Source organism: Photobacterium sp. 53610 (genome assembly GCF_036409375.1).
Lineage (GTDB): Bacteria > Pseudomonadota > Gammaproteobacteria > Enterobacterales > Vibrionaceae > Photobacterium.
The window spans coordinates 173,015-286,894 of the sequence record NZ_JAXOFS010000002.1 but is presented as its reverse complement, the minus strand read 5'-3'; the positions used below and the strand labels follow the sequence as shown (position 1 = coordinate 286,894).

Sequence of the window (113,880 nt, the reverse complement as noted above, 5' to 3'; positions counted from 1 at the left end):
GTTCTATTCAGGGGAATGTGCAACCCCCTTTTCAAAGTTCCGGGAACGACCCGATACAAAAGTCCGTGTATAAGCCAGGGCAGGATGCCGGGCAACATCATTCAACACATCGCTGAGGTCAGACAATGTCGAATACAGAAACGAAAAGCAGATACAGTACGAAACCGGAAGCCGGCTCAGTTGCCCGGACACTGGTTTTTACGCTGCTGAAGCAACTTCGCTATGCCGGACTGACTTTGGTTGACAGCCGGGGAGATACGCACAGGTTCGGGGATGAGACTGCCGATTGTCAGGCATATGTTCTGGTCAAAGATCCTGCGCTCTATCGCAGACTGCTGCAAGGCGGCAGTATTGCTGCCGGTGAGGCCTATATGGATGGCTGGTGGGATTCGCCGGATATCACTGCTGTCGTGCAGGTACTGGCCCGTAATCTGACCATGCTGGATACACTGGAGGCGAAGACCAGTTGGCTGACCCGAATCCGTGAACACTGGCTGCATCTGAACCGACGGAATGATAAAGCCGGTTCGAAGAAAAACATTCTGGCTCATTATGATTTGGGCAATGATTTTTACCGCACATTCCTAGACCCGCAAATGCTGTATTCCTGTGCAATTTACGATTCAGAGAGCGCATCTCTGACGCAGGCCCAGTTCAATAAAATGGACCGGTTATGCCGGCAACTGGAATTAAAACCCTCGGATCATCTGCTTGAGATCGGAACCGGCTGGGGCGCGATGGCGATTCATGCGGCCAAACATTACGGGTGTCGGGTAACGACCACCACCATTTCAGATGCGCAGTATGAATATGCCAAAGCCCGGGTGGAACAAGAGGGGCTGGCAGATCGGATTACCTTGCTGCGTCAGGATTACCGGGAGCTGACCGGACAATACGACAAACTGGTCTCGGTCGAAATGATTGAAGCGGTGGGGAAAGCCTATCTCGCGACTTATATCCGGAAGTGTCAGTCTTTGCTCAAAGCCGGCGGTCTTTTCGCGATTCAGGCGATCACCATAGCGGATCAGCGTTTTGAAAGTTACAGCAAAGGAGTTGATTTTATTCAGAAACATATCTTTCCCGGCGGTTTCTTACCTTCAGTCACACATTTGGCGCAGAGCCTGACACAGTACAGCGATTTTGTACTGAGAGATCTGAAAGATATCGGTCTGGATTACGCGCGTACTCTGGCGGACTGGCATCAGTTGTTTAACGCCAGTACTGAGCAGTTAATCAAACAGGGATTTGACCAACGTTTCATCCGGATGTGGCGTTATTACCTGTGTTACTGCGAAGGCGGGTTCAGAGAGCAGACGATCAGTACGGTTCAGGTACTTGCCAGCAGGCCGAGATGGGGAGCATGAACGCACTTCAGTTGCGGGAAAACACAGCGCGTTCGACAAAAGCGCTGATTGTCTCCGGGCTGGTATTCAACCTGTTCTGGATCGTGGCCGTCGTGGGCCAGAATGATTGGCTGTGGCTGCTTGGGTTGTCATTGCTGACTTGCTGGGGACGTTATCCGCAGTCGCTGTTCTTTGTTTTGCCTGTAGCCATGCTGGGTTGTGCAATGGACAGCCTCCTGCTCTGGTTGGGAATTTATCAGTTTGAGGGCGGCTTGATCCCGCTCTGGCTGGCAGCCTTGTGGTTGGGGTTTACCAGTTTCCTCTGGTTCATTCATCGCAACTTAAGATGCTATTCAGTTGTGATCTTGTTATTCGCAGGAAGCCTGGGCGGCGCAAGCAGCTATCTAGCAGGCCTAAAACTGGGTGCTATTGTTTGGCCGCTGGGGACAAAAATTACCTTTCTGATTGTCAGCGGTTGCTGGCTGGCTTTCACTGCGCTGGTTCTGGTATGGATTTGGCGACTTCGATAGAGGAGAAGTGTCATGCGTCTGTTGAAATGTTCCGGGCTGGGTTTACTCATGCTTCTGACCCCGCTGTCAGCGCTGGCGACGGGCCCCTGGCAGATGTGGCCGACCGTTGGTGAAGCCACTTTAAAATGGGGACCCTGGGTCATATACGATTCTCAGCTCCGCTCACCTTCCGGGCAATATGAACCGGACCAGGTGTCATCTTTAGCGCTGGTGATCAAATATCGGCGGAATATACCTAAAGACGACTTGCTGGAAGCAACGGATGAGCAATGGCAAAAGTTAGGTTTCCCTGCAATGAAGCGGCAGCGTTGGCTGAGGGTTCTGGCTGATATCTGGCCGGATGTGCGTCAGGGGGATCGGTTGATTTTCGTGGTCCATCCTGCCGGCGGCACTTTTTATCAGGACAATCGGCTGATTGGTGAAGTCAGTGATCAGGAAATGGCAAAAGCATTTCTGAATATCTGGCTCTCACCCGATACAGAATACCCTGAACTCAGAAAGCAGCTGATTGGTCAGGCATAGCGAAACATCGTTCAGCTTTCACTCATTGTCAGGAGAATCAGTATGCAACGTATGATCAGATTACCGGTTTTGTTCATTTTGATATGGCTTGGCATATCGGTACTCAGTGGTTGTTCGACGTCAGTGGAAGAACATCAGTATCAACGTCCGAAGCTGGATCTGTTCCATTATTTTGAGGGCAATGTGAAGGCCTGGGGAATGCTCCAGGATCGCTCGGGGAAGCAAACCCGCCGTTTTTCGGTGGATATTACCGGAACGATTCAAGGCAATGTGCTGACGCTGGAAGAACATTTTGTCTTCGATGATGGTGAAAAGCAGCAACGGATCTGGACGATTACCCGGCACGTTAATGGGCGGCTGACCGGTACAGCCGGTGATGTTGTCGGGGAAGCAACCGGGGAAGTACAGGGAAATGCTCTGAACTGGCAGTATACGCTGCGGGTCCCGGTTGATGACACCACGTACGATATCGCTTTTGATGACTGGATGTTTCTGCAGGATGATTTCCGGATGTTCAATGTGGCCCGGATGAGTAAATGGGGATTTCATGTCGGCACTGTCACCCTGTTTTTTGAAAAGGGGTGACAGCGTCACTGGTGGTGGTGCTTCGTGTTACGACGTTGCGGCCCGGGCCAGGGCAACCATACGTTTCAGCAGCCATCTGAGCAGGGTCGGTATATGGTCGATTTCACTGCTGTCTGTAAATTCAACCATGGCCAGCGCGACATCCGGCTTCGCATGATGTTTCAGGGCTTTCTGAATAATTTTCTTCGGTGGTGCCGGATAATCGGCAGAGACACGGGCCAGTCTCCGGAACAAGGGCTCATAACCGTGGTTAAACAGATAATGCTCAATATCCAGATCAGGGAGCATGGTCAGCCGGTGTTTGTCAGATTCACTGCCCAGCATATGGCGGACCGTTTCTGCATATTTTTTCCCGGCGGCATCTCCATCAGTAATTACATGCCATTCGATGCCCATCAGTTTGGCAATCTTGATGATAGGCCTTAAACCGCTTTGGGCGAATTCGATAACCTGCACCCCTTCAGAAGCAAAGTTATAACCGCAACGATAAGCGAATTCATTCAACAGCCAGACTTCCGTTTCACCTTCGACCAACAGCCAGGCGCGGGCATAGAGCGCCGCAGGACGGTGTAACCGGACATGAAAACCAACCCGGCGCAGCTCATCACGGCTCAGGCTGTGTTTATCCAGGCTGTAGACCCGGGTTCTGTCCGGTTCCCGGTTGAGTTTTTTAATACTGTGAAGCGGTACGACAGAAGCCAGCTCCGGACTGTTGGTCGTCAGTATTTTCTGCATGGGCATGTTTGCGACAAATGCCCAGGCCTGGTGCAGAATAATCGGATGAAGACGACCTTCCGGATCTTCCAGTACCATAATGGGACGGGAGATACGTTTCAGTTCAACCGGACCACGGGCACGGATATAGGCATTTATCAGCCCCATCAGAACCAGTTTGTTTTGCTTGGTCATTTCAGGACGGGCAAGCATTTCCAATGGGTTGGGGGAGTACTGGTTATGTTCGGGCAAGTGAATATGCTCGGAACGGGAAACCTTGTGGTGCGGTGTGAATGCAAAGTAATGTTCTACCAGCGTCCGTAATGCCCGGATGCTGCTTTTGATTTCATCCCCACTGACATAACCGGGCCGGGTCAACAAACGACGACAGGTATTATCCAGCCGTCGTTCAACGCGCATATTGATATCGTTTTTCAGCTCCTGATTGTTTTCATCCGGCTTCTCATTCCAGTCCATCCGCATCTGTCTTGCGTCTCTCATACGTACAATCGGATGGAGTACCATGAGCTGTTTGACGAGCTTTTGCGTCTCTTTACACGGGATAATGTCACCGCTTGTATTCAGGAAGTTGCGCTCTGTGGTGACTTTGTCTTCTTCACGCTCACTGCTGATTTGGTAGTAAAGCTGTTTGTTTTCTTTCCCGAGGTTAACCCAGACGGGCTCAAAGGCTTTGTATCTTCTGGCTTTATGCTCACCCGGATAATCTTCCACCCAATTGAGAATGATCTGAAGCTGAGAGACTTTGGTGTGGCCCAGAGAATAGTCTGCGTGAAAATCTGAGAAATTGAAGTTATGGAATTTGCCGTCAGGAGACAGCGCAATACTGAGCGCATCCAGCAGCGACGATTTACCCCAGGTGTTTTCACCAATGAGCACGGTCAGTTCATTCAGCGTCAGAGACAAGCGTCTGATGCCTCTGAAACCCGAAATTTCAATTCTGCTTAAATGCATAATTCACCAGCCATTTTCTTCTTCTCTTCTAAGCCTATAGCATTCGCGGCCAATGTGTGCATGGAGATGGTCACAAAATTGTCTGAACCCGTTGATTTTTATAACGAATGATAAAAGTATGATGCAACTTGTGATGTCGTGCCCGGATTGTTATAGTCCGCCAGATATGAAAGCACGGGCAATGGCTTTGTATTTACAAGACTTAAACACGGGCACAAGTGCCGGATAATCAGGAGTTGGCTGATGGCAAAAATTATTCACACCATGGTGCGTGTACACGACCTGGAGAAATCGCTGGCTTTTTATAGGCAGGCACTGGATTTAGACATTTCTTCTCGTCTGGACTTTGATGACTTCAGTCTGGTCTACCTGAGAAATGATGAAAACGATATGGAACTGGAACTGACGTGGAATAAAGGGGCAGAGTCTTACACCCATGGCAGTGGTTATGGTCATATTGCAGTCGCTGTCGATGATCTGGATGCAGAGCATGAAAAATTCAAAGCACTGGGGTATGCACCATTAGATATCAAAGAGTTCTCCCGGGACGGACAGTTAATTGCACGTTTCTTTTTTGTCCTGGATCCGGACGGTTATAAGATTGAAGTGCTTCAGCGCCACGGGCATTATCAATAATTGTGCCGGGATTCAAAAGGCAGCATATCCGCTGCCTTTTGTGTATTCTGCCAGAGTAAATGATGATATTTTCATGACAGATGAGATATTCATCCCCTTCTTCGTAACCTTTGCTGTATGATTCTAAGGATTATGTGATAACAATCATATCCGACTGCAACATTCATGGAGAACACCAAGCCTGTATGACCCAAAACAATAAAGCTCAAATTACCATTGCTCATATCAACGATACACATTCCCACTTTGAACCTTCTGCGGTGCTGCTGACATTACCTGAGCATGTCATTCATCCTCATTCTCTGACAGAAAGTGCCAGCCACGGGAAGACAACGGTGTACGCCAGCTGCGGTGGTTTTGCGCGGGTATCTACGGCGGTAAAAGAAGCCAGAAAATATGCTTACCTGAACGGGCGTGAATTTATGTTTGTTCACGCTGGCGATTGCTTCCAGGGAACCTTGTACTTTTCTTTGTTTAAAGGACAGGCGAATGCCCGGTTACTGAATGCTGTCGGGGTTGAAGCCATGGCTTTGGGGAATCATGAGCTGGATATGGGCAATTCGCTGGTGGCAGATTTTCTGGATCAGGTGAACTTTCCGATGATGGCGGGTAACTGGGATCTCAGTCAGGAAGATCAGACAAAGCGGAACCCGTTGCGCGACAAGTCCAATCTGTATGCATACAACAACATCCCTGGCTGTGCACGATATATCGTCAAAGAGGTGCAGGGTGAGCCGGTTGCGCTTTTTGGTCTGACGATCGAAAACATGGATAAAATCGCCAATCCGGATCCGGATACCTCTTTCCGTTCAGTGGTACAAGTGGCAGAAAATACGATTGCTGCTTTGCGTGAGAAAGGAATCAATAAAATTGTTCTGCTCAGCCACCTGGGATACGAACGGGATTTGGAGTTGGCAGCGCAGATTGATGGTCTGGGCGTCATTATCGGCGGTCATACCCATACCATGCAGGGTGATTTCACCAATATCGGTTACGGCGAAACGGATCAGTACGCAATTCAGGTGAATGGTACTTGTGTTGTTCAGGCAGGGTGCCATGCACTCGCTCTGGGTCAGATACATATAGATTTTGCTGCTGATGGTACCGTTGAGCAGGTCAGCGGCGGTAATCAGCTGTTGCTGGGACGCCAGTTCACGCTGGATGCAACCCGGAATGAGCATTTGGACCCGGACTGTCATGAAGCGGTCAAAAACTATCTGAAAGAACAAACCAACATCAGTATGTGTGCCAAAGATCCGGTGATCGAAAATATTCTGAATCTGGATTACCGGCCAGCTGTTCGCGAGCGTCAGACGAATCATGTCGCGGATATCACTGAAACGCTGCGTCATGTCCGTGTACCGGACAGTCATGGCGGCAGCGCGATTGCCCCTTTGGTGGTGGAAAGCTTTGTTCGCCAGGGGCGTCTTGCAGGATATGATGTTGATTTCGGGATTCACAATGCTGGTGGGGTGAGAACGTCACTCAATCCGGGGCCGATCTCATCTGCTGATATTGCAGGCCGGCTGCTTCCTTTTGCGATTGGACTGATGGTTTATCAGGTGAAAGGGGTCAAGGTACGGGAAGCACTGGAAGGTGCCATTGATAATGCCGTGGATAATGGCGTGGAAGGTACCGGAACCGGCAGTTTCCCGTATACCGCATTTTTACGTTTCACGTATCGCTGTTGTCAGCTGAAAGGACAGCGAATTGAAGCGCTGGAGTTCTTCAAAAATGGCCAGTGGCAACCGCTTCGGGATGATGAAGTGTATACCTCAGTTTCTTCCGGTTACACCGCGACAGGAAAAGAAGGTTATCAAGCGTTGCTAGATTGTGAAATGGCGCCGGTTTCACTGGACTGCACGATGGCAGAAGCCTTTGAAAGTTATGCGCGGGAACAACAGCTTCTCTCTGCACCTCAGAACGATCTCATCACTTATATTCCTTGCGAGTGTGAAGCTCACGAACAGGAACAAGGCGCGGCTTAATTCATTCGTGCGTCATTCATTCAGCCTGGCGATTGAGTCAGGCTTTTTTATGGCAGAAGGTGAAATCCTAATCAATTTTTAATGCCTCCGGCTATTCCGTCGACTTCTTCTTGATGAGTCAGTTAGTCAGGGGGTAGTGATGAATCGTGATTGGATGGATGCGTTTTTGATTGGGGTATGGGTGGTGGCCTGGAGCGCACTGATGTACTGGACGCCAGTCAGCGGGATATAAACAGAGACCGTAGGTCACGGTCTCTGTTTTGTTGATTCAGTGATCAGGCGCAAGTAGTCTCAGAACTCACTTCTTCAATTTCGTGATACTCCGCCAGTTGTGCCAGCCTGTAAGCGGCCAAGTCTTCGATAGTTAACACCGGCATTTGATGCTTCTGCCCAAAGGTAATGACCTCGGGTAAACGGGCCATCGTACCGTCTGGATTGGTCAGCTCGCAAAGTACGCCAAATGGCTGACGTCCGGCCAGACGCATCAGGTCAATGGTTGCTTCTGTATGGCCCCGGCGTCCCAGTACGCCTTCGGGATTGGCTTTCAGGGGAAACACATGGCCGGGTCTGTTTAAGTCTTCCGGTTTTGCATTTTCTGCGATAGCGGCTTTGATCGTGGTGACGCGATCTGCTGCGGAGACTCCGGTGGTGACGCCTTCTGCAGCTTCAATAGTGACGGTAAAACCAGTCTGGTTTGCACTGGTGTTATTTTTAACCATCATCGGTAATTCAAGCTGATCAACCCGTTCCTGGGTCAGGCAGAGACAAATGATACCGGAACATTCGCGAATCATCAGTGCCATTTGCTCAGCGGTGAGTGTGTCGGCAGCAAAGATAATATCACCTTCGTTTTCACGATCTTCATCGTCGACGACCAGGACACCACGGCCTTCCCGAATGGCCTGAATACCGGCTTCGACCCGCTCAAAAGCGGAACCGAAAGGGGAAAGTAAAGACTGATTCATGGTATTAACTCCAACATGATTTTTCGTTACCAGAATCAGGGCGCAACAAGTCAGCGTTTCAGCCAAGGCTGAAATAGCTTTACAGAAAAGCGCGATCAGGCAAGTCACAGACTCACTGATCTGTTGTAAAAGCAAGAGAAAATCCCCGCTGATCCTCTTCCATCCGGACTATAACCGTCGGCTCTGGACTCACCATACGTTCAGGATGCATGGTTACACCAGATCTGCTGACCTTCATCCACACCAAAGTGTGACAGCGATGAAGCGCTCGCGGGCTTCCGTGAAAACAGTGTGTTATGAGTTGCTGTTTTCAACAGTTACCGCCGGTGGGGAATTTCACCCCGCCCTGAGAATACCTGCTGATAATAATGAAGTTTCTCACCAGAGAGCAAGACAAGTCTCACATTCTGAGCGATTCATGATCTTAACGACATGATTTATGGATGATTTGCTTGAAAAGCGAACGGTCTTTCGTCGGGGAAATAAGCAGACATGATAATTCAAATCTATGACCGGATCTGACATTGGCAGGTTCTTGAGTAATTATCGGAGCGAATACGTTGCCAGTTCAAGATTCATTGTCGTGTTGCTGAAAGGGTTTTGGGGGCTTTCAGGCCGTGCTGGTGATACACAGCCTGTTTGATAACGTGCTGATTACGTAGCGGATGACTGGCTCCGTGGTCCAGAGAATAAACTGTTCCCCAGCCATTTCACGACTAACGGCATGGTATAGATAGGCAATTGCAGAGCGCCAATGAGAGGCAGATAATCGGGTCCAAGCGCTGATCCGGCCACGGTAAAGGTTAAAAGCACATTTCGGTTTGCAGAAGTAATCCCCGCTAACAGGCCGTCTTGCAGGCTTCGTCGCATAAATAAAAGAAAGCCTGTCACAAAAAATACAACGCAAATGGCCATCCCGTAACCAAAGTAAAGTAACCCCTGTTGCCATGAGTCATCAAAAAGATTACGGAAATCTGCAACCAGTCCCAGCGGGAATGCAGGGACCAGCAGAATTGTCACCTGAGCTATTTTGCTGTGGGCACGTTTCAGAATCTGGTTCGGGATATAGCGATGACTCAGAGCCGATAACAGCATCGGACCAAAGATAAAGATCATCAGACGCTGAAAGTAACTGAGTAAATCCAGTTGAAAGCTATCTTGCTGGAACAGGACCAGGTTCATGTACAGAACCACTGGCATCAACAGGGTGGTGGCAATTGTCATGGCCATGGCTGCCATGACATCTAATCCGACTGAACGGGCAATAGCTGGTGTGGCAAACAAAGAACCTGTCGCTGCAACTGCAGTGATCGCAAGAATCAAGGTGTCTGAAGCACTCAGAATGTACGCTGTGGCGGCAGTGAAGATTGAGAGTAAAGCTGCATGATAAAACGCGTATAACCAAGTCCTGATTTGAAATAATAATCTGATGAGGTCGCCTTGTTTTATTCCAATTAACGTAAATAGCATCAGAAAGAAAAGAATATAAGGAAGGAAGGGGAATATGGCAGAAGAAATATCCGGAAAGATAAATCCTGTGAAGGCTGCAAGGATTAATAAGATTGATGAGTGTCTCGCAAGCAGGGCTAACATGTTCAAACCTTTTTTATTGTTAATGTAATGTGATTTTGGCTTTGGTGAATCACGTGCAATACGCTAAATAGGCATAAATAGATACCATTTTGCGACAGATTATTCACTCTCTGAGCGTATTTATTTTTTACCATTTCAGAGCTTGAAACCTTTGGTTAACAGATTAGTTTTTCTTATCCATTTTGGGAAAAAATGTCATTTTCAGTTCAAAAATCAAGCGGTTAGTATTTGCCCTGTAGAACAACAACTAACCAAATTTTTGAGAGGCAATCATGGCACAGGCAATGCACTACAATACCATCGCAACTCAGGACGCAATGGATAAAAAAGCCTATTCGCTGAATATCAAAGGATTGATTGCACACGCGCTGGACGTTTTATTCCCTCGTCAGGACTCTGTGAAGACCTATCAGGTTTCTCAGCTTCCGGTTCACTTACAAAAAGACATTGGTCTGATTCGTTAAGTTAGAATGTCCTGAAGAGAACATCTGAAGCGCCGACCTAGGGTCGGCGTTTTTTTATGCTGAATTTTTCTTATCTGAAAACTTCCGTAAAACAGCATCTATCTCTCTGAGTTAGAACATTTTCATCATTGTTATCAGATTTTCATCTGGTTGGGTTTATTTTACAGAAGCATATGGCATGATAGTGTCATGCATTCAATCGAAGAGGAGTATCTTCGTGGGTTTTTGGTCAAAACTCTTTGGAAAGCAACCCATTCAGTCGCAGCCCGTTGAAGAAACACCGGAAGAATACAAGGGATATTTGATTTATCCTGAGCCAATTGCTGAAGGTGGTCAGTTTCGTATTGCGGGTCGGATTTGCAAAGAATGTGATGGTGAATTGAAGACGCATTCTTTTATTCGTTCGGATTTACTCGCGAGTAAAGAAGATGCAAAGTCTTTGATGTTGAATAAAGCCAAAATGTTCATCGATCAGACTGGTGAGGCCATGTTCCGGTAAGCAATCGTGTTGTCAAAAAGGAGTGATGGCAACACGTGACAACCAGCTTTAGAGGCCGGCACTTTTTCAGGGGTTGCCGGGCCACAGTTTCAGCCATTCAGGTGAAACCAGTGGTTAGCCCCGGGTATTTGTTGGGAGAAAACGGTAGATAGTGGTGATGCTGATCAATGAAGCTTCGGTCATTTTGTCGGAATCTGAAGATCAGCTCAGAACTGTAGTTCTGCCCGTGAGTCATTGATGTCATTCACTTCAACGGAAGCGAATCACATCCGTTTTTTAGTCTCAAATTAAAGAGTGTTGTATTTGTTCCTTTCGCTTCAGGCAGTGTTGTGAAGCACTGGAAACGAAATGTGTACAATTTTGCTACTGTTCAGGGAATAACGATGCAGATAGGTGTGCCTAAAGAAAGCCTCGCGAATGAAACGCGAGTTGCTGCGACGCCGAAAACGGTTGAGCAGCTGTTGAAAATGGGATTCAGTGTCGCAGTAGAACACGATGCTGGTATACATGCGAGTTTTGATGATGCCGCATTTGAGGCCGCTGGTGCCAGTGTTGTCTCTGCGGATGAGGTCTGGCAATCAGATCTGATTTTCAAAGTGAATGCCCCAACTTTTGATGAAATTGATCGCCTCAAAGACGGAGCCAGTCTGGTCAGCTTTATCTGGCCGGCCCAGAATCCTGAATTGATGGAGAAACTCTCCAGTAAAAATATCAATGTCATGGCAATGGATTCAGTGCCGCGTATCTCACGTGCTCAGGCGCTCGACGCACTGAGTTCTATGGCCAATATTGCTGGTTATCGTGCTGTCGTTGAAGCTGCCCATGAATTTGGTCGCTTCTTTACCGGCCAGATTACTGCTGCAGGTAAAGTTCCGCCGGCAAAAGTTCTGGTGGCAGGCGCTGGTGTTGCTGGCCTGGCAGCCATTGGTGCAGCCGGTAGCCTGGGTGCTATTGTTCGTGCGTTCGATGTTCGTCCTGAAGTAAAAGAGCAGGTTGAATCGATGGGCGCTGAGTTCCTTGAAGTCGATTTTAAGGAAGATACCAGCACCGGCGATGGTTATGCCAAAGAAATGTCAGACGAATTTAACCGTGCTGCAGAACGTTTATATGCTGAGCAGGCGAAAGATGTCGATATTATCATCACAACGGCACTGATTCCGGGCCGTCCCGCCCCGCGTTTGATCACTCAGGAAATGGTTGACTCCATGAAACCGGGCAGTGTGATCGTTGACCTTGCTGCTGCAAATGGTGGTAACTGTGCTTATACCGAGGCAGATAAAGTTGTTACAACGCCAAATGGTGTGAAAATTATCGGTTACACCGATATGGTCAGCCGTTTACCGAACCAGTCCTCCCAACTTTACGCAACAAACTTAGTGAATCTGATGAAGTTGCTGTGTAAAGAGAAGGACGGAAACATCAATATCGATTTTGATGATGAAGTGCTTCGGGGCCTGACTGTTGTGAAAGCCGGTGAAGTGACCTGGCCAGCGCCACCGATTAAAGTCTCCGCTGTACCGCAGCAAGAAACGAAAGCCGTTCAGCCAGTTGTCAAAGCTGAAAAAGCGCCCATGGCGCCAGCGAAGAAGTATGGCTTGATGGCTGTAGGGATTTTACTGTTCGGCTGGGTCGCGAACGCTGCTCCGGCAGAATTCCTTTCTCACTTTACGGTCTTTGTTCTGGCGTGCGTGGTTGGATACTACGTGGTCTGGAATGTCACGCATGCGCTGCATACGCCATTGATGTCGGTCACGAATGCTATTTCCGGCATCATCATTGTCGGTGCGCTGTTGCAAATTGGTCAGGGAATTGGCGCCGTGTCTTTCCTTGCCTTTATTGCTGTTCTCATTGCAAGTATCAATATCTTTGGTGGTTTTACAGTCACCAAGCGGATGCTTGAAATGTTCCGTAAAGATAAGTAAGGGAGTTGTCACCAATGTCTGCAGGAATTGTACAAGCGGCCTACATTGTTGCTGCTGTCCTTTTTATTTTGTCGTTGGCGGGCTTATCCAAGCAGGAATCCGCTAGGTCTGGTAACTATTTTGGGATGGTCGGGATGGCCATCGCACTGATTGCGACCATTTTCGGTCCGGAATCTGCCGGTACAGGCTGGATTATTCTGGCGATGATTATCGGTGGTGCGATTGGTATTCATTATGCCAAGAAAGTTGAAATGACACAGATGCCTGAGCTGGTCGCGATTCTTCACAGTTTCGTGGGGATGGCAGCGGTCTTAGTTGGTTTTAATACTTTTCTCGATCACGGCGAGCCATTATCGGGTGCCATGCAAAACATTCATCTGGTTGAAATCTTCCTGGGTGTGTTTATCGGTGCCGTAACCTTTACCGGCTCTGTCGTCGCATTCGGTAAGTTGCGTGGCACCATGTCATCCAAACCGCTGATGTTGCCGCACCGGCATAAGCTGAATCTGGCTGCTGTTCTGGTCTCTGTCTTTTTACTGATTGTTTTTGTTGACCCGGAACCATCCATTTTCCCGCTGATTCTGGTGACGCTGATCGCGTTTGCCTTTGGTTACCATCTGGTGGCATCCATTGGTGGGGCTGATATGCCAGTTGTCGTTTCCATGCTGAACTCATATTCAGGATGGGCAGCTGCGGCAGCGGGTTTCATGCTGGCAAATGATCTGTTGATCGTGACGGGTGCGCTGGTTGGTTCTTCTGGTGCGATTCTGTCATACATCATGTGTAAGGCAATGAACCGCTCGTTTATCAGTGTGATTGCAGGTGGATTTGGTACTGATGGTGCTGTGTCTTCAGGTGATGAAGAGGTCGGTGAACATCACGAAGCGTCTGCCGAAGAAGTGGCTGAAATGCTGAAAGATGCCCGCTCTGTAATTATCACGCCGGGGTATGGTATGGCTGTAGCGCAGGCGCAGTATCCTGTCCACGAGATTACAGAAAAGCTCCGTGCGAAAGGTGTCAATGTTCGCTTTGGTATTCACCCGGTCGCAGGTCGTCTGCCTGGCCACATGAATGTTTTACTTGCTGAAGCCAAAGTACCTTACGACATCGTCCTGGAAATGGATGAAATTAATGACGATTTCCCGGAAACAGATGTGGTATTGGTTATTGGTGCAAATGACACGGTGAACCCGGCGGCGATGGAAGATCCAGGCAGTCCAATCGCAGGGATGCCCGTGCTGGAAGTATGGAATTCCAAGCATGTGATTGTATTCAAGCGTTCAATGAATACCGGTTATGCAGGTGTTCAGAACCCGCTGTTCTTTAAAGACAATACACAGATGTTGTTTGGGGATGCGAAAGAAAGTGTAGAGAATATTGCGCGCTTTCTTTAAGAAGTGATGTTCGCTAATGACAAACGCCGCTCACAGAGCGGCGTTTTTATGTCTGTGACAAAGAGGCTCTCTGGTCTCCCGGGGGTAACCAACCTCTTCGAAATGGTCATAAACGAATTTCATGACGATTTTTGTCCAAGCCCTTATAGTTAGCTGATCTCATGACAATTTTCTGACAAACCGGGTGAAGTGAGTGTTACACTGTCGCGCTATGAAAAAGTATGTCTTGATTATTTCTTTATTGTTTACTGGCTGTCTTCGTGCAGAGACGGAAAGCTTGCCTGATCGTATGGCAGCGGCCCGTGCTGAGCTGCTATCCAGTAAACCCTTAGCGACATACGATTTTCGACAGTTACAAAGCCGTTATCCGACACCTTTATTGCTGCCATCCAGTCTTTTACCCCAATCGGCTAAGTATCCGCTGGCTGCACTGCGCCACCTTTATCAGAGTATGGAAACCTGTAAGGGACCATGGCCGGTCAGTCCCTTGGTGACTCATCCGGTGGTGTTCACACGCGCGATGTGTAACAACACGGTTTTACCCAGAGGCTGGTTTGTGCGGGCGGGGTATATTCATCCCGGTGGCGGGAGTTATGCTGCCCGCTATCTAGAGAAATTTCCGAACCGGCAAAAAGAACTGGAGCCGTACCTTCATATTCAGGAAAGGGAACTGGCTGCAACAGATACTGTGCTTGGGCGCTTGCAGCGCATGAGCAGTGAAGAAATTCGGGTGTTTATTGCCGGCGCGGAAGCTTTTGTTTCCAATGGAGAGCTCTGGATTCGCAATGGCAACGAATACTTTATTTACGATCAACCAACCTGGGCTCATGCACTAGCTCAGCATGATTTGCACTTTACCCGCCTGATCGCGACTGATTTTTGTCTGGTCAAGAGCGGTAATATCTGCTGGCAGGAAGAAGATAAATCTCATTTGACTACCTATCTTCTAGCAGGCCTTTTGGTTGTGAATATCGGCTTGCTGATGGGGTGGGTCATGTACCGTTGGCGAATCCGTCGTCGGGCATTGCAGGAGCGCATGCTGGTTCTGCAAATTCTGACTCACGAGCTTCGAACACCCATCGCAAGTCTGAGCATGACGGTGGAAGGATTCCGTCGTCACTTTGATGCTTTGCCTGAAACCCTATATGATGAGTTCAGGCGATTAACTGAAGACTCACGGCGTTTGCGGCAACTGGCTGAGGCCAGTAAGGATTACTTGCAGGCGAATCATCAGGAGTTGAGTGTTCAGCATCTCGAGTCTTTTAATGAATGGATTGACTTTATTGCTGAACCTTATGATGTGACGCTGTCACTTACTGATGACCGTGCGGTAAACATCAATATGTACTGGCTTGGAACCTGCATTGATAACTTGCTGTCCAATGCTCAAAAATACGGAAAAGCACCGATTGAATTAACGTCATCGTTCAAAGATGGAAAGCTGATTGTCATCGTCAAAGACCAGGGAAGTTTAGGTAGCAAGGATTGGGCCCGGCTGAGAAAGCCGTTCGTGAGTGAAAAGGGCCTTGGATTAGGACTGACAATCGTTGAATCGATGATCCGTCGAATGGGCGGGCGGATGAAACTGATAGGTCCGCCAACCACTTTTATTTTGGAGATACCGTGTGAATCAAACTCTGCTACTGGTTGAAGATGACCGCAACCTTGCTGATGGTTTGCTCGAATGTTTGAAAGAAGCAGGCTATGAATGTCTGTACGCTGACTGTGCAACCAACGTGGCACCGCTATGGCCAAATGCTGATCTGGTTGTTCTGGATCGCCAGTTACCGGAAGGTGACTCTCTGTCTTACCTCGAAGACTGGTTAAAGCTGAAGTCTGTACCGGTTATTTTGTTAACGGCGATGGTTTCTGTGAATGATAAAGTCATCGGCCTGGATTCTGGTGCTAAAGACTACCTGACCAAGCCTTTTGCAGAAGAAGAACTGTTAGCCCGGATTCGAGTGCATCTGCGTAATGGCGACTCAGAGCCACAAAACGCGAATATTATTTCGATTGGTGAAACCCTGATCAACCTTGAAAGCCGGGAAGTGAAGCAGAAAGGTGAGTCAGTCACGCTGACCCGAACGGAGTTTGAACTGCTGGTTTTCCTTGCGAAACATTCCGGCCGAGTGTTCACCCGCGATGAATTATTGGATCAAGTCTGGGGATACAACCATTACCCGACAACGCGAACTGTCGACACCCACATTCTGCAGCTCCGTCAAAAGCTGCCAGGCATCGAAATCGAGACGCTGCGTGGGGTCGGCTACCGGATGAAAGCGCCGCAAGAATGAAGTCGTTGTGGGTTTCTCCTGTCTTAGGGGTGGTCGCCTGGATGTTGATCGCCCCTCAGGCTTCTGCAAAGTGGTTTGTGGGAAAGGACCTGTATACCGTTGCCCATCAGCGATTGCTGGAGGGAAATACGGCGGCCAGTTTCGACACCATGGTCCAGGCATGGCAGCAAAACCCGACGGATGAACAGCAGGCGAATTTGAATGACTTACTGGAGCTTGCCATCACAGAAGATTGTGGTTTCAGTTTGAAACAAAGGAGTTTGCCGGAGTGGTTGTCGAAAGTTGCGATTCGCCGTGAAGTCATACAGAACCTGAATCAGGTTTTGCTGAGACTGTCGATTACCGGTATTACCCGGGAAAAGCAACTGAGCGTTACCTTTTCCCGCTGGCCGAACAGCGACTTTCAGCTCCCGAATCCGACAATTTCGGAAAGCGGACTGTTTGTGTCTGAATCACGTCGTTTAGATGAACCGCTGTCCGCGGGGTTGTATCAACTGACAATCTCAGCAGACAACGACAGGCGCTGGAGTTCCTGGGTCATATTGACCAAGCCTGATCCCAAACAAAAGATTGGCTGGAAAGACAGTAAAAACTGGCGAATCGAGCGGGAAGTGCTGCCGAATACGACTTGTCCGTCCCCGGTATTGTCTATGAGTCTGTTTGATTTAAATGATACAAACTGGACTCCTATCTGGACTCAGGATGTGGATGGGAAACTGCCGACCAGCTTGCCGGCGATTGATGTACCTGATGGTCGATATTGGCTGAGTGTTGGTCTGGTCGAGAGCCGCTGGCAGGGCGATATTTCGATCCTGGATATTCAGCGTATCACCCGACCTGTCGATTATCCGGATTTTTGAACATTGAAAGCCAGGACGAATGAGTCCTGGTTTTTTGTGCTGAATCAAACCTGAATTTGGCGCACATGATAAGATTGACGTTTTGCTGTCACCCGAGATGATGTATGCAGATCGTTGATAAAGCCTCAGCACTTCGCATCCCCCCGTTTTTTCGTCTGGCCTTCCGGCCGTTCTTTCTGTCAGCCAGCCTGTTTTCAGTCGTTGCAATGTTACTGTGGGCGCTGTTTTGGTCAGGTAACGCGCTACTCCCGATGTATGGTCATCCTATTTGGTGGCATGCTCATGAGATGTTGATCGGTTTTACGGGCGCCATGATTGTCGGATTTCTTTTGACGGCCGTTCAAAACTGGACAGGGGTGCCCGGAGTAAATGGATGGAAGCTGGCATCCATCTTTTTTGCCTGGCTTGCGGCACGTTTTCTTTTGTTGCTTGCTTCACCGCATTTCGCATGGATGATCATCGATCAGGCATGGCTCATCCTTGCCCTTTGCTATCTTGCAATTCCTATCATGGTCAGAAGACAGTGGCGAAACCTGTTTTTTGTGCCGCTTCTGTGTATGCTGCTATTTTTGAATATTCGCATGCATGGTGTCACCCTGGGCTGGGGAACGGTTGGGCTAAGAGGTATTGCATTGCAAATCGTTCTGTTAATTGCGGTACTGATGTCTGTGATGGGAGGGAGAGTGATTCCGTTTTTCACGGCCAGAGGAACGCAAACAGAGCCGATTACACGTATTCCATGGTGTGAACATCTTGCACTTTGGCCTATGTGGCTGGTTTTTCTTGCGGCTGTGGTGATAAACCCTGAGTTGCCTTCATCTTGGTTCGGCTGGCTGTGTGTGGTTTCAGCATTGGCGCAAATTCCGCGTATTTTGCGGTGGCGCAGTCTGAAAACTGTCAGAATTCCTTTGCTCTGGATGTTACATCTGGCTTTTTACGCCACAATACTGGGCGTATTGCTGATAGGCTTGTCGCAATTGATGCCGCAATCAGTCAGTTACAGTATCGCAGTACATGTACTGACGGTGGGTGGTATTGGTTGTATGGTGCTGGCGATGATAGCGCGTGTCTCCTTAGGGCATACAGGTCGAATCTTGCAGACTGGAAAATGGATACAGCTGGCATTTGTTGCTTTGGTGTTTGCACTGTGTGTCAGAACTTTACTGATTGCGTTCTTTCCATCGCTCACTATGCAGGCTTATGTTTTATCAGCATTATTGTGGTCGCTATCTTTCGGGATTTTTGCCGTGGTCTTCTGGCCCATTTTAACGCGCGCGCGTCCGGACGGGCACCCAGGGTAGGCGCAAATGAATTGAAAGTGACACACCCCGGAAGAGTCGTTAGAATAGCCTCCCTTTCAGATTGATGTACAGGACCCGTTATGTTTGGTGACTCGTCTGTTTCTCTGTCTCATGCAGAGCAGCAAAAAGCAGCAGAGAAAATTCATGAGCTGATGGCAACAGGTATGAGCAGCGGCGAAGCGATTAGATTAGTTGCTGAGCAGATCCGCCAGGAAAAAAGCGAAAGCAAAGAAAGTTAATCTGCCTGGAACTGTGTTTATAGAAAAGGGGCTTTGCATGATCGCAAAGCCCCTTTTTGAATGTTTGAGAGTTGCCGTTATTCTGCGTCGTCGTAGATCGTCGGAATGGGCTGTCGCTTATGCTGGGTTGCGCGATAAATACCGGTTAATTTTTCTTTGACCGAATCGCTGACTGCTTTTCCTTCGAGGAAATCATCAATTTCGTCATAGCTCAGCTGGAGTGCATCTTCGTCGGCTTTCTGCGGCGTCAGACATTCTAAATCTGCCGTCGGAACTTTGTGCACGAGTTCGTGTGGTGCGCCCAGATAATCTGCAATCTGGCGAACCTGACGTTTACTTAAGCCAAAGAGGGGGGCAAGGTCACATGCACCATCACCCCATTTGGTGTAAAACCCCGTAATGTTTTCAGCGGAATGGTCAGTTCCCAGTACCAGGCCGCCAACAAGGCCGGCAATTTCATACTGTGCAATCATGCGGGTACGTGCTTTGACATTCCCTTTGACGAAGTCGACTTTGCCTTCATCCTGAGGGATCAGATCTGTATGGGCCAGAGCATCCAGCGTAGCGGCATGTGTGCCATCAACACCGTTTTTGATATTGACTGAGACTGAATGCGAGGGCTGGATAAACTGAAGTGCCAGCTGCGCTTCATCTTCATCATGTTGTTCACCATAAGGCAGGCGTACGGCAATAAACTGATAATCTGAAGACTGCGCTTCCTGATTCAGTCCGTCTACCGCAAGTTGCGCAAGGCGCCCACAAGTTGTGGAGTCAACACCGCCGCTGATTCCCAGTACCAGGGATTTGCAGTTTGCTTGCTTCAGTTTCTTCTGGATGAAGGCAACGCGGCGCTGAACTTCAAACTCCGCATTAATGATTGGGAGAACCTGCATTTCTGCGCGGATCAGTTGTTCCATGACTTGAATCCTCTTCACTTTGGCCATTTTCTGGGCATTTGACACCGAATCGTGGCTTCAGCGTAAAATTGTATTAAACCTTTTATAAAATCATGCGATAACTCTGTAGTTGGATCAATGCTGAATGATAAAGAAAATGGTATTTTTCATATTATTCTGCGCGGTAGTGAGGCGATAGATGCATGACAAATAAAATCGCTGTGTTTGGCAGCGCGTTTAATCCACCAAGTCTGGGACACAAATCTGTTCTGGAACGATTATCGCATTTTGATTTGGTTTTATTATTACCCAGTTATTCTCATGCCTGGGGAAAAGTCATGCTAAAATATGAATCCCGTTGCAAACTCATTGATGCTTTTATTGCTGACTTAAAGCTGCCTAATTTGTCTCTTTGTCGTATTGAAGAAGAAATTGCAAAAAATGATCAGGTCGTAACGACTTACGATGTGCTTGAATCATTACAGGTAAAATATCCGGATTCAGAACTGACCTTTGTCGTTGGTCCTGATAATTTCCTCAATTTTTCAAAGTTTTACAGGGCGAATGATATTCTGATGAAATGGCAGATATTGGCTTGCCCGGAAACGGTTCCAATCAGAAGTACGACTATTCGTGATAATATTGTCAAAAATGGGTCAATTTCACATTTAACGACGCCCGGTGTCGTTAGAATAATCGCACAAGAGCAATATTATGCTCAGAATTCTGGCTGAAAATAAAACAATCGCAGTGTTTAGGTCGCCTCTGGTTCATGGGTATGGCAACTATCATTAAGGGTCATTTGTGAGTGCTTATATTCGAAAATTTCACTTCGCTCTTTTGCATATTGGGTTGTGGTCATTTTCGTTTTCAGCAAATGCTTTGCCTTGTCATTTTTATAGTCAAAATCAGCTGAAGTCGATGTCAGAAGACGAGCGAGGCGCCTATTTGTCGACCTGTGTACAACCACTGGATGCAGGACAAGGCGCTGCGACGTCAACGCAACAGTTTGCGACAGGTGAAAGCAGTGTTCACTGGAACGCAGAACATGATGTAAAAGAAAGCTCTTTCTGGGATAACTGGCAATCGCAATCAGGCGAGCCGCTGATCAAAGAAAATACATCTTCAACTTTTTACGGGGTGGGTTTGTGGCTGCCAAAAAAGTATGAGGATCTGGATATCCTGACCTTTGAAGACGCGAAAGAATGGGTCAGGAAACATGGTGTATTGATGAGCGTAGGGCTGGGTTCAAATGACAGTCAGTCCACCAAATATCGTCTGGACTACATGTGGCATGAAGACGAAAAGGATGGTGTGATGCTTCAGATCGAGATTCCTATTCAGTAAAACTGACAGAGAATAAAGACCCGGTTGTCTGAAACAGGCAACTGGGTCTTTTTTTAGCGCGATATTGAGCAAAAATTTCAGAATTCCCGGCCTGTCAGGGTTTGGGCTAGCGTCTGAAGATGGTCTAATTGGCACTTCAGATCTTGAGCGATCTGTTCGGCTTTTCTGCCTGAGCGAGAAAGTTTCTGTGCTTCCCGAATAAGTAAGCAAGCTGTCAGTTCACTGATACTGATGCCAAGTATCGTTTCGACGGAAGCTAATTGCTCTGAGGACGCTGTGGTTTGTCCCTCAAGCAGCTCGCTGAGGACAGATTGCAGTTTTGCTGGCAAAGCCGGGCACAGTCGCTCGGTGGTCGGCTTGAACAGAGCAGCCTGATCAGCAACAACCGCTAATAAACGATTTTCAGGGCTATCATTGCTCTGAGGAGAAACATGTGCGCGGCGGAGTTCATCCAGCAACGCCAACAGAAGCGGACTGAGACGGATAAAGCCGGCTTGTCCGCAGAGTGGCTGGTGCAATCTGGCAGAGAATTGAACTTTGTCATAGTGACATCCAGGCAAAACCGTGAGTGCGTGCAGGCATTCAAACGGAACCCAAAAGCCTGTCCCTGCGGTCAATGTGTACTCATGTTTACCAAGACGGACAAGAGCAATGCCCTGACGGACGACAATAAGGTATGCGGTGATGTTTTTCCTGCGGGAACCGACATGGAGAAATGCCTGTTCAACCTGAGAGTATTCAATAGCCTGGTTCATGGTGTTCCTCTGAATTAAAGCCCGCACATAGTGTTCGGTTTTATCCGAAGGGTCAAGATCAGATAACTTTGCCGGAAAAGAAAATGATTGATTGGTCAGACCTCCAACCATTAGAGTGTTTGTGGCCGATCATTGGGTAAATCAACAAATCTGCGTAGAATAGCGCGGTTTTAAACTAGACGAAGCAAAATAGTGCAAACAGAGAACGATATTTATCAAGACATCCGTCCTTACAATGATGCAGAAGTCAGTGGGGCGATTCAGCGTTTAATCAATGACGATGAATTCATCAATGCTATCCTGAATTACCGTTTCCGGCAGCTTTCCGGTGTGTTCGGCTGGCTGTTACGTCCGTTGATCAAGCGTTTTCTTGTTCGTAAGTGGTCCAGCGTGAAGTCTGTTGAAGACGTGCAGTTGCAAGTGGCGAAGTATATGGCTGCGACCATTGAACATTCCTGTGACGGTGTCACACATTCTGGTCTGGATAAGCTTGACCCGAATAAAGCCTATCTTTTTATTTCTAACCATCGAGACATTGCGATGGACCCGGCCATGGTGAACTGGTGCCTGTACCATAACGGGATGAATACGGTTCGTATTGCCATTGGTGATAATCTGCTGAAAAAGCCTTGTGCAACTGAGTTGATGCGCCTGAATAAAAGTTTCATTGTCAAACGCTCCGCAAAAGCGCCGCGTGAGATGATGAAAGCTCTGGGATTGTTGTCAGACTACATTACCCACTCGATTGAAACGGGTCACTCCATCTGGATTGCTCAAAAAGAAGGGCGTGCAAAGGATGGCAATGATAAGACAGATCCTGCGTTGCTGAAGATGTTCTATATGGAAGGCCGCAAGCGTAAGCAGTCGTTTGCGGAATTTATGTCTCAGCTGCACATTGTGCCTGTTGCGATTTCTTATGAAAACGACCCGTGTGACCTGGCCAAAGCGGTAGAGCTGGATGCGAAGCGTACCACCGGTACTTATGAGAAAGGTGAGTTCGAAGACATCGAAAGCATTGTGCAGGGGATTGTTGGTGAAAAGCGTCGGGTACATGTCAGCTTTGGTGATGTTATTACGGAACCTTTTGAATCACCGGAAGCATTGGCGGATGAAATTGACCGTCAGATCACCAACATCTATCATCTTTTCCCTGCAAATCTGATTGCAGCTGATATGGATGATGCATCAGTCACTGAAGATGAAAAAGCGAAATTCGCAGCAAAGCTGGCCGCACAACCCGACAGTGTTGCCGAGATTATGAAGCAAATGTATGCCTTTCCGGCGCGCAAGAAAAATCAGTGCTCATCTGACTGATATATATCACAGGAGTGTGGTTCAGAACTCTTTGTCATCCGTGGATGTTTCTAAAGTTCTGACCACAGTCTCTGGTGAGATCAACTCGACCCGGCTGTTCGAACCAGAAGTGACCGGGTCACCTTGTCCTTGTGCAACCACCTGGATTCGTTCTTCTTCAATGCCATACACTGAAGCAATATAGATTGCGACACTGAAGGCCCGTTCGTAAGACAGGGCCATATTATCTTCTTCATTATCGCTTTCAGAACTGTGTCCAATCACAATCACATTGCTGTCCGGGTGTCGTCTGAGACGAACAGCAATCGGGTCAATTTTCAACTGTTCCTGTTGTGATAATTCAAAACTGCCAGGGTCAAAGTAGACTGTTTCCCGAACTTCCGGGATTTCCGTCAGAATGACTTTTGGGGCCGGCGGTGGTTCTGTCGTTTGAACTTCTGCTGAGGGGGCTGAAGTGGTGACAGCAGGCGTCTTTTCTTCCTGTGTTGCGCAACCAGAAAAAAAGAGGACTGCGGACAACATCATGAAATATGGAGAGTTTCCTGAAATGTGTCTGAAGTTAAGTAACATGACCGGGCACCTGTCTGAACTTCTTATAGGTGTAGAACAGTCCGCCCGGTTCCTCAACTGCAGTTCTAAGACGAAATTTTTCGGTGTCAGCCTGGCTGAAATGGATGGGTGTTCATCCACTCAGCCATAAAGTCAATAAATGCACGCACCTTAGGTGCAAGATACTTATGTCTGGGGTAAACCGCATACATGGGTAATGCCAACTCGGGTTTCCATTCAGGTAACAGCTGAACCAGCTGCTGTGTTTTCAGTTCATCATGAATGAGGTAAGTGGCCAGATAAGCAATGCCGGCGCCGGCTTTGGTTGCTTCCAAAACAGCGGGCGCATTGTTGATTCGGTAACTGCCAGTAACGCGAACTGACTCTTTCACGCCTTCTCTGGCGAACTCCCACTGAACATATTTTCGCTCACGGCTTTCATAGGTAATACAGTTATGTTTCCTGAGATCAGCCGGTGAGGTGGGTTGACCGTACCGGGCAATATAGTCAGGAGAGGCGACAACCATAAATTCACAGTCAACCAGCTTTTTCGCAACCATGCCTTCAGGAGGATGTTCGTGTATTGCCAGCCAGCAATCAAAACCTTCCTCGAGCAGGTTGGGGCGGTGATCGAAGAGACTGATCTCCAGTTCAAGCTCCGGATTTTCACGCTGGAAAGCCACCATCGCAGGGGTGATATTGGTGTTTCCGAATGACTGCGCGACACCGATACGCAACACACCTTTTATTTCATTCCGGTATCCTGCCACCATGGCTTCGGCTTCTTTGACTGTATCCAGAAGTTGTTGCCCAAATTCAGCATATTGTAGGCCGATGTCAGTCAGTGCCACGGTGCGTGTGCTGCGTTGAACCAGCTGACAACCTAATCTTTCTTCCAGAAAGCGAATCTGTTTACTGACCTGGGATTTGGAAATACCCAGGTGTTCTGCGGCCCGGGTAAAGTTCTGCTCATGACTGACTGAAGCCAGGATCACCATTTGTTGCAAATTTTCCAGCATGAAGGAATTACCTGAAATATTTCATACATACATCAGACATAGAATTGTCATTTTTACGGTAAAGAGCGTGTATCGCGCTTTACATTGTTTTCTAGTGTAAACAATCAAGGTATATTTCGGTAGCTATGATCAGAGATTCAGTGATTAAAAAGTGCTATTCATCACTAGAACCCGTTTTGCAGGTGTTTTGGTCTTTCCTGGTTTTAGGCCTGGGTAGTTTTGGCGGGCCTGCAGCCCATATGGGTTACTTTCAACGAACATTTGTTCAGCAAAAACAGTGGCTGAATGATAGTGACTTTTCTCAGGCGACGGCTTTATGCCAATTTTTACCCGGACCAGCGAGTAGTCAGCTTGGCATGTTTATCGGGTTCAGAAAGGCCGGCTACTGGGGCGCTGTTGCGGCATTCCTTGGGTTTACATTGCCATCCGCTATTTTGCTGACCGTTCTTGCAATTCTTGACAGTCAAAACACGCAGGCGGCATGGGTATATCACGTCATTCAGGCAGCAAAACTCCTGGCCGTGATTGTGGTTGCAGATGCTTTGCTGGGGATGGTCAGGAAAAATCTGACGAATGTGCTGATGTTTGTCATTACTGTCTGCACTGCAGTCAGTGTCTTTTTTTCTTCAGGATTAAGTGGTCAATTATTGCCGATTCTGATTGCTGCGTGTCTGGGTTATGTACTTTCGTTCAAAACGCCCGTGAAGCGGATGGTTCAGCATGCTGAAAATGAAATGATGAGGCTGAACTGGCTCCCGCTGATGATGTTTGTTGTGATGCTCATCGGGTTACCATTGCTGAGTGGGTATGCCAAAGCCTGGGATATCTTCAACAGCTTTTATCAGGCGGGGAGTTTTGTCTTTGGTGGCGGGCATGTAGTACTGCCGTTACTCGAACCTTTGGTTCAGCATTGGATTGATGCAGATACCTTTATCAGCGCTTATGCTTCGGCACAGCTCGTGCCCGGACCCATGTTTACCATGGCTAGTTTTCTTGGTGCTGCGTCAATGCCTGAAACGCCATTATGGGGAAGTGTGCTGGCCACAATTGCCATTTTTTTGCCGGGTAGCCTGTTATTGTTTGCATTTCTTCCGGCCTGGCAACGGCTTTTACAGTATCAGCGGTTACAGCTCTCCATCAAAACGATTACTGCTGCTGTTGTCGGGCTCTTAATTGGTGCCTGGATTGACCCTGTGCTCTCAACATCAATCAACAGTCTCTGGGATGTGATTGTAGTTTGCAGCGGCTTTTATTTACTGAAGTTTCGTAATATGCCGGTTTGGCTATTGGCTTTATTACTGATTGGGTTTGTGTTTGTCAGTGCAATGTCGTAGATTATCAGCAGCGCAAGGTGTGTTGCTTTTCGTCTTAACGCACTATAACTTTATATGATGAAAGAAAAAAGAAAGAAGTCCTGAGAACAGAATTGTTTCAGAGACCTCTTTCAGCTAAGTCTACTCAGATCTGAATGATTAAAGCATGATTTTTGATTTTCAGCTCCGGACGAGCGGTCTTCAGAAGTGATTGTTTAAAATCTTCTTCCTGAAGCTTATAAACTGGGATTTTAAGCAGATATTGCCCAACAATCTCAATCAATGGTGAAAGCACCTGACTGCTGGCAAACGGCCCTAAAGTATTTGGTGAGATATCCAGCGATTCAACCTTCAGATTGTTCAGATAGACTGCGCCTTCGCTTTTGTCGTAGTAGGGGATTGCACTAAAGTTAACATTGATTGCGACTTTTTGCTGAGGCTGACCTTTGATACTGATATCTGCTTTAGATTTGGCTTCAAGATTGATGCGATCTGATGCGGCACGGCCAATCCCCACTTTGATATCGTTGAAAAGGACATGTGCCTGGACAAAGCTGCCCACATTAACTTTTTGCTCTACTTTTGCTTGCTTATCCAGATAGCCCTGAACATCTTGTTCCGTAATGCTGTAACTGGCGCATGACGTCAAAAAGATGACAGATGTGATAAAACACAGTTTTCTAAAAATCATGATCTCAATACTGCTTCGCTGTGAAAGGGATAACCCCAATTATGGTGAAGATACTAAAGCCTGCCAAGCAGTTAGCATGTCAGCATCGTGTTAAAAATGACCAATTAAAAAAGCCTGACAGATGGTCAGGCTTTTACTTCAGACAGATACAATCTTAAGCGGTTTCAGAAAACAACACTTCAAGGCTGTAATTTTCGCGCTGAAGTGCATTCTTCAGCTTGTTCAGAGAACTGACTTGCAGCTGACGAATTCGTTCTCGTGTGAGCCCGACTTCTTCAGCGACCTCCTGAAGGGTTTGTGCTTCATAACCAAGTAACCCAAAACGGCGACACAGAATCTCTCTGTCTCTTTCATTCAGCGTTTTCAGCATGGTAACTGCCAGTGCATGAATATCAGATTGATCAAGAGAGGTATCTGGCGATGTAATGTTGGTGTCAGCTATAAAAGATGCGATCGAATTGGAATTGCTGTCGTCCGATAAAGATTGATCGATAGAAACGACAGGAGTGTCGTAAGACAGCACTTCCGAAATTTCTTCAACAGTTTTTTGCATTTTTTCAGCAACCTGTTCGTGTGTCGGCTCTTGATTGCTGTTTTTCATCAACTGCTTGTGCGTTCGCAATATGGTGTTAATTTCTTTTGAAACATGCACAGGCAGGCGAATTGTTCTGGCTTGATTGTGAATTGCTCGTTCAATTGTCTGTTTAATCCACCACGTCGCATAAGTTGAGAAACGGAACCCTCTTTCCGGATCAAACTTTTCTACTGCGGTAATCAAACCGATATTTCCTTCATCAATTAAATCGCTCAATTGCATGGTGCTGCCACGATATTTTTTTGCAATGCTGACAACCAAACGCAGGTTACTTTCAATCATGACTGATTTGGCCTGTGGGTCACCCGCTAAACTCTTTCGGCTGTAATGAATTTCCTCTTCTTTAGATAATAAAGATTTGTGAGAAATCTCCTGCAAATACAAATGAATCACATCGGTATCAAAGCTACTTAATTCCTGTGTATTGACATCCATATCTGATCCCCTCTACAAGGTTAGAGCAAGCTTACTAATTTTGGTGTTTTTATTGCAGTACCATAAAACACTAACACACAGACGGTTCACAAGCTATTCACAGAAAGCACAAAGTTGCCTGAAAGGTATATTTATTTGTTATTAGGGGGGCAGAAAAGTCACACCTTTGTTCTTATATGGAATATTTTTTGAGGTTCGAATTTTTTATGTATCATCCAACATTCGGCATGAGCTACTTTGAGGTTGATTTTTTATAGCAAATGATGCTTTATAGTTCAGATATTTAAAATAATTTGACCATTTAATTTTGAGGTCATGCACCATTACAAATGAAACACTTGTTTATCAAACAATAGTCTGAACAGTTGTGAGGGACAAATGGAATTGCAAACATTGTTATTATTTTCATTAGCATCAATAAGCCTTAACTTAGTGCCGGGGCCTGATGTTATTTATATTGTATCCAATACAATGCGCGGAAAAATGCGATCTGGCATTCAGGCAGCACTGGGTTTAGGTGTCGGCTATTTAGGACATACGATGGCGGCAGTCCTGGGTTTGTCCGCGCTGATACTGAATTCAGCTCTTTTATTCAGTATCGTGAAATATTTAGGTGCCGCTTATCTTCTTTACTTGGGTATTTCATCAATCAGAAACTGCATCAAGGGAAAAAGTCAGCTCATTGACTTATCAACATTAGAAAACACATCAAACGTTTTCAAGCAGGGTGTCATCGTCAGTGTTCTAAACCCAAAAGTCGCGCTGTTTTTCCTCTCTTTCTTGCCGCAGTTCGTTGATGTCGCAGCGGGTGATGTCACCACACAGTTGCTGGTTTTGGGTGTTGTATTCAGTGTATTAGCCACAGTCATTAATCTGATGTATGCCATGCTGGGTAATTTTGTATTTGGTAACCCGAAAATGACAGGTTATACGAAAGCCATCGAAGGTGTTTCCGGCGGATTACTGGTCGCCCTGAGTGCCAAGATCGCGATGACTCAACGATAAATGGAGAGTACCGGTGTCAAATGAAACGTTTTGTGTCGTTATGACCACATTCTCAGATGAAAGCGTGGGTGAGAAGCTCATCCACTCTCTGCTGAACCAAAAGCTGGCTGCTTGTGTGCAGGTTCAGTCTATTGATAGTTACTACCACTGGAAGGGACAAATCCAGTCGGATCAAGAAAAACTAGTGATCATTAAAACGACAACCGCTCTTTATCAGGCAGTAGAAGCGGATATTCTGGCGAATCATAATTATGAGACGCCAGAAATTATCTGTTTACCTATAAGAGACGGATATCGTACTTATCTGAACTGGATTCGGGGAGAAACCCAGTCCTTATCTCGTTAATCACATAGAACGATAGTTTGGACCGCTGCCTCCCTCAGGCGGAGTCCACTGAATATTTTGCGATGGGTCTTTAATATCGCAGGTTTTACAGTGGATACAATTTCCGGCATTAATCTGGAAGACTGGCTTACCCGCTTTCTCAACAACTTCATAGACTCCAGCCGGGCAGTAACGCTGACTCGGCTCATCATAGAGCGATAAATGCGTTTCAATCGGAATGTTCTGATCAGCCAGCCGTAAATGACACGGCTGGTTTTCTTCGTGTTTGATGGTCGATAAAAAAACTGAAGAAGTGCGATCAAAACTCAGTTTACCGTCAGGTTTAGGGTAGATCAGCGGCTTCACCTGTTGGATTGTTTTCAGCGTTTCATGATCGAGTTTATTGTCCTGAACTGACCACAGCGGCTTTTTCACCACATTAAACTCAAGCGCCGCCAGTGCTCCGCCAAGTAACGGACCGAAACGATGAATACCGGCACTGAAATTCTTCGCCTGATAAAGCTCTTCTTTCAGCCAGGAAGCTTCAAACAACGTCTGATAGTCAGGCGCAGTGTGCATGTTGTCTGACATAAGCTCAGTAAAAGTCGCTTCTGCAGCCAACAGGCCGGATTTCATTGCCGTATGTGACCCTTTAATTTTCGCACCATTCAGTGTGCCGGCATCACACCCAATCAGTAATCCCCCCGGAAAACTTTGCTTGGGCAGTGATAAGTAACCACCTTTGGTGATTGCCCTGGCACCATAAGAAATGCGCTCGCCGCCTTCTAAATAACCAGCAAACAAAGGATGATGTTTCATTTGCTGAAACTCATCAAATGGACTGAGATAAGGGTGGCTGTAATTGAGATCAGTAACGAGGCCGACAGAAACAAGATTGTCACCCAGGTGATACATAAAACCGCCGCCTGAGGTCCCGGTCGTACTGAGCGGCCAGCCTGTTGAATGCACCACAAGTCCCGACTGATGCTGTTTTGACGGAATTTGCCAGAGCTCTTTAAAACCAATGGCGAAATGTTGTGGCTGCTTTCCCTCATCTAAGTCAAAACGTTGAATTAATTGTTTACCCAGATGACCGCGGGAACCTTCAGCAAATATTGTGTATTTCGCCTCCAGAATAATTCCGGGCTGAAAGCCTTGTTTTTCAGCCCCTTGCTTATCACGCCCCATATCAGTGGTGATGATGCCCGCGACGGCGCCGGAATCATTCAGATGTAACTCCGCCGCTGCAAAGCCCGGAAAGATTGCAACACCGAGTTCCTCCGCTTGTTGGGCGAGCCAACGGCAGAGCTCTCCTAAACTAATGATATAGTTACCTTCATTATGCAGCGGAGACGGAATGAGGAGTGAAGGCATTCTGAGCTGGTTATACTGATTTGTGAGCCAATAAACCTGATCATCCTTTACTTGTGTACCGAGCGGTACGTCTCGTTCAGACCAGTCCGGGAAGAGTTCATCCAGAGCCCGGGGTTCAAACAACGCACCTGAGATGATATGAGATCCAACTTCTGCTCCTTTCTCGATCACACAAACAGATAATTCTCGCCCGTGTTCATTCGCAAGCTGCATCAGCTTGCACGCTGCGGTTAGTCCTGCCGGCCCGGCACCAACTATCACCACATCGAATGCCATACTTTCCCTCTCCATGCCCAATCCTATTACTCCAATCCATTTGTCTAAGACTAACTGTAGTCCAGTTGACGTAAACGTAAACCCGAACCACACTTTATGAAACACACCTCATCGGCTGATAAGCCTGTTTAAGTTGTTGGGCGAATAAGCAGCAGGCCGTGTTTCTTTTTCTATCTTATTGATTTGCAAAGGAGCAGCTTGTGAAAGTATTGGTTGCAATAAAAAGGGTAATAGACCCTTACGTGAAGATTCGAGTGAAATCTGATGGTTCTGGCGTTGAACAAAATAACGTAAAAATGGCGATGAACCCATTTTGCGAAATTGCTGTTGAAGAAGCCGTTCGGCTGAAAGAAGCGGGTACTGCCACTGAAGTGATTGTGATGTCGGCCGGTGAAACTGTCTGTCAGGAACAGTTACGAACTGCACTGGCGTTAGGAGTAGACCGGGCAATTCATATTGAGGTGCCAGCCCAGATTGAGCCACTGAATGTTGCCGGGATTATCCACGCCGTCATGAAAAATGAATCACCAGATCTGGTGATTTTGGGTAAACAGTCGATTGATTCCGACAATAATCAGGTCGCCCAAATGCTGGCAGCCATCGCAAATTTGCCACAAGGAACTTTTGCCTCTCATATTGAAGTCACGGATCGTCAGGTGAATGTGACAAGGGAAGTTGATGGAGGTCTTGAGACCGTGAAGCTGAACTTGCCAGCTGTCATCAGCACAGATCTCCGTCTCAATGAACCTCGCTATGCCTCGTTGCCGAATATTATGAAAGCGAAACAGAAACCGCTTGAGGTGATTTCTTTAGAAACACTTGGTGTGACGCTGTCACAGCATCATGAAGTTTTAGAAGTCATGACACCAGCTGCCCGAAAAGGCGGAGAGAAAGTCGGCTCAGTTGCAGAGCTTGTCGACAAACTAAAAAATGAAGCCAAGGTGATCTCATGAGTGTACTTATTGTTGCTGAACACAATAACCAGGTGCTGGCTCCTGAGACAGCAAAAGTGATTCAGGCGAGTCAGGCCATTTATGCAGAGTGCAAAGTGCTGGTCGCCGGTCATCAGTGTGGTTCTGTTGCAGAAGCTGTTGCTGGTATCAATGGTGTAAGTGAAGTGTTACTCGTTGATCATCAGGTCTATGAACACTGGTTGGCTGAAAACATGTCCGCGTTGATCGCTGAACTTTCTGGTGATTATTCTCATATCCTGATGGCGGCAACAACGACCGGGAAAAATGTATTGCCAAGGGTCGCAGGATTACTAAGCGTTGGGATGTTTGCTGATGTGATCAGTATTGAATCTGCAGATACCGTTATTCGTCCCGTGTACGCCGGGAATGCGCTGGCGAGAGTGAAATCAACAGACAGTAAAATTCTGATGACAATCAGAACGTCTTCTTTTGAGGCTGCCCCAGAGGCAGGCGAGCGTTCCACAATCACTCCGCTGGATAAAGCGATTGAATCATCTTTGTCGGCATATATCTCCAGTGAAGTAACAGAAAGTGATCGTCCCGAGTTACCTGTAGCCCGGGTGGTGGTATCCGGTGGGCGAGGATTGGGAGATAAAGCGCACTTTGCGTTAATTGAACAATTAGCAGACAAACTTGGTGGTGCAGTCGGAGCATCCCGTGCAGCTGTCGATGCAGGGTTTGTATCCAATGATTTACAAGTTGGACAGACAGGTAAAATTGTTGCGCCTGAGCTATATATTGCAGTCGGGATATCGGGAGCAATTCAGCACTTAGCCGGTATGAAAGATGCAAAAGTGATCGTCGCGATCAACAAGGATCCTGAGGCGCCGATTTTCGAAGTTGCCGACTACGGCTTGGTGGGAGATTTATTTGAAATTCTGCCAGAGCTGATTGATTCACTCTGAAGCACGAAACTGAACAGAAAATGCGCTCAGCTAGACTGAGCGCATTCTTTCTATCGCATCCGGAAGACTTCAGTTTGCTTATCGTTCTGCACCTCAGCAAAACTCCGAACAAAAGGTCCTTGCGCTAAGATACGAGGAGACAGCATCTGAATACGCTGCTTCGCTTCCTGCTTGGTTGCAAAATCACCGTAAATGACGGCATACCAGCTTTTACCAAGGCTATGTTTCCAGTTCACCCAGATAGGATCCTGACCCGGAATTTCACGTAAGTAACCGCGAATATCACGTTCTTCACTTAAAGCAAGTACCTGAATGGTATATCGGTTTGGATCCAAATGCCCGTAGGCTTCTTCAGTTGTCATTTTCCCCACACACTGCCCGGTTTGATACTGCGGGCCGGGCTGCAAGGCACAACCACTCAGCACAGACAGCGCTAAAATCATCATGATTTTTCGCATTCTAATTCTCCAATTCCAGTCCCTGTCTCCAACAGGCGGCCAGTCTAGCGGGAAGATAAACAGCAAATCGGATAAATCCCTAAATTAGCGACGGATTTGATGTTTTTTAAAACAATTTGCGCCAATTTCTATTCGAAGGTCCTGATTTGAGATGAAATTCCCAGTGATTCATCAGGCTGAAAGCTAACACACTACTGTATTTATGTACAGGGCTTGAAATGTATTGCCTGATTGAACGTATTGAATGATTTAAATGTCTGGGATGTGGTAATCCAGCACAGAGACTGGCAAGATATGCCATAGATAAGAGACTGTATTCAAAGGATAAATTCATGCGATTTATTGCTCCGGCCGAAATTCTTAATATTGGAACCGAACAAGTGATTCTGAGGGAGTACGACAGCACATACTTTCTTGAGGCTGAGTTTACGGCTCAGAACATCATGATGCCGGATAGCATCAAACGTTCGGTTACCAAACGCCAGGCAGAATTTTTAGCGGGCCGGATTGTCGCTCGGGATGCATTGTGTGCCATTCGGCATGATGCGTGCCAGATTCCGATCGGAGAGCATCGTGCACCGGTATGGCCGGAAGGTGTGATTGGCGCCATTTCTCACACAGGCACAGCTGCAATCGCTCTGGCCAAGTGGCAACAGAAAAACGTTCAGGTCGGACTGGATATGGAAGTTATCATTCCGGAAGAACAATGCGAACAGCTGCTGTCAATGCTGCTGAATGATGCTGAGTGCACTTTGCTGAAACAACAAGAACTTCCTTGGCCGACATTGTTTACTTTGGTTTTCTCAGCCAAAGAGAGCCTGTTTAAAGCCATTTACCCGGAGGTACGTCAGTATCTGGAATTCCTTGATTCAGAGATCGTCGCTTTCAACTCAGAGACGCAAACGCTCAGCTTACGAATGATACGTCATCTTAATTCGGTGACTTTTCGACCACGTTATGATGTTCAGTTTCGCATTCTGGACAACAATGTGGTGACCTTACTGATTTAAATCATCATATTTACCTGAATCGGTCTGTTCTCTCTTTCTCAACTGCTTCTCACATTTTTTGACTATTCCTGATGCCGGGTTACCATTATACTGTCTGTATATACAGTATCATTGAGAGGGTAACCATGGCTGTATTCCCTTTTTATATTGAATCAGTCCGGTGCGGATTTCCTTCTCCGGCAGAAGGACATGAAGAATCGCTGGAGCTGATGGATTATCTGGTGCGCCACCCGAATGCCACCTTTGTACTCAAAGCGGCTGGCGATTCAATGACAGGTGCCGGTATTTATGATGGCGATCTGCTGGTTGTTGACCGTGCAGAAGCGGTCTTACCAGGACGGATTGTGATTGCACGTATCTATGATGAGTTCACCTGCAAGCGGCTGATTCGGAAAAATAACACCTGGTGGCTGAAAGCCGAGAATCCCAATATGGCGCCTTTTCCAATGCCGGAAGACTCTGAAATATTTGGGGTTGTTACCCGAAATATACATAACCTGCTGGAGCGGTGATGGATTCAATGAAACCAGGTAACACAGGTCAGATTTGGGCTCTGGTTGATGCCAAAAGCTTTTATACCTCCTGTGAACAAATCTTTGATCCGAAACTTGCCAATAAACCCGTTGTTGTTCTGTCCAACAATGATGGGTGTTGTGTGGCAATCAATGAACTGGCCAAAGCCGCAGGGATTAAACGTGGGGCAGTGTGGTACAAAATTGAACGTGAAGCCAAACGTCTTGGTGTGGAAGTACGTAGCTCAAATTATTGCCTTTACGCTGATATGAGCAGGCGTTTTATTGATGAACTAGCAGAATTTTCTCCGCAAGTTGAACAATATTCCATTGATGAAGCCTTCATCCGGCTCGACGGATTACCACCTGAAACACTTTCTCAATACGGAAAGAATATCGTTGAAACCATCAAGCAACGTCTCGGGCTGCCTGTTCGTGTCGGGATCGGCACATCTCCGACACTCGCGAAACTCGCAAATTCCGCTGCAAAGCATTACGAAAAACGAGTCAATAGTGTGATTCATATTCAAACCGAGCAACAACGGCGCTGGTTACTTGAAAAGACAGACGTACAGGATATCTGGGGCATTGGTGCGAGACTGGCAACTCGCCTGAGAACGGCTGGGGTTAGTACAGCCTGGCAACTGGCGGTTCAGGATGTAACTGCAATGCGTCGTTTATGGAATGTCGGGTTAGCCCGAACAGTGATGGAGCTACAGGGAGTGAGCTGCATTGATCCCGGCGATATCGACGAAGTAAAAAAACAGATCATGTCGACACGGAGTTTTGGCGTCGGTATCACTAACTTGCAGGAATTACAGTCTGCGCTGGCATTTCACTGTCACCGTGCCGGCGAAAAGCTGAGAAAACAGGGGAGTCAGGCATCAATTGTCGGTATTTACATCCGAACGAACCGCTATAAACAACTACCGCAACATAATAAAAGCAGCGCTTTGCCACTTATATGTCCGACTCAGGACACACAAAAACTGATTACTGCAGCTCAAACGCAGCTTTCACAAATGTATCGGCCGGGCTATGCATACCAGAAAATTGGCGTGATGCTGGACGAGCTGAGTCCGGTCAGCCAAAACAAACTTCAATTAGATATGTTCAATGGCGATGCGCTTGAAGAAGCCAAACGCCGGGATTTAATGAATATTACGGACAACCTGAATACCCGTTACAAAAACGGTTTAAAACCGGCCTCTGTGATTGCAACCAGCAACTGGCACATGAGGCAGGCTTTTCGCTCTAATCGATGGACAACGCGACTGGATGAATTGCAAGTGGCTAAGTGCTGAGTTGTTTTAACAAGAGTGATCAAACTCAACAAATCAAGCCATGAAATTTGTCAGTTCCTGAACCGTTAACATAGCTTCTTATTTGTATTGCAACGAAAAATCATCAGTACAATCCAAACCGAGTTAAAGGAAGCAAATGATGAAAAATTACTATGTGAACGATCATGCGCAAAACTCTGGAGAGCATGAAGTCCATCAAGACGGTTGCTCTCATTTACCAAAGCTGGAAAACAGAACATACCTCGGCGTGTTTGATAATTGTGCCGAGGCGGTTTCAGAAGCAAGTCATATCTATTCAAATGTTGATGGCTGTTATTATTGTTGTAATCCTTGCCACAACAGCTGATCGCATAAAAGCCCGTGTGACGGGCATTCAATGTGGGCTGAGTCTTATCTATAAAATAAACAATTGAGTACGCATTATGTACAGTGTGGTAAAGGGGTGTCACGCATGACACCCAGCACGTAAGGTATTGATGAGGCGGGGATTTTCGTACTTATCATTCAGCAAGCCATAGACGACATTTTGATCGTCCATTTCTAAGAGGTCTGCAACCTTGAATGCGACCTCCCAGTCCATTGCATTTCTTCCACGCATCCAGTTACTTACTCTGGAAGACGTGACACCAATCTTTTTAGCAACTTGGTAATCTGTAGTCAGGCTGTATTTGCTTTTGACAGCATTCAGTAGCTCAATTGTGTAGGTCATTTCGTCATCCCATGTTCGGCCAGATTGTTAAATCATAAGCGATCAAAATGATCAATCCCATACCAAGGCGCCCTTGCTAGAAAGATAATCTTCTTATTTAATAGCTGGCACACAAAAAAGTGCAAATGCAATGGTGTTAACGGTATGGATCTACAGCGAAAAAATCCGATTCACTCCCCTTGTCCAGATATGGCCGGAGTAGTCAATTTTGATGAAGAGCTGACTCTAAAGCGCTTAGCTGGCGTACTTGCTTTGCGTGAGTCGTTAGGGCTGAAGAAAAGAAAGCAGACACCCGGTTGCAAGGATTTTCGCTACAGCCGTAAATTTCAGACCATGGCCCGCCGAGCGGCAATTTTGCGCGGGGGTGCCGCATGATCGTTATCCAAAGACGTCATTTTCGTGATACGCCAATGTATCTCAAGCTTAAGAACTGTATCCGAGCATCACTCAATCTATCAGCCCAGTACAGAATTGCGGGAGAGCGTGAAACTGCGTTTCAGTTTCTAAATGATGCCAATCAGGCCCGTGCTGAATTAAATCTCCGTATGGGCTGGGCGTGATGACAAGCCGCAATGCACGTTACGAACATCAAATGATTGCGCGGGGGCTTAAAAAGGTCACTGTCTGGGTTCCGGCAAATGTTGAGGCTGAATTTAAATTACTGGCAGGTGCTTGTTGTGCAAATCGGAACTATGCACCCAACACAGTGCGCGACCAGAGAACAGGTCGATATGTATCGCTAGAAAGGGCCGTCACTGATGACACTAAGTGATCTGAATTACATTGCCGGAACTGTGCTTCCGGGCAATAAAATTGAACAACGAAATGCCAGCTTTGAAGCTGGTTTTTTAGGGTTCGATTTTTGTGGACCACGTCCTGCAGAATTATCACCTTCGCAATTATGGGAACTGAACCGGGTTAACCGTGACAGTGATTTTTTAGTGCGTAAGGGGGATGAGTGGAAAAAGAATCTGCCTTTTGCGAGTCGTGAAAAACTCATCCGCGAAGCGGCGGCGAAAGCCGAAAGTAATAGGCTTGTCCAAGGGCGCAAAAGTCCGACAAGCTCTGAAGCCCTGAGTTATCCCCATCATCCACAGCGCGATCAGTTAGCGCGCATCGAGGCCCAGCGTGATTATCTGGCCCGTCGTGTGACATTGGATAGTTCGGAAAGCTTTTACAACCATGACACGCTTCAGCCAGGCGAAGACGCCCCGGAAACTGATCACCGCAGGTCAAAGGTTCGTCTGATGCATCGTGATTGGTCCGGTCAATATCGGATTTTGCATACCACACAGACTCAGCCGGGTGATGCTCCAGAGCCGCAGGCAGGGGATCGCTATACCGATAAACTGACTCAGCGTGCTGTGAGCAAAATCTTTGAAGCGGGGGCATATGTCGCAACCTGTTTTGATGGTTTCAATACCTTCTTAACCCTGACTTTCACGCAGGAGCAACGAAGCGAGATTTTCGAAGGCAAGACCACGATTGGCCGCGAGGTCTCCCGCTTTCTGGATGGGGCGAAGAAACTCTATAAACGCGGCTTTACGGCCCGTTACGTAACGGAAAAAGACCCAGAGACGAAAAAGGCGTTTTGTCCGTTACCTAACGTAACGAAAGAAATCGCCCCGAATGACGATGATTTTCATTATATCTGGGTGGCTGAGTGCCCGGCCAATGAAGACGGCGAACCGAACCCACATGTGCATGTGTTGCTGAAATGGCAGGTTGAGCCAGATGTTTTCAATGCGTGGGCGGAGCGCATTGAAAAGATATGGGGCAATGGCTTTGCCAAGCTGGAGCGAATCAAACACCCGAAGGCGGCAGGCTCTTACATCATCAAGGCCGTGGGCTATGCGGCCAAAGGTGAGAACGCAGACCAAGGTCTCATCAAAGGCAACCGTTACAATATCGCCCGCTGCAGCCGGGCGCCGGGTTGGGACTGTCTGGCATCTTTTGAAGCTGACAACATGACCGCCATTATCAAGGAAATGGGATACAAGCTGGAGCAGTGGCGAAAGCCGTTAGAGCGCAAGCTTGCCCGGCTACAGAAGAAACACAAAGAGGCCATCCGGGCGAAAGCTGTCGCTAAGAATGCCAACAAGCCAGACGACGTGAAAAAGAAACTGGCCGCCAAAATGGCCCGGCTTGAAAACGCCATGAAAGCCACACGGGAAGAACTGAGAGGCCGTGGCGTCCATGCCTCAACAAAGAACATTTTTTGCCTGTCATTTGACGGGGAAGATGCCGAAACAAAAGCCCATGACTTTTTAATCTGGGCTGCTGGGGCGCGTGGCTGGGGAATGCGGCCAGCCTCCGGAGCAAATACGGATATCACAGAGGTCAAACAGTTTGCTGATAGGCACTACGCCGGAGCTTACACGGCCTTTATGGATAAACGCAGCTATTGGAAAGCTGTTCTTTCTGAAACACCACCGCCTGAGCCAGACGAGAGGGATCTGGAACTGTGGCGGGAAACTCAACAACAATACGAAAGGGTACACAATGCAGCTTGAACAACTCACAACTGAAATTGAAATCGAAGTCAAAAAAGCCACTCAGCACCCGATTTACGGGCGCTTTCTGGCCCCGCTTCGTCTGATGGTGACATGGATGAAAGCCGTAAACACTGAGATGAAAGCCATGCGTGATTTCATGAACAGCCAAGATGAGGATAACCGTCATGCCTAATGAAACTATCGGGCACGTGACTTGCCCCATAGTGGGCGATCAGGCGGAAGTGCGTATGGACAAGCGCGAAAAACTCTATTACTTGGGTGAAGCTGGGATGATTAAGCCCAATTTGCCCGCCGGGCAAGCATGGCTTAAGAAAGCTATGCGACCACTTGGTACGGCACTGGATGAGCCAGAGCCGGAAGAAGAGTCCACCATTCAACGGCTAGCGCGAACGCTTGTCGGTTAAACATCAACAATTCACTGTCGGGAGACAGAGACCATGCAAGACGAAGAAAAGCAACAAGTTCAAACAGACCTTGCCCAACTGACCGCTGAAGCGGTTGAACTCGATGGCGGCCAGCTGCCGCCTGTAACCCTTGAAAATGATGGTGATGCGTTGCCGTTACCATCCCCACCGCCTGAAGAGAAAGACCTCAGTGCCATAAAAGGCACTCTGGGTGTCGGCGTGACCATAGCCGCCGCGCTGATGTGCCCGAATTGGCACCTCACACCCGAAGAGATTGACGCCGTCAGTGATGCCGGAGCTGCTGCCATTGATCACTATTTCCCGGATACCAATCTTGATCACCCGCTTGCCGCGCTTGCGCTGGTAGTGGCCGGGATTGCCGGGCCTCGCTTGGCAATGGGGGTGCCGATGCGCCAGCCAAAAGAGGAAGACAGCAAGCCGGAGCAGGGGCCGGAAACACTCGATGAACCCGTAGATGTTCAGACACTGGCGGAGGCGTAACCATGGCACGTATTGATACATCACTTGAAGCACTCCACGAATACATCTGTGGCGCTACCGGGTCGGGAAAATCAAGCCACGTAAAACGGGTCATTGATAAAGCTAAACGGGTCATTGTCTTTGACCCGGATGATGAATACACCGGGCCGGGCTGGGTGCGCTGTACCTCAGCGGTTGAGCTGTTGGACTGGTTACACCGTCACCCGGCGGGGGGGTTAAAAATCGCTTTTGTTTCCGGAGGTCAAAAAGCCTTTGAATTCTGGTGCAAGGCGGCTTTTGCATGGGGAAATTGCGTAGCCGTAGCAGAAGAAATTGCCGATGTGACCAGCCCGGCCAAAGCGCCGCCTGCATGGGGCACCCTGTCACGTCGTGGCCGGAAGCGTGGCATTAAAATCATGGCAGTCACTCAGCGCCCGGCAGAAGCAGATAAAACGATTCTGACACAGGCGGCGATCATTCGCGCCGGGATGCAAGGTCGTGACGCCGACAGACAAGCTATCGCCCGTGAAATGAATATTTCAGCGGATGTGATCGCCAGCCTGAAGCCCTTGGATTATGTCGAGTTCAAGCGCCGGGATTTGTCTGTGGTGAAAGGGAATCTGACCCATAAACGCATCGAGCAAATCAAAGCGCCCGTAACGTAACGGAAAGTTTGAAAAAAAGCTTGAAAATCAACCATCAAAAATAGCAATATCATATTTCTACTTAAGGGCACGTCGTGAGACGCCCCTGTTTTTTTGTTCACGCCGTGAGGCGCTATACACAAGGTAAATTCACCAATGATGAAAAAATATCTTCCGCTGGTTTTTGTCACTCTGGCAACCGTGGCTGTTGCAAACCGTATTCCTCAAGTTAAAAAACTGATCGGTTAAGGGGCAACGACATGGCACGTATGACCCATAAGTTACCGTCATTCTCTAACGTCAGCGCAGGCGCTACCGCCACTCTGAATATGCCGCTGGGCCTTTCTTATCACCAAGTCCTGATTGACTTCTCCGGCTTAACGCTGGCGCAGATGAAAAACATCCGCTTTGAAATCAATGGCAAGGTGGTTCAAAAGTGGTCTGACGGCGAACGCCTGAACAAGCTGAATCAGCACTATGGCCGCGGTAGTGCTACGACTACCACGCTACCTATCTGGCTGACCCGTCCTGAAATGGATTCACTGGCTGAGCAACGTGTTTTTGCTTTCGGTACTGCCGATGTACAGACAATGAACCTTCTGATTGACATTGATGATGCTGCGACAGCGCCTAAGCTGACTGCCCATGCGATTAAGGGTAATAAGGCACCGCTGGGCATCATCACCAAAATCAAAACATTCCCGGTCTCGTTTGCCACATCTGGCGAGCAGGAAATTGATAACTTGCCACTTCCGCCTACGGCGCGTATCGCAGCTATCCATCTGTTCAGCCCGGATGTATCACGCTGTGAACTGGAGATGAACGGTCAAAAAGTGTTTGAAGGTGACAAGGCGCTGGTAGCAAAAATCCAGACTGATTATGGCCGTGCACCACAGAGCACGGAAAAGCTGACGCTTGATTTCATTCTTGAAGGCGATATGTCCCAGGCGCTGGTGCTGTCAGGAGTTCAGGACTTCCGTCTGCGTCCAGTTTTAGATAACCCGGGCTCAGTTCAGGTGGTTGTCGAATATCTGGATCAGTTTGCTGGTTTCTAAGGGGGGCTAATGGCTGAAGCAAAGGAATCATGGGCCTCCGGATTCATGGAAAACACCATGGATATTTTCGGGAAGGTGGCAGGCACCTACCTTGAATACGAACGTATTCAGCACGGTGTAGATGCCAGTGGCCAGAGTCAGGCTCAGGTGATGAACCAGCCTGAGAAAGAAAACCAAGTCACCCAACTGAACCCGCAGCAGCCCGCCCCAAAAGGCGGCCTGTTGGCTGGGCCTCAGATGTATTACGTCATGGGTGGTCTGGCGTTTGTGGGTCTGATTTTACTGGCGAAGAAGTAAGGGGAGTCCATGGATCCAATTACGATGTCAATGATGGGCTCTGCTCTTGGTGGCGGTGGCGGTATGCCAAGTTTGCCGGGACTGGATAGTGTGACGGGTGGCGCAGGTGGTCCGTCTAACGCTGAAGGCGGCAATATCTCTAACTCGCTCGACTTTTCCTACAACCCGCCAAAAGGCGGCGGTGATATGCCGCCTTGGTTGTGGCTGGGTTTGGCTGCCGTTGTTGTTATTGGCTACGTGGCAGCTAAGCGCTAAGGGGGCTGTATGGGTTTGTTTGGTGGTTCTGATAGTAAGGTTCTTACTAATACAGAAAACAACATTAATAACGCCAATACCAACGCGGATAACAACCAAGGGTATGTCACAAGCGGTATTCGTGATTCAACAATTACTTATACCGATAACGGGGCGGTGAATGCCGCCTTGTCCGGGATGCAATCGACTTCTAACGCTGCATTGGACCGAATGGCCGGGCTCGGTGAAACGATGTCCATATTCGGAAAGGAGGCTATAGAGGCGAATGAAAATGTCTCAAGGCTGGCGATTGAAAATAGTGGGAATTTAGTCACGTCAGCTTTAGAAGCTTCTGAGCGTTCGACCTCCGGCGCGCTTGATGTGGCTCGTGCGATGACTGGGGCAACCAGTTCAATGAGCATGGAAAACATGACCAAGTATTACGCGCTGGCCGCTGTGGGCGTGGCCGTCGCAATTGCCATCTACGCAAAGAAGGGGCGCTAAATGTCAGTTGTCAAAATCAATGTATCCAGTGCTGATAAACCTGTCGGCCTGACAGGCCGATTTTTCAAGGTGCTCAGCGCGTCTGACAATATCCGCGTCCGGTTTGAGTTTGAAGAAGGTGACGACTTAGAAATCACGCTTTACCAAGGGTTAGGCGTTGAATATCCGACGAAATACCGCCGGGTATGGATCGCATCAGACATTGCACAAGATGTCGTGCTATGGGCAGGTATCGGAAAAATGACCGATGACCGCAGCCAAACCAGTTTGGTCGGCTGCAGTGCATTGATGAATCATAAAACCGACCTGTTGGCGGGTGTGGTTTCAGAAGTGGCCCCTTTGCAACTTGGGCGCCGCAGTATCTTGATTCAAGTTGACCAACCTACTTATGTAGGCGGTGAAAATCTTGATATGGCAAACGGGGTTTTGGTTGATGGCCCCGGAGAGATTGAAATTAACACTCAGGCGGCGGTTTATGCCTTGTGTGCGGTAAATAGCACTGTTCGATGTATGTCGGAGGTGAATTAATGCCGCGAGTTTTCACAAGGCAGTGGAAGCCGGGGGATGTAAGAATTCACCCCGGCACACTTGAAGATATTCCGCTGGGCTGGGTGCTCTGTGATGGTCAGAACGGTACGCCCGACTTATGTGATAAAGCGTTAGTCGGCGCAGGGCGGGACTATTCACCGAATGAGATTTTTGGCTCTGACAGTCGTGCGACAGACGGCCATACACTGTCAACATCGCAGATACCCAGCACATCTGTGACCTATCAGCGAACGGCTAACTTTCAAATTTCAGCTATTGAAAATGCGGGTGTGGCTAATAGGCCAATTCCCAATAATGCATGGAGTAGCTACGCGGAGACAGGGCGCTCAACTCCCCGAACTCTGGGCCTGAGAATGTATAACGCAAATACATCAGTGACAGTACCGGGCGGAGGTCAAGCGCATGACCATGGCAATGTTGACGTACGTCAGAAATCAATCGCCGTTATTTGGATTATGAAGCAATGAAAATAACAGTAATTACACAAGACCAATTAATCGTGGTTGATGGTAAACCTGCATTTATGGGTGACATTGGCGGCTTTGAAATGAGCCGGGGTGAATGGGCTATCAATTACGATACCGTAACGGGTGTCGGCCATATTGAATATACGGATAACCGACCGAACCAGAAAATATATACCGCAGACTTTGATAACTCTTATTCGTGGCTGCTTGATGAGCATCAGCGCTATTTAACTGAAACGGCCATTAAAGAAGCTGCTGAGGAAGAAGCCCGAAATGAGCAACCAGAAGAAGATCCTATTTTGGACAGTGGCGATACTGGCGGGGGTGGCAGTGTATAAGTTGCAAACCCCGCGAGGAATTCGAAATAACAACCCTGGGAACATTGAAGACAACGGCACGAAATGGCGTGGCCGGGTTGGTGATGACGGTCGTTTTGTCATCTTCGATACGCCGGAAAACGGTATTCGAGCGCTGGCGCGAACGCTGAAGACTTATCACAAGAAATATGGGCTTACGACAGTTCGAGGAATTATCAATCGCTGGGCGCCAGCAGTTGAAAATGACACAAATTCCTACATTGAGCATGTGGCCGGCTCTCTGGGTGTGTTGCCTGATAGCTCATTATCAGAGTCTCAAATCATGGCAATCGTTCCGGTGATCATTCGCCATGAAAACGGTCAGCAACCCTACAGCATTGAGGTGTTGAATGCAGGCATCCAAGCGGCTTAATGACTTGATTTGGACTGTGGCCGCCGGGGTTGCTGTCTGGTACGTCACACAGCGCCTAATGAATGGTGTCGCTGAAAAGGTCACACGTCCAGCCGGGCAAGCTATGAGCGATTTATTTGCATCGCTGAACGGCTGGGAACCTGTTGAACTGACGCCGCTACAAATCAGGGATTTCTACCTGACAGACGATTTCAGGCTAACACAGGAGGCTGAGGGCGTTTTGTGGCGAGTCGGGGACTATCAGGCGCCTCTTTATGAGCTGTTCGGCAGCCGGGGCGGACAACTAAAACCACAATATAGGGCACTGATAAATGTGCCAATTACAAAGGAAAATTTGCAATGAAATTCAATCAATCTTCTACATGGCGCGGTCTGGCGCTCATCGGTTCAGCTGTTGCGGCTGTATTTGGATACGGTAATTTGTTCAGCGCAGAAATCACAGATGCGGGCCTTCAGCTTGGTGGTGTGATTGGTGCAGCTGTCCCGGTTGCCGTCGGTGTCTATGATGCTTTCCGTGATGAGTTCAAAGCGGCTTAAATCATGGAAATGATCGAGCTATTTAAAACACTTACAGCGATGGGCCTCAGCCCAACGACAGGCATTTTTTTAGCTCTGTTATGGCGGATTGAGCGTCGCATTACTGTGCTTGAAATACGGGCTCAGACAGCATGAGTATTCCGACTAACTTCGGGGTGACGGTGAATACACCGGAGCCAGTAACCATCAAAATTGATATTTCAGAGCGCGCTATGATCATGACAGGTTTTGTTGTTGTGGCTGCCGCTCTTGTCATCAAAAAGATTAAGGGCTAACTATGTCAAAAGGTATTAATTCGCGGACAGGGCGTTTAAAGAAAGGCTATCGTTATAAGAAAGGTGGCGGTGTTGTGAAAGCGAAAAAGAATAAAAAGTGAAGTCACAGTTAAATGATTTCAAAACAGGTACAAAAAGAGCAGGGCAAGCCTGCTCTTCTTTCTTACCACCAGTAGGCTGGAGAAACATTTTCCGGATTATCGGGTAAATCTAACATTGTTCTTTCATCAACTAAGTAACGACGTTCAAAATTACTTCGTTTACCACCGACTGGAGCAAGGGATTTCAGCAATGCCGCAGCCTCTTGTAAATCTTTATCTTGAAGAGTGTATCCTTGATAAATTCTTTCTTTAACCATTGGAACTACGACACGGTATGTTTTTTCTGAATTTGCCTTAGTTTCGAACTCTCTATACATCAATTTAAACATACCAGTAAATGGTGAAAACTGTCCTATAACCTTCATCATGACTTAGTAGCTCTCCAAATAAAAGCAGAAATAAATAAATAAACGGTAAACTCAAACAAATAATCCGCGATTGTTTCTTGGAAGATATCCTGTTCGGGGTATGCGAAAATCATGTAAACGAATTGAAGGACAGTAAGTAAAGGCAATGCAATCGCAATTCCTTTTAACTCTGTGTTCTTCAATAGCTTAACACCGCGCCATATACTCGCCAGCGCAATAATCGCACCGACAGTCACAATACCTGACACAAATGAAATGCCTTTCTCAACATAGTCACCAACATAGGTGTAGGCGGGCACAAGTGCCAATGCCAACATTGAGGCGATAAACAAGAACCCCGCAACACTATTTGATTGTCTCTGAGTATTCACAATAACCTCCTGATATACAACAACTTAGCAGTCTAACATATGTGTATGAGCGTGACTTCATTTCAATTTGACTTATTTTGTAGTTGTTTTAACTTCTTTGGTAGGCGATCAAACTATTGCGCTTTTTTACGACTTGCACTCATTAAGAAAGGTGTTACGCGCAAGACCAAGCGATGAACCGCAGACAAATTGAAAAGGGCCAGCTGGCCCTTTTTTAAGCTTTGCGTTTGGCTTGAATTTTCCTGAGTTCCTTTTTTTTCTCCTTCGTGACTGTTTTTCCTTCAGGCTTCTGAATTCTACGACCACCACGGAAAGGCAAAGGGGTAATAACGTTCGTTCGTACAGGGATATAATCCAGCTCATACATGCGCTTAAGGGCGTGGAAGGTGTCAAAGCGTAGCGCCCATGAGTCCAACTCCTTAGGGCTAAATCTACGGCCTTCAGGGGTAATAAGCACAGCGTCATCCTCATCAATTCGAAAGCCAGTCCATCGGGTATCATCAGGCAAATATCCGCGCGCTCGAATGAGGAGCAGTTTTTCTGCCATGGGATTCACGTCTATAGTCCCAGAAAGCCAGCGCTTCACAGTGATGGGCCTAACATGGAAATACTCAGAGGCTTGATTAACCTCATCAAAAACCTGCCAAAAAAGGGTCACAAATGATTCATGTAACATTGGGCGAATCTCACATTTTCTGTATCCATAGTGATGGAAATTTCTATTAATTATTCGTTATTGGAAGGTCAATCCTATCAACCTTCAAAACAGCTAATATATTTAGTTTTAGCCCTTAACGATTGTAAAAGAATGTAAATGAGCATTTCCATACATCACGGTAGATAAATCTTAGTAACCGATTGATATTGCTGCAATAAATTAATAATAAACCTATCATTAGTATAAATTTTATCATCGTGCATTTACTCTAATGTGAAGGGATTCAAATGTTAAATAAGTATACCTCAGTGCGCATTATGTACATTATGTTAAATTTCGTGTTGCCAGAATGAGAATAACACTGATAAAGCCGGGGGATACCCGGCTTAATGATCTAATTAATTGGGGCATATCCCCCAATTACTGAAGTTTTTCTGATCATAGTGGCAACAATGTAAGTCTGGCCATCATGTGGAACTGTTAGCAAGACACCGTTGTTATAGGTTCCATTCAAAGCAGGTTCAGCGCATTGCGTAGCTTCTGCCGTAGTCACAGAAAAATAACTGTTGTTTCGTGTAATATTGCCGGAAATAGTGCAGGAATCATTCACAATAAAAGAACCATCTGCGTTAATCGTCCAGGTGCTCCCATCTGTTGAATTTGTATGCGTACCGACAATGTCAGTTAAAGATAATGAATCATCAACTTTCTGCATTGTATAAATAATTGCATTACTGTCATCATTTACATCAGTGTAAGGAGATTTCCAGGTGACGGATGAGTTGTTAAATGTAGCTTTCATCTCTACATCTGCATTATGGTCTAAATCTGAGCCATCCCATAATGCCGCAATAGTATAACCTGTTGTTATCATTGTATTATTGATTGTCTTTGCAGAATCAGAAAGCAAAATCCAAAATTTATCAATATCGTTGATGATAATGTTTGTATCCGATCGCTTAGAATCAACCATCATCAGGGAAAAATTTGTCGGATGAACGTAAATTCCATCATAGTTAAATGTTCCTGATTTAGATGTCGCAGATGACTCCTCGCTACTGCCACCTCCCCCACAAGCAGTCAGAATCAAAGTTGATAGAATGCTTGCAGCAATATACCCTTTCATGCGTATTCTCCATTTTGCATATCAACACAAATACGCGGCCATTATAATCAAATAAAACAGTGTTCAAAGCTGAATGTTCATATTTTTGATATAAAAAAGCCCCGAATTTCGAGGCTCATCAATTTAACCATAACGCTGATTTACCATAAAATAGGTAATTCACACTGTGATTTTAGTTCTGCTGCAAATGTCAGTTTGCCTGGTACTTCAATCTCATATGAATGACCTATTCAAAACCATCAATGACCTGATTTCAGTAAAATCATTAAAGCTACTGCACAAGCATCAGAAGATGCCGGGTTTTGTCCTGTAACCAGCAAGCCATCAGTTTCAACATGACTTTGCCAATCTTCAGATTTTTGATAATGACCGCCATTTGCTTTGAGCATGTCTTCAACAAGAAATGGAACGACCTCCGTGAGTCCTACAGCAGATTCTTCAGAATTAGAAAAACCAGTGACTTTACGACCAGAAACCAGAGAGTTACCGCTTTCAGACTGAGTATGGCGGAAAACGGCTGGCGCGTGGCAAACAGCACCAACAGGCTTTCCCTGAGAAATAAAAGCTTCAATTAAGGCGATTGAAGCAGGATCTTCTGCCAAGTCCCAAAGCGGTCCGTGCCCTCCCGGATAGAAAATGGCATCAAAATCCTCAGCATTCACTTGGTTTAATTTCAATGTATTTGCCAAACATTGCTTCGCATCCTCGTCCCGTCCAAAACGGCGAGTAGCATCTGTCTGCGCATCCGGCTGGTTACTTTTAGGATCGATCGGCGGCTGTCCACCGTTTGGAGATGCCAGCGTCAATATGGCTCCCGCATCTTTAAAAACGTAATAAGGAGATGCAAACTCTTCCAGCCAAAAACCCGTTTTGTGCCCAGTCTCTCCAAGTTGATCATGTGATGTCAGCACCATCAGAATTTTCATTGTTATCTCCCTCAGTGAAGTGTCTTCAACCCATTAGAGATTAGTCAGGTTCAGCGAGAACTCTACCTTTCCGCCATGAAAAGCAGACAAATTCAACATCTGAACCCAAACGAAATATGTAAACTTAGTGTCCCAGCAAAAACACAATCTCACTCAGGCATTAACCGCCGGCAAGTTTAACGGTATGCCCTTTTTTCTCCAGGGTCGCTTTTAACAAATCGCGTTTATCTCCCTGAATTTCAATCGTTCCATCTTTCACTGAGCCGCCGCAGCCGCAGACCTTTTTCAGTTCGGCTGCCAGAAGCTTCAGTTCTGTGTCATTCATATCCAACCCGGTAACGATGCAAACACCCTTCCCTTTCCTTCCCTTTGTCTGGCGCTGAATACGAACAACACCGTCTCCTTTCGGGCGCTCAGGTGCTGCTTTTTCTTCTTTGATTCGGCCTGTTTCGGTAGAAAAAACTAATCGGCTGTTGTCACTCATTGAACTCGATCCCAATAACTGCTTGAAAAATGTGACCCGGTCATCAGGTTGAATACAGATGTTTGCGACCGGTGCCAGCCCGAATAATATCAATAAATAGGCTTCTAACGGAAACTCATATGATTCGTAACGTAATCTTTGACTTTGGTGGCGTGCTGTTCGAATGGAATCCACACAGAGTGGTCGAAACCTTCACTCACTCTCACTATGAGCAGGAAGTTTTGCTCAAGAATGTGTTGCAACATCCCGATTGGCTCGCATTGGATCGCGGAACAATGCTGATGGCAGAAGTCATACCTAAGTTTGCAGCCCGGACTGGCTTTCCGGAAGCTCGAATGGAAGATTTTATTGATCATATCCAGAGCAGCCTGAGACTTATCCAGGCATCCAAAACATTACTTGATGAGCTCATTGAGCAAGAGTTTCACCTTTATTTTCTCAGTAATATGTGCACAGCTTTCTTCGAAACTCTGAACGAAAAGCACGACCTTTCAACTTTGTTTGATGGCGGGCTGCTGTCTGCAAGAGAGCTTCTTTTAAAGCCGGAACCTGAGATATTTCAGCTTCTTATGAATCGATACGACTTAATACCGGAAGAGACGTATTTTATCGATGATAATGAACCGAATGTTCTGGCTGCCAGAGAACTGGGGATCAACGCGATTCATTTTTCAGCAACCCCGAGTTGTTATCAAGAAATCCGCTCAGCTTTGAGACTGAAGATAAGTTAACTGAATCTATGCTTACTGAGTTATCTCTTTAACATTGAGCTGAACTAAGCATGACTGCTTATGTCTATAGTACCCATAGATGTGATCATGTGTTCTCTGGAGGTTTTGTGAATAAAGCATTGATTCCACTCATGTTAATTGTATGTACTTTGAGCAGCCCTTTCTCTCTGGCTGAAGAAGGAAAAAGCAGACCTCAGGAAAAGAAATCTATCGTCGGGCAAGTTGAAACCATCAAGATTCCTGATTTAGACATGGAGTTCCTTGCTCGTATTGATACTGGCGCCAATACAACATCAATCAATGCTTCCAACATTCGGGTACTAGGTGAAAAAAGTGACGACATGCGAGAAAACCTTGGCAGCATGGTCGAATTCACCACTGAGAATGAAAAAGGCGAAAAAGCAACCTACAAAGGGAAGATCGTCAAAGTCAGTAAAATCAGGAACGCGCAGGGCGTTGAACGTCGTTACGCGGTCAAAATGGATTTAAGCTGGAATGGTGAACATAAACGCGTATCCGTGAACTTAAGAAACCGCAGTAAGCTGGAATATAAATTACTGATTGGCAGAAATTGGTTAATGGGCGACTATCTGGTCGATGTTGAGAAATCTGACGAAGACGATTAACCCCCTACCATTTGATTCGCTAATAAAAATTTTAACTTACCGACTTGATTCCAGGTCGGTATTGTTTATAGTAATTTTATTCTCAATGTTTAGTTATAGTGCGCCAGAATGAAAAAAATTCCTGTGGTAACCAACGAATCTGAAAAACAGCGCAGTATTCAAACTTTCTCTTTACCGATAGAAGATGTTGAGGTGTGGAAAGTTCTGACTCATCAGCAGTATTCAGCGAATACTTTGCTTGCATTCAAGAACGATTGGAACCATTTCCTGAGCTTTTGCCTGGAGAGGCACGCATCTCCCTTACCAGCCACCGTCAAAATTGTTCATGAATTCATAGACCGCATGGCACAGAAACGAAAACTGGCCAGTTTGAAACGTTACATCGTCACTATTGGATTGGTTCATCGTTGCCACGCGCTCCCAGACCCTTGCCGGCATACTGAAGTTCGCCTGGTACTGAACAAGTACAGGCTCGAAAAACAAGATGACTATAAGAATGCAGCCGCTTTTCGGGACGACCATCTGCAGCGGCTTGCCGAGAATTTCTCACTCGCAACCAAACCGAAAGATGTCCGTGATTTCGCGATTTGGTCCATCATGTTTGAAGCCATGCTGAAACGGAGTGAACTGGCAGCGTTGACGGTAGATCATCTGGACATCGCCCCATCCGGCTTAATTACCCTGAATGTAAAAGAACACGCCATTGCCTTGAGCACACTCGCCTCTCAAGCGCTTCAACGTTGGTTAACCATCGGAATCATTGAAGCCGGAAACGTCTTCCGGCGTATCGATCGTCACGGAAATATTGGCGATCAGCCGCTAGACCATTCCTCAATTTACCGCGTATTCAGACGTGCCGGAGATGAACTGGGTGTCAGCCACGACACCATATTTTCTGGCCAGTCGCCTCGTGTCGGGGCCGTGAAAGATTTATCTGATGCCGGTGTATCAATTCATGATATTCAGGCACAAGGACGTTGGAAGAGCCCGGCAATGCCGGCGCAGTATGCTGGGAACAAAGATAAGCACGATACTGAAATCGCAAAATATGTAAAAAATAAGCCTTGGGAAAAGTGATGTATTGAAAATACGCTCAGTCAGCTTGGTCCGGAAGTCCACTGTGGCTGCGCAAGGTCCTGAATTGGCTGAGTGATACGCTCGAACAATCTTTCAAGCGGCTTCAGATCACCAAAATAACCAGCCTGATTCGCTTCCACCCACTCTTTCAGGTTAATGCCTTCCCAACAAATCTCATAGCCGGCATTTAAGGCCAGAATTTCAAAGAAAATGCGCTGAACTCTGCCGTTTCCCTCACGGAAGGGATGGATCACATTCAGTTCACAGTAATAGTGAGCTGTCCGGCGAATAAAATCATCGAAATTCAGATGGCAAAGATAATCTTCTTCTGCCAAGGCATCAAAAAGACGTTCAGCTTCTCTTGCAATGTTGTTCGCGTGACAAAACCGCGTTTGTCCTTTCGTGATGTCTACACGGCGAATCTGTCCCGCCCATGCATAAAGATCCTGAAACAGGATAAAGTGAATTTTTTTCAGGTAGGACAGTTGGAAACAGCCGAATTCAGGCTCAAAATGTTCTGCACGCACACGGGTAAAATCACGCTCCGCACGCGCCAGTTCATCTTCATCTTCTATATTCAGCAAATTAATCAGCACAACAGAATCAGGATAACAATCCGGATCCTGCTGAACGCCATACTTATCTCGCATAGGCTTTTTTCAGCTTCGCGATCAACGCTTCTTCAGTCAGCACAACCTCTGATGCTTGTTCTGTCACAGACAGCGCATCCAACTCAAACCCCTCTAACTTTAAACTGGCCCGGTAGTTGCGCCTGCGCATTGCCCTGAATCGCTCCGCTTTTACTTTTGTCGTCAACATACAGTGCTTAAGGTGTCTTTCAGTGAGTATTACAGCCCATGAAAAAAACGCCAGTCAGACTGGCGTTCGTATCAATGCAGGTTCATGGGATTAAGGATTACACTTCAGAACGCTGAACAAATTGCAGAGCAGATTCCTGAACGCCTTTCCTGATGGCTTTTTCCAGGTAGTCCGCAAATTGATGACCATAATGAGCCAGCATTTGCGGGAACATGGAAATTGGTGTCATTCCAGGAAAAGTATTGATTTCATTGAGCAATATTTCATTCTCTTCACTCAGGAAGAAGTCAATTCGGGACAGGTCTTCCAACTTCAGATGCACAAATGCTTTTCGGGCATAGGCTCTGATTAACTCAACCTGTTCTTCGCTGATATTCGTCGCTTCAACCACAGTCGTTGAATGGCTATCTGCACTGTATTTTTCTTCATAAGTGTAAAACTTGCCATCCGGACAAGTCACTTCACCCGGCTTGGTTATGATCAGCTCATCACCATACTGGTATGCAGCAACTTCAAGCTCCCGGGGACGAATTGTTTTTTCAACCAGAACCTGATCAGAGAAGGTGAATGCATTTTTGATCGCTTCTCTCAAACTGTCTTGATCTGTCGCGCGGTAGCAGCCGACAGATGACCCCTGACAAGCGGCTTTCACAAACACACTTCCCCAGCGCTCAAGTGCTTCTGCCGCACTTTGGAACGCTTCTTCTGTCTGTTCACTCAGGAAGACATATGGCGTGTTCGGGATGCCAAGCGCATCGAACCATAATTTTGAGGTAATCTTGTTAAAACAGTTGGTACTTGCCTGTGGGCCACACCCGAAATACGGCAGACCAACCAGCTCTAATAAAGACTGAAGATCACCGGTTTCGCCCGGATACCCATGCACACAGGGAATCACATAATCCACAGACAGCTTTTCGCCAGAATCCGATTGAATGCTGCGATCAAGGTTCAATTGCCAGCGTTGGTTATCTTTGTCAAACCATCCGTCAGACTTCATTTCAATGCGTATATAGCGAATGCCATCAATCGACTGGAGGTTCTGTTCAATAAAGTTAGCCGAAACTAAAGACACTTCGTGTTCGGCACTACCGCCACCACAAAGTAATAAAACATGAATTGGATTCATCTTGATCCCTTTTCAATCGCTGCCTGCCGGCACATGAGGAACCGCCAGACGATCAATTTATTATTGCCGTTGAAACCAGACTTCACAGACACTGATTTCACAAAAAACTTCAACAGCATTCAGGGCATCAACTATTGCATCTTATCCATCAGGCATCAAGCGATCGGCAGGATTCCTCTGCGCGAAAAGGGCTAAAGATACAAAAAATAAGCTCCTCGTGCGGAGGAGCTCTGGATTGTCAATTTTCAGTGAACTTTTGTCAGCTTAGGTTCCGGAGACTGATGGATTTTTGCCAGACTTCGAACAAATGGACCGAAAGACTGAATATCGCCTGGCAGTTGCTGAATCGCTGCTTGCGCTTCCTCTACGGTTTTAAAATGACCGTACAGCAAGGTATACCAAGGTTTCTCACGATAAGTTTTCTGGTTGATCCACACAGGCTGCTGACCTGGTAGTTTAGCCACATAAGGTGCAAAACCACTGTTCTGACTTAACCCCAGCACCTGAACAGTGAAACCAGTCTCAGGCGCGGCAGCAAATTCATAATTGGCCTGAGGAGCCTTGCTGCTGTCCACCAGAGTTACAGTCGCTGCCGGAGCCGCTGTTGCCGCTTCGGTCATTGTTTCATTTTGAGCTTTTGTGTCATTACTGACAGCAGGCATAGTCTGAGCCGTTATCGCAGCAGGTTCGGCCATCGACGCGATTTCTTGCTCCATTGGCACTACCTCATCGTTCAAGGCGATATCACCTGAAGTTAGTGGTTCAATCGGACCATTCATCTGCTCCACAGCCACGGGTTCATCATTTACTGGCTGCTGTGCCAATGCAGCCTGTTCCTGTTCTTCCAGCGTCGGTACCACAGTGCCATCGATAGTTTGACGTTCATTGTCTAGCGCACAGCCTGCTAAAGCTGAAGTAATAGCAACCATTAAGGCAATTTTTTTCATTATCATCGTGCCTGATTTATTGTCTTGAAAAGATTCTGCACCCCGACCTGATACCAATCAAGCCCGCTCCATACAGGGAGCTGTATTATTGGCGTTATATCACAGGTTCAAAGCTTCCTAAATAATAGGTTGATTTTTTATTGAATTTCCACCTTTTCATAAATATGTACAAACAAAAAATGACAAAGACGTTTCACAACTCACGCATCAGCCACAGACAATGTTAACCAGATTCCATTACACTGACAGCAGCGGATCATCTGCCAGCCGTTATTGAACGCATATTTGTCTGTACTGACGGATTCACAGCTTTTGGCAACCGGAGAGAATTTTTTGCAATGAAAGGACTTGAATCTCTGCTGAAACCACGTTCAGTTGCCGTCATCGGCGCTTCTGACAACCCGAAACGTGCCGGGTATGTCGTGATCAAAAATCTGTTGTCCGGTAATTTTCATGGTCCCATCATGCCCGTCACACCCAAATATGACGCGGTCGCGGGCGTGCTTGCTTATCCGGACATTGATAGCCTGCCTCGGGTGCCGGACCTTGCCATCCTTTGCACCCAGGGTCACCGGAACGTTGACATCATCGAGCAATTGGGCCGAAAAGGTGTGAGAATGGCCGTCGTGCTGGCCGCAGGGATGAACGTTGACTTAGATGGTGACGGTGTCACGGAAGATGTCCGGATGCATGAGGTTGCGAAAGCATACGGTATGCGCCTGATCGGTCCGAACAGTATGGGGATGATCCTGCCCTGGCACAACCTGAATGCTTCGTTCTCCCCCATCGCCGCCAACAAAGGAAACATCGCTTTTATTTCTCAGTCGGCCGCTGTCTGCACCACCATTCTGGACTGGGCAAAAAATAAGAATATCGGATTTTCGACTTTTATCTCACTAGGCGATACCTGTGATATCAGCTTCGCTGAGCTGCTGGATACCCTTTGTCGAGACAGCAAAACACAAGCAATTTTGTTGTATATCGATTCCATTCGGGATGCCCGCCGGTTTATGTCGGCGGCACGGGCGGCGGCAAGGAATCGGCGGATCCTGGTCCTGAAAAGCGGCAGAACCAAAATCGGCAGCGCTGCGGCACACCTTCACACCGGTGGTGAAATTGGCCTGGATGCCGTATATGACGCTGCAATAAAACGTTCCGGGATGCTTCGGGTTCACAATACACACGACTTGTTCGCTGCAGTCGAAACGCTGGCCCATGCTGTCCCATTACGGGGGGAGCGCCTGGCAATCCTGACCAATGGCGGCGGTCCGGCTATTATGGCTGTGGATGCGCTGACAGAGCGAGGCGGTAAGCTGGCAACCCTGAGTCCGGAAACCATCGATAAACTTTCTGCAGTTCTGCCTGCCAGCTGGTCACAGTCGAACCCGATCGATATCGTTGGCGATGCCGACATCATGCGTTACGAAGCCGCAACACGCATTTTGCTCGATAGTGATGACTTTGATGCGTTGCTAATCATGCATTCCCCTTCAGCCATTGCTCCGAGTAAAGAAACGGCTGAGCACATGATCAGAGTGCTGCGGCAACACCCGCATACAGCACACTTCAATATTCTCAGTAACTGGGCGGGCGAAACACAGGCTCAGAAAGCCCGTCAAGTCTTTACGCAGGCAGGATTTCCGGCCTACCGAACGCCGGAAAGTGCAGTGAGCGCTTTCATGCATTTGGTGGAGTACCGCCGGAACCAGAAACAGCTGATGGAAACGCCATCCTCATTCGGTGAGACACAAAGCAATCCGGGCCATGTTCACCAGTTACTTGACCAACTGCTCGAAGAGAAGATTGATCATCTGGAAACCCATGAAGTCAGACCGCTTCTGGAAAGTTATGGTTTTCATACCCTGCCGACTTGGATTGCCTCAGATCCGGCAGAAGCGGCACACATAGCGGAGCAGATTGGTTACCCGGTTGCAGTCAAACTGCGCTCCCCGGATATCCGCCACAAATCAGAAGTACATGGGGTCATGCTGCACCTGAGAACTGCGGCAGAAGTCGCCAATGCATCACAGGCCATTCTTGATCGGGTTTCGCTCAACTATCCGATAGCGCGGATAGAAGGGTTACTGGTCCAGCGCATGGCCAATCGTGCCGGCGCCCAGGAGCTTCGTATTGCCGTTCATCCCGATCCGATATTCGGCCCCGTCATTCTGATTGGCGATGAAGCAGCGGAATGGGACATTCATCGCGATGCAGCCGTCGCGATTCCCCCGCTCAATATGGCGCTTGCAAGATATCTGGTCATCAATGCGCTGAAAACAGGCAAAATCAAACAACGCAGCCTGCCTGACCGGCTGGATATCCCTGCACTGTGTAAACTGCTGGTGAAGCTCTCGCAATTAATTATCGATTGCCCGGAAATTACGGAGCTCGATATCCACCCGCTGCTGGCTGCTGGAGAAGACATGACCGTCATTGATGCGTCAATGACGATCCGGCCGTTTACCGGAGATACTCAGGAGCGGCTGGCGATCCGGCCCTACCCGAAAGAGCTGGAGATGTTCACAGCTCTGAAAGATCAAACACCCGTTTTGCTGCGCCCAATCCGGCCGGAAGATGAGCCCGGCCATAAAGCCTTTATTGCCAGGGTCTCTCATGATGACTTATACAACCGCTTCTTCTCGGAAGTGGGTGAATTTAATCATGAAGCTTTAGCCAATCTGACTCAGATTGACTACGACCGCGAGATGGCTTTCATTGCCGTGAGTCTTGACCCTGACTCTCATGAGGAGCAGGAAATACTCGGGGTCAGCCGGGCGGTATCCGATCCCAGCAATGAAGAAGCTGAATTTGCCGTATTGATTCGTTCCGATTTGAAAGGACAAGGTTTAGGCAGCATTTTGCTCAATACCATTATTCAATACTGCAAACAAAGAGGGACTCTGCGAATGACCGGAATCACCATGCCGACAAATCATGGCATGCTGGCGCTGGCCAGAAAAAGTGGATTCCAGGTTGAGATTCATTTTGAAGATAAAACAGCCGAGCTGTTGTTGCCGCTGCAACCAGAAAATTTGAATGCCGCCAGCGACTGAAGACAGTGCTGACCTGAACTTCAGGTCAGCCTTTTACAGATATGATCAATTCAGGTTCTTTTTCCACAATTGCTCAAGCTGCTGAATTGCCCAGGTTTTCGCTTTCCCCATCCGGCTGCGGTTCCAGGCAAGCACCAGTTCGAACTCCCGGACAGGATTATCACCAATGGTCACCAACGTTCCGGCTGCCAGATCTTCCTGAATAAAGCAGGCCGGTATCGTCGCAATACCCAGCCCGGCACGAAGCGCATTGAGCTTATCGTACATGCTGGATACCGTCAGCAGTGGCTGTTCTTCCAGAATATTGTGTGTAATCGGCGGTAAATTTCTGGCGGTGTCTGCGACAGCGATACCGCGATACTGCTGGCGGACCACAGGATCCAGCGGATCCTTGTGCTGATGAATCGGATGCTCAGGGTGAGCAACCCAGACAATATCCATCTTGCCTAACGGCTGAATTTTCACTTCCGGCGGAGCAACACTTGGCGGTGGCGCGATCAGAATGTCAGCCCTGTCTTGTGCCAGCGCTTCCCAGCAACCAGCCAGAATTTCCTCCCGAAACTTCAGACGGGTTTTACTTTTCTTCGCCAGACCTTCTACAAGCGGGAACATCAGATCCAGACGCACCAGACCATCATAGGCAATTGTCAGCTCAAGTTCCCAGCCATGTGCCAATGCTGTCGCGTCCGATACCATTTCATCCGCTGCAGAAAGCAGTAACCGGCCTCTTTCCAGTAATAGCCGTCCCGCTTTAGTGAACACAGCTTTATGGCCCGAGCGATCAAAGATCACCAGATCCAAATCCTGTTCCAGCTTTTGAACCTGATAACTGAGTGAGGACGGCGCACGGCCCAGTTCTTCAGAGGCCGCAGCAAAGCTGCCGCGACGTTCAATGGCATCCAGAACCATTAATGCTTCAAATGATAATAACCGGCTCAATTTGTTTTCCCTGTGCCATGACAGCTTTGAATTACAGGCTGTTGTAACACACTCGCCAGAAAATACCTATCAGCTCATTTCTTTAATGCATGGATTTCAAAGGTTGCATCAATTGTCGGCGTTTCTTCAGCATCAACCCAAAAGCGATGAGCACATAGAATACCGCCAGCCCCCATAACTGAAGCCACCAGCCACTGATCTGCTCAAAACTGGCACCCATTTGATTTAACCGCAAAAATCCATTGATTGCTGGCGTCGCCGGAACCAACTGAACCAGCCAGTGCACGGGAGCCGGCAGTGCAGAAACAGGCCAGACAAACCCCATGGAGAAAACGAGCGGCAGAGAACTCAATACCACCACAACAGTGACCAGTTCTTTCCGCGGTAATAGTTCACCAACCACAACGCCAAAAGCTGCAACTGAAATCAGAAACGGCAAAGTCATGGCAACCATATCCCCTATGGATGCCAGGCGGCTGATGCCATAGGTGTCAAAACTCAGACCAAAATAATAGGCGCACAGCGGAATATAGATGAGGGAAAATAACGTCACACGGACAAACAGAATTTTCCAGGCTGGGAGCGAGTCCCAGTAGCCGTGCTCACCGCGTGTCCTTGCTTCATTCTGCGTCGCACTGACCAGTCCAGAGCCAATGATCAGAGTCTGATGCAGAATGAATACGAATACTGCGGGAACAATATAGTTGATGTACCCCATCGTCGGGTTAAATACAGGCTGCATGCTCAGCTTCACGGAGGAATATTGTTCTGCTGCCAGAGCAATACTGTCCCCCTCGACAACCATGCGGGCAACTTTCGCTTTGGCGCTCAAAGTGCCTGTCGCGGTTGCTAAACCTTCAACGACGGTTCCGTAAACTAAGAAGAGTGCCGCATCGCCGGAGAAAGAAACAGTCGGACTGCTTCCCAGTAAAAGGTCACGTTGAAAATGTTCCGGAATCAGCAATATTCCCTTCACGTCCCGATTCAGCAGCCAACGCTTTGCTTCCTCAAGGCCCGATGCAGTTCTCATCACCTGCACTTGTGGTGTGGCGTCTACCATCCGTACCAATTTACGGCTGATTGCACTGTTATCAAGGTTCACGACTGCGATTTGCTGCTCTCGCGGCAATTGTTTGGCATAAGGCAGCGGATAAAGCAGCGAATAAATCAGTACGCCACCGAAAACAGTGAAGATGATCGCCGGGTTCGTAAAAATCGCCTTGAGTTCAAGTCGTAAGATGTGACGCCAGCTCATGCCCTTGCCTCCAGTTGGCCTTTACGCCAGGACAACATACGCAATACCGCCAGTCCAAAAGCCAGAATGAATGTGGTTAAAATCAGAAGCTGTGGCATCGCCTGCTGAAGGCCCGTGCCATAATCGACCTGCTGAACCTGAATCTCAATGTAATGACTGACAGGCAGCAATGCTCGCCAGGCGGCAGCAATCGTCTGCATGTCTGTCGCCGGAAAAGTAATCCCCATAAAAGCAAAAGCCGGCGCCGTAAAACCGGCAACAAAGCTCATCGCCCGGGTCACATCCATTGCCACAAAAAAGAATAACGTTGCCATGCTCAGACAGGCAATGACCATGAACGCCTGTGCCAGCAGCAAGATGCTCCAGCTGCCATGCATCGGCCAGCCAATCAGCACATACAGCCCCCAGAGAAATAGCATGCCCTGAGCCATGAAAACCAGCCCATAAGGTAACAATTTACCCAGCAAAAGCGTGACTGGCTTTTGAGCCAGCCAGGGCAGCAATCCCTGGCGACGTTGTTCAACCGCCAGCGCCATCACCGTTGTCGCGATGATAAAAATCTGCCACAGCGCCGGAATGATTCCGGATACCAGAAACTGACCATAGTGCGAGTTACTGTTAAACAACGGGATGATCTGATTACGAACCGGCAATGCCTGTCCGAGAGCCTGAACCGGTACCGTTGTCCCGCCAGCCATTTTCTTCATCGTATCAATGCCAGCGGTATAAGTTGCCTGAGCCGAAACAAAAGCACTGTTCACCAGTTTGGCAATGAGAATAAATTGAGCGTTATTAAACACAGTCACGGACGGTGAAGCACCGCGGAGTGTGTCTTTTTCCATTGATTCAGGGATCACCGCCAGCGCATAGATATCACCGTTGCGCAGCATAGCTGAGCCTTCTTCCACACTGGCAAACTGCTTTGTAACAGCCAACGTCGGACTGGCGTCGTAATATCGCACCAGTCCGCGAGACAGACGGCTTTGATCCAGATCCACCACACCAACCGGCAGATCTCTGGCAATCCCCTGAGAAAAGATCCACCAAACCAGTACAGACAGGCATACCGGCAAAACAAACAACATTGTTTTCAGCCAGGGCTCCTGCTGAATGATGCGGCATTCTCTTTTAAAAGCAGTCAGCAACATATCAGTCTACCAGTACGCTCATACCGACACGCAATCCATCCACAGGCTGAATTGGTCTGGCTTCAACTTCAAATGTACGCATATCAAATCCCTGCCGGGCATCTGTGGTCCGCCATGTTGCAAAATCACCCATTACAGATAAGTGCGTCACCTGAAACTCGTACTGGCTCTCACCCAGTGCTGGAATGCGGACTTCAAACGTTTTACCCTTAGCAAAATCTTTCAAACGGTCTTCACGCACATGGAATACAGCCCATGCATCATCCAGATCGACGATATTTACAACCGGGAAACCCTGCGGAGCGAGTTCGCCGTCATGCAGTAAGATCTGGCTGACTTCCCCGTTGTGCCAGCTTGAAATCTTGGTATCGGCTGCATAGGCTTCCACTTCTGCAACAGCACCTGCGGCCATACGTTCCTGTTCCTGAGCTGCCCGCTTGGTTTCCTCCCGGGCACCTTCTTTCGCCATTTGATACATCTGATAAGCCGCCTGTTCGGTATAACGGGCAGCCTGCCATTGTGTATAGGCTTCATCACGTTTCTGCTCGGCAACAACCCCGTCACGGTACAGATTATTCACACGACGATAAGTCTTCTCGCTGAGTGCTGAGGCTGCTTTCGCTTTCTGCCACTGATCCTGAGCTGCCGCAACTTCCTGAGCTCGTGCGCCATTCTCTGCCTGCTCAGCCATAGCACCTGCCGCTTGCTGGCTGGCTTTCGCCTGTTCCAGTTTTGCATCAATTTCCGGGCTGAGAATGGTAAAGATCAGCTGACCTTCACTCACTTTATCGCCTTTACGCACCAGAACCTGATCAATTCTGCCGGCGACTTTTGAAGAAATATTGTACTGTTGGGCCTCAATTTGTCCCTGCAGACGTTCAGGTTGCGGCTGATAAGCGTCCCAAAATCGGTAACCCAACCAACCTGTCAGTGCTACAGCGGGCAGAACCACTGCAAGAGTTTTCAACTTGCTCATCTCAGTTAACCTTTAATCCTTTGTAATTTTCATATTCGTCGAAGGTATTGATACCGCCGCTGACGGCCAGAAGTCGTGATAACGCTGTGACATAATGATAAGCCGCGGACAAACGCTGGGTTTTCACACTTGCCAGATACAGTTCAGCATCAACGACATCCAGAGACGTTGACAGTCCCTGACTGAAGGCTTTTTCACGTAAGAAGACACTTTCTTCTGCCAGTGCAACACTTGAAGCCAGACCTTCATATTCCTCAAGCGCCTGTGATGCCTCGCGATAGGTTTTCTCCACCAGCACTGTTAAGTCCTGCTCTGCCTGGGCTCTCAGGTAATTGACCTGAGTCATCGCACTGTGAGCGGCTTTCACTTTGTCTGACCGGCCCGACGAGTCCAGCAACGGAATACTCACACCAACACCAATGGCCCAGTCAGGTGCGGTTTTGGCGGCAAGCGTATCTTCTTCATAAAGGTTGTAATTACCGTAAACAAAAACTTCCGGATAGTACTTTCCTTTCTCGGCATCCAATGCCCCGTTAGCCTGACGCTTCTTGGCATCCAGGATATGCAGCCCCGGATAATCACTCAGCGTTTGATTCAGGAAGGTCATCATGTCCGGTAAACTTTCATTCACAAATAATGCAGTGGTGGGCGTTGCCGGGGTCTGCAATTTCAGCATCTTGGTTAAAGCAACCTGCGCAATTTCCAGATTCCGTTGTGCTTTCAGACGTTCTACACGGGCTTTGTCATAAGAAGACTGAGCCTGAAGACGTTCAACTTTCGCAATCTGACCTTGTGCTTCCATTTTCAGCGCATTTTTGTAATGTCTTTCAAGCCCTTTTTCCGCTTCCTGCCGTGTTTCCATCACTTGCTGAGCGAGTACCACGCCAAAATAATAGTTCGATAAATCTTCAAACTTGGCATGCTCTTTCATTTCGAGCATGTACTTCGCTTCCTGCGTCTTTCCCTTGGCAATGTCCTGAGCAGCCATAATCCGTCCGCCAAGAAATACCGGCCAGACCGCACGGACAGAGCTGGTCAGAATGTCTCTGTTCGTTACGCGGGATGTGAACAATTCATCAAGCTGTGCCGATGACAAGCCCAGTTTCTGTTGCAGAAGCATGCTTGCCACCTGACTTTTGCCTGCAGGCGTACTGGCAATGATATCGGAAGGAGCAATCTCAACCGGAGCATCCAGGTAGGTATAATTCGCCGAAACCGTGACTCGTGGTAATGACAATGCACGAGACGCTTCCTGCAAATGTTCAGCTTTTTCAACATTACTCTTTTCAGCTGCCAGTTCATCGTTATGGTTTCGTACGAGCTGCCAGGCATCATCAAAACTCACGGTAGCGGCTTGTGCCTGAAAACACAGAGCACTGATCAGTAACGCAAGGGAAAAGGGTTTAGCCTTGGGCGGGCTGACTATCATTTTTTTATCCTTCATACCTCAAGAACGGCAGCGTTCATTTTAGAGTTATTACTCTATAACACAAGCGTCACACACATATTTCTTTCACGTGATGTCACAACATACTGTTTTTAAAGCATATCAAACGAAAAAGCCCTCACAAGAGGGCTTTCATCAATCATTGAAAAAATGATTACATAAACCATTTCCACCAGATAAAGGCGACAAGAAAACCATACAAATAAACCAGCCCCGCCCAGGAGAGATATTTCATTCCCGGACTTAACTTCATTTCTGCGGGTAAGGAGGCACTGGTCAGCAAACGATAGTTCAGGTACGCAAATACAGGCGTCGTCATAAACGCCAGCACCATCGCAAAGTTCATCATGGGCATAAGTGCTGAAGTAAAGAACAGAATAATGGCCATTGCCAGCACGCTCACGATGATCATCCAGCCATTAATGTAACGATTTTGTGCCAAAGGCTTTTTCTGAATCAGCAGCTGAGCTTCCGCCAGAGCCCGTGAATAACCGTCAATCACAGTAATCGTGCTGCCGAAAATACAGAAGAACGCAATAACCGCAATCAGATAACGGGACCACTCACCGATGGTAGACGCATACATGCTGACCAGCTGATGCGAGAAGCCAATACCTGATGCTTTCAGCTCCGTGCCTGAGCCATAGAGCACCAGCGCACCCAGTGAAAGGAATACAATTGCCAGAATCGCAGTGCCAATGTAGCCCACGTTGAAATCAAACAATGCCGAACGCGTCGTGACTGTCTGTTCTTGACGCTGACTCTTCAGCCAGAGTGAAGTCAAACATGAAATCTCTATAGGTGCCGGCATCCAGCCCATCATGACGACAATGAATCCGAAAGACGCCAGCGTCCAGGCTGACGGGCCCTCATAGTCGGCAGGCGCAACGCTGCCATTTCCGGCCGCAATCACCACAGCGGAAATGGTCGCAATCACCAGAACTGACATGATCACTTTCGATAAGCCATCCAGCGCCTTATAGTGCCCAGCCATCAGAATGATCAGACAAGCGGCCAGTACCATCGCAGATAAAACAGACAAAGGCAGCTCGCCCGGCATGAAGTAGCCCAGCAGACTGGCGCTGAACAGGAGCAACGCCGCAGTATTGACGATACTTGAAATCAGGTTGAGGACGAAGAAAACCAGCAGGTAACCACGTCCCATATCATCATATCCTTCCACAAGGCTTTTACCGGTTCCCATGGTGTATTGAATGCCGGCTCGGAAGAAAGGATATTTAAAAAGATTAACGAGCAGAATGATTGCAGCCAGTTGCCAGCCGTAAATCGCACCGGCTTTGGTTGATGCGACCAGGTGAGAACCACCGACGGCTGCTGAAGCCATCATGATTCCGGGACCCAAAGATCGAATCAGTTGCTTGATGCCATTGCCCGGACGGACCTGTGGCGGGTTTGATGTTGTGTCTGACATTCAAATACGTCCTTTGTAGTTTTTTATAGTAATGAACTTATTTGTCTCAGGTTTAAATTATTTATGCAATCCCCTCACCCGGCCTCAATCAATACGATTCACTAACGATAAACAACATAAAGCACATAATTCTGGTTTGAGATCTGTATGCATCAGTTCCTACCGAAGAAAGCCGTAAAAAAACGATAAAAAATATCGGTGTAAATGATTGATTGCATGATAAGAATCCCGGCCCTCTGATTCCCGCCAATTCACGTGCCAAATCGTCATGACACCGTTCAAATTTCCACATTCATCTGAGCTTCGGATTATGCTTGTAAAGAAAGCACCATAAGTCTGTCTTCAACGCTTGAGCCGATATGTCCTCTGACAACCATGCTGCTGGCAAGCAAATCCGAACAAGATTGTACCTGCGGCGTATCCGGCGGGGGTTCTTACTGACGCTCGCCATCAGTGCTTGCCTCATCACCGTCATCGCCCTGCTGACCACATTCTGGCTGACCGCACAGGGCATTCAGTTACATGCCATTTCTGGCATTGGTTTATCCCAGCACGGTCTGTCGGTTAAACTGCTGACGATCAACATCCATGAAACGAAAATTGAGCTCAGCCACGTTCTCCTTTCAAAACAAAACCCTTCCCGTGAGGACAGAACGCTCTCGGACTCGGCTCAAGAACGCTGGCGGATTGAAGCCAAGCATATGAAACTGAGGCCTTCACCTCAATTCAGAACCCAACTGCGACAAATGAATCTGAACGGTAAAGATGCCATGCTGGAGCAGGTCTCATTCGTCAGCCAGGGCGCGCTGACTCAGGGGCGTTTTCTCTTTCATGCAAACAGTGCCGAAACCCTGTTTCACACCCTGACGTCTGACACCGGTTACCGACAACGTCTTCAGGATATCCAGATTGAAGTCGCAACGTCGCCCGACTTTCGGATCAGCGGTCATCTGGGTCGCGGTGTAATGAACCTGCCGGTTCCTGCAGCCAACCAGACTGAAAAGTATCCGGCTGAATTTCAAGACCTGAATTTTTCTTATCAAAAAACAGAGACAACGCAGCCTTTCCACATGTCCGTCAGGCAGATAACACCGGGACAAACCGAGAATCAGGAGACAACAGATGAGGGCATTGATCAGTTGAGCATCACGCTGGATCTCGCATCGCCCGCGAACAGCCTTACCGCCAGTGCCAAACGAATCGACTGGAATCCGTCTTTCCTGCTCAGCCGCCAACCTGCTTCTGAGACACCGTTTCAGCCTCGGCTCGGGCAACTCGCCGTACTGCTCTATCAGCTTCCGGCGCAAAAAATTGATGTTGATCTGCTGACCATCCGGGGTTACCTGTCACACGCTCAGCTCTCTTTGAACAAAGCGCAGGAAGGCACGCATTTTTCACTGAAAGGAATGCTGAAAGCAGGTGTAACCACAGCATTGCCTTTTGATATACGTTTCCTGGCATCTGCCAATCAGGCCGCTTCTTTTTCACTTCGGCTTCTGGATGCATCCGGAGCAGAAAAGACACAGCCCACCCTGCTGGCCTGCGATGCGAATTGGCAATTTTCCTCGGATGTTCCCCAGCAAATCGCATGCATAAGTGACAATGTCACTAAAATCATGCACAAGTTCAATATCAGTGATATTCATGTTGAGGATTCAAAAACACAGACGCTTTCCGTCAAAGCAGAGCGCATCCATTCAGAACACACACAAACCCAAGCCACTCAGACAACAGAGCCGTTTGACTGGCATTATCAGATTGAAGTACAGGGACCTGAACACATTGCCTTTACATGGCCCGACGGCACCCCTTCGAAAAAAGCCAATCGTCCCGAGCAACATTCAGGCCGGATAGACATGACGCATGACGGGACATGGCGCTGGGAACTGCAATTGAATTCCGAACAAGCACTGATGAGTCTTGCGGCGCAGGAACAACTGGCTCTCTCAAGCAAAAGTCCTGACGTTCAAACTCAAATTGATCTGACTGCGCTGACTTGCCACATCCCCTATCCGGAACCGTCAAACGACTGGCTGAATACCCTCAATTGTGAGGCAGGCAGCACGGTTACGGCGGCTACACCGCTTCTGCAAATCGGGCCAGTCACGGCACAATCCATTGAAATGTCGCAAAGGATTCAGGCACAGATAAAAACGAATGTTCTGCAAATGACGATTTCTGATCTGAAAGCCCACGCAGAGCGTATCACCTTGCCTGACACAGCTGAGCATCAGAACAACATTCTGAACCAGCCTGAATTCAGTGCTTCGGAAATCAGACTGACTTCTCCCCTGACAGAACAGGCACCGCTGACGTCATGGCACATTGAAACTGAACAGCTTCCCCTTGAGCTGAATGCAGATTTCAGCAGTACTCACCCTGTCGAGCCGAAGCAGACGACCCGACGCACACGTCAGCCAGTTCAGCATGCCACAGGAAATCTGACGCTCATTCTGAATCGACTCCGGGCAGAACTGACCCGAGACCAGTGGGCATTCAACAGTGAATATGAAGCCGACCTGACCTTCAGCCTGAATGCCCAACCCTTCCCGGCCGTCAGGAGTCATGGTTCACTGACCACGAGTCCTGACCAAATAGGAGTCACAGGCCGTTTCAGCACAGCGAAAAGTTCTCCGATTCTTCACTTCAGAATCACATCAGCCATACCAACGGGGAAAACCCGCTTTCAGATTTTCCCCCAGCGTTTAACCTTCTCCGGAAAACAAAGTCTCCAGAAATTTTACTTGCCTCAACTTCCCGCCCGGCTGGATCTCAATAACGGCAATCTGACTGTCATTGCAGATCTGACTCTCGATAATCAATTATGGTCCGGCTCACTGGATGTCTTCACTGAGCACCTGAATGGTCGTTTTAAGGATGTCCATTTTGCTGATCTGAATCTGTCGTTTACCAGCCTGATTTACAACAACACCATCCGGAGTCGTCATCCCCTGACGGTGCATAACGGCTGGCTCTTTGCCGGAACCTTATTTCAGGACATTACCCTGAACGGCGAGTTTGATACCCGTAAACCTGACTATGCCCTTCACAGAGCAAGTGCGAGAGTATTGGGCGGCTATCTCAGTACCCAGGGGGTGACCAGTCATTCTTTGACGAATATTGATGTGATTCCCTTGCGGATCCAGCGTCTCAGTCTTAAGAAATTAATGGATTTATTTAACGCAAAAGATGTCGAACTTACCGGATTGCTGGACGGTATGCTGCCCATTCAAATTGAAGACGGCAAACCCGTCATCAAAAAAGGTACTTTATTTTCAAGAAGTCCCGGCGGTATTCTACGCTATAAACAAGAGTCATCGATTGGCGAAAATATCGAATCGGGCAATACCAACAGCCTCAAAGTCATCGCCGGGATTCTCAGAAATTATCAATACGACTCTCTTGCCATTGATATAGACTATTCAAAGGATGGTCAATTAAATGCCAGTTCAAGGTTCAAAGGCCACAACCCAGACTTCCTGCATGGCAGACCGGTCAACATCAACCTGAACATACAAGATGACATCCCGGCCCTGATCAAAACGCTGAATACAATTAATGCCTCTGAGTTCGAGCGCATGTTTGTGAAGCAACTTGGTCTCGAAAAATAGATTTTGCGCTGAAATTTGTTGCAAATGACTTGAAAAGGTCGAAGCCCATGGATATTCAGTTAAAGTATTACTGCATGACAGGCTGTTTGGCAGCAATACTCGTCTTCTCAGCTTTCGGGGTAACTGGTTGTACACCAACGGTTCAGGTTGCTGCATCGGATAAGCCGATTGAAGTGAATCTGAATGTCAAAATAGAGCATGAAATTCGCATTAAAGTTGATAAGGAAATTGATGACCTATTCAGTGATGACGAAGTCTTCTGACAAGGCGGGGAGCCAGTCATGAAACGTATGCTGACTTATTTTGCCATTCTTTTCTTTTGCGCCAATGTGCTTGCCATTGATTTACAGCAAGCCAAAGCGCAGGGGCTCGTCGGTGAAGCCAATACCGGATACGTTGCAGCCGTGACACTGTCACCCACCACAGAGATTCGCCAGTTGATCCTGGAAGTCAACAAAGAACGGAAAGAGAGTTATCAGCGTATTGCCGTATCTCACGGTCTGACGCTGTCTGAAGTCACGCGACTCGCCTATAAGAAAGCAATCGACAGAACCGAGCCGGGACATTTCTACCAGAACGCCAGCGGACTCTGGGTGAAAAAATAGTCCCCGGCGACACCGACAAGTTTCGGTGGAACCAATTTTTTTGCAGGCAACCTTTCAACACTCAGATCTTGCAGTGAATTTCAGCGTCAGAACAAGGTATACTCCAGCCACCCTTATTCGTGTGCTGTTTAAACATGTTGTTCCAACCCGCTCTCATTAAACAACAGATCACCCGTCATCCGATATTCTGGCTGTGCGCGCTGGTTTGTCTGATGCCCGTCATCAATTCACCGGTTGCACTGATCCTTGGATTTTCGCTCGCAACCTTAGGTTTTGTGCCAACGGATATTCCGGTTGCGTCTCTCACCAAGAAACTTCTTTCTGCCGCAATTATTGGCCTGGGATTCGGGATTCAGCTGGATGTCGCCATTGAAGCCAGCCGGTCCGGCCTTGGGTTAATTCTGGCTTCAATTGTGCTCACATTGCTTATGGGGGCGTTACTGACTCGCCTGTTCAGACTGGACAGGAAAACAGGACACCTGATTGCTTCTGGAACCGCTATCTGTGGCGGCAGTGCTATTGCAGCGGTCTCCCCTGCCATTCAGGCGAACAGTCACCAGACATCACTCGCATTGGCCACGGTGTTTATTCTCAATTCAGTTGCCCTGTTTATCTTCCCGACCATCGGTCATTTGCTGAATATGTCTCAGCATGAATTCGGAATGTGGGCCGCCATTGCCATTCATGATACATCCTCTGTTGTCGGGGCGGCGGGCGCCTACGGCGATGAAGCGTTGATCACCGCAACCACACTCAAACTCGCCCGGGCTCTGTGGATTATTCCTTTAGCTTTTCTGAGCGCTTTATTATTTCGGGGAAACGAAAAGAAAATCTCAGTCCCCATGTTTATCCTGTACTACTGTGTTGCCATCTTGTTCGCACACTGGCTGCCGCAATTCAGTGAACTGTACCAAGCAATCTTTTCACTTTCCAAGCGTGTGCTTGTGGTTTGTCTGTTTCTGATCGGGGCGGGAATTACAGTGCAGAAATTGCGCGCTGCAGGAGCGAAACCACTCGTGCTGGGTTTTCTGCTCTGGTTCACGATAGGGAGCGGATCACTACTGGCAATACTGTCTGGCTTTGCCGGTAGTTAATCAAGATCACCAGCAGTCAATCGAGATCAAAAGGTTGCGGGGTGCTGTCCTGACTCTGGTTGTCCTTACGCCATGCGTTTCTGGCAACCAGAGTAAAAAGCAGTGAAAAAGCGGTCAGACTCAGCAATGCACTCCATATCCCTGACGTCATCAGCGATCCCACCGTCAGCACTAGTACAGCCACCACCCATTTCACTTTCTTATCCATCTGCTTCACTTCAATTGCCTTATTACATCAACACATTATTGTTGATGTGTACTCCAGCGGGAAAATACCCTTTCACACTAAGAAAGCAGGATTTGTTATAACCAAAAGTAGTTAAGGCAGGTTTCTTATTTCAATTAAGCCGTCTCGACGTGCTGACCCGATAACTTCAGACTTTCGTCTAGGATAAAAGGAGCTGATTCACTGTCTGAGGAGCGTTCTGTCATGCGGCGATTTGAAAACATTCTTTATATCAGCGATGGCATTCAGGATGAAACACAGGGCCTTCAACAGGCGCTCAGTCTGGCTGATGCCTTTCAGGGGAAGCTGACCATATTCATCATTTACCCGGACTTACCGGAAACACTGGAAAGCTATCAGGCAAACTGGGAACAAGCACTCATCGAAAAAACCAAAAATTTCGTGAAACAAGCCAGGACCAGATTATCCACCCCGCAACAAAGCATCATGCCTGCAATCGTTGCCCAAAGCAGCAAAATACCGGCCACCCTGATTATTCAGAGTGTCCTGCGTGACGATTTCGATCTGGTGATTAAAACCGCAGCACTCATTCAGCCAGACAGTGGCCTGAAAGCACTGGATATGGAGCTTCTGCGTCAGTGTCCCTGCCCGGTCTGGCTTTGCCGTCCTATAACTCACCCGCAACATCAGGTCCATGTCGCTGTTGCGATTGATGCCGACAGCGACAGTCAGGCAGAAACAGATCTCGACGTTGCGCTGCTTCAAACGGCTCGTGACCTGGCAAATGACTGTGACGGAAGTCTGATTGTCATTTCCTGCTGGGATTTTCCGTACGAGGAGATTTCCAGTAACCCGTTTATCCACGTCCCTGAATCTGAACTCGAACATTCCATTCAGCGCACGGAAGCAAAGCACCTTGAGAAATTCAATGCACTGGTTGCGCTCTCAGGAATCCATGGGCCGATGAAAACATGCCATCTCAAAGGGATGCCACAGCAATGTATTCCAGACATGATTGAACAGGAACAAATTGAATTGCTGGTGATGGGGACTGTGGCAAGAACAGGGATTCCCGGATTTATCATGGGCAATACCGCAGAAGACATTGTACAAAACACCCGGTGTTCAATTCTGGCACTGAAACCCAAAGGATTTGTCACCGACATTAAAGCCTATTAACTCAGCTTATCCGGCAGATAGCAGAATGAAAAAAACGGGCTGTTCTACAGCCCGTTTGTGGTTGTTTCAACATTGTCTTACTGAGCGTTCATGGCATCCAGTTTAGCCCCGACAGGCCCAGAGAAATTGTACCCATCGTGCTTGTCCCAGTTAATTGACCAGGTCATCACACCGCCATAGTTCGGGTAATTGAAGGCCGGGACAACAGAACCACAGTGAGTTCCTGCCGTCAAACAATCCAGCGCATCCAGAATATTCTGCATCGGTGCCTGACCGGAGTTAGCTGAACTCGGACCTGATGGCAGACCAATTGCAACCTGATCATCGCGCAGTGGTGCAAACTGCTCCCCATTTGCCAGCGTAAAACCTTCAATCAGCATCTTCGACTGAGCCACCATCATATCCACCGAGCCTTCTGGTGCTGCCCCTGTGGTGTAGGGATTTGGCAAACCGCCGTTGTTATACAACTGCACGTGCAGCAAATCCAAGGTTCCGCGAAGCTCGTTAATGAGCGGAATATAAGCGCCCCAAATCCCTGAGTAGGCCACCATGCCGCCCTGAACATAAGGATGCTCCGGCGCCATGGTCAGATACATATCTCCGCCAATATTGGCTTCAATCTGCTTCAGGGCACGAGGCAATCGCGCCTGAATCTGAGAACCGTGAACCATGTTCGAACCACTTTCCAGATCAATATCCAGTCCGTCAAATCCCCATTCGTTGATAATCGCCGTCAGACTTGAAACGAAGTGGGCTTCGTCGGCATCGGTATTGAGCGTGATCGTTCCTTCTGCCCCCCCCAGAGACAGCACAAACTTTTTCCCTTGCGCCTGCAACGCGGCCATGTCCTGCTTAAACTTTTGCGGATCAAGTGCCGGACAACTGCTGTGAATATCACCACTGTACAAATTGAAATGCACTGTTCCGTTACTGCCACGATCATTCTCGGCAAAGGCAATATCAATGACATCCCAGGCCTCTGACATATCGCTCAGGTTTATCGGACACCCCGCGCCATTCACAAAATTGTGCCAGTAACCAATCAGCTTATGTTTCTTCACCGATTGTGACAAAACTTTCACTGTGGCAGCCGAAGAAATCACACTCAATCCGCTCGCATCGGTTACTTTGGCGGACACGGTATAATTCCCCACTGCACCCGGCGTCCAGTTGGTGTTGTAAGGTGACGTCATATCAGTGGCAATGACGGTACCGTTCACCAGAAAATCGACCTGACTGACCGTACTGTTCAGCGACGCAGCATCGGCTGAAACCGCGACTGATTTGCCTAAACCAACAGATGTTCCGGATGCCGGAGACGTCAGCGTGACCACCAAAGGCGCATCACTGACATTGACCAGCACACCTGCGTGACCTGTATTCCCCTCATTATCTGTGGCGATAGCAGAAAGATTGACCGCACCAGCGCCGACCGCTGTCCACGACATTTCAAATGGTGCTGAAGTGTCTGCGCCCAGACTCTGACCGCCAGCGAAGAACTCAACTTGGGTCACTGAACCGTCAGCATCGGTGGCATCCACCGATAGAGTGACAACGTCCCCCTGAAGGACAGTTGCATTGTCAGCCGGAGCCGTAAATGTCACTGTTGGCACAACTGCACATATCCCCTGCGCTGTCCAGGCATCAGACCAATACAAACCAGTGCCCGGCTCATAGGCCCATGCAGAGTCAGATGAACACCAGCCGGCAACATCACAGCGGTATTTGTAATTAACGTTCTGAACGATATCGCCAGCCTGATAGCTGGTCCCTGCTTTATAGACTGGTACCCCGGCACATCCACCGGACGAAGCACCGGAAACAGCCACGGTCACCACAGCACTCCAGGTGACCGCTCCTGCATCATCGATGGCTTTGGACTTGAATTCATGGGTACCGGCAGTTGCTGTCCAGTTCACCTGAAAAGGTGCTGCATTTACTGAACCCACCAGCTGGTCATCCACATAAAACTCAACCGCAGTGACGGTACCATCCTGATCGGTTGCATTTGCACTTAGCGTGACCACGTCACTTTCTGCAATCTGCGATGACGCTGTCGGATTTGTCAGTGCCACACTTGGCGGCTGATTGTTCCCTTCCGCCTTGACAATGACAGACACGGCATCTGTCCGGCTGGCTCCCTGATTATCAGTGACCACAGCCGTCACCGTATGGTTGCCTTCAACCGTATTCCAAGAAACGGAGTAAGGCGCTGTATCATCAATCCCGACGACACTGCCATCAACCTGGAAAGTAACATCGGTTACCTGGCCATCAGAGTCTGATGCATCTGCGGTCAGCGTGATCGTCTGATTCACCCCGAACTGAGCATTGTTCAGGGGAGATGTGATCGCCACTGTTGGAGGCTGATTTCCTCCGGCTGCATCACAGGCACCAATCAGCGACCATTCTTCATAAGGATCCGAATACTGGACAGGATCCTTACCCTGATTCCACCAATTGGCCTGATAAGCATTCTCCAGATGCTGCACCTGAGCACCACCGTTATATGCCGTATCACTGGCCCATAATGTTAAAGAGGTACAATCCACAGCAAATGCGGACAACGGGCTACCGAGCCCAACCACAACAGCTGTATGAATAAGGGTTTTACGCATAATGAACGTCCTATTCTCTCAAACGGAAATATTCCCAAAAAAGATATTTGCTTCATTTGATGAGCAAATTATCCGTAGTCATAATGGACGACTTTCTGCATTATGATAAATAAGACAAATTTAAATTTAACTATTCCTCAGTCAGCTCTCAATTTTAAGCGTTAACTGATCGTTAACCGACAATATATCAGGAATTAAGATCACGATTTTAGGCAGGAAATAGACAAGATAAATTGGCAGGAAATCATCAGGATGGTCAGACTAACCATCCTGTTTCAATTCAAAAAATATTTAAGCAGCAATCGTACTGATTAAAAATAAGTTATAAGCAAATATCGCAACCAGCAGTAGAAACCCTTCAAACCGGTTGATACGACCCGGACCACGGATACCCAAACACATCAATACCAGTGCGACTGTCAGCGCCATCATCACCAGCCAGTCACGGGCAAAGACTTCTACACCAATACTGGTCATCGGAGAGATCACTCCGGCAATCCCGATCACTGCCAGTATATTGAACATATTGGATCCGACCACGTTTCCGATCGCGATGTCATGTTCCCCTTTCCGCGCCGCTGCAACGGATGCTGCCAGCTCCGGCAGAGAGGTCCCCAATGCGACAATTGTCAGGCCGATGATCAGATCACTGACGCCCAGAGACTGTGCGATAGTCACTGCACCCCAGACCAGAATCCGGGAACTGACCACCAGAAGAACCAAACCAACTACCAGCCAAATCAGTGCCTTCTTCAAAGGCATGTCCTGATTCTGCAGCTCATTTTCTGTTTCTGTGGCCAGTGCATCCCCTTTATTCCTCAGACCGGAATAGATTGACCAGCCAATCAGAATGAAAAAGCCGGACAACAGCACAATGGCTTCGATGCGTGTCAGCTGTCCGTCCCACAGTAACCCGCCAGCCAGCAGACCAATCAGGATCAGTAATGGTAACTCTTTTCGGAGGATGTTTGACTGAACCGCAATCGGCGCGATGATCGCTGTAATGCCCAGAATTAAGCCAATATTGATAATGTTGGACCCCAGGGCATTGCCCAGCGCCAGCTCAGGGTTTCCGTCAAGTGAGGCCATGGCTGACACCACCATTTCAGGCGCGGAGGTACCGAACCCCACAATTACCATGCCGATTAATAAGGGGGGCATCCCCACATGGCCAGCACTGGCTGCCGCACCGTCAACAAACCGATCTGCGCTCCAGACTAGCAACGCAAATCCCAGCAATATGGCTAATGATGCAATCATCATAAGTAGTACATCCCAATGTTTAACAAAATAACGTTCAAAAAATGTGGCATTTTGAAAAGGTCGAACGTTCGATAAACATCAGCGTTGGGGCGCCAAGGATATAGGTTTTACCTGTTGAGTGGTAGCAAAATTATTCTTCATACAACGAAATCTTACATCTTATTTTCCGGTATCCATTCCTTTGTGGTAGAGGAAGAAACAGACCTGATTAAAAGTCCCTTCAGACACCTGAAGAGACTTCAATAACCCGCCTGTCACAATCAGAAATAAGCGTACAAACGAACAGAAGATGACAAATCATCTCGCTGCCATTGCTGATACTGCACCTGTGATCTCAGACCGAGGTATTGTGTCAGCGCCCAGTGCCAGCTTGCTTTTGCATCGGTTCGCCAGTGCATGGCATCCCATTGATAAAGCCCTTGTGCCGACAAGGCCAGCTTATGTGCTTCACTTGCCTGCCAGACCATCCCAGCCTCAGCTCCTAATCCCAGGTTGAGGTTTTCTCCCTGTGCATCAAAATAATTCAGCTCAGATGACATCAAGGTATAGGCGTGCAGAGAATTCGCATCTCCCCAGGATTTACCATAGCCACCCTGCATGAAGTACCGGCCAGTCTGACCGTTTTCATCCGGCTGCCTGTCATAACCGGCCCGGATATTCCAGGACAGTGAATCGAACACTCTGTAATCCGGTGCCAGAGACATAGCATCCACCAGATATAGCTGATTCAGATCGAGACCACCTTGCTGATCCACACCGAGCTGAAGATCAAAGAAGCTGATCTGAGCACCCGGAATGTAACCACCCGCATTATCCAGCAAGTCATGATAAGCCACACGCCACTCCAGCAGCGTCTGATCATCCTGATGCTTGCTGTAACGATATCCAAGCCCCAAACGAGAAGAGTGATGTCCCTCATCAGGAGACATCGCCGGTCTTGGTGGCTCTGAGAACGGAGACGGAGTATCCAGCTGGCTTCGCGCCAGTAACAGCTTCTGCAGCTTCGGAGCATAGGTTTCACGGGGCAATGCCTGATCATAAAACTCGAAGTTCAGCCATTCATAGGCCATCTCCAGCGTTGCAGCTCGCTCGGACGGCGTACCGTCAGTCGGATACTGTCCATTCATTGCATTCCGTGCAGACTGAAGCTGTTCATCAGACAACTGTTCCGCATAATACATCAGCTTTGTTCCGAACGAAGCCCTGTACTCCGGCGCCTGAATCAGTCCTTCATCCCTGAGTATTTTAACGGTATCAGACGGAATGGCCTGCAAGTCAAAACCGGAAGTCAGATCCAGATCTTCCCTGCCCGCTTCCAGTAATGCCAGCAACTGATAAGAGCAATTTTCATCGATAAAGTAGTAATCAAACTCGACACCATTCATTTCCCAGAGATGACGCAACACCTGCTGAACTTCCTGCTCGTTGAAATCAATGGAGTACTCCCAAATATCCCGGGATTCTAAGTCATTATATTCACGGACTTTTCGGTAATAAGGCATGACGGTGAAGTTACCCGGATACTCACCAATCAGCCCCTTCACCGCATACAGGAATGCGTTGTCATCTGATTCAGGGGTAGCCGCAAAGTTCACCGCAAATGCAACCAGCTCACGATGCCGGTTCTGATCTTTGGCATCAACCCGGAGTAATGTATGTCCGAACATTGAAGATGGGCTGTTCATGAATGCCGTCGGAAACACCAGGGTTAAACCTTTCGGGTTCAGTGCCTGTTTCCAAAGTTCTTGCTGAGGACAAACCGGCTGTGGCCAGTCTGCCTGTAATTTTTCTTTCAGCCAGTGAAAACGCGCCGGATAGCGGCAACTGTAACTGTCATCGGCTGGTTCGCCGGTAAATGCGCCCGCTTCCTTTTCAAAAGCATTCACTGTCGCGTTCAGCTCAGCAAAAGGGTCAGATTTACCCTGCCCACTGATAAAAAACGTCCGGGAGTCGACCAGACTCTTGTAAGAGCCTGTTATACCCAGCTGATAATGACCCAGCGTATGCCAGTATTTCGAGTCAGACAGCTGCTGTATGTCCTGCGAAGAGAATGCCAGTGCAGAACTGCTGAATAGGGTGAGAGGAAGCAGAGTTAACCAGGTCTTCATGTGAAATCGATGGGGGTCAGATGGATACAAACAAACGTACTTCCATGCTTTATACCAATTGGAATCTCGCATTGGTCAGTTGATTCATGAGGCAATCGCACCAAAACGTATTCGGACGGGTATATTTCCTGAAAAGAGATTGAAAAAGATACAGCGCCCTGAGGCGCTGCATCCAGGCAGATCACGAAAGTAATTCAAATTACAGTGCGTATGCCGCCAGCGTATTTTGATCAGCAACCATAGTGTTCAGGTTTGCCAGAACGTCTGCAGAAGTTACGTTCTCTGATGCAAAGATAGCTGCATAGTTGTTACGAGCCTGAGTATTGAATTCAGCTTTTGCTTCGTCGCTCATGCCCCAAACATCAGTCAGAGTTGCCAGAGTCTCACCTTCGCCGCGAGCGATGTCACGAGCCAGGTTGTCCATGTTACCGTCGATGAACATTGCCAGCTTCTCTTTAGAGCTGATTACACCGTCGCCTTCACAGCCCAGAGTACCGAAAGTGATACCGAAAGTCTGGTTACCAGAAGTACCGTTGGTTGTTGCACCCAGAACTTTAAATACTTTGCCTTCTTTACCGGCAAATACCATGGAACCCAGACCACAACCGATATCCTGGTCTGCCATAGCTTGAGAAAGTGGCATCAAACCTGCAAGTACTGCCGCTGCAATTACTTTTTTCATTGTTATTCCTTACGCTTTATTTTAATACAATATTGTTGCATTAACTCTATGCGTCGCAAATCATAACAACCTGAAGTCTAATTTCAATTTTTATCAATGAATGAATCCGTTAATTCAGTACTTTTTAGCTCAACCCCAGAAAACAGCGAATTAAACTAAAAAAAGTGTAACATTTTCATCGATTCATTTATTTCTGGCATAATTCCTGAATAGTTGATTGCATCCATTCCCTTCAAATCAGCCTTTTTCTTTATTTCCCATCCACGTACTCATTTTATCGATCAAATCAATCGGCAGTGGAAAAACAATCGTCGTCGTTCTGTCATTGGCAATTTCAGTCAATGTCTGTAAATAACGCAGTTGAACGGCATTCGGTGCTTTATTCAGCACTTCAGCTGCTTCCATCAGCTTTTTAGACGCTTCAAGTTCACCGGTTGCGTGAATAACTTTTGCACGACGGGAACGCTCTGCCTCAGCCTGGCGAGCGAGCGCACGAACCATACTGTCATCCAAATCCACATGTTTAATCTCAACGTTCGCGACTTTGATTCCCCAATTATCGGTATGCATATCGAGAATGCCCTGCAAATCTTTATTCAGCTCATCACGGGCTGAGAGCAATTCATCAAGTTCATGCTGCCCTAATACAGATCGCAGTGTCGTCTGGGAGAGCTGACTGGTGGCTTCAAGATAATTTTCTACATTATTAATTGCCATTTTGGGATCAATCACCCGGAAATACACCACAGCATTCACTTTTACTGACACGTTATCACGCGTAATTAAATCCTGGGTCGGAACATCTAATACAATCGTACGCAAATCGACCCGAACCATTTGCTGAATAATCGGGATAATAATGATCAGACCCGGCCCTTTCACTTCATAAAACCGGCCCAACAGAAAAACAACTGCACGTTCATATTCGCGCAGCACTCTGAACATGCTGATAATCAGCGCGATAACAAACACAATAATGGTTGCCAGGGAGTAAGTAATCATAATTTATTCCTTCTCTTTGGCTTCGACATGCAAACAAAGCCCGTCCACACGTTTGACAACAATTGACTGACCGACACGAAGCGCCGTATCGCATCTCGCCTGCCAGATTTCACCTTCAACCAGAACCCGCCCTTCACCGGGAAATCCGCTCACGACTTTCCCTTCATCATTGGCGAGCATCTCTGCCCCCGTTGTGACCGGTTTACGACGGGTTTTCAGCAACAACGCCAGAATCACAAAAGTAAATAAAGCAGAGGTGGCGGTCAGCCCGATGATCAATGGCAAAGCTATCTGATAACCGGGCTCCTGCGTATCCATCAGCATCACTGAACCAATGACGAAAGAAGCAATACCGCCAAAGCCGAGGATCCCGAAGCTGGGACTGAACGCTTCTGCAACCATCAGAACGATCCCCAGAATGATCAATCCAAGCCCGGCGTAACTGACCGGTAACAGCTGTAACGAGTACATTGCCAGTAACAGGCAGATTCCGCCCAGCACGCCGGGCAGACCGACACCCGGGTTATAAAACTCCAGTAATAAGCCATAGATCCCGATGAGCATCAGAATATAAGCCACGTTCGGATTCGTAATCACAGCCAGCAGTTTAAATCGCCAGTCCTGCTCCCGTTCCACGTAAGCAACGTTCTGCAAACTGAGGGTTTGCTGAATACCGTTGATGAGGACGCTGCGCCCGTCAGACTGACGAATCAAATCGTCGAGATCAGTGGCCAGAAAATCGATGACGTTCTCTTTCAAAGCTTCTTCCGCATCCAGACTGGCAGCCTCACGGACAGCTTTCTGCGCCCAGACTTCATTTCTCCCGTGGAGTTTTGCAAGGCTGGTGATATATGCGGCAGCGTCATTGATGACTTTCTTCTCCATCGCGGTCTCTGCCTTCACTTCCTCATCAGAAGCAGAACCTTTCTCTGAGCTCGTCGCGGACGACTCATCTTTCGCTGCAGGCGCCGGATCTTCATTTCCGCCGAATGGATTATCTTTTTTTCCGCCAGCCGGTCCGCCTGTCAGAGATACAGGTGTAGCCGCCCCGAGATTAGTACCGGGAGCCATAGCCGCGATATGGCTGGCAAACAGAATATAGGTTCCGGCACTGGCGGCTCTTGAGCCTGCCGGACCGACCCAGGTTGCGACTGGCACGGAAGAAGTAGTGATGGCGCGAATGATTTCACGCATAGAGGTATCCAGCCCGCCCGGTGTATCCATTTTCAGGATCACCAGTTTAGCCTGTTTCTCTTGTGCGCTTTCAATTTCTCTGGAGACAAAATCACTGACAGCGGGACCAATCCCACCCTGGATATTCACTACCCAGACATCATCAGCCCTTGAGCTGAATGTACAGAACATCGTCAGCACAAAGACAAAGACGGAAAACAGCTTCATGGCGCATGCTCCCCATTGGCGTACCTGACTGAGACAGATGGAAAAACCCGCTGCGGTTTACATCAGGAAATTCTTCACCTTAAGCATAGCGCACAGAAAAACACTGCTGTATTGAATACGACACAGGGCTGGTGGTTCAGCCCTGCATCAGCAGTCTGGAGAGGAGATTTGAACAAAGATTTCCGGGAAGTTCTCAGGATGCCTGACGTGAGAATAACCGCTCAAAAGCCGAGGGATGATGTGACCAATGCGTGTCGAACATCTCCATCAGCGCCGGGTTACCGTAACGTGACAGGCAAACCGCATGAAAACGGTTTTTTTGCGCTTTCAGCCGGGCAATATTCTCCTGCATTTCCGGCGTTTGAGACGGAGCAATAAAGTCAGATAAAACGATCAAATCCGCGTTTTTGTACTTCTCACTGTTCATGAGTTCAATCGACTGTGCCAGTACCGGCGCCAGATCGGTGCCCCCGTGGAAAGAATACGAGAGAAAATTCAGGACTTCACTTAAACCATCCTGCTTGGTCAGCTCATAGGTAATGTGCTGCGTGGAGAACAGCATCACGTAACAGTCACGTTCATCGGCCAGCGCAATTTGCATCAGGCCGTAGGCTAAGGCTTTCGCACACTGTTCAGGGTAACCCGACATGGAACCCGAGGCATCAATACAGACAATAAAAGGTCCCTTATCCTGCTCAACTTGCTTACTTTGCGTTTTATAGGCCTTCACTTTCCGTAATTTACGTTGTGCTCCCTGCATCCGGTAATTCATCAGACGTTTATCGACCAGATGCTTATAAAACACCACTTCCAGTTCCGGATATGCCAGAAACATAGCTTCATTCGGTAAGAGCCGGGCCAGATCATCGCTGGGATGAACCCCGACAATATCATCCGTGACGCTGTCACTCTTCTCCTCAACCATTTTCAGCTCTTCACTCTGCACACGAGCCTGATTGGGGTCGTCAACTTCACTAGCCATCCGGCCAAGCGAGTCTGCGATCTCCTGTAACTCACTGCTTTTTTGTAAGAATTTCGTAATGGATTTTAAACGTTCAACATCGGTGCGGGTCAGTTTTGCTTTTGCCATATCCCACAACCGGCCGGCTCGTTTTTCGTCCCCGGCTTCATCCACTTTTTCCATCTGCTGCATGGTTTCGATACGCTGATACAGATCCTTCAGCAACTCATCTTTGTGGTGTTCCAGTTCAGACTCTTGCGCTGCTTTCAGTGCTTCCTGCAAATGTTCATGCCATTGATGGCAAAAATAGCTGTGGAACATGGGGTTATGCTTTTTTTGTTCATGCTCCAAAAGCTTGCGGGCCTTGAAATAGAAACCCGAGGTTTCTTCCAGTTCTTTGACCACCTGTTCAGCGTTTTCAACAAAGGTATCAGACGACCATTGCCTCACTTTCTGATACAGAGCCAGTTCCTGACTAAAACGTTCAGCAACATCGACTTTGGCAATCCGATGCTGCACATAACCCCGCCATTTCTGAATCTGCAACTTCATGGCAGATTTCATACCCGGACTCGTATCTGCAGCCATCATCAGCTGTGGACGTGTCATCAGCTCATTCACTGCATTTTCAATGATGCCGGACTCAGACAGCATCATGGCAAGATTGATCCCTTCCGTAACTGGCATCTGAGCCCCCTTAAGCGAAATATTCCGTCAGACGGGTCAGACGCATCGCACTTTTGTCCAGATGACGCTGAATCGTATCGATTTCCTCACTGGCTGTTGTCAGGCTCTGTTCAATCAGCACCGGAAATTCAGGATCAACAAAGTTATGCGGTAATGCGCCGTGAAAACGGCTGCGGGCCAGCTTCAGTAAATGCGCAGCTTCATGAATCGCATCGGTGGCCTGCTGAACTTTTTGCTGCCAGCCTGCCAATTGTTCCTGGCTGACACCATAATCACCCGCAATACCGACCAGCACATTCCGGCTGGCAATATCTTTAATCACCAGACGGTTGCTGGCATCAATCTCAAAGTGCAATCGGCACAGGTGCGTATTCTTGTTTACAAAGCCATAGATATCGCAATGACCTGTTTTGATCTTTTTCTCAAATTCATCACCATCAACATACACCCAGCGACTGTCACCGGTTTCCTGTTCGGAAACAGACGGGTTGTGCTGCAACATGACCAGTTTGATCATCCGGGAGTTATTGTTGACCGTATACCGTTTGGCGCCGGAGAAATCGTACTTATATCTTTCTTTCCCCATCAGGGTGTCATGCCCGAAAGTCATGCAGAGCTTGCTGGCTACTTCCTGATGGACCTCTTCAATCTGATGCTGTGCTGTATCCGCCTGTTGTGTTGCGGCTTGCTGTCCGAATACCGTATTGGACGCAAAATCACGCAGAATATCGCGAATGTCCTGACGTGATTCAGGGCTGTGCCAGAGGCATTCTTGCAACAAGAGCAAATCCAGAGGATTAATGCTGTCCCTGCCATTAAAAAATGCACTGGCTTTGAGCAACCGTAACGACTTTTTCCAGCGGCGGTCAGAAATATAGAGTTCATTGCTTTCGCCGGTTTCAACTTTCTCTTCAATGACTCTTTTTAGCTGATAAATGGTCTCAAAAATTTCTTCTTCCAGAGACACATGATCAATCAGCGTCTGCCATTGCTGATACTCATCGGCTTTGATTTTCAAAGCTTCCGGTATTTCTGCCATTTCAGGGCCTTCGCCCATCAGCATCGCTTTAAAGTTCTGTTTTTCCTGAATCCGGTTGACGAAGACCCTGACCAGCATCCGGTCGTACAGCGCTTCCAGTCCACTGTCTTCATCCGGTAATTCATTGGACGCTGTAATCAGCAAACGCATCGGGACCTTGAGTGTCTCCTGACCATTTTTGAAGGTGCGCTCGTTGACGACGGTGAGGAGCGTATTCAGAATTGCCGGACCTGCTTTCCAGATCTCATCCAGAAAAACAACTTCAGCTGTAGGCAGGTAACCATCGACAAGCCGCACATATTTACCGTGATCTTTCAGCTCTTGAATAGACAAAGGCCCAAACACTTCTTCAGGCGTTGAAAACCGTGTCATCAGGTAATCAAAAAATCGGCTGCCATCAAAAGCTTCAATCAGACGTTTTGCAATCAGACTTTTGGCAATGCCGGGGGGGCCAAGTAAAAACACACTTTCCCCTGCCAGCGCGGATAGCAGACAGAGACGCATGGTATGCTCTCTTTCATAAACGCCGTTCGACAGCGCATGAATCAGTTTATCTACCCGCTCAGCAAGCAGCGCTTTGTTTGGGAAGGAGTTGGCCGCCATTGATAGCATAAATGTCTGTTCCTCGATGCTTGTAAGTGCTGTATCCGGTTTAACCTGCTCTAGCCTGAGAATAGCTGTAAAAAACACATTGTTACAAGCTTGTTAAACTACATATTTTGTTACAAAACAGATATATCAAACTATTTCGCGACCCAGCGCTCAGTAATCAATGATTTCATTAATGACGTTTAACTCACTAGTACAAGATCACATTTTGTAATGGATTGCACACGTAAAACAGGATGTGGTGATCGTCTCACAAAAGTGCTTCTATAGAGCTACCCGTGACAAGGACATCGTGTTAACATTTTACTCAATTATGAAGAAAATCTCTCAATTGCCTACCGGGCTGACAATAATTGTGTGTTTAGGGGTTCTGGCGACGACCTTTATCCCGATGAAGGGTAACCTGGAAGCCGTCACTTCCAGCCTGACACTGGCACTCATCATTCTTTTGGTCAGAGAAGTCGCAAGCAAAGAAATGAAGTTTTTACTGCTTGTGTCTGCCTGTACCTACGGGTTGGGTGTGATTGCAGATCTGCTGGATGAGATCCCCGAATTAGCGACACACTGGCTGCTCATTCGCGCAGACAATGTCTTCTCAAACATCGGCGTCTTTTTGCTGTGTTTTTGTTTTATCAAAATTCTTCATCAACGGCGTGAGTTGATTGTTCGGCTAAAAGAACAGGTCGCAAAATCGAGAGAACTGGAACTGGAGCTGAGCCGTCAGGCCCTGCAAGACGACCTGACCGGACTTCAAAACCGCCGATCGCTTTTCAGACGCTTTGACCACATGGCGATTCATCTGCATCGCGGCATCATGGCCTATATCGATATCGATAATTTCAAACAAGTCAACGATCGCCTTGGTCACCATCAGGGCGATCTGGTTCTGATCGAAATCGCAAACATTCTTTTCAGACACTCGCCGACCGGCAGCCAGATTTACCGCATTGGCGGGGATGAATTTGTTGTTTTGCTTCCCAGCGCCGATCAAGCCCAAAGCCAGGAATGGCTGGAACTGATTGATGAGCAGACGCTGAATCTGAGAGAAACGTTCAAACTAGGTATCAGTGTCGGGCTCACCCCCTACCATCCAGGCAACCTCAGTGATCCGGATATGCTGCTGGCAAAAGCCGATCATGCGATGTACGAAGACAAAGAGCAGAAATCGCGCAGTTTTTGATTCACATTTCTGTCATAACTTCGTCATACCATAGCGGCTTTACCGCCCGAGTTTTACGGAGACACGAAATGCTGTATCGTCTGGCCGCTTTGCTGGCCTTTATTACCCTGATTCCACTGCAGGCCCAAGCCAAAACGGTCACGGTCTCTGGTTCTACTTCAGTCAGCCATATCCTTGAAGTCCTGGCAGAAACCTACCAGGCGCAACATCCGGATACCCTGATCGCCGTTCAGGGAACCGGATCTTCAGCTGGGATTACCGCGGTAAAACAAAACGCGTCTGAACTCGGCATGAGTTCACGTTTTCTGAAAGATGATGAAATTCGTCCTGATGTTGAAAGCACCATTATCGCGCATGACGGCATTGCGCTGGTGGTCAACAAAGACAATCCGGTGAATACCCTGACGAAAGCGCAGGTCATCGCGATTTACCAAGGCAAAATCACGAACTGGAAAGATGTCGGCGGATCGGATCTGCCTATCGCAGTTGTCAGCCGGGAAAATGCTTCCGGTTCACGATTTTCCTTTGAAGATTTCATGGGACTGACCCGCAACATCGGCGATAAAAGTGTTTCGGACATCAATGCCAAAGCGCTGGTCGTTAACACGAACGGCATGGTGAAAAGCCTGATTGCACGTAACCGCCACGCACTCGGTTACCTCTCGCTGGGTTCGGTGGATGATTCAGTCAAGGCGCTGTCTTTTGAAGGGGTCACACCAACACTGACGCACCTTGAATCAGGGGAATATCAAATTTCACGCCCTTTTATCATGCTCTATAAAGACGCAAAGTTAACCTCTGAAGGCCGTAGTTTCCTGGATTACATCCTGTCCAAAGAAGGTCAGACGCTGCTGCATGAGCGCGGCTATATTCCAGTGAATCACTGATTCCTTTCACCGTCTTGCCTGACAACACTCAGGCAAGACGATGATTTCATTCAGGAGACGACCGGATACTTCAGTCCCGCGCCCCACTCCGTCCAGGAGCCATCATATACGGTCAGCTTTTCTCTGCCGGCCACCTCAGCCGCAAGCGCCAGAATACAAGCTGTCACACCAGAACCACAGCTGAAGATCAATTGCTGATCCTCATCAGAAATTGCATCAAACCGTTGTTTCAGTAACTGCGGCGACAGCAGCTGATTGTCTTTGACAAGCTGCCCGAACGGCAGGCTTTTTGCGTTTGGCATATGGCCGCTTCGAATCCCTTCACGGGGCTCGGGTTGCTGCGCATAAAAACGAGCTGCAGGGCGTGCGTCTAAAACCACAGTCTTTGGATCATCAAGTTTTGTCAGCAGTGACTGCGCATCCGTCACCCACTCGGGTCTGAATCGTGCAACAAAGTTCTCAATTTGCGGCTTTTCAGGCTCGCCGGACATTAAAGGCCCCTGGCTGCGTTTCCAGGCTGGTAACCCGCCATCCAGGACAGCAACAGCATCATGTCCCATCGCTTTAAACATCCACCAGACTCGCGGCGCTGAAAATAATCCCTGAGCGTCATACACAACAATCTGCTTGTCGTTATGAATACCCAGTTCAGAAACCTGTCGGGAGAATTGCGCTTCGTTTGGCAACATGTGAGGCAGATGAGATTCTTTATCACAGATTTCCTGATCGAAATCGAAAAAGACTGCACCGGGAATACGCTCATTCATCCACTCTGATTTTGCATCACGTCCGCTGCCCGGCATAAACCAGCTGGCATCCAGAATCACAATCTCCTTTGCTTCCAGATTTTCCAGCAGCCAGTCTACACTGACGACGGAAGACGGTAACTTGCCACTTGCCATATTTCCCTCACCTAACCATTTGAAAATTTCAGATTATTCTGAGAATAACCCGCCCCACTTATCTGTTTAAAAATGCCTTGCAAACCAGAGCGGTTCACTTTCAGAAAACACAGTCGCAGGCACTTGCGCTGCCCATAGTGATAACAGGTAACCCCTCAAGACTAAACTATTTTCTTACAATTCCGGACATGAGTAGCCCCTAAAAGTTGCTTGAATCACACAGATCATCAGGTTAATGTCGTCTGGCCGTTTTCAGCAAGGATGCAATGATGGATTATTTCCCGGTTTTCGCCCGACTGACCAACAAGCCAGTCCTCGTTATCGGCGGCGGAGAAGTCGCCTGCCGCAAAGTAGATCTCCTGCTTCGTGCCGGCGCTGATATCACGCTGGTTTCTCCTCGACTTCACCCGACACTGCAAAAACTGGCCGCCCAGAAAAAACTGCGCTGGCTGGCAGAATCGTATAAATCGTCGGTGCTTGGTGATTACTATCAAGTCTGGACAACCACAGATGATCGCGAGCTGAACACACGAATCTTTCGTGATGCACAGCAAAAACGGATTTGGGTCAATGCAGTTGATGATCCCGCACATTGCGACTTTATCACTCCGTCCATGATTGACCGTTCGCCGATACAAGTCGCGATTTCAAGTGGTGGTGCCTCACCAGTGCTGGTGCGCTTTCTCAGAGAAAAACTGGAAACGCAGCTGGCGCACAATCTTTCACTGCTGGCAGGGTACGCGGGAAAGCAAAGAGAACGGCTGAAGCAACACTTTAATACCGTCGATGAGCGCAGGCATTTCTGGGAGCAGTTTTTCCGTCTGCCTCAGGTCGAAACGGCAAAAACAGAAGAAGCGCTGGAAACCGCATTCACATCCCTGCTTGCGCACCCCGACAAGAGCCAGGGAACACTCTGGGTCATAGAAACCGGTACAGAAACCGAAATGCTGACCTTAAAAGCCCTGCGACTCATGCAACAGGCAGAAATGGTGCTGTACACCAATGAAGAAGCGCAGGCTGGATTTATTGAACTTTGCCGGAGAGATGCCGACAGAGCACACTGTCAGCTGGGTGACATAGCAGAGAAGGTCACTTCATTCCTTCAGAAATCGGTTCGCGTTTGTGTCTTAACAGAAAAAGGAAGTACGCCTGAATCAATGGTCCAGTTATGCGTACTGCACAACGGTCTGGTACTTCCGGCTCTGTCCTGAATTACTTCGAAGAGACAGCGGCTGACGTCAGCTCAGAATCCGCCGCTGTTTGCTTGGATCGCTGTTCTGCCAGAGATTTCAGCCACAGGCCGGATGTTTTCATGGCATAACCAAACAACACACCTAAAACCAGTGACGGAATCACCAGTTGCCAGTTTCCACCCGCAGCAAAGGTCGCACAACAACCAATAAATGTACCCGGAATAAAACTCAGCCACTCACGTTTGGCCTGAACACACATCAAAAATGACACGATTGCCGTGACAACATAGCCGAAGATATCAATCCCAATCCACTCCGAGCCGTGAATAATCAGCATGGCCCAGGCCACACCACTCATGTTGGTTGCCAGACTGAGTCCAACGCCTTTCATACCATCTTTCGGGGCCGCGAAATAAGTCGTACATCCAAGAAATCCAGCCCAGCTGAGCAGGCCAAAAGATACAGCCACCCAGCCCCATACACCCGATAAAACGCCTGTCGTAATGGCGATAGCAATCAGTACTGACATGATGCCTCTCTGTCGATTTGCCACTGGCGGTATGATCCGCCATCAAAAAGGCAGTTTAGAGATTGTTCGCACACATTAAATCGACACAGATCACGATATCAGTGATACAAATGAAACAAAAATAGATATTAAGTGATATAGATCAAATTCAATGATGTCAGTTTTCCGCCAAGTCAATGACTTTGCAGTTTGGACTCATCCCGGCTTGTGATAACGTATCGCCTTCTGTTTCTGTAACCGACGTTTTTCCCAGTATACGGAGTGCCAAAATGGGGCCACTAATGCTAGATGTATCAGGTTTTGAACTTGATGCCGAAGAGCGTGAGATTCTTCAACACCCGACTGTCGGTGGTGTTATTTTTTTCGCCCGAAATTATCACGACAAAGAGCAATTATTTGCCCTGACCCAATCGATCCGCCAGGCAGCCAAACGACCACTACTGATTGCGGTTGATCAGGAAGGCGGACGCGTGCAGCGCTTCAGAGATGGCTTCACCCTTTTGCCCCCCGCCAAAGCCTTTGCAGCATCAGAAAACGGCCTTCACCTTGCCCAGGAAGGTGGCTGGCTGATGGCCGCTGAATTACTGGCGATGGATATTGATCTCAGTCTGGCGCCAGTGCTGGATATTGGCTTTGACTGCAAAGCGATTGGTGATCGTGCCTTTTCAGATCAGCCAGCGGAAATCGCCCGGTACGCCGGTGCATTTATTAAGGGAATGAAAGCCGCTGGCATGGCGGCAACCGGAAAGCACTTTCCCGGTCATGGCGGCGTGATTGCCGATTCTCACCTGGAAACTCCGATCGATGAAAGAAGCGATGTTGTCGATCACGACATGTCAGTCTTCAAGACGTTGATTGACGAAAATCTGCTCGATGCCATGATGCCGGCCCACGTGATTTATCCGGAATTCGACTCGAAACCTGCCAGCGGTTCTGAGTACTGGTTAAAGGATATGCTCCGCAATCAGCTGCAATTCAAAGGGGTCATTTTCTCAGATGATTTAAACATGAAAGGTGCGGACGTTCTGGGCAGCTATGGCAAACGAGCACAAGCTTCCCTTCAGGCTGGCTGTGACATGGTCATGTTATGTAACAACCGTGCAGGTGCAATTGAAGCGCTTGAAGCACTGCCGCAAACTCAGGTTCCGTTGCTGGAAACGCTTCTGAAAAAACCTTTTGCCCGCTATCAGGAGATGATCAATACAGCGGAATGGAAAAATCGTGCTCAAACCATTCGCAAGCTACAGGAAACATGGTCAGAAAAGTCACACACCTTGTAATCCCCCAGTAAATAGTGGAAATAGAATCGCCCTACTCTATCGGGCGATTATCAATAAACGCTATTCGCAATCAAAAGCTTGAGATTCACTTACTGGTAGGGTGTTGTCATCAATGTCGACAACAGCCGTTTCAGTGTTTCAGAAACAATCTCCTGATTGAAGTTTTCGTCCCCGCTCACCAGAGAAAATTCAAACTCCCGGAACACAAAAACCACCAGATTTGCATCGACCTCCGGTGAAGGACTGCCGATTTTAATGGCCGTCTCTTTGATCAGATTTAATACCTGTAACTTATACGCACTGACTCTTTGAATCAGTGCCTGTGATTGCCCCAACGCAAATAAGAAATGGCATCGAATTGCCAATTGTTTTCTCCGGCTTTCATCACTCAGTTCAGTCAGAATGTATTCAGTCAGTAAATCTGTGAGTTCCTGTATACATTGAGGGCGATTACTCTCTTCGCCTTCAACAGGATAGCGTTCAAGAATCTGATCGACCTGTTGCTGGATCCACTGTATCTGCATCACTTCACGCCGGGCGAATTCGTCAAACGCACACAGAATGAGATGATCCATACTTTCAAAATAATAACTGGTCAGCGAAAGCCGCACCTGAGCTGCATTCGCGATATTCCGGTGTGACAGACTATTCAAGCCACGACTCGCAATCAACGCCAGCGTCGCTTCTATAATTTTTTGTCGGGTAAGTTCTCCCTTTGTTGTTTTTCGAGAACTAGCTGCCATCTCGACCTATCCTTTATGTTTATGAAAAGTTAATGTTTGCATTCACGCCAATAATATCGGAAACCTCTCGTTACATAAACTAAACGAGCGGTTTATCTTATAGATTTATATTTGTTCAATATAAATGTCTTACGATTACATCTCATACGCCACCGAAAAACTGAGCAATTCTCACACAGTACAACACGCCATATGCGATTACGCGCATAAAGGTGTGGAAAAGGTTTCGAAAACAGTGAAAGTGTAGCGTGTACAGACTGAGCGGTAACATGAAGCGGCAGGATCGTCAGATAAAAGAAACTGGTTGCTTATTCTGGTAATACAATTTAAAGACAACAAAGGCGCCATCATCAGGCGCCTTTGCTTAAATTCTCAAACTGTCTGTAAAGGTTACAGAGACTCGCTCGAATAGTTGATGTTCTTACAGGTTTTCTTTTCTTTCAGCACAGTCACTAACCCGCCGATAATAAATGCCATCACCAGTAATGTTTCAAACATGTCGCTTCCCCAATCCGGATAATCTTTGTGCCTGTCGGCCATTTCATAACGCTTCACAGTTGCTAAAAATCACTATAATCGTGATCAATCAGCCTCCGGTTGGGCAACGCTTCGTTGAAAAACATTCTCATAAAGGAGCTCAGTATCAAAAGCTTACTGAGTAAAATGATGAAACACTGCTTTCCAACTTACATTTTGCAGATACTGCACCGGTGACCATCTTTTAGCCGAGTTATTTTGCTTTTTTTTTGTACGAACTGCCAGCATTATTTGCCTTATGTTTCTTGAGAAACAGCATAAAAAAAACTAATAAAAAATGCGGCCACAAAGACCGCATTTTATTCTGTAAATCAAAGGAATCCAGGTTACAACCAGCGCTTTTGACCTGTAAAAGTCACAGACAACCAAGCGTCCCCTAACTCTCCTTTCAGCTTATCCCAAAGTAACTGGCGAATTTTATCCTGACGTTTTGTTGTCCAGTACTGATCGTCTTTCACGAGGATATTGATCTCCAAATCGTACTGGCGCCCTGTTTTGGCAAAATGGTGTGTATAGTCATCGAAATGATATTGCTTCGATAAATCTTCAATCACACGATTCACGCTGGACTGTACCTTATCATGAGGTGCAACCAGCAACACTTCCCGAATATTACGGCGCAATACCTTGATGGGGAGTACAGAAGCCGCAATTGCCATAGCTGATACCAGAATCGGGTCGACATAGGCATTCCAGTGAGAATAGCCTAATGCATCAAACACCATCACCAGCATAAAACCGACTAAAATTGCAGCACTCAAGATGCCATCGACCAACCATTCCTGCGAGTCGACCCGAACAAGTTCAGAGTCTTCCTTACGGGCAATGTGGGTTTCCGTGAAATAAATACCAAAACAGCAAATGGTCGACAAAATTGCATAAACCATTGCATGTTCCAGCACAACTTCATGGCCACCGTTGACAATGGTTTGCACACCACTGGCGAGTGCAAACAAACAGGTTACCAAGATGAGCAAGCCATTGACGACATTGATCAAAGGTTCGATGTGGGCGTAACCAAACTGGAAGTGGTCATCGTCCGGTCTTGAGACCAGGTAGGCGGTATACAGACTCAGGCCTGTCATACCCATACTCAGAAAAGAAAACATACCATCGAGAAGGATCGCACTTGATCCGACATACAGCCCATAACCAATACCCAGGGTGGCAAGGAGAACCGTACCGGCAAGAGACATTTTCAGTGCCAGACGTTCCTTACTAACTTTACGGCAAGTAGCCATAAGTTCCTCCTTACATATCTTTGTATAACATAAATAAATTGTCAGCCTGATGGGTAGTGAACCACTTCAGCATGACGGCTTGATGAACCTAAACAGCATATACAAACACTGTGTTCAGTTCTGTATCTCTTCCAGCCACTTCAGAAAAGCTGGTTTCCGTAATGCAGTGTTCAAAGCCGCTTGTTGTTTTCCTTTTTTGAAAACCAGAACGGTTGGAACACCTCTTACCCGGTATCGCTTTGCCAGTTCAGGATGCTGATTCACATTCACACGGGCAAAACGGTATTGTTTCTTTTGTTTGGCGACTTGCTCGACCACAGGCTTAAATGCCTGACAGGGAGCGCAGTGATTACCCCAAAATGTCACCACAACAGGCTTAGGACTTTGAATCAAAGCTGCAAAGTTGTGACTGTCTGCTTCAACCGGCCTGCCATCTAAAACAGCTTTGGAACAATGCGGACAGGAGGCGGTGTTTGATAAAGAAGTGGTTTGTAAAGTCACTTTTTGCTGACAGTGCGGACAGCACACATTAAAACTCGGCATTTTTCTTGATACTAAACCAATTTTCAGTTGGTTAGTAAACCCCTCAGGCGGAAACTTTCCGGCAGTATATCACACCTGAATAAAAGGCCAGACCATGATATCGAACATATGGCGGCATCGAATATATAGCTCAACACACGTCTGCCCTGTTACCTTTCCGGTTAAAAATCCGTCCGCTGAAGCTGTAATCGTTCGATATCACTAAAGAAAGAGATAATTTTTGCTCTGCTGACACTATACATGAACTCAGAACCATCACACATTTCAGCATCTGCGAGTTTTATCTCAGGGGATTTCATTTGCATGAATTCACAGGCTGCCTGCCGCTCACATGCAAGATCCCGTTCTTTGTTCAGGGTTTTCCAGTAATCCGCAAAATGATTCAATGCGCTGTCAAGTTGCCGGTAATTCTCTGTTGTCAGTTCCGGCTTCAGCACTTTCAGCTCTTTTTTACGCTCAGAAAGAAACACATTGAAATTATTGGCATAATTATCAGCAACTGAATGATTGTAACATGTCTGCTGCACGTACCTTTCCTGCTGCGCGTAAATGTTCGCGTTCTGCGAAGAACAGGCTGAGCCCGCAAAGCAGGCAACAAAAACAATCAGTGACAACTTCATTTTCACTCACTTCCGGCAGTAAAAAAACACGGGAAGCTGCGGTGCCGAATCTGCTTCCCGTACGACTATCCAAAGTATGAGTGAAATACACACAACATCATGTTCAAAGTCTGCGATTTCTCAGGACTAAGACAAAGTAAGCTGACATGATTCAGCAATTTAACTGCCGGAAGCCTCAACTAAAACGTCGTCACCCAGCTTGATATCCCCGGCGGAAAGCACGCGGCAACATACGCCACCACGCCATTCCGGCATCAGCGCCTGTGTCATCCCCTGAAACTGTTCATCCATACGCGGGCAAGGATCGGTCTCCCGGGTAATCTGCAAACGCAATGTTCCAATCGTGATCACATCACCAACATTGGCCTCTGAAAAACGCGTCCCCTCCACCAGTAGATTTGCCCGGCGAATGGTCCATGGCAAACGCTCTCCGACTTCTTTGCATGCATCCAGCCAGGAGTCCAGACTCAGCACAGTTACCTGACGTTTCCCAGGTTTACCACGAAAATCTCCTTTGACCCCATTTTCCTGCGATACATTAATTTGTTCCAGTTCTTCCATTGCAGCACGTGACGCTTTTCGTCTGGCAATTCCTATCAGCTTCATCCAAAAACCTCCCTTACGTTGTCCAAATACCAGCACAATTCACTAGCAAAATTCAGGCTGTACCGAATTCTTTACTTAGTTCACCACCTGCCTCTGAAGCAAGTTTTAACACTTTGATTACAATTAGAAGTGTTTAGCAAACCAAGAATTTACAAACACATACTATGCAACGTCGGCAATTAGCTATCAACCACTATGAATTTGCTGCTCAATCATTCAGAGCAGCTGGAAAAGGAGCTTGATATGAATGTTCAAGCCTTAAGTATGCACCGATATTTAGACTTTCAGGGACAACTGACTGCGCCGCTACCGGCTTGGGCAGATATTGTGACTCTGCAGGGTTTCTACCGAGATATGGTGCTGACCAGGGTTTATGACAACAAAGCAGTCGCACTTCAGCGTACCGGGAAACTGGGCACTTATCCTTCTCATCTGGGCTCTGAAGCCATTGGGATTGCGATGGGCCGCGCGCTGAAGAAAGACGATGTATTCATTCCCTATTACCGGGATATGCCTGCCATGTGGGCACGTGGGATAGCGATGGAAAAGAACCTGCAATACTGGGGCGGCGATGAACGGGGCAGTGATTTTGCCTTTGATGACCGACACTGCCGCGACCTGCCCTTCTGTGTGCCGATTGCAACCCAATGTACGCACGCAGTTGGCGTTGCAGCAGCCCTGAAAATTCAGGGCGATCACCATGCTGCATTAGTGACCTGTGGTGACGGTGGTACCTCAAAAGGAGATTTTCTGGAGTCGATCAACTGTGCCGGCGCCTGGAACATCCCGCTGGTCTTTGTGATTAACAACAACCAATGGGCAATTTCTGTTCCCCGGAAATTGCAATGTGGTGCAGAGTTCCTCTCCGACAAAGCGAAAGGTGCCGGTATTCCCGGTATCACAGTCGATGGTAACGACATTATTGCTATGTACGACGCCATCATGAAAAGTCTGGACCGTGCCCGGAAAGGGAAAGGAGCAACCCTGATCGAAGCCGTCAGCTATCGTCTGAGCGATCATACAACTGCCGATGATGCCACCCGGTATCGCAGTGAAGATGAACTTCAGCAAGCCTGGCAATATGAACCCATTAAGCGTCTGAAAACCTTTTTAATGGCGCAGGGAGCATGGTCAGACGAAGAAGAAAAAGCCTGGCAGGCCCATTGCCGTCAGGAAGTCGAAAAAGCGGTCGAACGTTATATTGGGATTACGCCGCAGCCACCTGAGTCCGCGTTTGATTTCCTTTACGAAGAACCGACAGAGGAAATCCGTCCGCAACGAGATGCCATCATTAATAAAGCTATGCGTATGCAGGGAGGTCACCATGGCTGAGATTACCATGCTGGAAGCAGTCAATTTAGCCCTGCATCATGAAATGGAAAAAGACCCGAATGTTATCGTGCTGGGCGAAGACGTCGGCGACAATGGCGGTGTTTTCCGCGCCACCGTTGGTCTCAAACAGAAGTATGGCCTCAAACGTGTCATCGATACCCCGCTTGCTGAAGCATTGATTGGTGGCGTCGCTGTCGGAATGGCCAGTCAGGGTTTAAGGCCTGTGGCAGAGTTCCAGTTTCAGGGGTTTGTCTTCCCTGCCCTGGAGCATCTGATTTGCCATGCGGCCCGCCTGAGAAACAGAACAAGGGGACGTCTCTCGTGCCCTGCAGTTTTCCGTGCCCCCTTTGGCGGCGGTATTCACGCACCAGAGCACCACTCCGAGAGTATTGAAGCAATTTTTGCACATACTCCGGGTTTAAAAGTCGTGATTCCATCCTCCCCCAAAAGAGCCTACGGCTTACTGCTGGCCGCGATTCGCAGTAACGATCCCGTGATGTTTTTTGAGCCAAAACGCATCTATCGTACGGTGAAGTCAGAGGTAGTCGACAATGGTGAAGCGCTGCCGCTGGACACCTGTTTCACGCTTCGCAAGGGCCGTGATTTAACCCTGGTGACCTGGGGTGCATGCGTCGTTGAATCTCTTCAGGCTGTCAATGAATTGTCCAAAATGGGCATCGAAGCTGAAGTGATTGATCTGGCATCTATCAAGCCGATTGACATCAATACCATTGTGGCCTCACTTGAAAAAACCGGACGGCTTCTGGTCGTTCATGAAGCCAGCAAAACCTGTGGGGTTGGTGCTGAACTGATTGCTCAAGTCTCAGAAAAAGCAATGTGTCTGCTCAAAGCACCGCCTGTTCGCGTCACAGGAATGGACACAGTCATGCCGTACTACCGCAATGAAGACTATTTCATGATTAATAAAGACGACATTGTCATTGCGGCCAAACAACTTGTGGAGGGGTGGAAATGAAATCTTTTACCTTACCGGATCTTGGTGAAGGACTCGCTGAATCTGAAATTATCGAATGGCATGTGAAAGTCGGCGACGTTGTCGAAGTTGATCAGGTTGTCCTGACGGTCGAAACAGCCAAAGCGACGGTCGAAGTACCTGCGCCGTACAGCGGCACCATCGTCAGCCGGCACGGTAATGAAGGGGATGTAATTTCTATCGGCAGCCTGCTGATGGAAATCGACGAAACCAATTCTGCCGATCCTGGGAATCAGGAAAAACAAGAAGCCAAAAGCAAGCAGCGGGCCGATGCAGCCACGGTCGTTGGGAGCGTCTCTCACCAGTCACATAGTGTGAATGTGGATGAATTCTGGGTAGGCAGCCAGGTGAAACCTTCCGGGGAGCATATCAGTGCCCTGCCTTCTGCGCGCGCACTGGCACAGAAACTCGGTGTAAACCTCCAGAAAATCACTGGCAGTGGTCCTGATGGCATCATTATTGAAGCTGATGTCTATCATGCCTGTGATCAACAGTTACCCGGAACGGAAGTCCTGAAAGGTGCCCGCCGCACAATGGTCGGCAGCATGACTGAATCCCACCAGCAAATCGCTGCGGTCACAATCACAGAGGAAGCCTTGCTGGATAAGTGGCCCAAAGGGGAAGACATTACAGCGCGTTTGATTCAGGCTGTGGTCAGTGCCTGTGAACAGGAACCGGCAATGAACGCTTGGTTTGATGCTGAAACCATGACCCGTTGCGTCCATCACAAAGTCAACATCGGGATTGCTGTCGACAGCTCGCACGGGCTCTATGTGCCGGTCCTGAAAGATGCCGGCAGTCTGAATCCGAAAGCCATTCGCCAATGGATTAACGAAACGGCCGAAAGCGTTCGGTCCAGAAAGGTCGGCCGGGAGGAATTCCAGCACGCCACCATTACGCTGTCTAATTTCGGGGCAATTGCCGGCATTTATGCCACGCCGGTAGTGACGCCGCCTCAGGTTGCCATTGTGGGTGCCGGACGTCTCATTGAGAAGCTGATTCTGGTAAACAATAAACCGGTTTCTGTCAGAGCGATGCCGCTGTCGGTGACGTTCGACCACAGGGCCTGTACTGGCGGTGAAGCGGCACGGTTTGTCAAAGCAATCGTGGAGCATCTCTCGAAACCTCACGGTTAAATCACTGCTTGTACCCTAAAAAAACAGGCCAGCAATTGCTGGCCTGTTGCGATTCCATCACCGGCGTTTTGCACCTTAATCTTCCGAAGGCACGGCCGGTTTTTTCTTCTTCGGCATGAAGACGTTATCGCCGACGGCCATATTGTCGTAAAAGCGCTTATCCAGTTTCTTCTTCGGTTTCGCCGCCACTTTACGTTCAGCTTGCTGGGGCTTAGCGTTCGTATTTTTCTTCGGCGTAAATTTCTTTTTCGGCGCTGGTTTCAGCCCTTTAAACTTACCTTCCAGCCCTTCAAGCGCCGTGAAAGTGATTTTTTTCTGCAGGAAAGCTTCAACGCTCTTGAAACTCTTCCAGTCTTTCGGGCCTACCAGAGACACCGCATCACCCTTGTTGCCCGCACGACCAGTCCGGCCAATCCGGTGAACATATTCTTCAGCGTGCTTCGGCATATCGAAGTTAATCACATGCGAGACTTTGCTGATGTCCAGACCCCGTGATGCAACATCTGTTGTCACCAGAATCTTATGTACATTGCGTTCGAACTGGCTCATGATGCTGTTTCGCTGAGGCTGAGTCAGATTCCCGCTCAGCGCAACTGCTTTCAGTTTGCGCTCGTTCAGCAAAGCAGTCAGGCGATCCGTATCTTCCCGAGTTGCCGTAAAGATAATCACCTGATCATAATTTTCCTGCTCCAGCAGACGATCAAGGATCGCTTGCTTATGATCCAGGTGATCACACAGCATAAACCGCTGCTCAATATCACCATGTTCCTGTGCCGCATGGCCAACCGCGATACGTTTCGGGTCTTTCAGCATTTCTGAAGCGATGTCGATCACTTGCGGATCATCCAGCGTTGCGGAGAACATCATGGTCTGACGGCTGCGGTGATCGGCGGCCTGATGAATTTTACGCAGCTGAGGTGCAAACCCCAGATCCAGCATCCGGTCTGCTTCATCCAGAATCAGCATTTCCAGACCGTTCAGATAAGTACTTTTATGCTCCAGATGATCAGCCAGACGTCCCGGTGTCGCCACTACGAACATCGGGTCTTTACGCAAGGCTTTCACCTGATCATTGAAGTTTTCACCACCCACAATTAATGCGCCATCGTAAGGTGTACCGGCATTCAGCATACGCAGTTGTGCATAAACCTGCTTGGCCAGTTCACGGGTTGGCGCCAGGATCACAACACGCGGATCACGCTTGGTGAAAGGTTTGCCACGATACATGCGCTGCATCGCAGGTAACAGAAATGCCAGTGTTTTACCGGAACCGGTCTTCGAGGAAGCCAGCAAGTCCTTTCCTGCAATCGCTACGGGAATCGCTTGTTGCTGGATCTCCGTCGCCCGCTCAAAGGCCATGTGATTCAATTTTTTCAACAGTCGCTGGTCAAGCCCAAGATCTTTAAAGTGCAAAGTATTGCTCCGGTAAAACGCTCAAACACAATGAAAATCCCCGTTGCACACCTGTGATATGGCTCACAACAGGGATGAAATTTAGCGGCGGATTATACCATACTTCTCAGGCTTGACCATGACTTGATTTCAAGGCATTAGAACCCGTCAATGGGCTCAGAAAGCGATATCCAGACCCAGCCAGTAACGGCGTCCGTCTTCAATATATTCGTGATCTTCATAAGTCACTTCTTTATCGAATACGTTGTATACCGCAGCCTTCAGCTTCGCCTGATCCGTCAGCTGATAACCAATACCTAAATCCACGAAAGTATAGGCTGGCTCTGTGATGGTTGAACTGGACGGCGTGGTCACCGGATCATTCTCCTTACCACGGTAAGTCACTTTCAACCATTGGCTCAGTTTATCCGTTGCCTGCCAGTCTGTGCCCAGCGTTGCCAAATGAACAGGCAACTGGTTCAGTGGCCGGCCTTTGTACTCGCCAGACTTCTGTTCTGAATCGGTATACGTATAGCTTGCATTCGCCCGCAGACTTTCTGTCAGATACGTCGCATAGCTCAGCTCAACCCCTTGGGTGGTCGCTTCATCGATGTTGACCTGATAAGTCGGATCAGCACCAAACTGGTTTGGCCCGTCAGTACAAATCGATGCCGGACAAGTCACACGGGTAATTTTGTCTTCAAACTGGTTATAGAACACCGTCAGGCTGAACACCGTGTTCTCCAGTGAGGAATAAATCATCGCCAGTTCTGTATTGACGGAGGTTTCCGGCTTCAGATCCGGGTTCCCGTAAATATTTCCGCCCCGGCTCACACGCCCCCAGTCTGGCGTAATATCACGCAGCGTGGGAGAACGGTAGCCCGTTGACACACCGCCTTTGAACGTCCAGTCATCCGTTGCACGCCAGACACCATAAGCTCTCGGACTGAAATGACTGCCGAAATTCTCATCATCGTCAACCCGTCCCCCTAATGTCAGTGAGAAACTGTCGCTCAGACGCCATTCATCTTCCAGGAACACCGCCCATTGCTGATTGCTGATATGGGTCCGGTCCGAGACCTGATTCGTAGTTTGGTCATCCAGCTCTGCATAGTTAAACTCAGCCCCGGTCACCAGAAGATGATTGCTGACCGGGATCACCCAGCTGGTTTTTGCCAGTGTATTCACTTCCTCAATCTGACGACTGTAGTTTTTATTGATTTCACGCTGGATATCCGTGGTCGACGTTGCAAACCCCCAGTTTCCCTGATGGGTTAAAGCAGCATACGTGCGACGATACTCATCTTCGGAATCTTCACATCCGCCGCGGCAGCCTTCTGTTGGCACAGACTTTCCGACGGTCCCGGTGCGGTTCTGCTCAGATGCACCCAGCTCCAGCGTCAGATCGTGGTTGTCGTTCAGGCTGTACAGCAGCTTGGAAGTGACGCTTCGCAGATCTTTGTCTTCAAAACCGTGAGGGATTTCGTCTTCATCACGTTGTGTCACCTGACCGTACAGCTGCATGCCCAGCTTGTCGCTGCCTAACGGACCATTCAAAAAGAAGTTTGCACTGTTCTGATCCCCGGACTTCCGGTTTTCCTGGAAGATCGTGTCGAGCTGAACATTCCCCGCCCATGTTTGTTCAAATTTACGGGTAATAATATTGATGACACCGCCGATGGCATCAGAACCGTACAGCGTCGACATCGGGCCACGAATCACTTCAATACGCTCAATGGCCTGAAGCGGTGGTACCCAACCCTGTTCAATACCAGAGCTGTCACTGTTCGGGCGGGTCTGACGTGAACTCTGACGCTTACCGTCCACCAGAATGAGCGTATATTTCGCCCCCATTCCCCGAATACTGATGTCAGTATTGCCACCACCGCCAGTCACGACCACACCCGGTACATCCCGCAATGCATCTGTAAGATCCCGGTAATAACGTTTTTCAAGATCGTCACGGGTGATCACACTGATACTTGCCGGGGCGTCGGTCTGAACCTGCTCAAAGCCAGAGGCGGTCACGACCATGGTTTCTGTGTACGCATTCTGCTCTTGCGCTTGTGCTGATGGGCTGATTGCCGCTGCAACAGCCAGACTGACGGGCAGAAACACAGGGATACGACTGGACATCAATACTCTCCCAAATGATAATAAATCTCAAAATCATCTGCATTCTATTGATTAGGATGGAGAATATAAGCACCAAAGAGTGAATCATTCGTTCCGGATATGGAACGAATGAACCTGAGGAATAAAAAGCCATGCAAGATCTGGCAACCATCAAAGCCTTTCATGCCCTTTGTCAGCACCGAAGTCTGACGGCCGCCGCACAGGCTCTGAATCAGCCCAAATCCACTTTCAGCCGACGAATCAGCCAGTTGGAAGCTGAGCTGGGACAAACCCTGATCGCCCGCCAGGGCAACCGTTTACAGCCGACTGCAGCCGGAAAAATCTTTTTTGAATTCAGCGAACGGATGCTGGCACTTGCCACGCAAAGTAAAGAAGCCTTGCAGGCATTCAATGAGAACATTCATGGACGGCTGAACATCGCCGTTCATGCAAGTCTGGTGCGAGGCTGGATGAGCCAGGTGCTGGACGATTTTCTCAATTGCTATCCGGATATTCACATCCGGTTACATGATCAATATCTGCCGGACATGGAAAATCAGGTCGATCTCATGATTTGGGTCGGAAAACCACCCCAAAATGCCTTTCGCCGTGAAGTGTTAGGCTACTGGCAATACGGTCTTTATGCGTCTCCCAAATATCTTGAGTTTGCCGGAACGCCAGAACATCCCCACGACTTACTGAAACACCAGTGGGTAAATCTGAACATGGCAGATGAAAACGGTATCTCGCTGACCAATGGCAGCCAGGTGGTCACATTACCGGCTGCCACTTCCCGGCTGATCAGCGACAGTGTGGTGTTACAGACAGACACCATCGTGAAAGGACACGGCATTGGCTTACTGCCAAGCTGGTTTGTGCATCGTTACAACTTATCACATCCGGGAAACCTAGTGCCTTGTCTGCCTCAGTGGCGGGCCGAACCTGCCTGTATCGCCTGTTATTACCCCTCCGGCAGGCCACCCGCCAAGCTTCAGGCGCTGCTGGAAAAACTGAGGGCTCATCGTCCTGCACAGTGGCAGACCTCAACCTGACCAGCCAGCATGAATGACTTGTCCGATAATGATCTGCGATCAAAAAAGCCCCGGCAAACACCGGGGCCTTCGTATAAAGTAAAGTCAATCCGCATTAAGCGCCGATCACACCGCCATCGTCACGGGTGATCATCATGATCGTTGAACGCGGTTTAGTGTCACCGCCATCAGGGAAGTGAGACGGCGCCCCCTCTTCTCCCGGATGCTGCACACCCACAAACATGGTTTTGTAATCCGGTGAAAATGCCAGTCCGGTGATTTCACAGGCTATCGGGCCGGTCAGAAAACGACGGATTTCGCCAGTCAACGGATCACCACACAGCATCTGATTATTGCCTTGTCCGGCAAAATCGCCTTTGTTCGAGTAATTCCCGTCGGTCAGAATCCATAAACGACCCGATTGATCGAAACCAAGGCCATCCGGACTGTTAAACATGTTTTGTGCATTGATATTGTCACTGCCCGCATATAAATCGCTTTTGTGAACCGCCGGATTCCCCGCAATCAGGTATAAATCCCAGACAAAGCTGTCATTGGCATGATCACCATGAAGCGGCATCCAGCGAAGGATCTGGCCGTAATGGTTCTTGGCCCGCGGATTTGGTCCGCCAACCGGCTGGCCTTCTTTTCCACGGTTCTTATTGTTCGTCAGTGTACAAAATACATGTTTGTTATCCGGATGCACTGCAACCCATTCCGGGCGGTCCATCGTTGTAGCCCCCACCTGTGTGGCGGCGCGACGGGCAAAAATCAAAACTTCAGCCTGATCCTGAAACCCGTTTTCCGGCGTTAAACCATTTTTGCCAAAGGTCAGTTCAATCCATTTTCCCTGACCTTTCAGGTCTGCATTCATATCAAATCTGGCAACATACAGTGTTCCTTCTTCCAGCAGTCTGCGATTAGCCGCATCATTTCCAGCCTGATAGCGATGCTTAGAAACAAACTTATACAAATGCTCGCCACGTTCATCGTCCCCAAGATATACCACCGCATGACCATCTTTATTCAGCGTCAGCGCAGCATTTTCATGCTTGAACCGGCCAAGAGCGGTCCTTTTTACCGGCGTTGAATTCGGATCATTCGGATCGATCTCAACGATCCAGCCAAAACGGTTTGCCTCATTCGGGTGTTTCAGAACATCAAAACGCTCATCATGCTGATGCCATTTGTAGTCACTGGGAGAAGCTGAAATCCCGTAACGCGCCTGGTCTGCTGAGACTTCACCTTTTTGACTGCTGCCAAAGAAATCATCAAAGTTCTCTTCACAAGTCAGGTATGTGCCCCATGGCGTCTGACCATTTGAGCAGTTATTGAACGTCCCTAATGGCTTGATGCCTGCCGGATCAGCTTTGGTTTTCAGCAGTGCATGGCCTGCTGCCGGTCCGGTGAACATCATTGGCGTATTCGCTGTGATCCTGCGGTTACGCTGACCACTGCGGTCAACCTGCCACTGCCCGTCTTTAAGAACCACCTCAACAATCGTGACACCCACCGCTGCCTGTGCTTTGCGAACATCATCTGCTGTCATCTGTTCGCCTTTGTGATCGAACAGATATTCATAATTGGTGTATTCGTTATTGATCGCCATCACACCGCGTGCTTCGCTGATGGGGAAAAAACTCATGCCATCCGTGTTATCACCAAACTGACGTGCTTGTGTATGTGAGTCCTGCTTGCCGCTTTGATCAAATTCAGGGGCTCCCGCAAAGATAGGATCGCCCCAGGAAATCAGCGGCGTGGCCCGATACCCTTTTGGCACAACCACTGTGTCTGCGGTAGAAGCAGGAACGGCTTCAAAATTAAGAAGAGACGTTTTCGGTGTTGCGGCAACCGCTTTTGCCACCGGGTTCACCGCCAGAAAAGCCCCGGCCCCGGCTGCAGCCGTTCCACTCAGAAAATGACGGCGCGATAATCTCGCTTCAATCATCTTCGTGAATTGCGAGTCCTGCTCATCACGCTTCCACATGCTATGCTCCTTGAGTTTTTATTTTTGCCTGCGTACTTACAGACTCTTTAATAAGAGCTGGAGCATAGGTTCATACAGTGACACTTTTATGAAACTCGTATGTATGAATCATGAAAATCGATTGAAAAGCAGAGAGTTAATTCCACTAGGTAAAAAAAAACGGCCCAAACGGGCCGTTTCATCACTGTTGTCCAGACCGTCATTCTTGACTGTCCGGATATCCCTGCGGGTTTTTTGACTGCCAGCGCCAGGTATCTGCAGTCATCTGCTCAACCGTTCGTGACGCTGTCCATTGCAGTTCCTGTTGGGCTTTACTTGGATCAGCCCAGCATTCTGCAATATCACCCGGACGACGTGCTGCAATCTGATAAGGGATGTCTTTCGCGGCGGCTTCAGCAAAGGCCGCAACCATTTGCAATACGCTCAAACCGTTTCCGGTCCCTAGGTTATAGATATGCAAACCCGATGCTTTTCCTTTATGTTTCAGCGCTGCAATGTGACCATCGGCTAGGTCGACCACATGAATGTAATCACGGACACCCGTCCCATCAACGGTCGGGTAATCATTGCCAAACACGGATAAATGTTCGCGACGGCCAACTGCAACCTGTGCAATAAATGGCATCAGGTTATTCGGAATCCCTTGCGGATCCTCACCCATTTCACCCGACTCATGCGCACCAACCGGGTTAAAATAACGCAGCAGTGTAATACTCATTTCAGGATAGGCGTGCTGAATATCGGTCAGACACTCTTCCACCATCAGTTTGCTGCGACCGTACGGATTGGTGGCGCTGGTCGGAAAAGACTCCAGAATCGGCACACTGGCCGGGTCACCGTACACGGTCGCTGATGAGCTGAAAATCAGGCTGTTTACACCAGCCGCACGCATCGCTTCAACCAATACCAGTGTGCCGTGCACATTGTTATCGTAATATTCCAGCGGCTTTTCTACAGACTCACCGACAGCTTTTAACCCCGCAAAATGAATCACTGACTCAACGTCATTTTCACGAAGGACCTGATCCAGAAATGCGCGATCACGAATATCTCCCTGATAAAATGCCGGTCTGGTTCCAGTCAGCTTTTCAATTCGCTCCAGTACGGTCTTTTTACTGTTGTACAGGTTATCAACGATAATTGGTGTCATCCCCGCTTCAATCATCTGTACGCAAGTATGGCTGCCAATGTAACCCATACCACCTGTTACCAGAACGCGCATAATTTTCTCCTTGCGAGGTATTTTTTTGCTATAGATATTTCTTTCAAGTATATCAGTGCACTGTAAACAACGATGAGCATAATGTCATTTTTCATTCCGAATGGGCACCAGAGAATCTTTTGCATGACCTTCATATCAATCAGAATAAATAACTGATATTTTGGATTTTAAACATTCTGTTCACGTTGTGAGACGCTATGAAATCACAAACACTCTGTCAATGGAAAGGCTTTTCCGTCGAGCAAAGCGATCACCGGCTACCGGACGGACGCGATATCACATTCACAACCGTACGTCATCCCGGTGCTGTAGTCATCGCGCCATTAACCAATAAGGGTGAACTGGTTTTGTTACGTCAATACCGTCCCGCAATTGGCCGCTGGATCCTCGAATTTCCAGCCGGGACTCTTGAAAAGGGCGAAGCGATTCAAGCTTGTGCACAACGTGAACTGGCAGAAGAAGCGAACCTGGCCGCAGCGCATTGGCAATCCTTAGGAGAGCTACTCCCCGTTCCCGGCTTCTGCGATGAAGTTCAGCATCTCTTTCTGGCAAAAAGCCTGACTCCCGCAGAAGGAGAACTTGATACTGATGAAGTCCTTGAAGTACTCACAATGTCAGTTGAAACCTTCCTTGAAAAAATCGCCGATAATGAAATACAGGACACCAAGACGCTGGCTGTGTTTTTGAAAATGCAGGTTCTGGGTGTTTTGAAACAGCCTTAATTCCTCCGCACACGCTGTCAGGTTCCCGCCTTCGCGGGATCACGCCTGACATCAAATCGCCCGTCATCCATACACACGTGGAGTTCCATATAACAATCGGAAATCCACCTCTGTAAGTCCATTAACTTAAAAAGGCCATATAATAGTTAGCTATATAGATAACATTATTGTAATGGACTATACTATTCGCCATATAGCAAACAGGTTTTAGATATGGCGAGCAGAGACACGATCGGAAAAGCTGTCGCTCAGGCAAGAAAAGCGCTGGGCGCAACTCAAAAACAAATGGCAGAACGGACCGGTATTCACAAAACCACATTGTCTGAAATTGAGAACGGACGCTTTACCGGATCACTGGATATTTTCGAACGTTATCTTGACGCAGTCGACCTGCAGCTTGAGGTGATACCGAAGCAACACCAACTGCCAGACTGGGATGACATCGAAAACCTGTTTGATGAGGATTAAGCATGGCGCTTGACCAACTGCCTTCGAAAATCGAAAAAATTACAGTCTGCCTGGATGATAAAGAACTGGGGATCCTGACCCATGGTTCAGTGCACCACTATCAGCCGACACAAACACAACACCATGTCTCCCTGACCATGACCAAGCCCAATCTGGATGGTTATTCTTCAGGCGCACTGCACCCGATCTTTACACAGAATCTGCCGGAAGGTTTTAACCGGCGCTTTATTGCCGAAAAACTGGCCCGGTATGCAAGGGTGAACGATATGTACTTACTGGCATTACAGGGTAAGCACAGTATCGGCATGCTGGCTTATCAAAGCGCACTGCAACTTCCCGAAGCCGATTCTGTATCCCTTTCTGAAATTCTGACTTATCAGGGCAGTACACCACTTTTCCCGCAGTTGCTGGAAAAGTATTATCTGCGCAATGCACTGGCAGGAGTTCAGCCCAAAGTCAGTATCCCGAAAACGGACAGAACAATAGAGCAGAAAGATCTGATTGTTAAATCTTACGATGAAGAGTTTCACTTACTGACTGTCAATGAGTACGTCTGCATGGAAGCGGCCCGCTATTGTGGGTTGAAACCCCCAAAAACCTATTTATCAGACAATCTGGAAACCTTCATCGTAGAACGGTTTGACAAACCGGAAGGTCAATTGCTGGGATACGAAGACTTCACAACCTTACTCAAAAAACCGAATCATCCGGATGCGAAATATACCGGAAGCTATGAGACGCTGCTGAAAGCAACACACCTGTACACCAACAGCCTGGATGAAGTGGAGAAAATGTATCAGTACATCGTCTTCAACTGTCTGATTGGTAATGGAGACGCGCATCTGAAAAACTTTGCGTTGCAATACTCGCAGGAGATGGACCATATCTTTGTTTCCCCGCCTTTTGATATCACCCATACCCTGATTTATGACACGATTGACAACAAAATGGCGCTGAAGCTCGCCAATAGTAAAGTTTTCCCGGACAAACACCACCTGCTCAAACTGGCAGAGTCTCCCCGTTTCCGAATTCGCCATGCGGAAGGAATCATCGAACGGCTCGCTCAGGGTATTACCGATTACCTGAACCGCTCATCAGAAATATTGTTGATGAAAGGATTAAAGACATCCATTGAAAATTCAGTCGCACAGGTCATGGCCTCAAGTTACAGCACGAAATCATACCGCCACGACAAAAAGCGTAAATTTGAATAACGGTCTCCCCTCCTCCATTACGGGCTGCCATGGCCGCAGCTGAGAAAACATCAGCAGCGTAACAGCCTGTTCCACTGAATCAGCAGGATTCTATATTATTGAAGCCATTTTGTGGCGCAGATGTTTTGCCTGGCTCGCTGTACTCCACTGAATCAATCGAATCCTCGTGAATAAAACCTTTCTCTCGTCACTGAAATTTAAATTCAAATAGAGTTGGTTATCAAAATTATTAACGCCAATCGCATTCTCAATTCAAAATTAAGAACTCAGTCAATAAATAAATTATAGTGCACACCTCAAAGCTGTTCGTGACGCTTTCAAAGGAGGTGTCGATTCATTTGAAATAAAGTAAACAATGTAAAAAGAAATAAGGAAAAAACATCGTCAGAAGTATTGATGATTAAATTAATCACATACACTAGGGATATAAAAATGAAAACATCACACAATAAAAAAAATATTATACAACGGCATGGTTCTTAAGTGAGCACGCTGACGCACCACGAGAGCTTCAAGACTTTCTTGTGAAAGAAAACATCCATTTCAAACAGTACTATTTCTCAGAAGTGCCATCCATTCAATTTTATGACACACCTGAACTGATCATCATTGATACTGTGAATACAGGGTTTGAACAGATCAAATGTACTAAGCATGCATTAGAAATACTGTGCCAGCAAGAGCAAAATACAACACCTGAATTTATCGCCATCGTAGAAAACAAGTACCCGCATAAAAAACAACTCTTTGATTTGGGCATCGCTGATTACATCAGCTGCCCATTCATCGACAAAGAGCTCCGCTACAGAATCACTCATATTTTGAGTTCAGCATTCAAACAAGAAACCAGTCCACAGCTCATGACTCCGCCCAATGCGATTTTAAATAAAACTGAACCTATGCACCAAACGGACAAGCGCTTCCTATTAATAGAGAAATGTGTCTCATACTTAAATGAAACACTTTCAGAAGAGATAAAACTGGATGCATTGTGCAGAAAGCTTGGAACAAACAGAAATAAACTGAATCAAGTCTTCAAAGAGTACTTAGGGATGACTGTTTTTGAATGGCTTCGAAAACAAAGGATGCGTAAAGCTGCTGAACTCCTTGAGACTTCATCACTCAATATTGTTCAGATTTCTGAGCAAGTTGGCTATATGGACTCAAATAATTTCTCTACCGCCTTTAAACGTATCTATCAAACATGCCCGACTCAATTCAGACAGAATTACCGGAGCGCCACAGACAACCATCTTCCTCCTGAGACATCTGTATCTGCCAAAATTCGGCAAGAGTAAAGGTTACATAGGATAAAATGCGGGAATCACCTGAGTCTGAATTGAACATCCAGCATAAAAGATGACATTCATAAGCCCTCTCTCGAGGGCTTATAACGAAACTGAAATACAGATCTGTCATCTCATTGCATCAATCAGAGACATCAATGAGTCATGCCAAGGAATGAATTTAAAGAGCATGTATGATGAAAAATGATTAGAAACACTAATCAAACAAATCAAAAACCCAAACAACTCAATAGTTGGAGAATAAACATGTCAAACTTTACAGATTACAATAATATTTCACAAACAACCAACAATTCATGTGGTGCATTCGCGGTGAATGCATGTATATGTCAATTAGGTTTGACCGGCAAAAAAAGCATCAAATCATTAGATTCAAATAATTTGGCGAATGGTTATACAAGTACCGCACAAGAAGTTGACCTAAACGCTGATTCTAATAAAACAACAGCGGCTGAGAACACATACAAAGTCACCGGGAATTTAACAATTGATTTCCAACAACACACTGCAACATATTACACTTTCAACAGCAGTCAACAGAATGCACCCTCAGCAATGTGTAAGGTTGCGTATGAATTTAACGGGCAAAATGGAAAAAAAATAAATTTTTATTACACCAGCGCTGCTAGCGAAACCTTCAGCAGCATCAATCAATCTGCAAACCAGGGGTTCACAGACAATCTGTTTGATACAGAGAAATCACTCATCAATGGCATTAATAATGACATCAAAGTCACTGAGGCTTCGGACTATGCTGTTCCTGAAAACAGTGATGTTCACCTGCTATTAGTTCAGCATCCTGGTGGAATGCACTGGTTATCAGTCTGCCTCAAGACACTAGACACTTGTAATATTTATGACCCAGCTTCTGGTACTGTATATGATGTCGCAAATGATAAGTTAAATAAACAATCATCGATTAAACTCAATAACACTAATTATACAATGCCGGGGTTATGGGTATTGTTGTCGAAATAACTCATTCAATTAATCACCTGATCTTTCAAAGATTCTAATTCTACGATAAATCCATTTGTAATTCAGATGGATTTTCTTGTTCCTCTTCTTAGCACGATAATCTCCTCACATCAAATCAAACGTTCATTCAGACGTTCATTCTGTATCTCTATAATGTTACCTGCCATCGCTGTAAATCATGTGAGATACCACTCTGGCTGACCACAATCCGGAAAAGATAAAGATGAAAAAATCTGTGTGAAAATCAAAGCGTTTCAATATGCTCACAAAGGTTTTATTCAATAAAACCGTCTAATTTAAGTGTGTACCTCAGCAGTGATACAAAACACTGAATGTACAACAAAACGTCAGTTAAACTTCAATAAGGATAAAGACTATGTCACAAGATTCAATCAAACTGAATTTCATTAACCGTTCTAACGATGTCAATAACAGTGAAGTGGTTGTTTTCCAGAAAAACGTCGCTGAAAGTTTTGATGAAATTGCCATTGCATGGCGTGTAATTCAAAACTGTGGCCGAAATGACAATCACCCATTTGTCTACCCATTAAAATTTGAAGTCTGTGCCAGCGATTCCTATGGCAACTTCACGCCGCAAATGACGGCTTACGATGGCCAGGCTTATGAAATGGTGAAAGACACTTCAGGTGATGTCATTCGTCTTGCATCCACACCATCCGTTTCTCAACAGGAAGTCGAAGTTCGGAATAACCTGACCAGTGGTGCCATTAATGCCAATATTTACCGTGACGGTAAACTGCTGGCTGCAAAAACCAATGTCTCTCCGGGTCAAAAAGGTGTCTTCCAATTTCATCCAAGTATCTTTGTCGGCGTTGTTTCTCAAGTTGTTGAGGGAGAAGTGATGAATTCGGCTATTATTCAACAGGTGAACACAGAAATTAACCTGTTTGGTGTTCAAAGTGCCGATCTGGTGATGACGGGTGGTGGTTCCGGCCCGACCGCATCACCATTTGAATTCCATCTGGAAAACATCAACAAATAACAACAGCTGTACAGGTGTTACTCACCCATCCGGGTAACACCTGTTTTTCTCATTAACTTTGTCATAAGGAAAACATCATGGCTAATACACCCACAACTCAAACCTGGTATTCTGGTGACTGGAGAACACAAGCAAGCAGCACTCCGCCTTACAACGGGATCGAAATTTCCGCGCTGCCTCAATACGACGACAACGGTACTTTTGTCTCTGCTACCGTGACGATTACCGACTACACCAAAAATCCAAAAGGCATCAGCAGTGTGATCCCGGCATTGACAGCTATGCAGGGGAAACTGGATATCCCCGCCCCTCAATCAAATACAACCAGTACAGTAAACAGCGAATCTCCTGACACAGTGACAACGTCACAAAAAGACACAGCTGCCACCAGCACTGAGACGACAACGCAAGTTTCTACCTCAGCAATTGCAGATCCGACGTCGCCAAACAATGATTTAACCTCTGCCCGCAGCGAACCAAACTCAGATTTCACTGTAAGTGGCTGGATCTCACTGGAAACAAACTTTTCTTATGTGCATCTGCGCGTGAATTTTAAGTACGGACTTGACCGTTTCCAAAGAGAAGAGCTGGGTTATATCATGGGATTCAACAGCATACTGGAAAGCACCAACTAAAAACGTGCTTCAAGGGGCAAACATGCACACCGATATCTGTTTTAAGAATTTGTCGCTGAATATTCACAGGCCCAGTGTGACGATTTTTCAACAAACTCAGGTTGAAAATTCAGAAAATTTAATTGCCTGGACCGTCATTCAGCAGTGCCAGTACCGATGGAACCATCCTTTTTGTATTGAATGGGGATACAGCTATCAACTGGCAGATCCTCATGGTAACTATAGTGCTGCCATGCCTTTGCCCCCACGTCATCTCCCCGAAACAGAAAATCAGGGTTTGCGTATCAGCTGTCATACGGAACAGGTGTTTTTCACGAAAACAGTGGCCAGTAAATATACGGAGGTCGTTCTGCTTAAAAATGGGAGAATGATTGCTCGACAGCCGCTGGCATTCAATACGCCGGTGGCATTTCTGCTTTCAGAGACCTTCTATCTTTGCGCCGATTTACGTGTAAGAGAAGGCGCAGTCATTCATACGCACAATATCAATGCCAGTCTGACACCATTCAGGGTTACAGGGCAAAAAAAGCTGAATATCGTCATGTGTGGCGGTCAGCCCGGTACAGAATCGACCCCGCTCTCTTTTCAGTTTTCATAACGGGCAAGTCATGCACTTGCCCGGTAAAGCATGTTTACGCAGATTTTGCCAGATAGGCGGCCATTTCCTCTGCCGGCACCATACCGCCACCGGTAGCCCAAACCAGGTGTGTGGCATGACGGAGTTTTTCTGGTGTCAGTTGAAGCCTCTCTTGATATTCCTCTGCTTCAGACACATGCATCGGCCCGGGCATCCCCGCCAGGGCTGATGGCTCCAGCTGAATCCCTTCACTTTGATTCAGTTGTCCCAACAGCTGATACATATGTTTATCTGACAGTGTGTAATAACCATCAATCAGACGCTCCATCGCCCGGCCAACAAATCCTGATGCCCTGCCAACCGCGAGACCATCTGCAGCGGTGATATTATCGATTCCTAATTCCTGAACAGAAATATCATCATGTAATCCCGTATGGACCCCGAGCAACATACAAGGAGAGTGCGTCGGCTCAGCAAAAATACAATGTACATGATCACCGAAGGCCATCTTCAGACCAAACGCAACACCGCCAGGTCCGCCGCCAACGCCACACGGCAAATAAACAAATAACGGGTGATTGGCATCAACCGCAATCCCCAGTTCATCAAACTGTTTTCTGACGCGCTCGCCCGCAACTGAGTACCCTAGAAAAAGCGTGCGGGAGTTTTCATCATCAATAAAAAAACACCGGGCATCTTGCTCCGCCGCTTTCCTTCCCTGCTCCACCGCGACGCCGTAATCCTGTTCATACTCCACAACATTCACGCCATGAGATCGCAACTTCGCTTTTTTCCATTCCCGGGCATCTGCCGACATGTGTACAGTCACGGAAAAGCCCAGTTTTGCACTGATGATGCCAATCGACATCCCCAGATTTCCGGTTGAGCCGACTGCAATACTGTATTGGCTGAAGAATTGACGGAATTCATCACTCAAAAGCTTGCTGTAATCATCTGATTCAGAGAGCAACCCGGCATTTACAGCCAGTTTCTCCGCATGCGTCAGCACTTCATAGATCCCGCCACGCGCTTTAATCGAACCGGAGATCGGAAGATGGCTGTCTTTTTTCAGCATCAGACGCCCCGGAATCTTTATCCCATATGTTGCTTCCAAGCTGGCTTTCATGGCCGGAATCTCAGCCAGTTCAGATTCAATGATGCCCTGTGTTTTTGCTGTATCCGGAAATGCTTTCATCAAAAATGGAGCGAAACGAGATAGCCGGTCACTGGCATCCTGAATATCCTCAGCATCCAACCCGACAAAAGGCAGACCTTCACTCAGAGAGGTGGTATTGGGGTTGAACCAGCAAACCTCTTCCAATGCCACCAATTGACTGACTAAAGGAAATTGGGTGGTCAGGGTTGGAATATCAAACTTTGTCATCGCTGGTTCCCTCTTTAGCAATATAAAATAATTCACAAATCGCGCTTTGAGCGATTCTAGAGGGGAAGGCAAAAAAAAACAAAGCCGTACTCTGTGGTGTTGTGAGCACCTCAGCAATGACGCAGATTAACAGACATTCTCCCGGCCAGTGCTTAGGCCGGGAGAGATGATTTCGTTTTGTATGA

At 47.8% G+C, this 113,880-nt stretch carries 117 protein-coding genes and 1 riboswitch; of the genes, 68 read left to right on the top strand and 49 right to left on the bottom strand.

All coding sequences use genetic code 11. The annotated features are described in order from the left end of the window. Positions 1-125 precede the first annotated feature (125 nt). From SPK40_RS07835 to SPK40_RS07820, 4 genes are read left to right on the top strand one after another with little or no spacing between them, the layout of a single operon-like run. Positions 126-1,364, top strand: coding sequence for a cyclopropane-fatty-acyl-phospholipid synthase family protein (locus SPK40_RS07835; RefSeq protein ID WP_330960052.1), 1,239 nt, complete (start codon positions 126-128; stop codon positions 1,362-1,364). After that, on the top strand, positions 1,361-1,873 hold the full coding sequence (locus SPK40_RS07830; protein WP_330960051.1) for a DUF2878 family protein: 513 nt from the start codon (positions 1,361-1,363) through the stop codon (positions 1,871-1,873). The genes SPK40_RS07835 and SPK40_RS07830 overlap by 4 nt, the downstream gene beginning before the upstream one ends. Before the next feature lie 12 nt (positions 1,874-1,885). After that, positions 1,886-2,395, top strand: coding sequence for a chalcone isomerase family protein (locus SPK40_RS07825; RefSeq protein ID WP_330960050.1), 510 nt, complete (start codon positions 1,886-1,888; stop codon positions 2,393-2,395). Between the two features lie 42 nt (positions 2,396-2,437). Continuing rightward, positions 2,438-2,980: a DUF3833 domain-containing protein gene (locus SPK40_RS07820; RefSeq protein WP_330960049.1), complete on the top strand. Its 543-nt coding sequence runs from the start codon at positions 2,438-2,440 to the stop codon at positions 2,978-2,980. A 27-nt stretch (positions 2,981-3,007) separates the two neighbouring features. Here the strand turns inward: SPK40_RS07820 and SPK40_RS07815 are convergent, their stop codons facing one another. Further along, a complete protein-coding gene (locus tag SPK40_RS07815; RefSeq protein ID WP_248142305.1) occupies positions 3,008-4,666 on the bottom strand; it encodes a DUF2813 domain-containing protein in 1,659 nt (552 codons plus the stop codon). Positions 4,667-4,909: 243 nt separating this feature from the next. On the opposite strand from SPK40_RS07815, the gene SPK40_RS07810 reads away from it, so the two are divergent. Together SPK40_RS07810 and SPK40_RS07805 are read left to right on the top strand one after the other, a co-directional pair. Next, a complete protein-coding gene (locus SPK40_RS07810) occupies positions 4,910-5,302 on the top strand; it encodes a VOC family protein (protein ID WP_330960048.1) in 393 nt (130 codons plus the stop codon). Between the two features lie 185 nt (positions 5,303-5,487). Beyond that, the gene (locus SPK40_RS07805; RefSeq protein ID WP_330960047.1) at positions 5,488-7,290 is read left to right on the top strand and encodes a bifunctional metallophosphatase/5'-nucleotidase; all 1,803 of its coding nucleotides are present in this window, start codon (positions 5,488-5,490) and stop codon (positions 7,288-7,290) included. 275 nt (positions 7,291-7,565) lie between these two features. Here SPK40_RS07805 and ribB read toward each other — a convergent pair whose 3' ends face one another. Next, positions 7,566-8,255 carry a 3,4-dihydroxy-2-butanone-4-phosphate synthase gene (gene ribB, locus SPK40_RS07800; protein WP_330960046.1) on the bottom strand — a complete coding sequence of 230 codons (690 nt, stop codon included), beginning with the start codon at positions 8,253-8,255 and terminating at the stop codon, positions 7,566-7,568. Between the two features lie 147 nt (positions 8,256-8,402). Beyond that, positions 8,403-8,613: riboswitch (FMN riboswitch) on the bottom strand. Positions 8,614-8,909: 296 nt separating this feature from the next. Then, positions 8,910-9,578, bottom strand: coding sequence for a hypothetical protein (locus tag SPK40_RS07795; protein WP_330960045.1), 669 nt, complete (start codon positions 9,576-9,578; stop codon positions 8,910-8,912). A 542-nt stretch (positions 9,579-10,120) separates the two neighbouring features. Between SPK40_RS07795 and SPK40_RS07790 the strand changes: the two genes are divergently transcribed. The 9 genes from SPK40_RS07790 to SPK40_RS07750 all read left to right on the top strand — a co-directional run bounded on the left by SPK40_RS07790 (position 10,121) and on the right by SPK40_RS07750 (position 18,821). Further along, complete coding sequence (locus SPK40_RS07790; protein WP_330960044.1) at positions 10,121-10,312, top strand: hypothetical protein; 192 nt, start codon at positions 10,121-10,123, stop codon at positions 10,310-10,312. Between the two features lie 217 nt (positions 10,313-10,529). After that, positions 10,530-10,811, top strand: a complete 282-nt coding sequence (locus tag SPK40_RS07785) for an HlyU family transcriptional regulator (protein WP_330960043.1) — start codon at positions 10,530-10,532, stop codon at positions 10,809-10,811. A gap of 383 nt (positions 10,812-11,194) precedes the next feature. Beyond that, a complete protein-coding gene (gene pntA, locus SPK40_RS07780; protein ID WP_330960042.1) occupies positions 11,195-12,733 on the top strand; it encodes a Re/Si-specific NAD(P)(+) transhydrogenase subunit alpha in 1,539 nt (512 codons plus the stop codon). 14 nt (positions 12,734-12,747) lie between these two features. Further along, positions 12,748-14,127, top strand: a complete 1,380-nt coding sequence (pntB, locus tag SPK40_RS07775) for a Re/Si-specific NAD(P)(+) transhydrogenase subunit beta (protein WP_330960041.1) — start codon at positions 12,748-12,750, stop codon at positions 14,125-14,127. A gap of 211 nt (positions 14,128-14,338) precedes the next feature. Next, positions 14,339-15,778 carry a sensor histidine kinase VxrA gene (gene vxrA, locus SPK40_RS07770; RefSeq protein ID WP_248142333.1) on the top strand — a complete coding sequence of 480 codons (1,440 nt, stop codon included), beginning with the start codon at positions 14,339-14,341 and terminating at the stop codon, positions 15,776-15,778. Next, positions 15,753-16,421, top strand: coding sequence for a response regulator transcription factor (locus SPK40_RS07765; RefSeq protein WP_248142334.1), 669 nt, complete (start codon positions 15,753-15,755; stop codon positions 16,419-16,421). Before vxrA ends, SPK40_RS07765 begins: the two co-directional genes overlap by 26 nt. Continuing rightward, positions 16,418-17,281: a DUF2861 family protein gene (locus SPK40_RS07760; protein WP_248142335.1), complete on the top strand. Its 864-nt coding sequence runs from the start codon at positions 16,418-16,420 to the stop codon at positions 17,279-17,281. Before SPK40_RS07765 ends, SPK40_RS07760 begins: the two co-directional genes overlap by 4 nt. A 104-nt stretch (positions 17,282-17,385) precedes the next feature. Then, positions 17,386-18,582, top strand: a complete 1,197-nt coding sequence (locus tag SPK40_RS07755) for an NnrS family protein (RefSeq protein ID WP_330960040.1) — start codon at positions 17,386-17,388, stop codon at positions 18,580-18,582. Between the two features lie 80 nt (positions 18,583-18,662). Next, positions 18,663-18,821: a YoaH family protein gene (locus SPK40_RS07750; protein WP_248142337.1), complete on the top strand. Its 159-nt coding sequence runs from the start codon at positions 18,663-18,665 to the stop codon at positions 18,819-18,821. A 77-nt stretch (positions 18,822-18,898) separates the two neighbouring features. Here SPK40_RS07750 and nadE read toward each other — a convergent pair whose 3' ends face one another. Beyond that, on the bottom strand, positions 18,899-19,738 hold the full coding sequence (gene nadE / locus SPK40_RS07745; RefSeq protein ID WP_330960039.1) for an ammonia-dependent NAD(+) synthetase: 840 nt from the start codon (positions 19,736-19,738) through the stop codon (positions 18,899-18,901). A 182-nt stretch (positions 19,739-19,920) separates the two neighbouring features. Here nadE and SPK40_RS07740 point away from each other — a divergent pair, with 182 nt between their 5' ends. Together SPK40_RS07740 and SPK40_RS07735 are read left to right on the top strand one after the other, a co-directional pair. Further along, entirely contained in the window at positions 19,921-20,451 is a 531-nt protein-coding gene (locus tag SPK40_RS07740; RefSeq protein WP_330960038.1) for a nicotinate-nicotinamide nucleotide adenylyltransferase, read from the top strand. Between the two features lie 187 nt (positions 20,452-20,638). Next, the gene (locus tag SPK40_RS07735; protein WP_330960037.1) at positions 20,639-21,064 is read left to right on the top strand and encodes a hypothetical protein; all 426 of its coding nucleotides are present in this window, start codon (positions 20,639-20,641) and stop codon (positions 21,062-21,064) included. 77 nt (positions 21,065-21,141) lie between these two features. On the opposite strand, the gene SPK40_RS07730 is transcribed toward SPK40_RS07735, so the two are convergent. Beyond that, positions 21,142-21,819, bottom strand: a complete 678-nt coding sequence (locus tag SPK40_RS07730; RefSeq protein WP_330960036.1) for an AraC family ligand binding domain-containing protein — start codon at positions 21,817-21,819, stop codon at positions 21,142-21,144. 192 nt (positions 21,820-22,011) lie between these two features. Here SPK40_RS07730 and SPK40_RS07725 point away from each other — a divergent pair, with 192 nt between their 5' ends. Next, positions 22,012-23,133, top strand: a complete 1,122-nt coding sequence (locus SPK40_RS07725; protein WP_330960035.1) for a 1-acyl-sn-glycerol-3-phosphate acyltransferase — start codon at positions 22,012-22,014, stop codon at positions 23,131-23,133. A 21-nt stretch (positions 23,134-23,154) separates the two neighbouring features. Here the strand turns inward: SPK40_RS07725 and SPK40_RS07720 are convergent, their stop codons facing one another. Continuing rightward, positions 23,155-23,658 carry an OmpA family protein gene (locus SPK40_RS07720; RefSeq protein WP_330960034.1) on the bottom strand — a complete coding sequence of 168 codons (504 nt, stop codon included), beginning with the start codon at positions 23,656-23,658 and terminating at the stop codon, positions 23,155-23,157. A gap of 131 nt (positions 23,659-23,789) precedes the next feature. Further along, positions 23,790-24,701, bottom strand: a complete 912-nt coding sequence (locus SPK40_RS07715) for a LysR family transcriptional regulator (RefSeq protein ID WP_248142345.1) — start codon at positions 24,699-24,701, stop codon at positions 23,790-23,792. 125 nt (positions 24,702-24,826) lie between these two features. Here SPK40_RS07715 and chrA point away from each other — a divergent pair, with 125 nt between their 5' ends. After that, the gene (chrA, locus tag SPK40_RS07710; protein ID WP_330960033.1) at positions 24,827-26,035 is read left to right on the top strand and encodes a chromate efflux transporter; all 1,209 of its coding nucleotides are present in this window, start codon (positions 24,827-24,829) and stop codon (positions 26,033-26,035) included. Between the two features lie 124 nt (positions 26,036-26,159). Here the strand turns inward: chrA and SPK40_RS07705 are convergent, their stop codons facing one another. Continuing rightward, positions 26,160-26,705 carry a DUF1439 domain-containing protein gene (locus tag SPK40_RS07705; protein WP_248142349.1) on the bottom strand — a complete coding sequence of 182 codons (546 nt, stop codon included), beginning with the start codon at positions 26,703-26,705 and terminating at the stop codon, positions 26,160-26,162. A gap of 154 nt (positions 26,706-26,859) precedes the next feature. After that, a complete protein-coding gene (gene rpoS / locus SPK40_RS07700; RefSeq protein ID WP_248142351.1) occupies positions 26,860-27,735 on the bottom strand; it encodes an RNA polymerase sigma factor RpoS in 876 nt (291 codons plus the stop codon). Between the two features lie 378 nt (positions 27,736-28,113). Between rpoS and SPK40_RS07695 the strand changes: the two genes are divergently transcribed. Beyond that, positions 28,114-28,740, top strand: coding sequence for a LysE family translocator (locus SPK40_RS07695; RefSeq protein WP_330960032.1), 627 nt, complete (start codon positions 28,114-28,116; stop codon positions 28,738-28,740). Between the two features lie 13 nt (positions 28,741-28,753). After that, complete coding sequence (cutA, locus tag SPK40_RS07690; RefSeq protein ID WP_330960031.1) at positions 28,754-29,086, top strand: divalent-cation tolerance protein CutA; 333 nt, start codon at positions 28,754-28,756, stop codon at positions 29,084-29,086. Here the strand turns inward: cutA and SPK40_RS07685 are convergent, their stop codons facing one another. After that, the gene (locus tag SPK40_RS07685; RefSeq protein WP_330960030.1) at positions 29,087-30,730 is read right to left on the bottom strand and encodes an electron transfer flavoprotein-ubiquinone oxidoreductase; all 1,644 of its coding nucleotides are present in this window, start codon (positions 30,728-30,730) and stop codon (positions 29,087-29,089) included. It lies immediately after the preceding gene. A gap of 185 nt (positions 30,731-30,915) precedes the next feature. On the opposite strand from SPK40_RS07685, the gene SPK40_RS07680 reads away from it, so the two are divergent. Both SPK40_RS07680 and SPK40_RS07675 read left to right on the top strand, forming a co-directional pair. Further along, positions 30,916-31,668 carry an electron transfer flavoprotein subunit beta/FixA family protein gene (locus tag SPK40_RS07680; protein ID WP_330960029.1) on the top strand — a complete coding sequence of 251 codons (753 nt, stop codon included), beginning with the start codon at positions 30,916-30,918 and terminating at the stop codon, positions 31,666-31,668. Next, complete coding sequence (locus SPK40_RS07675) at positions 31,665-32,594, top strand: electron transfer flavoprotein subunit alpha/FixB family protein (RefSeq protein WP_330960028.1); 930 nt, start codon at positions 31,665-31,667, stop codon at positions 32,592-32,594. Before SPK40_RS07680 ends, SPK40_RS07675 begins: the two co-directional genes overlap by 4 nt. 50 nt (positions 32,595-32,644) lie before the next feature. Here the strand turns inward: SPK40_RS07675 and SPK40_RS07670 are convergent, their stop codons facing one another. Next, positions 32,645-33,052, bottom strand: coding sequence for an SPOR domain-containing protein (locus tag SPK40_RS07670; protein WP_248142359.1), 408 nt, complete (start codon positions 33,050-33,052; stop codon positions 32,645-32,647). A 332-nt stretch (positions 33,053-33,384) separates the two neighbouring features. On the opposite strand from SPK40_RS07670, the gene SPK40_RS07665 reads away from it, so the two are divergent. The 4 genes from SPK40_RS07665 (at position 33,385) to SPK40_RS07650 (ending at position 36,224) form a co-directional block, all read left to right on the top strand. Next, on the top strand, positions 33,385-34,062 hold the full coding sequence (locus SPK40_RS07665) for a 4'-phosphopantetheinyl transferase family protein (RefSeq protein WP_330960027.1): 678 nt from the start codon (positions 33,385-33,387) through the stop codon (positions 34,060-34,062). A gap of 125 nt (positions 34,063-34,187) precedes the next feature. Further along, positions 34,188-34,574, top strand: coding sequence for a LexA family protein (locus SPK40_RS07660; RefSeq protein WP_248142361.1), 387 nt, complete (start codon positions 34,188-34,190; stop codon positions 34,572-34,574). After that, a complete protein-coding gene (locus SPK40_RS07655) occupies positions 34,574-35,878 on the top strand; it encodes a Y-family DNA polymerase (protein WP_330960026.1) in 1,305 nt (434 codons plus the stop codon). The genes SPK40_RS07660 and SPK40_RS07655 overlap by 1 nt, the downstream gene beginning before the upstream one ends. A gap of 136 nt (positions 35,879-36,014) precedes the next feature. After that, on the top strand, positions 36,015-36,224 hold the full coding sequence (locus SPK40_RS07650) for a hypothetical protein (RefSeq protein WP_248142363.1): 210 nt from the start codon (positions 36,015-36,017) through the stop codon (positions 36,222-36,224). 99 nt (positions 36,225-36,323) lie between these two features. Here the strand turns inward: SPK40_RS07650 and SPK40_RS07645 are convergent, their stop codons facing one another. Further along, positions 36,324-36,587 carry a helix-turn-helix domain-containing protein gene (locus SPK40_RS07645; RefSeq protein WP_330960025.1) on the bottom strand — a complete coding sequence of 88 codons (264 nt, stop codon included), beginning with the start codon at positions 36,585-36,587 and terminating at the stop codon, positions 36,324-36,326. A 144-nt stretch (positions 36,588-36,731) separates the two neighbouring features. Here SPK40_RS07645 and SPK40_RS07640 point away from each other — a divergent pair, with 144 nt between their 5' ends. The 16 genes from SPK40_RS07640 to SPK40_RS07565 all read left to right on the top strand — a co-directional run bounded on the left by SPK40_RS07640 (position 36,732) and on the right by SPK40_RS07565 (position 45,278). Further along, entirely contained in the window at positions 36,732-36,962 is a 231-nt protein-coding gene (locus SPK40_RS07640) for a hypothetical protein (protein ID WP_330960024.1), read from the top strand. Between the two features lie 383 nt (positions 36,963-37,345). Further along, a complete protein-coding gene (locus SPK40_RS07635; protein ID WP_330960023.1) occupies positions 37,346-39,100 on the top strand; it encodes a rolling circle replication-associated protein in 1,755 nt (584 codons plus the stop codon). Beyond that, a complete protein-coding gene (locus SPK40_RS07630; RefSeq protein ID WP_330960022.1) occupies positions 39,090-39,275 on the top strand; it encodes a hypothetical protein in 186 nt (61 codons plus the stop codon). The genes SPK40_RS07635 and SPK40_RS07630 overlap by 11 nt, the downstream gene beginning before the upstream one ends. Further along, positions 39,268-39,507: a hypothetical protein gene (locus SPK40_RS07625; RefSeq protein WP_330960021.1), complete on the top strand. Its 240-nt coding sequence runs from the start codon at positions 39,268-39,270 to the stop codon at positions 39,505-39,507. The genes SPK40_RS07630 and SPK40_RS07625 overlap by 8 nt, the downstream gene beginning before the upstream one ends. A gap of 33 nt (positions 39,508-39,540) precedes the next feature. Continuing rightward, positions 39,541-40,008 carry a hypothetical protein gene (locus tag SPK40_RS07620; RefSeq protein WP_330960020.1) on the top strand — a complete coding sequence of 156 codons (468 nt, stop codon included), beginning with the start codon at positions 39,541-39,543 and terminating at the stop codon, positions 40,006-40,008. Between the two features lie 2 nt (positions 40,009-40,010). Further along, positions 40,011-40,652, top strand: a complete 642-nt coding sequence (locus SPK40_RS07615) for a helicase HerA domain-containing protein (protein WP_330960019.1) — start codon at positions 40,011-40,013, stop codon at positions 40,650-40,652. Positions 40,653-40,891: 239 nt separating this feature from the next. Then, positions 40,892-41,686, top strand: coding sequence for a major capsid protein P2 (locus tag SPK40_RS07610; RefSeq protein WP_330960018.1), 795 nt, complete (start codon positions 40,892-40,894; stop codon positions 41,684-41,686). 9 nt (positions 41,687-41,695) lie between these two features. After that, the gene (locus SPK40_RS07605) at positions 41,696-41,983 is read left to right on the top strand and encodes a hypothetical protein (RefSeq protein WP_330960017.1); all 288 of its coding nucleotides are present in this window, start codon (positions 41,696-41,698) and stop codon (positions 41,981-41,983) included. A gap of 9 nt (positions 41,984-41,992) precedes the next feature. Next, complete coding sequence (locus SPK40_RS07600; RefSeq protein WP_330960016.1) at positions 41,993-42,238, top strand: hypothetical protein; 246 nt, start codon at positions 41,993-41,995, stop codon at positions 42,236-42,238. 9 nt (positions 42,239-42,247) lie between these two features. Next, entirely contained in the window at positions 42,248-42,721 is a 474-nt protein-coding gene (locus SPK40_RS07595; protein WP_330960015.1) for a hypothetical protein, read from the top strand. Beyond that, entirely contained in the window at positions 42,722-43,249 is a 528-nt protein-coding gene (locus SPK40_RS07590; RefSeq protein WP_330960014.1) for a hypothetical protein, read from the top strand. Positions 43,250-43,733: 484 nt separating this feature from the next. Further along, positions 43,734-44,075, top strand: a complete 342-nt coding sequence (locus SPK40_RS07585; RefSeq protein WP_330960013.1) for a hypothetical protein — start codon at positions 43,734-43,736, stop codon at positions 44,073-44,075. Then, on the top strand, positions 44,011-44,466 hold the full coding sequence (locus SPK40_RS07580) for a structural protein (RefSeq protein WP_330960012.1): 456 nt from the start codon (positions 44,011-44,013) through the stop codon (positions 44,464-44,466). The genes SPK40_RS07585 and SPK40_RS07580 overlap by 65 nt, the downstream gene beginning before the upstream one ends. Next, positions 44,444-44,809 carry a hypothetical protein gene (locus SPK40_RS07575; protein ID WP_330960011.1) on the top strand — a complete coding sequence of 122 codons (366 nt, stop codon included), beginning with the start codon at positions 44,444-44,446 and terminating at the stop codon, positions 44,807-44,809. The genes SPK40_RS07580 and SPK40_RS07575 overlap by 23 nt, the downstream gene beginning before the upstream one ends. Continuing rightward, a complete protein-coding gene (locus tag SPK40_RS07570) occupies positions 44,806-45,003 on the top strand; it encodes a hypothetical protein (protein WP_330960010.1) in 198 nt (65 codons plus the stop codon). Before SPK40_RS07575 ends, SPK40_RS07570 begins: the two co-directional genes overlap by 4 nt. Positions 45,004-45,134: 131 nt before the next feature. Further along, positions 45,135-45,278, top strand: a complete 144-nt coding sequence (locus SPK40_RS07565; protein ID WP_330960009.1) for a hypothetical protein — start codon at positions 45,135-45,137, stop codon at positions 45,276-45,278. Positions 45,279-45,441: 163 nt separating this feature from the next. Here SPK40_RS07565 and SPK40_RS07560 read toward each other — a convergent pair whose 3' ends face one another. From SPK40_RS07560 to yciH, 6 genes are all read right to left on the bottom strand, one after another. Then, a complete protein-coding gene (locus SPK40_RS07560) occupies positions 45,442-45,747 on the bottom strand; it encodes a hypothetical protein (protein ID WP_330960008.1) in 306 nt (101 codons plus the stop codon). Then, on the bottom strand, positions 45,744-46,118 hold the full coding sequence (locus SPK40_RS07555; protein ID WP_330960007.1) for a hypothetical protein: 375 nt from the start codon (positions 46,116-46,118) through the stop codon (positions 45,744-45,746). Before SPK40_RS07555 ends, SPK40_RS07560 begins: the two co-directional genes overlap by 4 nt. A 214-nt stretch (positions 46,119-46,332) precedes the next feature. Then, positions 46,333-46,794 carry a phage protein gene (locus tag SPK40_RS07550; RefSeq protein ID WP_330960006.1) on the bottom strand — a complete coding sequence of 154 codons (462 nt, stop codon included), beginning with the start codon at positions 46,792-46,794 and terminating at the stop codon, positions 46,333-46,335. Between the two features lie 376 nt (positions 46,795-47,170). Beyond that, positions 47,171-47,902: a hypothetical protein gene (locus SPK40_RS07545; RefSeq protein ID WP_330960005.1), complete on the bottom strand. Its 732-nt coding sequence runs from the start codon at positions 47,900-47,902 to the stop codon at positions 47,171-47,173. Between the two features lie 239 nt (positions 47,903-48,141). Continuing rightward, complete coding sequence (locus SPK40_RS07540) at positions 48,142-48,828, bottom strand: type 1 glutamine amidotransferase domain-containing protein (RefSeq protein ID WP_330960004.1); 687 nt, start codon at positions 48,826-48,828, stop codon at positions 48,142-48,144. 160 nt (positions 48,829-48,988) lie between these two features. Beyond that, complete coding sequence (yciH, locus tag SPK40_RS07535) at positions 48,989-49,312, bottom strand: stress response translation initiation inhibitor YciH (protein ID WP_330960003.1); 324 nt, start codon at positions 49,310-49,312, stop codon at positions 48,989-48,991. 119 nt (positions 49,313-49,431) lie between these two features. Between yciH and SPK40_RS07530 the strand changes: the two genes are divergently transcribed. The 3 genes from SPK40_RS07530 (at position 49,432) to SPK40_RS07520 (ending at position 51,746) form a co-directional block, all read left to right on the top strand. Further along, entirely contained in the window at positions 49,432-50,043 is a 612-nt protein-coding gene (locus SPK40_RS07530) for an HAD family hydrolase (protein WP_330960002.1), read from the top strand. 107 nt (positions 50,044-50,150) lie between these two features. Further along, the gene (locus tag SPK40_RS07525) at positions 50,151-50,669 is read left to right on the top strand and encodes an ATP-dependent zinc protease family protein (protein ID WP_248142381.1); all 519 of its coding nucleotides are present in this window, start codon (positions 50,151-50,153) and stop codon (positions 50,667-50,669) included. Positions 50,670-50,777: 108 nt separating this feature from the next. Beyond that, entirely contained in the window at positions 50,778-51,746 is a 969-nt protein-coding gene (locus SPK40_RS07520; protein WP_248142382.1) for a tyrosine-type recombinase/integrase, read from the top strand. A gap of 20 nt (positions 51,747-51,766) precedes the next feature. Here SPK40_RS07520 and SPK40_RS07515 read toward each other — a convergent pair whose 3' ends face one another. The 4 genes from SPK40_RS07515 to SPK40_RS07500 all read right to left on the bottom strand — a co-directional run bounded on the left by SPK40_RS07515 (position 51,767) and on the right by SPK40_RS07500 (position 54,641). Next, on the bottom strand, positions 51,767-52,396 hold the full coding sequence (locus SPK40_RS07515) for a putative adenosine monophosphate-protein transferase Fic (RefSeq protein ID WP_330960001.1): 630 nt from the start codon (positions 52,394-52,396) through the stop codon (positions 51,767-51,769). Next, complete coding sequence (locus tag SPK40_RS07510; protein WP_330960000.1) at positions 52,386-52,565, bottom strand: YhfG family protein; 180 nt, start codon at positions 52,563-52,565, stop codon at positions 52,386-52,388. The genes SPK40_RS07515 and SPK40_RS07510 overlap by 11 nt, the downstream gene beginning before the upstream one ends. Positions 52,566-52,662: 97 nt before the next feature. Further along, positions 52,663-53,694, bottom strand: coding sequence for a D-alanine--D-alanine ligase (locus SPK40_RS07505; protein ID WP_330959999.1), 1,032 nt, complete (start codon positions 53,692-53,694; stop codon positions 52,663-52,665). A gap of 245 nt (positions 53,695-53,939) precedes the next feature. Next, positions 53,940-54,641, bottom strand: coding sequence for an SPOR domain-containing protein (locus SPK40_RS07500; protein ID WP_330959998.1), 702 nt, complete (start codon positions 54,639-54,641; stop codon positions 53,940-53,942). A 338-nt stretch (positions 54,642-54,979) separates the two neighbouring features. On the opposite strand from SPK40_RS07500, the gene SPK40_RS07495 reads away from it, so the two are divergent. Continuing rightward, positions 54,980-57,694 carry a bifunctional acetate--CoA ligase family protein/GNAT family N-acetyltransferase gene (locus SPK40_RS07495; RefSeq protein WP_330959997.1) on the top strand — a complete coding sequence of 905 codons (2,715 nt, stop codon included), beginning with the start codon at positions 54,980-54,982 and terminating at the stop codon, positions 57,692-57,694. A gap of 45 nt (positions 57,695-57,739) precedes the next feature. Here the strand turns inward: SPK40_RS07495 and SPK40_RS07490 are convergent, their stop codons facing one another. The 6 genes from SPK40_RS07490 to SPK40_RS07465 form a co-directional block, all read right to left on the bottom strand. Next, positions 57,740-58,633 (bottom strand): LysR family transcriptional regulator, encoded by an 894-nt coding sequence (locus SPK40_RS07490; protein WP_305885165.1) that lies wholly within the window; start codon positions 58,631-58,633, stop codon positions 57,740-57,742. Positions 58,634-58,715: 82 nt separating this feature from the next. Further along, on the bottom strand, positions 58,716-59,888 hold the full coding sequence (locus SPK40_RS07485) for an ABC transporter permease (protein ID WP_330959996.1): 1,173 nt from the start codon (positions 59,886-59,888) through the stop codon (positions 58,716-58,718). Continuing rightward, positions 59,885-61,033 (bottom strand): ABC transporter permease, encoded by a 1,149-nt coding sequence (locus SPK40_RS07480; protein ID WP_371929441.1) that lies wholly within the window; start codon positions 61,031-61,033, stop codon positions 59,885-59,887. The genes SPK40_RS07485 and SPK40_RS07480 overlap by 4 nt, the downstream gene beginning before the upstream one ends. A 4-nt stretch (positions 61,034-61,037) precedes the next feature. Continuing rightward, positions 61,038-62,012 carry an HlyD family secretion protein gene (locus tag SPK40_RS07475; RefSeq protein WP_330959995.1) on the bottom strand — a complete coding sequence of 325 codons (975 nt, stop codon included), beginning with the start codon at positions 62,010-62,012 and terminating at the stop codon, positions 61,038-61,040. Between the two features lies 1 nt (position 62,013). Beyond that, positions 62,014-63,441 carry a TolC family protein gene (locus SPK40_RS07470; RefSeq protein ID WP_248142391.1) on the bottom strand — a complete coding sequence of 476 codons (1,428 nt, stop codon included), beginning with the start codon at positions 63,439-63,441 and terminating at the stop codon, positions 62,014-62,016. Positions 63,442-63,613: 172 nt separating this feature from the next. Next, positions 63,614-64,891, bottom strand: a complete 1,278-nt coding sequence (locus SPK40_RS07465) for an NRAMP family divalent metal transporter (protein WP_330959994.1) — start codon at positions 64,889-64,891, stop codon at positions 63,614-63,616. 359 nt (positions 64,892-65,250) lie between these two features. Between SPK40_RS07465 and SPK40_RS07460 the strand changes: the two genes are divergently transcribed. The 4 genes from SPK40_RS07460 (at position 65,251) to SPK40_RS07445 (ending at position 70,201) form a co-directional block, all read left to right on the top strand. After that, positions 65,251-68,502 (top strand): YdbH domain-containing protein, encoded by a 3,252-nt coding sequence (locus tag SPK40_RS07460; RefSeq protein ID WP_330959993.1) that lies wholly within the window; start codon positions 65,251-65,253, stop codon positions 68,500-68,502. A gap of 47 nt (positions 68,503-68,549) precedes the next feature. Then, positions 68,550-68,765, top strand: a complete 216-nt coding sequence (locus SPK40_RS07455) for a YnbE family lipoprotein (protein ID WP_248142394.1) — start codon at positions 68,550-68,552, stop codon at positions 68,763-68,765. A gap of 18 nt (positions 68,766-68,783) precedes the next feature. Next, the gene (locus SPK40_RS07450; RefSeq protein WP_248142395.1) at positions 68,784-69,107 is read left to right on the top strand and encodes a YdbL family protein; all 324 of its coding nucleotides are present in this window, start codon (positions 68,784-68,786) and stop codon (positions 69,105-69,107) included. Positions 69,108-69,241: 134 nt separating this feature from the next. After that, the gene (locus tag SPK40_RS07445; protein ID WP_330959992.1) at positions 69,242-70,201 is read left to right on the top strand and encodes a YeiH family protein; all 960 of its coding nucleotides are present in this window, start codon (positions 69,242-69,244) and stop codon (positions 70,199-70,201) included. A 16-nt stretch (positions 70,202-70,217) separates the two neighbouring features. Here SPK40_RS07445 and SPK40_RS07440 read toward each other — a convergent pair whose 3' ends face one another. Next, a complete protein-coding gene (locus tag SPK40_RS07440; RefSeq protein ID WP_248142397.1) occupies positions 70,218-70,409 on the bottom strand; it encodes a hypothetical protein in 192 nt (63 codons plus the stop codon). A gap of 222 nt (positions 70,410-70,631) precedes the next feature. Between SPK40_RS07440 and SPK40_RS07435 the strand changes: the two genes are divergently transcribed. Further along, a complete protein-coding gene (locus SPK40_RS07435; RefSeq protein WP_330959991.1) occupies positions 70,632-71,567 on the top strand; it encodes a universal stress protein in 936 nt (311 codons plus the stop codon). Between the two features lie 77 nt (positions 71,568-71,644). On the opposite strand, the gene SPK40_RS07430 is transcribed toward SPK40_RS07435, so the two are convergent. The 8 genes from SPK40_RS07430 to SPK40_RS07395 all read right to left on the bottom strand — a co-directional run bounded on the left by SPK40_RS07430 (position 71,645) and on the right by SPK40_RS07395 (position 83,940). After that, entirely contained in the window at positions 71,645-74,185 is a 2,541-nt protein-coding gene (locus tag SPK40_RS07430) for an Ig-like domain-containing protein (protein ID WP_330959990.1), read from the bottom strand. A gap of 291 nt (positions 74,186-74,476) precedes the next feature. Further along, positions 74,477-75,448, bottom strand: coding sequence for a calcium/sodium antiporter (locus SPK40_RS07425; RefSeq protein ID WP_248142400.1), 972 nt, complete (start codon positions 75,446-75,448; stop codon positions 74,477-74,479). Between the two features lie 260 nt (positions 75,449-75,708). Beyond that, the gene (locus tag SPK40_RS07420) at positions 75,709-77,556 is read right to left on the bottom strand and encodes an Lnb N-terminal periplasmic domain-containing protein (protein ID WP_330959989.1); all 1,848 of its coding nucleotides are present in this window, start codon (positions 77,554-77,556) and stop codon (positions 75,709-75,711) included. A 199-nt stretch (positions 77,557-77,755) separates the two neighbouring features. Next, positions 77,756-78,238 (bottom strand): DUF3015 family protein, encoded by a 483-nt coding sequence (locus SPK40_RS07415; protein WP_248142402.1) that lies wholly within the window; start codon positions 78,236-78,238, stop codon positions 77,756-77,758. A 237-nt stretch (positions 78,239-78,475) separates the two neighbouring features. Further along, entirely contained in the window at positions 78,476-79,240 is a 765-nt protein-coding gene (locus tag SPK40_RS07410; protein WP_330959988.1) for a slipin family protein, read from the bottom strand. A 3-nt stretch (positions 79,241-79,243) separates the two neighbouring features. Further along, positions 79,244-80,641, bottom strand: coding sequence for an NfeD family protein (locus SPK40_RS07405; RefSeq protein WP_330959987.1), 1,398 nt, complete (start codon positions 80,639-80,641; stop codon positions 79,244-79,246). Positions 80,642-80,834: 193 nt separating this feature from the next. Beyond that, entirely contained in the window at positions 80,835-82,289 is a 1,455-nt protein-coding gene (gene viaA, locus SPK40_RS07400; RefSeq protein WP_330959986.1) for an ATPase RavA stimulator ViaA, read from the bottom strand. A 10-nt stretch (positions 82,290-82,299) separates the two neighbouring features. Beyond that, positions 82,300-83,940, bottom strand: a complete 1,641-nt coding sequence (locus SPK40_RS07395; RefSeq protein ID WP_330959985.1) for an ATPase RavA domain-containing protein — start codon at positions 83,938-83,940, stop codon at positions 82,300-82,302. 289 nt (positions 83,941-84,229) lie between these two features. Here SPK40_RS07395 and SPK40_RS07390 point away from each other — a divergent pair, with 289 nt between their 5' ends. Both SPK40_RS07390 and SPK40_RS07385 read left to right on the top strand, forming a co-directional pair. Then, complete coding sequence (locus tag SPK40_RS07390; RefSeq protein ID WP_330959984.1) at positions 84,230-85,117, top strand: GGDEF domain-containing protein; 888 nt, start codon at positions 84,230-84,232, stop codon at positions 85,115-85,117. A 68-nt stretch (positions 85,118-85,185) separates the two neighbouring features. Beyond that, the gene (locus SPK40_RS07385; protein WP_248142408.1) at positions 85,186-86,004 is read left to right on the top strand and encodes a phosphate ABC transporter substrate-binding protein; all 819 of its coding nucleotides are present in this window, start codon (positions 85,186-85,188) and stop codon (positions 86,002-86,004) included. A 50-nt stretch (positions 86,005-86,054) separates the two neighbouring features. Here the strand turns inward: SPK40_RS07385 and sseA are convergent, their stop codons facing one another. Further along, complete coding sequence (gene sseA, locus SPK40_RS07380) at positions 86,055-86,906, bottom strand: 3-mercaptopyruvate sulfurtransferase (RefSeq protein WP_248142409.1); 852 nt, start codon at positions 86,904-86,906, stop codon at positions 86,055-86,057. Positions 86,907-87,172: 266 nt separating this feature from the next. Between sseA and SPK40_RS07375 the strand changes: the two genes are divergently transcribed. Beyond that, complete coding sequence (locus SPK40_RS07375; RefSeq protein ID WP_330959983.1) at positions 87,173-88,117, top strand: precorrin-2 dehydrogenase/sirohydrochlorin ferrochelatase family protein; 945 nt, start codon at positions 87,173-87,175, stop codon at positions 88,115-88,117. A 1-nt stretch (position 88,118) separates the two neighbouring features. Here SPK40_RS07375 and SPK40_RS07370 read toward each other — a convergent pair whose 3' ends face one another. Further along, a complete protein-coding gene (locus SPK40_RS07370; protein ID WP_248142410.1) occupies positions 88,119-88,628 on the bottom strand; it encodes a DUF1097 domain-containing protein in 510 nt (169 codons plus the stop codon). Positions 88,629-88,897: 269 nt separating this feature from the next. On the opposite strand from SPK40_RS07370, the gene nagZ reads away from it, so the two are divergent. Next, a complete protein-coding gene (nagZ, locus tag SPK40_RS07365; protein ID WP_330959982.1) occupies positions 88,898-89,908 on the top strand; it encodes a beta-N-acetylhexosaminidase in 1,011 nt (336 codons plus the stop codon). Positions 89,909-89,997: 89 nt separating this feature from the next. Here nagZ and SPK40_RS07360 read toward each other — a convergent pair whose 3' ends face one another. The 5 genes from SPK40_RS07360 to SPK40_RS07340 form a co-directional block, all read right to left on the bottom strand. After that, positions 89,998-90,651 (bottom strand): TetR/AcrR family transcriptional regulator, encoded by a 654-nt coding sequence (locus SPK40_RS07360; RefSeq protein WP_330959981.1) that lies wholly within the window; start codon positions 90,649-90,651, stop codon positions 89,998-90,000. Positions 90,652-91,514: 863 nt separating this feature from the next. Further along, positions 91,515-92,429 carry a cation diffusion facilitator family transporter gene (locus tag SPK40_RS07355; RefSeq protein WP_248142413.1) on the bottom strand — a complete coding sequence of 305 codons (915 nt, stop codon included), beginning with the start codon at positions 92,427-92,429 and terminating at the stop codon, positions 91,515-91,517. A 114-nt stretch (positions 92,430-92,543) separates the two neighbouring features. Next, positions 92,544-92,972 (bottom strand): thioredoxin TrxC, encoded by a 429-nt coding sequence (gene trxC, locus SPK40_RS07350; protein WP_330959980.1) that lies wholly within the window; start codon positions 92,970-92,972, stop codon positions 92,544-92,546. A 161-nt stretch (positions 92,973-93,133) separates the two neighbouring features. After that, positions 93,134-93,592 carry a hypothetical protein gene (locus SPK40_RS07345; RefSeq protein ID WP_248142415.1) on the bottom strand — a complete coding sequence of 153 codons (459 nt, stop codon included), beginning with the start codon at positions 93,590-93,592 and terminating at the stop codon, positions 93,134-93,136. 159 nt (positions 93,593-93,751) lie between these two features. Then, positions 93,752-94,198 carry an MOSC domain-containing protein gene (locus SPK40_RS07340; protein WP_248142416.1) on the bottom strand — a complete coding sequence of 149 codons (447 nt, stop codon included), beginning with the start codon at positions 94,196-94,198 and terminating at the stop codon, positions 93,752-93,754. 243 nt (positions 94,199-94,441) lie between these two features. Here SPK40_RS07340 and pdhA point away from each other — a divergent pair, with 243 nt between their 5' ends. Genes pdhA through SPK40_RS07325 form a run of 3 tightly spaced genes read left to right on the top strand, consistent with a single transcriptional unit; the run spans position 94,442 to position 97,660 of the window. Continuing rightward, the gene (gene pdhA, locus SPK40_RS07335; RefSeq protein WP_330959979.1) at positions 94,442-95,530 is read left to right on the top strand and encodes a pyruvate dehydrogenase (acetyl-transferring) E1 component subunit alpha; all 1,089 of its coding nucleotides are present in this window, start codon (positions 94,442-94,444) and stop codon (positions 95,528-95,530) included. Continuing rightward, complete coding sequence (locus SPK40_RS07330; protein WP_330959978.1) at positions 95,523-96,506, top strand: alpha-ketoacid dehydrogenase subunit beta; 984 nt, start codon at positions 95,523-95,525, stop codon at positions 96,504-96,506. Before pdhA ends, SPK40_RS07330 begins: the two co-directional genes overlap by 8 nt. Then, positions 96,503-97,660, top strand: coding sequence for a dihydrolipoamide acetyltransferase family protein (locus tag SPK40_RS07325; RefSeq protein ID WP_248142419.1), 1,158 nt, complete (start codon positions 96,503-96,505; stop codon positions 97,658-97,660). The genes SPK40_RS07330 and SPK40_RS07325 overlap by 4 nt, the downstream gene beginning before the upstream one ends. 75 nt (positions 97,661-97,735) lie before the next feature. On the opposite strand, the gene SPK40_RS07320 is transcribed toward SPK40_RS07325, so the two are convergent. Together SPK40_RS07320 and SPK40_RS07315 are read right to left on the bottom strand one after the other, a co-directional pair. Further along, positions 97,736-99,019 carry a DEAD/DEAH box helicase gene (locus SPK40_RS07320; RefSeq protein WP_330959977.1) on the bottom strand — a complete coding sequence of 428 codons (1,284 nt, stop codon included), beginning with the start codon at positions 99,017-99,019 and terminating at the stop codon, positions 97,736-97,738. A 210-nt stretch (positions 99,020-99,229) separates the two neighbouring features. Then, positions 99,230-101,188 (bottom strand): ligand-gated channel protein, encoded by a 1,959-nt coding sequence (locus SPK40_RS07315; protein ID WP_330959976.1) that lies wholly within the window; start codon positions 101,186-101,188, stop codon positions 99,230-99,232. A gap of 131 nt (positions 101,189-101,319) precedes the next feature. On the opposite strand from SPK40_RS07315, the gene SPK40_RS07310 reads away from it, so the two are divergent. Further along, the gene (locus SPK40_RS07310; protein ID WP_330959975.1) at positions 101,320-102,219 is read left to right on the top strand and encodes a LysR family transcriptional regulator; all 900 of its coding nucleotides are present in this window, start codon (positions 101,320-101,322) and stop codon (positions 102,217-102,219) included. A gap of 94 nt (positions 102,220-102,313) precedes the next feature. Here the strand turns inward: SPK40_RS07310 and SPK40_RS07305 are convergent, their stop codons facing one another. Continuing rightward, entirely contained in the window at positions 102,314-104,185 is a 1,872-nt protein-coding gene (locus SPK40_RS07305; protein WP_330959974.1) for a PhoX family protein, read from the bottom strand. A gap of 199 nt (positions 104,186-104,384) precedes the next feature. Further along, positions 104,385-105,407 carry a UDP-glucose 4-epimerase GalE gene (gene galE / locus SPK40_RS07300; protein ID WP_330959973.1) on the bottom strand — a complete coding sequence of 341 codons (1,023 nt, stop codon included), beginning with the start codon at positions 105,405-105,407 and terminating at the stop codon, positions 104,385-104,387. Between the two features lie 197 nt (positions 105,408-105,604). Here galE and SPK40_RS07295 point away from each other — a divergent pair, with 197 nt between their 5' ends. The 8 genes from SPK40_RS07295 (at position 105,605) to SPK40_RS07260 (ending at position 112,332) form a co-directional block, all read left to right on the top strand. Beyond that, the gene (locus SPK40_RS07295; RefSeq protein WP_330959972.1) at positions 105,605-106,129 is read left to right on the top strand and encodes an NUDIX hydrolase; all 525 of its coding nucleotides are present in this window, start codon (positions 105,605-105,607) and stop codon (positions 106,127-106,129) included. 213 nt (positions 106,130-106,342) lie between these two features. After that, positions 106,343-106,597: a helix-turn-helix transcriptional regulator gene (locus tag SPK40_RS07290; RefSeq protein ID WP_330959971.1), complete on the top strand. Its 255-nt coding sequence runs from the start codon at positions 106,343-106,345 to the stop codon at positions 106,595-106,597. 2 nt (positions 106,598-106,599) lie between these two features. After that, positions 106,600-107,811: a type II toxin-antitoxin system HipA family toxin gene (locus tag SPK40_RS07285; protein ID WP_330959970.1), complete on the top strand. Its 1,212-nt coding sequence runs from the start codon at positions 106,600-106,602 to the stop codon at positions 107,809-107,811. A gap of 524 nt (positions 107,812-108,335) precedes the next feature. Next, complete coding sequence (locus SPK40_RS07280) at positions 108,336-109,109, top strand: helix-turn-helix domain-containing protein (RefSeq protein ID WP_330959969.1); 774 nt, start codon at positions 108,336-108,338, stop codon at positions 109,107-109,109. Positions 109,110-109,364: 255 nt separating this feature from the next. Continuing rightward, complete coding sequence (locus SPK40_RS07275; protein WP_330959968.1) at positions 109,365-110,096, top strand: hypothetical protein; 732 nt, start codon at positions 109,365-109,367, stop codon at positions 110,094-110,096. A gap of 376 nt (positions 110,097-110,472) precedes the next feature. Next, positions 110,473-111,099, top strand: coding sequence for a hypothetical protein (locus SPK40_RS07270; protein WP_248142430.1), 627 nt, complete (start codon positions 110,473-110,475; stop codon positions 111,097-111,099). Positions 111,100-111,176: 77 nt separating this feature from the next. Further along, positions 111,177-111,734: a hypothetical protein gene (locus tag SPK40_RS07265; RefSeq protein WP_330959967.1), complete on the top strand. Its 558-nt coding sequence runs from the start codon at positions 111,177-111,179 to the stop codon at positions 111,732-111,734. 22 nt (positions 111,735-111,756) lie between these two features. Then, positions 111,757-112,332: a hypothetical protein gene (locus tag SPK40_RS07260; RefSeq protein WP_330959966.1), complete on the top strand. Its 576-nt coding sequence runs from the start codon at positions 111,757-111,759 to the stop codon at positions 112,330-112,332. Positions 112,333-112,366: 34 nt separating this feature from the next. On the opposite strand, the gene SPK40_RS07255 is transcribed toward SPK40_RS07260, so the two are convergent. Then, entirely contained in the window at positions 112,367-113,695 is a 1,329-nt protein-coding gene (locus SPK40_RS07255; RefSeq protein WP_330959965.1) for a D-serine ammonia-lyase, read from the bottom strand. Between the last annotated feature and the right edge of the window lie 185 nt (positions 113,696-113,880).

Excerpts from the sequence above, each read along its gene's own strand:
- SPK40_RS07835 (WP_330960052.1), top strand. The coding sequence starts at position 126 with ATGTCGAATACAGAAACGAAAAGCAGATACAGTACGAAACCGGAAGCC.
- SPK40_RS07830 (WP_330960051.1), top strand. The coding sequence starts at position 1,361 with ATGAACGCACTTCAGTTGCGGGAAAACACAGCGCGTTCGACAAAAGCG.
- SPK40_RS07825 (WP_330960050.1), top strand. The coding sequence starts at position 1,886 with ATGCGTCTGTTGAAATGTTCCGGGCTGGGTTTACTCATGCTTCTGACC.
- SPK40_RS07820 (WP_330960049.1), top strand. The coding sequence starts at position 2,438 with ATGCAACGTATGATCAGATTACCGGTTTTGTTCATTTTGATATGGCTT.
- SPK40_RS07815 (WP_248142305.1), bottom strand. The coding sequence starts at position 4,666 with ATGCATTTAAGCAGAATTGAAATTTCGGGTTTCAGAGGCATCAGACGC.
- SPK40_RS07810 (WP_330960048.1), top strand. The coding sequence starts at position 4,910 with ATGGCAAAAATTATTCACACCATGGTGCGTGTACACGACCTGGAGAAA.
- SPK40_RS07805 (WP_330960047.1), top strand. The coding sequence starts at position 5,488 with ATGACCCAAAACAATAAAGCTCAAATTACCATTGCTCATATCAACGAT.
- ribB (WP_330960046.1), bottom strand. The coding sequence starts at position 8,255 with ATGAATCAGTCTTTACTTTCCCCTTTCGGTTCCGCTTTTGAGCGGGTC.
- SPK40_RS07790 (WP_330960044.1), top strand. The coding sequence starts at position 10,121 with ATGGCACAGGCAATGCACTACAATACCATCGCAACTCAGGACGCAATG.
- pntA (WP_330960042.1), top strand. The coding sequence starts at position 11,195 with ATGCAGATAGGTGTGCCTAAAGAAAGCCTCGCGAATGAAACGCGAGTT.
- pntB (WP_330960041.1), top strand. The coding sequence starts at position 12,748 with ATGTCTGCAGGAATTGTACAAGCGGCCTACATTGTTGCTGCTGTCCTT.
- vxrA (WP_248142333.1), top strand. The coding sequence starts at position 14,339 with ATGAAAAAGTATGTCTTGATTATTTCTTTATTGTTTACTGGCTGTCTT.
- SPK40_RS07760 (WP_248142335.1), top strand. The coding sequence starts at position 16,418 with ATGAAGTCGTTGTGGGTTTCTCCTGTCTTAGGGGTGGTCGCCTGGATG.
- SPK40_RS07755 (WP_330960040.1), top strand. The coding sequence starts at position 17,386 with ATGCAGATCGTTGATAAAGCCTCAGCACTTCGCATCCCCCCGTTTTTT.
- SPK40_RS07750 (WP_248142337.1), top strand. The coding sequence starts at position 18,663 with ATGTTTGGTGACTCGTCTGTTTCTCTGTCTCATGCAGAGCAGCAAAAA.
- nadE (WP_330960039.1), bottom strand. The coding sequence starts at position 19,738 with ATGGAACAACTGATCCGCGCAGAAATGCAGGTTCTCCCAATCATTAAT.
- SPK40_RS07740 (WP_330960038.1), top strand. The coding sequence starts at position 19,921 with ATGACAAATAAAATCGCTGTGTTTGGCAGCGCGTTTAATCCACCAAGT.
- SPK40_RS07735 (WP_330960037.1), top strand. The coding sequence starts at position 20,639 with ATGTCAGAAGACGAGCGAGGCGCCTATTTGTCGACCTGTGTACAACCA.
- SPK40_RS07730 (WP_330960036.1), bottom strand. The coding sequence starts at position 21,819 with ATGAACCAGGCTATTGAATACTCTCAGGTTGAACAGGCATTTCTCCAT.
- SPK40_RS07720 (WP_330960034.1), bottom strand. The coding sequence starts at position 23,658 with ATGATGTTGTCCGCAGTCCTCTTTTTTTCTGGTTGCGCAACACAGGAA.
- SPK40_RS07715 (WP_248142345.1), bottom strand. The coding sequence starts at position 24,701 with ATGCTGGAAAATTTGCAACAAATGGTGATCCTGGCTTCAGTCAGTCAT.
- chrA (WP_330960033.1), top strand. The coding sequence starts at position 24,827 with ATGATCAGAGATTCAGTGATTAAAAAGTGCTATTCATCACTAGAACCC.
- SPK40_RS07705 (WP_248142349.1), bottom strand. The coding sequence starts at position 26,705 with ATGATTTTTAGAAAACTGTGTTTTATCACATCTGTCATCTTTTTGACG.
- rpoS (WP_248142351.1), bottom strand. The coding sequence starts at position 27,735 with ATGGATGTCAATACACAGGAATTAAGTAGCTTTGATACCGATGTGATT.
- SPK40_RS07695 (WP_330960032.1), top strand. The coding sequence starts at position 28,114 with ATGGAATTGCAAACATTGTTATTATTTTCATTAGCATCAATAAGCCTT.
- SPK40_RS07685 (WP_330960030.1), bottom strand. The coding sequence starts at position 30,730 with ATGGAGAGGGAAAGTATGGCATTCGATGTGGTGATAGTTGGTGCCGGG.
- SPK40_RS07675 (WP_330960028.1), top strand. The coding sequence starts at position 31,665 with ATGAGTGTACTTATTGTTGCTGAACACAATAACCAGGTGCTGGCTCCT.
- SPK40_RS07670 (WP_248142359.1), bottom strand. The coding sequence starts at position 33,052 with ATGCGAAAAATCATGATGATTTTAGCGCTGTCTGTGCTGAGTGGTTGT.
- SPK40_RS07665 (WP_330960027.1), top strand. The coding sequence starts at position 33,385 with ATGCGATTTATTGCTCCGGCCGAAATTCTTAATATTGGAACCGAACAA.
- SPK40_RS07660 (WP_248142361.1), top strand. The coding sequence starts at position 34,188 with ATGGCTGTATTCCCTTTTTATATTGAATCAGTCCGGTGCGGATTTCCT.
- SPK40_RS07655 (WP_330960026.1), top strand. The coding sequence starts at position 34,574 with ATGGATTCAATGAAACCAGGTAACACAGGTCAGATTTGGGCTCTGGTT.
- SPK40_RS07650 (WP_248142363.1), top strand. The coding sequence starts at position 36,015 with ATGATGAAAAATTACTATGTGAACGATCATGCGCAAAACTCTGGAGAG.
- SPK40_RS07645 (WP_330960025.1), bottom strand. The coding sequence starts at position 36,587 with ATGACCTACACAATTGAGCTACTGAATGCTGTCAAAAGCAAATACAGC.
- SPK40_RS07640 (WP_330960024.1), top strand. The coding sequence starts at position 36,732 with ATGGATCTACAGCGAAAAAATCCGATTCACTCCCCTTGTCCAGATATG.
- SPK40_RS07635 (WP_330960023.1), top strand. The coding sequence starts at position 37,346 with ATGACACTAAGTGATCTGAATTACATTGCCGGAACTGTGCTTCCGGGC.
- SPK40_RS07630 (WP_330960022.1), top strand. The coding sequence starts at position 39,090 with ATGCAGCTTGAACAACTCACAACTGAAATTGAAATCGAAGTCAAAAAA.
- SPK40_RS07625 (WP_330960021.1), top strand. The coding sequence starts at position 39,268 with ATGCCTAATGAAACTATCGGGCACGTGACTTGCCCCATAGTGGGCGAT.
- SPK40_RS07620 (WP_330960020.1), top strand. The coding sequence starts at position 39,541 with ATGCAAGACGAAGAAAAGCAACAAGTTCAAACAGACCTTGCCCAACTG.
- SPK40_RS07615 (WP_330960019.1), top strand. The coding sequence starts at position 40,011 with ATGGCACGTATTGATACATCACTTGAAGCACTCCACGAATACATCTGT.
- SPK40_RS07610 (WP_330960018.1), top strand. The coding sequence starts at position 40,892 with ATGGCACGTATGACCCATAAGTTACCGTCATTCTCTAACGTCAGCGCA.
- SPK40_RS07605 (WP_330960017.1), top strand. The coding sequence starts at position 41,696 with ATGGCTGAAGCAAAGGAATCATGGGCCTCCGGATTCATGGAAAACACC.
- SPK40_RS07600 (WP_330960016.1), top strand. The coding sequence starts at position 41,993 with ATGGATCCAATTACGATGTCAATGATGGGCTCTGCTCTTGGTGGCGGT.
- SPK40_RS07595 (WP_330960015.1), top strand. The coding sequence starts at position 42,248 with ATGGGTTTGTTTGGTGGTTCTGATAGTAAGGTTCTTACTAATACAGAA.
- SPK40_RS07590 (WP_330960014.1), top strand. The coding sequence starts at position 42,722 with ATGTCAGTTGTCAAAATCAATGTATCCAGTGCTGATAAACCTGTCGGC.
- SPK40_RS07585 (WP_330960013.1), top strand. The coding sequence starts at position 43,734 with ATGAAAATAACAGTAATTACACAAGACCAATTAATCGTGGTTGATGGT.
- SPK40_RS07580 (WP_330960012.1), top strand. The coding sequence starts at position 44,011 with ATGAGCAACCAGAAGAAGATCCTATTTTGGACAGTGGCGATACTGGCG.
- SPK40_RS07575 (WP_330960011.1), top strand. The coding sequence starts at position 44,444 with ATGCAGGCATCCAAGCGGCTTAATGACTTGATTTGGACTGTGGCCGCC.
- SPK40_RS07570 (WP_330960010.1), top strand. The coding sequence starts at position 44,806 with ATGAAATTCAATCAATCTTCTACATGGCGCGGTCTGGCGCTCATCGGT.
- SPK40_RS07565 (WP_330960009.1), top strand. The coding sequence starts at position 45,135 with ATGAGTATTCCGACTAACTTCGGGGTGACGGTGAATACACCGGAGCCA.
- SPK40_RS07560 (WP_330960008.1), bottom strand. The coding sequence starts at position 45,747 with ATGATGAAGGTTATAGGACAGTTTTCACCATTTACTGGTATGTTTAAA.
- SPK40_RS07550 (WP_330960006.1), bottom strand. The coding sequence starts at position 46,794 with ATGTTACATGAATCATTTGTGACCCTTTTTTGGCAGGTTTTTGATGAG.
- SPK40_RS07545 (WP_330960005.1), bottom strand. The coding sequence starts at position 47,902 with ATGAAAGGGTATATTGCTGCAAGCATTCTATCAACTTTGATTCTGACT.
- SPK40_RS07540 (WP_330960004.1), bottom strand. The coding sequence starts at position 48,828 with ATGAAAATTCTGATGGTGCTGACATCACATGATCAACTTGGAGAGACT.
- yciH (WP_330960003.1), bottom strand. The coding sequence starts at position 49,312 with ATGAGTGACAACAGCCGATTAGTTTTTTCTACCGAAACAGGCCGAATC.
- SPK40_RS07530 (WP_330960002.1), top strand. The coding sequence starts at position 49,432 with ATGATTCGTAACGTAATCTTTGACTTTGGTGGCGTGCTGTTCGAATGG.
- SPK40_RS07520 (WP_248142382.1), top strand. The coding sequence starts at position 50,778 with ATGAAAAAAATTCCTGTGGTAACCAACGAATCTGAAAAACAGCGCAGT.
- SPK40_RS07515 (WP_330960001.1), bottom strand. The coding sequence starts at position 52,396 with ATGCGAGATAAGTATGGCGTTCAGCAGGATCCGGATTGTTATCCTGAT.
- SPK40_RS07510 (WP_330960000.1), bottom strand. The coding sequence starts at position 52,565 with ATGTTGACGACAAAAGTAAAAGCGGAGCGATTCAGGGCAATGCGCAGG.
- SPK40_RS07505 (WP_330959999.1), bottom strand. The coding sequence starts at position 53,694 with ATGAATCCAATTCATGTTTTATTACTTTGTGGTGGCGGTAGTGCCGAA.
- SPK40_RS07500 (WP_330959998.1), bottom strand. The coding sequence starts at position 54,641 with ATGAAAAAAATTGCCTTAATGGTTGCTATTACTTCAGCTTTAGCAGGC.
- SPK40_RS07495 (WP_330959997.1), top strand. The coding sequence starts at position 54,980 with ATGAAAGGACTTGAATCTCTGCTGAAACCACGTTCAGTTGCCGTCATC.
- SPK40_RS07485 (WP_330959996.1), bottom strand. The coding sequence starts at position 59,888 with ATGAGCTGGCGTCACATCTTACGACTTGAACTCAAGGCGATTTTTACG.
- SPK40_RS07475 (WP_330959995.1), bottom strand. The coding sequence starts at position 62,012 with ATGAGCAAGTTGAAAACTCTTGCAGTGGTTCTGCCCGCTGTAGCACTG.
- SPK40_RS07470 (WP_248142391.1), bottom strand. The coding sequence starts at position 63,441 with ATGATAGTCAGCCCGCCCAAGGCTAAACCCTTTTCCCTTGCGTTACTG.
- SPK40_RS07465 (WP_330959994.1), bottom strand. The coding sequence starts at position 64,891 with ATGTCAGACACAACATCAAACCCGCCACAGGTCCGTCCGGGCAATGGC.
- SPK40_RS07460 (WP_330959993.1), top strand. The coding sequence starts at position 65,251 with ATGTCCTCTGACAACCATGCTGCTGGCAAGCAAATCCGAACAAGATTG.
- SPK40_RS07455 (WP_248142394.1), top strand. The coding sequence starts at position 68,550 with ATGGATATTCAGTTAAAGTATTACTGCATGACAGGCTGTTTGGCAGCA.
- SPK40_RS07450 (WP_248142395.1), top strand. The coding sequence starts at position 68,784 with ATGAAACGTATGCTGACTTATTTTGCCATTCTTTTCTTTTGCGCCAAT.
- SPK40_RS07445 (WP_330959992.1), top strand. The coding sequence starts at position 69,242 with ATGTTGTTCCAACCCGCTCTCATTAAACAACAGATCACCCGTCATCCG.
- SPK40_RS07440 (WP_248142397.1), bottom strand. The coding sequence starts at position 70,409 with ATGGATAAGAAAGTGAAATGGGTGGTGGCTGTACTAGTGCTGACGGTG.
- SPK40_RS07435 (WP_330959991.1), top strand. The coding sequence starts at position 70,632 with ATGCGGCGATTTGAAAACATTCTTTATATCAGCGATGGCATTCAGGAT.
- SPK40_RS07430 (WP_330959990.1), bottom strand. The coding sequence starts at position 74,185 with ATGCGTAAAACCCTTATTCATACAGCTGTTGTGGTTGGGCTCGGTAGC.
- SPK40_RS07425 (WP_248142400.1), bottom strand. The coding sequence starts at position 75,448 with ATGATGATTGCATCATTAGCCATATTGCTGGGATTTGCGTTGCTAGTC.
- SPK40_RS07420 (WP_330959989.1), bottom strand. The coding sequence starts at position 77,556 with ATGAAGACCTGGTTAACTCTGCTTCCTCTCACCCTATTCAGCAGTTCT.
- SPK40_RS07415 (WP_248142402.1), bottom strand. The coding sequence starts at position 78,238 with ATGAAAAAAGTAATTGCAGCGGCAGTACTTGCAGGTTTGATGCCACTT.
- SPK40_RS07410 (WP_330959988.1), bottom strand. The coding sequence starts at position 79,240 with ATGATTACTTACTCCCTGGCAACCATTATTGTGTTTGTTATCGCGCTG.
- SPK40_RS07405 (WP_330959987.1), bottom strand. The coding sequence starts at position 80,641 with ATGAAGCTGTTTTCCGTCTTTGTCTTTGTGCTGACGATGTTCTGTACA.
- viaA (WP_330959986.1), bottom strand. The coding sequence starts at position 82,289 with ATGCCAGTTACGGAAGGGATCAATCTTGCCATGATGCTGTCTGAGTCC.
- SPK40_RS07395 (WP_330959985.1), bottom strand. The coding sequence starts at position 83,940 with ATGCTATCAATGGCGGCCAACTCCTTCCCAAACAAAGCGCTGCTTGCT.
- SPK40_RS07385 (WP_248142408.1), top strand. The coding sequence starts at position 85,186 with ATGCTGTATCGTCTGGCCGCTTTGCTGGCCTTTATTACCCTGATTCCA.
- sseA (WP_248142409.1), bottom strand. The coding sequence starts at position 86,906 with ATGGCAAGTGGCAAGTTACCGTCTTCCGTCGTCAGTGTAGACTGGCTG.
- SPK40_RS07375 (WP_330959983.1), top strand. The coding sequence starts at position 87,173 with ATGATGGATTATTTCCCGGTTTTCGCCCGACTGACCAACAAGCCAGTC.
- SPK40_RS07370 (WP_248142410.1), bottom strand. The coding sequence starts at position 88,628 with ATGTCAGTACTGATTGCTATCGCCATTACGACAGGCGTTTTATCGGGT.
- nagZ (WP_330959982.1), top strand. The coding sequence starts at position 88,898 with ATGGGGCCACTAATGCTAGATGTATCAGGTTTTGAACTTGATGCCGAA.
- SPK40_RS07360 (WP_330959981.1), bottom strand. The coding sequence starts at position 90,651 with ATGGCAGCTAGTTCTCGAAAAACAACAAAGGGAGAACTTACCCGACAA.
- SPK40_RS07355 (WP_248142413.1), bottom strand. The coding sequence starts at position 92,429 with ATGGCTACTTGCCGTAAAGTTAGTAAGGAACGTCTGGCACTGAAAATG.
- trxC (WP_330959980.1), bottom strand. The coding sequence starts at position 92,972 with ATGCCGAGTTTTAATGTGTGCTGTCCGCACTGTCAGCAAAAAGTGACT.
- SPK40_RS07345 (WP_248142415.1), bottom strand. The coding sequence starts at position 93,592 with ATGAAGTTGTCACTGATTGTTTTTGTTGCCTGCTTTGCGGGCTCAGCC.
- SPK40_RS07340 (WP_248142416.1), bottom strand. The coding sequence starts at position 94,198 with ATGAAGCTGATAGGAATTGCCAGACGAAAAGCGTCACGTGCTGCAATG.
- pdhA (WP_330959979.1), top strand. The coding sequence starts at position 94,442 with ATGAATGTTCAAGCCTTAAGTATGCACCGATATTTAGACTTTCAGGGA.
- SPK40_RS07330 (WP_330959978.1), top strand. The coding sequence starts at position 95,523 with ATGGCTGAGATTACCATGCTGGAAGCAGTCAATTTAGCCCTGCATCAT.
- SPK40_RS07325 (WP_248142419.1), top strand. The coding sequence starts at position 96,503 with ATGAAATCTTTTACCTTACCGGATCTTGGTGAAGGACTCGCTGAATCT.
- SPK40_RS07320 (WP_330959977.1), bottom strand. The coding sequence starts at position 99,019 with ATGGCCTTTGAGCGGGCGACGGAGATCCAGCAACAAGCGATTCCCGTA.
- SPK40_RS07315 (WP_330959976.1), bottom strand. The coding sequence starts at position 101,188 with ATGTCCAGTCGTATCCCTGTGTTTCTGCCCGTCAGTCTGGCTGTTGCA.
- SPK40_RS07310 (WP_330959975.1), top strand. The coding sequence starts at position 101,320 with ATGCAAGATCTGGCAACCATCAAAGCCTTTCATGCCCTTTGTCAGCAC.
- SPK40_RS07305 (WP_330959974.1), bottom strand. The coding sequence starts at position 104,185 with ATGTGGAAGCGTGATGAGCAGGACTCGCAATTCACGAAGATGATTGAA.
- galE (WP_330959973.1), bottom strand. The coding sequence starts at position 105,407 with ATGCGCGTTCTGGTAACAGGTGGTATGGGTTACATTGGCAGCCATACT.
- SPK40_RS07295 (WP_330959972.1), top strand. The coding sequence starts at position 105,605 with ATGAAATCACAAACACTCTGTCAATGGAAAGGCTTTTCCGTCGAGCAA.
- SPK40_RS07290 (WP_330959971.1), top strand. The coding sequence starts at position 106,343 with ATGGCGAGCAGAGACACGATCGGAAAAGCTGTCGCTCAGGCAAGAAAA.
- SPK40_RS07285 (WP_330959970.1), top strand. The coding sequence starts at position 106,600 with ATGGCGCTTGACCAACTGCCTTCGAAAATCGAAAAAATTACAGTCTGC.
- SPK40_RS07275 (WP_330959968.1), top strand. The coding sequence starts at position 109,365 with ATGTCAAACTTTACAGATTACAATAATATTTCACAAACAACCAACAAT.
- SPK40_RS07270 (WP_248142430.1), top strand. The coding sequence starts at position 110,473 with ATGTCACAAGATTCAATCAAACTGAATTTCATTAACCGTTCTAACGAT.
- SPK40_RS07265 (WP_330959967.1), top strand. The coding sequence starts at position 111,177 with ATGGCTAATACACCCACAACTCAAACCTGGTATTCTGGTGACTGGAGA.
- SPK40_RS07260 (WP_330959966.1), top strand. The coding sequence starts at position 111,757 with ATGCACACCGATATCTGTTTTAAGAATTTGTCGCTGAATATTCACAGG.
- SPK40_RS07255 (WP_330959965.1), bottom strand. The coding sequence starts at position 113,695 with ATGACAAAGTTTGATATTCCAACCCTGACCACCCAATTTCCTTTAGTC.